Origin of the sequence: Solibacillus merdavium (assembly GCF_014836935.1) — a bacterium.
In the GTDB taxonomy this organism is placed as follows: domain Bacteria; phylum Bacillota; class Bacilli; order Bacillales_A; family Planococcaceae; genus Solibacillus; species Solibacillus ferritrahens.
Genome location: NZ_JACSPW010000003.1, coordinates 1 through 115343 on the forward strand (window position 1 = coordinate 1; position 115343 = coordinate 115343).

At 36.7% G+C, this 115343-nt stretch carries 114 protein-coding genes and 1 other annotated feature; of the genes, 74 read left to right on the forward strand and 40 right to left on the reverse strand.

Annotated features, from left to right (window positions below; all coding sequences use genetic code 11):
- Positions 1-458: 458 nt before the first annotated feature.
- Entirely contained in the window at positions 459-1277 is an 819-nt protein-coding gene (locus H9632_RS04535; RefSeq protein ID WP_191702930.1) for a S1C family serine protease, read from the reverse strand.
- Between the two features lie 388 nt (positions 1278-1665).
- Here H9632_RS04535 and H9632_RS04540 point away from each other — a divergent pair, with 388 nt between their 5' ends.
- Positions 1666-2880 (forward strand): NAD(P)-dependent malic enzyme, encoded by a 1215-nt coding sequence (locus H9632_RS04540; RefSeq protein WP_191702931.1) that lies wholly within the window; start codon positions 1666-1668, stop codon positions 2878-2880.
- 68 nt (positions 2881-2948) lie between these two features.
- Here the strand turns inward: H9632_RS04540 and pepF are convergent, their stop codons facing one another.
- The gene (gene pepF / locus H9632_RS04545; protein ID WP_191702932.1) at positions 2949-4754 is read right to left on the reverse strand and encodes an oligoendopeptidase F; all 1806 of its coding nucleotides are present in this window, start codon (positions 4752-4754) and stop codon (positions 2949-2951) included.
- Between the two features lie 159 nt (positions 4755-4913).
- On the opposite strand from pepF, the gene H9632_RS04550 reads away from it, so the two are divergent.
- Genes H9632_RS04550 through H9632_RS04560 form a run of 3 tightly spaced genes read left to right on the forward strand, consistent with a single transcriptional unit; the run spans position 4914 to position 7073 of the window.
- Positions 4914-5792 (forward strand): patatin-like phospholipase family protein, encoded by an 879-nt coding sequence (locus tag H9632_RS04550; RefSeq protein WP_191702933.1) that lies wholly within the window; start codon positions 4914-4916, stop codon positions 5790-5792.
- A gap of 14 nt (positions 5793-5806) precedes the next feature.
- Positions 5807-6730 carry a phosphotransferase gene (locus tag H9632_RS04555; RefSeq protein WP_191702934.1) on the forward strand — a complete coding sequence of 308 codons (924 nt, stop codon included), beginning with the start codon at positions 5807-5809 and terminating at the stop codon, positions 6728-6730.
- 22 nt (positions 6731-6752) lie between these two features.
- Positions 6753-7073 (forward strand): hypothetical protein, encoded by a 321-nt coding sequence (locus H9632_RS04560; RefSeq protein ID WP_191702935.1) that lies wholly within the window; start codon positions 6753-6755, stop codon positions 7071-7073.
- A gap of 190 nt (positions 7074-7263) precedes the next feature.
- Here the strand turns inward: H9632_RS04560 and H9632_RS04565 are convergent, their stop codons facing one another.
- The 4 genes from H9632_RS04565 to H9632_RS04580 form a co-directional block, all read right to left on the reverse strand.
- Positions 7264-7470, reverse strand: coding sequence for an alpha/beta-type small acid-soluble spore protein (locus H9632_RS04565; RefSeq protein ID WP_191702936.1), 207 nt, complete (start codon positions 7468-7470; stop codon positions 7264-7266).
- 202 nt (positions 7471-7672) lie between these two features.
- Entirely contained in the window at positions 7673-7873 is a 201-nt protein-coding gene (locus tag H9632_RS04570; protein WP_191702937.1) for an alpha/beta-type small acid-soluble spore protein, read from the reverse strand.
- 171 nt (positions 7874-8044) lie between these two features.
- The gene (nhaC, locus tag H9632_RS04575; RefSeq protein ID WP_191702938.1) at positions 8045-9421 is read right to left on the reverse strand and encodes a Na+/H+ antiporter NhaC; all 1377 of its coding nucleotides are present in this window, start codon (positions 9419-9421) and stop codon (positions 8045-8047) included.
- Positions 9422-9560: 139 nt separating this feature from the next.
- Complete coding sequence (locus H9632_RS04580; RefSeq protein WP_191702939.1) at positions 9561-10247, reverse strand: phosphoribosylaminoimidazolesuccinocarboxamide synthase; 687 nt, start codon at positions 10245-10247, stop codon at positions 9561-9563.
- Positions 10248-10424: 177 nt separating this feature from the next.
- On the opposite strand from H9632_RS04580, the gene H9632_RS04585 reads away from it, so the two are divergent.
- The gene (locus tag H9632_RS04585; protein ID WP_191702940.1) at positions 10425-10847 is read left to right on the forward strand and encodes a universal stress protein; all 423 of its coding nucleotides are present in this window, start codon (positions 10425-10427) and stop codon (positions 10845-10847) included.
- 54 nt (positions 10848-10901) lie between these two features.
- On the opposite strand, the gene gdhA is transcribed toward H9632_RS04585, so the two are convergent.
- Positions 10902-12269, reverse strand: a complete 1368-nt coding sequence (gdhA, locus tag H9632_RS04590; RefSeq protein WP_191702941.1) for an NADP-specific glutamate dehydrogenase — start codon at positions 12267-12269, stop codon at positions 10902-10904.
- A gap of 171 nt (positions 12270-12440) precedes the next feature.
- Between gdhA and H9632_RS04595 the strand changes: the two genes are divergently transcribed.
- Genes H9632_RS04595 through H9632_RS04605 form a run of 3 tightly spaced genes read left to right on the forward strand, consistent with a single transcriptional unit; the run spans position 12441 to position 14594 of the window.
- Positions 12441-12896, forward strand: a complete 456-nt coding sequence (locus tag H9632_RS04595; RefSeq protein ID WP_191703143.1) for a YaiI/YqxD family protein — start codon at positions 12441-12443, stop codon at positions 12894-12896.
- A gap of 4 nt (positions 12897-12900) precedes the next feature.
- Positions 12901-14229, forward strand: coding sequence for a D-serine ammonia-lyase (locus H9632_RS04600; RefSeq protein WP_191702942.1), 1329 nt, complete (start codon positions 12901-12903; stop codon positions 14227-14229).
- A gap of 14 nt (positions 14230-14243) precedes the next feature.
- A complete protein-coding gene (locus H9632_RS04605; protein ID WP_191702943.1) occupies positions 14244-14594 on the forward strand; it encodes a DUF4181 domain-containing protein in 351 nt (116 codons plus the stop codon).
- A gap of 43 nt (positions 14595-14637) precedes the next feature.
- On the opposite strand, the gene H9632_RS04610 is transcribed toward H9632_RS04605, so the two are convergent.
- Positions 14638-15459, reverse strand: a complete 822-nt coding sequence (locus H9632_RS04610) for a squalene/phytoene synthase family protein (protein WP_191702944.1) — start codon at positions 15457-15459, stop codon at positions 14638-14640.
- 211 nt (positions 15460-15670) lie between these two features.
- Complete coding sequence (locus H9632_RS04615) at positions 15671-16012, reverse strand: hypothetical protein (RefSeq protein WP_191702945.1); 342 nt, start codon at positions 16010-16012, stop codon at positions 15671-15673.
- 45 nt (positions 16013-16057) lie between these two features.
- On the opposite strand from H9632_RS04615, the gene H9632_RS04620 reads away from it, so the two are divergent.
- A complete protein-coding gene (locus H9632_RS04620) occupies positions 16058-16276 on the forward strand; it encodes a hypothetical protein (RefSeq protein WP_191702946.1) in 219 nt (72 codons plus the stop codon).
- Between the two features lie 49 nt (positions 16277-16325).
- Here the strand turns inward: H9632_RS04620 and H9632_RS04625 are convergent, their stop codons facing one another.
- Complete coding sequence (locus H9632_RS04625; protein WP_191702947.1) at positions 16326-16769, reverse strand: NUDIX hydrolase; 444 nt, start codon at positions 16767-16769, stop codon at positions 16326-16328.
- Positions 16770-16923: 154 nt separating this feature from the next.
- Between H9632_RS04625 and H9632_RS04630 the strand changes: the two genes are divergently transcribed.
- The 25 genes from H9632_RS04630 (at position 16924) to H9632_RS04750 (ending at position 43778) form a co-directional block, all read left to right on the forward strand.
- Positions 16924-17364: an ASCH domain-containing protein gene (locus tag H9632_RS04630; RefSeq protein ID WP_191702948.1), complete on the forward strand. Its 441-nt coding sequence runs from the start codon at positions 16924-16926 to the stop codon at positions 17362-17364.
- Positions 17365-17931: 567 nt separating this feature from the next.
- On the forward strand, positions 17932-19050 hold the full coding sequence (locus H9632_RS04635) for a thiolase family protein (protein ID WP_191702949.1): 1119 nt from the start codon (positions 17932-17934) through the stop codon (positions 19048-19050).
- A 132-nt stretch (positions 19051-19182) separates the two neighbouring features.
- Positions 19183-20358 carry an acyl-CoA dehydrogenase family protein gene (locus H9632_RS04640; RefSeq protein ID WP_191703144.1) on the forward strand — a complete coding sequence of 392 codons (1176 nt, stop codon included), beginning with the start codon at positions 19183-19185 and terminating at the stop codon, positions 20356-20358.
- A gap of 38 nt (positions 20359-20396) precedes the next feature.
- Entirely contained in the window at positions 20397-21590 is a 1194-nt protein-coding gene (locus H9632_RS04645; RefSeq protein ID WP_191702950.1) for a thiolase family protein, read from the forward strand.
- 21 nt (positions 21591-21611) lie between these two features.
- A complete protein-coding gene (locus H9632_RS04650; RefSeq protein WP_191702951.1) occupies positions 21612-22901 on the forward strand; it encodes an acetyl-CoA hydrolase/transferase family protein in 1290 nt (429 codons plus the stop codon).
- Positions 22902-22936: 35 nt separating this feature from the next.
- The gene (locus H9632_RS04655) at positions 22937-23857 is read left to right on the forward strand and encodes an SDR family NAD(P)-dependent oxidoreductase (protein WP_318247668.1); all 921 of its coding nucleotides are present in this window, start codon (positions 22937-22939) and stop codon (positions 23855-23857) included.
- Between the two features lie 35 nt (positions 23858-23892).
- A complete protein-coding gene (locus H9632_RS04660) occupies positions 23893-25068 on the forward strand; it encodes an acyl-CoA dehydrogenase family protein (protein WP_191702953.1) in 1176 nt (391 codons plus the stop codon).
- Between the two features lie 35 nt (positions 25069-25103).
- A complete protein-coding gene (locus tag H9632_RS04665; RefSeq protein WP_318247674.1) occupies positions 25104-25520 on the forward strand; it encodes an FAS1-like dehydratase domain-containing protein in 417 nt (138 codons plus the stop codon).
- An 11-nt stretch (positions 25521-25531) separates the two neighbouring features.
- Entirely contained in the window at positions 25532-25912 is a 381-nt protein-coding gene (locus H9632_RS04670) for a MaoC/PaaZ C-terminal domain-containing protein (protein ID WP_191702955.1), read from the forward strand.
- Between the two features lie 149 nt (positions 25913-26061).
- Positions 26062-26946, forward strand: coding sequence for a R2-like ligand-binding oxidase (locus H9632_RS04675; RefSeq protein ID WP_191702956.1), 885 nt, complete (start codon positions 26062-26064; stop codon positions 26944-26946).
- Between the two features lie 73 nt (positions 26947-27019).
- Positions 27020-28537 (forward strand): aldehyde dehydrogenase family protein, encoded by a 1518-nt coding sequence (locus H9632_RS04680; RefSeq protein ID WP_191702957.1) that lies wholly within the window; start codon positions 27020-27022, stop codon positions 28535-28537.
- Between the two features lie 50 nt (positions 28538-28587).
- Positions 28588-29790: an iron-containing alcohol dehydrogenase gene (locus H9632_RS04685; protein ID WP_191702958.1), complete on the forward strand. Its 1203-nt coding sequence runs from the start codon at positions 28588-28590 to the stop codon at positions 29788-29790.
- An 84-nt stretch (positions 29791-29874) separates the two neighbouring features.
- Positions 29875-31398, forward strand: a complete 1524-nt coding sequence (locus tag H9632_RS04690) for a class I adenylate-forming enzyme family protein (RefSeq protein WP_191702959.1) — start codon at positions 29875-29877, stop codon at positions 31396-31398.
- Positions 31399-31548: 150 nt separating this feature from the next.
- On the forward strand, positions 31549-32310 hold the full coding sequence (locus H9632_RS04695; protein ID WP_191702960.1) for a 3-hydroxyacyl-CoA dehydrogenase: 762 nt from the start codon (positions 31549-31551) through the stop codon (positions 32308-32310).
- Between the two features lie 12 nt (positions 32311-32322).
- A complete protein-coding gene (locus H9632_RS04700; RefSeq protein WP_191702961.1) occupies positions 32323-33117 on the forward strand; it encodes an enoyl-CoA hydratase/isomerase family protein in 795 nt (264 codons plus the stop codon).
- Between the two features lie 113 nt (positions 33118-33230).
- Positions 33231-34331: a CaiB/BaiF CoA transferase family protein gene (locus H9632_RS04705; protein ID WP_191702962.1), complete on the forward strand. Its 1101-nt coding sequence runs from the start codon at positions 33231-33233 to the stop codon at positions 34329-34331.
- Between the two features lie 917 nt (positions 34332-35248).
- Positions 35249-35737, forward strand: coding sequence for a sigma-70 family RNA polymerase sigma factor (locus tag H9632_RS04710; RefSeq protein WP_191702963.1), 489 nt, complete (start codon positions 35249-35251; stop codon positions 35735-35737).
- Positions 35730-36719 carry an anti-sigma factor gene (locus H9632_RS04715; protein WP_191702964.1) on the forward strand — a complete coding sequence of 330 codons (990 nt, stop codon included), beginning with the start codon at positions 35730-35732 and terminating at the stop codon, positions 36717-36719. Before H9632_RS04710 ends, H9632_RS04715 begins: the two co-directional genes overlap by 8 nt.
- A complete protein-coding gene (locus H9632_RS04720) occupies positions 36701-36994 on the forward strand; it encodes a hypothetical protein (RefSeq protein WP_191702965.1) in 294 nt (97 codons plus the stop codon). The genes H9632_RS04715 and H9632_RS04720 overlap by 19 nt, the downstream gene beginning before the upstream one ends.
- 70 nt (positions 36995-37064) lie before the next feature.
- Positions 37065-37282 (forward strand) — a binding site (T-box leader).
- 40 nt (positions 37283-37322) lie between these two features.
- Positions 37323-38999 (forward strand): arginine--tRNA ligase, encoded by a 1677-nt coding sequence (gene argS, locus H9632_RS04725; protein ID WP_191702966.1) that lies wholly within the window; start codon positions 37323-37325, stop codon positions 38997-38999.
- A gap of 271 nt (positions 39000-39270) precedes the next feature.
- A complete protein-coding gene (locus tag H9632_RS04730) occupies positions 39271-39852 on the forward strand; it encodes a GNAT family N-acetyltransferase (protein ID WP_191702967.1) in 582 nt (193 codons plus the stop codon).
- A 204-nt stretch (positions 39853-40056) separates the two neighbouring features.
- On the forward strand, positions 40057-41118 hold the full coding sequence (locus H9632_RS04735; RefSeq protein WP_191702968.1) for a 3'-5' exonuclease: 1062 nt from the start codon (positions 40057-40059) through the stop codon (positions 41116-41118).
- Between the two features lie 103 nt (positions 41119-41221).
- Positions 41222-42058 carry a type II pantothenate kinase gene (gene coaW / locus H9632_RS04740; protein ID WP_191702969.1) on the forward strand — a complete coding sequence of 279 codons (837 nt, stop codon included), beginning with the start codon at positions 41222-41224 and terminating at the stop codon, positions 42056-42058.
- 125 nt (positions 42059-42183) lie between these two features.
- Positions 42184-42585, forward strand: coding sequence for a MarR family winged helix-turn-helix transcriptional regulator (locus tag H9632_RS04745; protein ID WP_318247669.1), 402 nt, complete (start codon positions 42184-42186; stop codon positions 42583-42585).
- Between the two features lie 5 nt (positions 42586-42590).
- On the forward strand, positions 42591-43778 hold the full coding sequence (locus tag H9632_RS04750; protein ID WP_191702971.1) for an MFS transporter: 1188 nt from the start codon (positions 42591-42593) through the stop codon (positions 43776-43778).
- A 47-nt stretch (positions 43779-43825) separates the two neighbouring features.
- Here the strand turns inward: H9632_RS04750 and H9632_RS04755 are convergent, their stop codons facing one another.
- A complete protein-coding gene (locus tag H9632_RS04755) occupies positions 43826-44221 on the reverse strand; it encodes a ribonuclease HI family protein (RefSeq protein WP_191702972.1) in 396 nt (131 codons plus the stop codon).
- Between the two features lie 113 nt (positions 44222-44334).
- On the opposite strand from H9632_RS04755, the gene H9632_RS04760 reads away from it, so the two are divergent.
- Positions 44335-44526, forward strand: coding sequence for a zinc-finger domain-containing protein (locus H9632_RS04760; RefSeq protein WP_191699357.1), 192 nt, complete (start codon positions 44335-44337; stop codon positions 44524-44526).
- Positions 44527-45248: 722 nt separating this feature from the next.
- On the opposite strand, the gene H9632_RS04765 is transcribed toward H9632_RS04760, so the two are convergent.
- Positions 45249-46232, reverse strand: coding sequence for an SEC-C metal-binding domain-containing protein (locus tag H9632_RS04765; protein WP_191702973.1), 984 nt, complete (start codon positions 46230-46232; stop codon positions 45249-45251).
- Between the two features lie 221 nt (positions 46233-46453).
- Positions 46454-47353 (reverse strand): DMT family transporter, encoded by a 900-nt coding sequence (locus tag H9632_RS04770; RefSeq protein ID WP_191702974.1) that lies wholly within the window; start codon positions 47351-47353, stop codon positions 46454-46456.
- 144 nt (positions 47354-47497) lie between these two features.
- Here H9632_RS04770 and H9632_RS04775 point away from each other — a divergent pair, with 144 nt between their 5' ends.
- The 3 genes from H9632_RS04775 to H9632_RS04785 all read left to right on the forward strand — a co-directional run bounded on the left by H9632_RS04775 (position 47498) and on the right by H9632_RS04785 (position 49940).
- Complete coding sequence (locus tag H9632_RS04775) at positions 47498-48379, forward strand: LysR family transcriptional regulator (protein WP_191702975.1); 882 nt, start codon at positions 47498-47500, stop codon at positions 48377-48379.
- A 2-nt stretch (positions 48380-48381) separates the two neighbouring features.
- Positions 48382-49044 (forward strand): phosphopantothenoylcysteine decarboxylase domain-containing protein, encoded by a 663-nt coding sequence (locus tag H9632_RS04780; RefSeq protein WP_191702976.1) that lies wholly within the window; start codon positions 48382-48384, stop codon positions 49042-49044.
- A gap of 83 nt (positions 49045-49127) precedes the next feature.
- On the forward strand, positions 49128-49940 hold the full coding sequence (locus H9632_RS04785; RefSeq protein WP_191702977.1) for a VOC family protein: 813 nt from the start codon (positions 49128-49130) through the stop codon (positions 49938-49940).
- 46 nt (positions 49941-49986) lie between these two features.
- Here H9632_RS04785 and H9632_RS04790 read toward each other — a convergent pair whose 3' ends face one another.
- The gene (locus H9632_RS04790; RefSeq protein WP_191702978.1) at positions 49987-50187 is read right to left on the reverse strand and encodes a cold-shock protein; all 201 of its coding nucleotides are present in this window, start codon (positions 50185-50187) and stop codon (positions 49987-49989) included.
- A gap of 192 nt (positions 50188-50379) precedes the next feature.
- On the opposite strand from H9632_RS04790, the gene H9632_RS04795 reads away from it, so the two are divergent.
- Entirely contained in the window at positions 50380-52059 is a 1680-nt protein-coding gene (locus H9632_RS04795) for a formate--tetrahydrofolate ligase (protein ID WP_191702979.1), read from the forward strand.
- 93 nt (positions 52060-52152) lie between these two features.
- Here H9632_RS04795 and H9632_RS04800 read toward each other — a convergent pair whose 3' ends face one another.
- Complete coding sequence (locus H9632_RS04800; RefSeq protein WP_191702980.1) at positions 52153-52305, reverse strand: hypothetical protein; 153 nt, start codon at positions 52303-52305, stop codon at positions 52153-52155.
- Between the two features lie 237 nt (positions 52306-52542).
- Between H9632_RS04800 and H9632_RS04805 the strand changes: the two genes are divergently transcribed.
- The 4 genes from H9632_RS04805 to H9632_RS04820 all read left to right on the forward strand — a co-directional run bounded on the left by H9632_RS04805 (position 52543) and on the right by H9632_RS04820 (position 57588).
- Positions 52543-53175, forward strand: a complete 633-nt coding sequence (locus H9632_RS04805; RefSeq protein ID WP_191702981.1) for an HD domain-containing protein — start codon at positions 52543-52545, stop codon at positions 53173-53175.
- Positions 53172-55058 carry an ABC-F family ATP-binding cassette domain-containing protein gene (locus tag H9632_RS04810; protein ID WP_191702982.1) on the forward strand — a complete coding sequence of 629 codons (1887 nt, stop codon included), beginning with the start codon at positions 53172-53174 and terminating at the stop codon, positions 55056-55058. The genes H9632_RS04805 and H9632_RS04810 overlap by 4 nt, the downstream gene beginning before the upstream one ends.
- A 10-nt stretch (positions 55059-55068) precedes the next feature.
- Entirely contained in the window at positions 55069-56187 is a 1119-nt protein-coding gene (locus H9632_RS04815; RefSeq protein ID WP_191702983.1) for a virulence factor, read from the forward strand.
- Positions 56188-56391: 204 nt separating this feature from the next.
- The gene (locus tag H9632_RS04820; protein WP_191702984.1) at positions 56392-57588 is read left to right on the forward strand and encodes an aldehyde dehydrogenase; all 1197 of its coding nucleotides are present in this window, start codon (positions 56392-56394) and stop codon (positions 57586-57588) included.
- A gap of 302 nt (positions 57589-57890) precedes the next feature.
- Here H9632_RS04820 and H9632_RS04825 read toward each other — a convergent pair whose 3' ends face one another.
- The 3 genes from H9632_RS04825 to proB are packed head-to-tail and all read right to left on the reverse strand — an operon-like array spanning position 57891 to position 61171.
- Positions 57891-58781, reverse strand: coding sequence for a DMT family transporter (locus H9632_RS04825; RefSeq protein WP_191702985.1), 891 nt, complete (start codon positions 58779-58781; stop codon positions 57891-57893).
- A 29-nt stretch (positions 58782-58810) separates the two neighbouring features.
- On the reverse strand, positions 58811-60076 hold the full coding sequence (locus H9632_RS04830) for a glutamate-5-semialdehyde dehydrogenase (protein WP_225223682.1): 1266 nt from the start codon (positions 60074-60076) through the stop codon (positions 58811-58813).
- A 12-nt stretch (positions 60077-60088) separates the two neighbouring features.
- On the reverse strand, positions 60089-61171 hold the full coding sequence (gene proB, locus H9632_RS04835) for a glutamate 5-kinase (protein ID WP_191702986.1): 1083 nt from the start codon (positions 61169-61171) through the stop codon (positions 60089-60091).
- Positions 61172-61677: 506 nt separating this feature from the next.
- Here proB and H9632_RS04840 point away from each other — a divergent pair.
- Positions 61678-62172: a sigma-70 family RNA polymerase sigma factor gene (locus H9632_RS04840; protein ID WP_191702987.1), complete on the forward strand. Its 495-nt coding sequence runs from the start codon at positions 61678-61680 to the stop codon at positions 62170-62172.
- 35 nt (positions 62173-62207) lie between these two features.
- Here the strand turns inward: H9632_RS04840 and H9632_RS04845 are convergent, their stop codons facing one another.
- On the reverse strand, positions 62208-62600 hold the full coding sequence (locus H9632_RS04845; protein WP_191702988.1) for a glucosamine 6-phosphate synthetase: 393 nt from the start codon (positions 62598-62600) through the stop codon (positions 62208-62210).
- A 388-nt stretch (positions 62601-62988) separates the two neighbouring features.
- Positions 62989-63831 carry a DegV family protein gene (locus tag H9632_RS04850; RefSeq protein WP_191702989.1) on the reverse strand — a complete coding sequence of 281 codons (843 nt, stop codon included), beginning with the start codon at positions 63829-63831 and terminating at the stop codon, positions 62989-62991.
- A gap of 983 nt (positions 63832-64814) precedes the next feature.
- Here H9632_RS04850 and H9632_RS04855 point away from each other — a divergent pair.
- Both H9632_RS04855 and crcB read left to right on the forward strand, forming a co-directional pair.
- The gene (locus H9632_RS04855; RefSeq protein ID WP_191702990.1) at positions 64815-65177 is read left to right on the forward strand and encodes a fluoride efflux transporter FluC; all 363 of its coding nucleotides are present in this window, start codon (positions 64815-64817) and stop codon (positions 65175-65177) included.
- A gap of 9 nt (positions 65178-65186) precedes the next feature.
- Positions 65187-65555 carry a fluoride efflux transporter CrcB gene (crcB, locus tag H9632_RS04860; RefSeq protein ID WP_191702991.1) on the forward strand — a complete coding sequence of 123 codons (369 nt, stop codon included), beginning with the start codon at positions 65187-65189 and terminating at the stop codon, positions 65553-65555.
- Between the two features lie 59 nt (positions 65556-65614).
- Here crcB and H9632_RS04865 read toward each other — a convergent pair whose 3' ends face one another.
- Entirely contained in the window at positions 65615-67795 is a 2181-nt protein-coding gene (locus H9632_RS04865; RefSeq protein ID WP_191702992.1) for a DNA topoisomerase III, read from the reverse strand.
- A 433-nt stretch (positions 67796-68228) separates the two neighbouring features.
- Here H9632_RS04865 and H9632_RS04870 point away from each other — a divergent pair, with 433 nt between their 5' ends.
- The 6 genes from H9632_RS04870 (at position 68229) to H9632_RS04895 (ending at position 75562) form a co-directional block, all read left to right on the forward strand.
- Positions 68229-69590, forward strand: a complete 1362-nt coding sequence (locus H9632_RS04870; protein WP_191702993.1) for an aspartate kinase — start codon at positions 68229-68231, stop codon at positions 69588-69590.
- A gap of 782 nt (positions 69591-70372) precedes the next feature.
- Complete coding sequence (locus H9632_RS04875) at positions 70373-72151, forward strand: glycerophosphodiester phosphodiesterase (RefSeq protein WP_191702994.1); 1779 nt, start codon at positions 70373-70375, stop codon at positions 72149-72151.
- Between the two features lie 10 nt (positions 72152-72161).
- Positions 72162-72692: a tubby C-terminal domain-like protein gene (locus tag H9632_RS04880; protein WP_191702995.1), complete on the forward strand. Its 531-nt coding sequence runs from the start codon at positions 72162-72164 to the stop codon at positions 72690-72692.
- A 12-nt stretch (positions 72693-72704) separates the two neighbouring features.
- Positions 72705-72962, forward strand: coding sequence for a thymidylate synthase (locus H9632_RS04885; RefSeq protein ID WP_191702996.1), 258 nt, complete (start codon positions 72705-72707; stop codon positions 72960-72962).
- 70 nt (positions 72963-73032) lie between these two features.
- Positions 73033-73287, forward strand: a complete 255-nt coding sequence (locus H9632_RS04890) for a hypothetical protein (RefSeq protein ID WP_318247670.1) — start codon at positions 73033-73035, stop codon at positions 73285-73287.
- 703 nt (positions 73288-73990) lie between these two features.
- A complete protein-coding gene (locus H9632_RS04895) occupies positions 73991-75562 on the forward strand; it encodes a Na/Pi cotransporter family protein (RefSeq protein WP_191702998.1) in 1572 nt (523 codons plus the stop codon).
- A 39-nt stretch (positions 75563-75601) separates the two neighbouring features.
- Here the strand turns inward: H9632_RS04895 and H9632_RS04900 are convergent, their stop codons facing one another.
- Entirely contained in the window at positions 75602-75793 is a 192-nt protein-coding gene (locus tag H9632_RS04900; RefSeq protein WP_191702999.1) for a hypothetical protein, read from the reverse strand.
- Positions 75794-75953: 160 nt separating this feature from the next.
- Between H9632_RS04900 and H9632_RS04905 the strand changes: the two genes are divergently transcribed.
- Complete coding sequence (locus H9632_RS04905) at positions 75954-78173, forward strand: YcdB/YcdC domain-containing protein (protein ID WP_191703000.1); 2220 nt, start codon at positions 75954-75956, stop codon at positions 78171-78173.
- A gap of 214 nt (positions 78174-78387) precedes the next feature.
- Positions 78388-78837 (forward strand): homoserine dehydrogenase, encoded by a 450-nt coding sequence (locus H9632_RS04910; RefSeq protein WP_191703001.1) that lies wholly within the window; start codon positions 78388-78390, stop codon positions 78835-78837.
- A 116-nt stretch (positions 78838-78953) separates the two neighbouring features.
- On the opposite strand, the gene H9632_RS04915 is transcribed toward H9632_RS04910, so the two are convergent.
- Entirely contained in the window at positions 78954-80342 is a 1389-nt protein-coding gene (locus H9632_RS04915; protein WP_191703002.1) for an MATE family efflux transporter, read from the reverse strand.
- Between the two features lie 427 nt (positions 80343-80769).
- On the opposite strand from H9632_RS04915, the gene H9632_RS04920 reads away from it, so the two are divergent.
- From H9632_RS04920 to H9632_RS04930, 4 genes are all read left to right on the forward strand, one after another.
- Entirely contained in the window at positions 80770-81342 is a 573-nt protein-coding gene (locus tag H9632_RS04920) for a 3D domain-containing protein (RefSeq protein WP_191703003.1), read from the forward strand.
- 198 nt (positions 81343-81540) lie between these two features.
- Positions 81541-81669, forward strand: coding sequence for a hypothetical protein (locus tag H9632_RS18950; protein ID WP_263618313.1), 129 nt, complete (start codon positions 81541-81543; stop codon positions 81667-81669).
- Between the two features lie 12 nt (positions 81670-81681).
- On the forward strand, positions 81682-82014 hold the full coding sequence (locus tag H9632_RS04925; protein WP_191703004.1) for a redox protein: 333 nt from the start codon (positions 81682-81684) through the stop codon (positions 82012-82014).
- 52 nt (positions 82015-82066) lie between these two features.
- Positions 82067-82276, forward strand: a complete 210-nt coding sequence (locus tag H9632_RS04930) for a hypothetical protein (RefSeq protein ID WP_191703005.1) — start codon at positions 82067-82069, stop codon at positions 82274-82276.
- 65 nt (positions 82277-82341) lie between these two features.
- Here H9632_RS04930 and H9632_RS04935 read toward each other — a convergent pair whose 3' ends face one another.
- Positions 82342-83655 carry an MFS transporter gene (locus H9632_RS04935; protein ID WP_191703006.1) on the reverse strand — a complete coding sequence of 438 codons (1314 nt, stop codon included), beginning with the start codon at positions 83653-83655 and terminating at the stop codon, positions 82342-82344.
- 193 nt (positions 83656-83848) lie between these two features.
- Between H9632_RS04935 and H9632_RS04940 the strand changes: the two genes are divergently transcribed.
- Positions 83849-85093 carry a helix-turn-helix domain-containing protein gene (locus H9632_RS04940; protein WP_191703007.1) on the forward strand — a complete coding sequence of 415 codons (1245 nt, stop codon included), beginning with the start codon at positions 83849-83851 and terminating at the stop codon, positions 85091-85093.
- 57 nt (positions 85094-85150) lie between these two features.
- On the opposite strand, the gene H9632_RS04945 is transcribed toward H9632_RS04940, so the two are convergent.
- A complete protein-coding gene (locus H9632_RS04945; RefSeq protein WP_191703008.1) occupies positions 85151-85804 on the reverse strand; it encodes a Type 1 glutamine amidotransferase-like domain-containing protein in 654 nt (217 codons plus the stop codon).
- Positions 85805-86132: 328 nt separating this feature from the next.
- Here H9632_RS04945 and H9632_RS04950 point away from each other — a divergent pair, with 328 nt between their 5' ends.
- Positions 86133-88151 carry a HelD family protein gene (locus tag H9632_RS04950; protein WP_191703009.1) on the forward strand — a complete coding sequence of 673 codons (2019 nt, stop codon included), beginning with the start codon at positions 86133-86135 and terminating at the stop codon, positions 88149-88151.
- A 99-nt stretch (positions 88152-88250) separates the two neighbouring features.
- Positions 88251-88667: a protein-disulfide isomerase gene (locus H9632_RS04955; RefSeq protein ID WP_191703010.1), complete on the forward strand. Its 417-nt coding sequence runs from the start codon at positions 88251-88253 to the stop codon at positions 88665-88667.
- Positions 88668-88785: 118 nt separating this feature from the next.
- On the opposite strand, the gene H9632_RS04960 is transcribed toward H9632_RS04955, so the two are convergent.
- A complete protein-coding gene (locus tag H9632_RS04960) occupies positions 88786-89505 on the reverse strand; it encodes a MerR family transcriptional regulator (protein ID WP_191703011.1) in 720 nt (239 codons plus the stop codon).
- A gap of 187 nt (positions 89506-89692) precedes the next feature.
- Between H9632_RS04960 and epsC the strand changes: the two genes are divergently transcribed.
- Together epsC and H9632_RS04970 are read left to right on the forward strand one after the other, a co-directional pair.
- Entirely contained in the window at positions 89693-90622 is a 930-nt protein-coding gene (gene epsC, locus H9632_RS04965) for a serine O-acetyltransferase EpsC (RefSeq protein WP_191703012.1), read from the forward strand.
- Positions 90623-90930: 308 nt separating this feature from the next.
- On the forward strand, positions 90931-91458 hold the full coding sequence (locus H9632_RS04970) for a hypothetical protein (protein WP_191703013.1): 528 nt from the start codon (positions 90931-90933) through the stop codon (positions 91456-91458).
- 282 nt (positions 91459-91740) lie between these two features.
- Here H9632_RS04970 and H9632_RS04975 read toward each other — a convergent pair whose 3' ends face one another.
- Both H9632_RS04975 and H9632_RS04980 read right to left on the reverse strand, forming a co-directional pair.
- Positions 91741-92415 carry a VOC family protein gene (locus H9632_RS04975; RefSeq protein WP_191703014.1) on the reverse strand — a complete coding sequence of 225 codons (675 nt, stop codon included), beginning with the start codon at positions 92413-92415 and terminating at the stop codon, positions 91741-91743.
- 83 nt (positions 92416-92498) lie between these two features.
- Positions 92499-93251: a CPBP family intramembrane glutamic endopeptidase gene (locus tag H9632_RS04980; protein WP_191703015.1), complete on the reverse strand. Its 753-nt coding sequence runs from the start codon at positions 93249-93251 to the stop codon at positions 92499-92501.
- Between the two features lie 123 nt (positions 93252-93374).
- On the opposite strand from H9632_RS04980, the gene H9632_RS04985 reads away from it, so the two are divergent.
- On the forward strand, positions 93375-93899 hold the full coding sequence (locus H9632_RS04985; protein ID WP_191703146.1) for an AAA family ATPase: 525 nt from the start codon (positions 93375-93377) through the stop codon (positions 93897-93899).
- Positions 93900-93949: 50 nt separating this feature from the next.
- On the opposite strand, the gene H9632_RS04990 is transcribed toward H9632_RS04985, so the two are convergent.
- Together H9632_RS04990 and H9632_RS04995 are read right to left on the reverse strand one after the other, a co-directional pair.
- Positions 93950-95752 carry a M3 family oligoendopeptidase gene (locus tag H9632_RS04990; protein ID WP_191703016.1) on the reverse strand — a complete coding sequence of 601 codons (1803 nt, stop codon included), beginning with the start codon at positions 95750-95752 and terminating at the stop codon, positions 93950-93952.
- Between the two features lie 157 nt (positions 95753-95909).
- Entirely contained in the window at positions 95910-96623 is a 714-nt protein-coding gene (locus H9632_RS04995; protein WP_191703017.1) for a ZinT family metal-binding protein, read from the reverse strand.
- 177 nt (positions 96624-96800) lie between these two features.
- Here H9632_RS04995 and H9632_RS05000 point away from each other — a divergent pair, with 177 nt between their 5' ends.
- From H9632_RS05000 to H9632_RS05010, 3 genes are all read left to right on the forward strand, one after another.
- A complete protein-coding gene (locus H9632_RS05000) occupies positions 96801-97130 on the forward strand; it encodes a DUF2500 domain-containing protein (RefSeq protein WP_191703018.1) in 330 nt (109 codons plus the stop codon).
- Positions 97131-97326: 196 nt separating this feature from the next.
- On the forward strand, positions 97327-97854 hold the full coding sequence (locus tag H9632_RS05005) for a YceI family protein (protein ID WP_191703019.1): 528 nt from the start codon (positions 97327-97329) through the stop codon (positions 97852-97854).
- Between the two features lie 138 nt (positions 97855-97992).
- Complete coding sequence (locus tag H9632_RS05010; RefSeq protein ID WP_191703020.1) at positions 97993-98535, forward strand: NADPH-dependent FMN reductase; 543 nt, start codon at positions 97993-97995, stop codon at positions 98533-98535.
- Positions 98536-98623: 88 nt separating this feature from the next.
- Here H9632_RS05010 and H9632_RS05015 read toward each other — a convergent pair whose 3' ends face one another.
- The 3 genes from H9632_RS05015 to H9632_RS05025 form a co-directional block, all read right to left on the reverse strand.
- The gene (locus tag H9632_RS05015; protein ID WP_191703021.1) at positions 98624-99118 is read right to left on the reverse strand and encodes a GNAT family N-acetyltransferase; all 495 of its coding nucleotides are present in this window, start codon (positions 99116-99118) and stop codon (positions 98624-98626) included.
- A 766-nt stretch (positions 99119-99884) separates the two neighbouring features.
- Positions 99885-100760: a DUF3298 domain-containing protein gene (locus H9632_RS05020; RefSeq protein WP_191703022.1), complete on the reverse strand. Its 876-nt coding sequence runs from the start codon at positions 100758-100760 to the stop codon at positions 99885-99887.
- A gap of 4 nt (positions 100761-100764) precedes the next feature.
- A complete protein-coding gene (locus H9632_RS05025; RefSeq protein WP_191703023.1) occupies positions 100765-101250 on the reverse strand; it encodes an RNA polymerase sigma factor in 486 nt (161 codons plus the stop codon).
- 241 nt (positions 101251-101491) lie between these two features.
- On the opposite strand from H9632_RS05025, the gene H9632_RS05030 reads away from it, so the two are divergent.
- Entirely contained in the window at positions 101492-101971 is a 480-nt protein-coding gene (locus tag H9632_RS05030) for a DUF2243 domain-containing protein (RefSeq protein ID WP_191703024.1), read from the forward strand.
- On the forward strand, positions 101964-102788 hold the full coding sequence (locus H9632_RS05035) for a cytochrome c oxidase assembly protein (RefSeq protein WP_191703025.1): 825 nt from the start codon (positions 101964-101966) through the stop codon (positions 102786-102788). Before H9632_RS05030 ends, H9632_RS05035 begins: the two co-directional genes overlap by 8 nt.
- A 71-nt stretch (positions 102789-102859) precedes the next feature.
- On the opposite strand, the gene H9632_RS05040 is transcribed toward H9632_RS05035, so the two are convergent.
- The gene (locus H9632_RS05040; protein ID WP_191703026.1) at positions 102860-104389 is read right to left on the reverse strand and encodes a glycine betaine uptake BCCT transporter; all 1530 of its coding nucleotides are present in this window, start codon (positions 104387-104389) and stop codon (positions 102860-102862) included.
- Positions 104390-104580: 191 nt separating this feature from the next.
- On the opposite strand from H9632_RS05040, the gene H9632_RS05045 reads away from it, so the two are divergent.
- Genes H9632_RS05045 through H9632_RS05060 form a run of 4 tightly spaced genes read left to right on the forward strand, consistent with a single transcriptional unit; the run spans position 104581 to position 109057 of the window.
- A complete protein-coding gene (locus H9632_RS05045) occupies positions 104581-106089 on the forward strand; it encodes a spore germination protein (RefSeq protein WP_191703027.1) in 1509 nt (502 codons plus the stop codon).
- Positions 106086-107135: a GerAB/ArcD/ProY family transporter gene (locus H9632_RS05050; protein WP_191703028.1), complete on the forward strand. Its 1050-nt coding sequence runs from the start codon at positions 106086-106088 to the stop codon at positions 107133-107135. Before H9632_RS05045 ends, H9632_RS05050 begins: the two co-directional genes overlap by 4 nt.
- Positions 107136-107143: 8 nt before the next feature.
- Entirely contained in the window at positions 107144-108178 is a 1035-nt protein-coding gene (locus H9632_RS05055) for a Ger(x)C family spore germination protein (RefSeq protein ID WP_191703147.1), read from the forward strand.
- Between the two features lie 21 nt (positions 108179-108199).
- Positions 108200-109057 carry an MBL fold metallo-hydrolase gene (locus H9632_RS05060; protein ID WP_191703029.1) on the forward strand — a complete coding sequence of 286 codons (858 nt, stop codon included), beginning with the start codon at positions 108200-108202 and terminating at the stop codon, positions 109055-109057.
- Positions 109058-109102: 45 nt separating this feature from the next.
- Here the strand turns inward: H9632_RS05060 and H9632_RS05065 are convergent, their stop codons facing one another.
- The 6 genes from H9632_RS05065 to H9632_RS05090 all read right to left on the reverse strand — a co-directional run bounded on the left by H9632_RS05065 (position 109103) and on the right by H9632_RS05090 (position 112722).
- Positions 109103-109960: a manganese catalase family protein gene (locus tag H9632_RS05065; protein ID WP_191703030.1), complete on the reverse strand. Its 858-nt coding sequence runs from the start codon at positions 109958-109960 to the stop codon at positions 109103-109105.
- Positions 109961-110106: 146 nt separating this feature from the next.
- Positions 110107-110355: a hypothetical protein gene (locus tag H9632_RS05070; protein WP_191703031.1), complete on the reverse strand. Its 249-nt coding sequence runs from the start codon at positions 110353-110355 to the stop codon at positions 110107-110109.
- On the reverse strand, positions 110339-110878 hold the full coding sequence (locus H9632_RS05075) for an RNA polymerase sigma factor (RefSeq protein WP_191703032.1): 540 nt from the start codon (positions 110876-110878) through the stop codon (positions 110339-110341). The genes H9632_RS05070 and H9632_RS05075 overlap by 17 nt, the downstream gene beginning before the upstream one ends.
- Complete coding sequence (locus H9632_RS05080) at positions 110862-111245, reverse strand: group-specific protein (RefSeq protein WP_191703033.1); 384 nt, start codon at positions 111243-111245, stop codon at positions 110862-110864. Before H9632_RS05080 ends, H9632_RS05075 begins: the two co-directional genes overlap by 17 nt.
- 5 nt (positions 111246-111250) lie before the next feature.
- Complete coding sequence (locus tag H9632_RS05085; protein WP_191703034.1) at positions 111251-112009, reverse strand: ABC transporter permease; 759 nt, start codon at positions 112007-112009, stop codon at positions 111251-111253.
- Positions 112006-112722 carry an ATP-binding cassette domain-containing protein gene (locus tag H9632_RS05090; protein ID WP_191703035.1) on the reverse strand — a complete coding sequence of 239 codons (717 nt, stop codon included), beginning with the start codon at positions 112720-112722 and terminating at the stop codon, positions 112006-112008. Before H9632_RS05090 ends, H9632_RS05085 begins: the two co-directional genes overlap by 4 nt.
- A gap of 591 nt (positions 112723-113313) precedes the next feature.
- Here H9632_RS05090 and H9632_RS05095 point away from each other — a divergent pair.
- Complete coding sequence (locus tag H9632_RS05095) at positions 113314-115311, forward strand: catalase (protein ID WP_191703036.1); 1998 nt, start codon at positions 113314-113316, stop codon at positions 115309-115311.
- The last annotated feature ends 32 nt before the right edge of the window (positions 115312-115343 follow it).

The following is a 115343-nucleotide window of genomic DNA, read 5'->3' on the forward strand; positions in this document are numbered from 1 at the left end:
TTTAGTTGGAGCCGTGCCCGCGGAAAGCGTCCGCCGCAATGGAAATCAACGGCATCGAAGAAAAGGGCATGTTGGAAAGAATTTTCGTTCCAACATGCCCTTCCTTATAATTGAATGACTTTTTCAGTGCCCTCAAATGATTTGGTAGCCGTTTTTTTATATTCGGAAGTAATGTATGCGTTTTTCTTTCATGGGTTCCACGTCCTTTTTTAGATATCTTAATCTTAAAGAGTCTCTTAAGGCGTGTCCATTTTTTATACTAACCTCAGTTTTTCTAATAAAAACTGAAATGTTCTAATATGAGCGGAACATTTCTAATAAATCGTCCATTTTCTAATATAAGGAACATTTGTTCTAAAATAGATGTACAATATGCTAATATACTACGTAAATGTTCTAAAATCGTAAACAACTATTCTAATATCCCCGACAAATGTTCTAATAATTAAGCGAGAAACTCATTGCTCTAAATGTTCCTGGAATTGCTCATGAACACTTTCGATTGGTATAAATAAACCGACTTTCCCATGGTTTTCCCGTGTACCAGTTGCAAAAATCACACCTATTACTTGTCCCTCTTCATTAATCACTGGGCTCCCGCTATTCCCTCGATAAACGGGTGCGTTCATCATAATAATTTCTGTTTGAATATCGACAGCGTTTGTATAACCTATCACTTGACCTTCATTCGCAATACCGCTAAATGCTAGCGGGTTGCCGATAAAATAAACAGGCTCATTTTGACGGAATTCGCTTGTTTCTGCGAGTGTCAAATACGGTAGGTTCTCCGCATCCACTTTCAAAAGTGCTAAATCATATTCCTCATATGCCTCCACAACCTCGGCTTTATAAAGTGAATCATCTGGAAATACTACGGTAATTGTTAAAGTATCATCAATCACATGTTCATTTGTTAATATGTAACCATTTTCCGTTACAGCAAACCCAGTTCCTTTCCCGGAGTCGGTGTTTATTGTTACGATCGATTGCTTATATGTTTGGATATTTTCCTGACTAGAAAGCTTAGTTGATACTTTTAAGAATTCAATTGCCGGAATGGAATAAATATTGAAAATTACTGCAAAAGTATTAAAAACAAGTGTCAATGCCATCAACCATACGACAATCCGGACAACAGGCTTTTGCTTTTTTGGCTTTTTTTGTTGCGGATTTTTTCGTGCCTCCCGCTCTTTTGCCAGTGCCTTTTCCTGTTCTTCTAAAACAAGCTCTAAAAATTCTTCTTCTGTCAGCTGCTCGGTGTTTGTTTTATCTGTCATTTTCACCCCTCCGATAAATTAAGTTTAACAAAAATGTGAAAAATTTGTGATGAAAAGCTTTGTGACATTTTTTTTATGTAAGTTTGTGAAAAGTTTCATATTAAGCATTAGAAAGTACTTCGTGCAATTCATCACATACTTTAGCCTGATAAAGCGCCATTTTCAAAATGACAGCCCTTACATTTATTTTTCTTATATAATAGATTGTGTATGAATTCACAATTAGGTCTTTGCATAATAAACCTCATAAACGTTATTAAATCAACGTCTATACGCAATTATCTGAATATTTAATTTAGAATAAATATTATCGTTGACAAAAGAAATTAAAAGGAATAACATACGTAAATATAAAGAAAATTACTAAAATTAGAAAGGGTTGGTAAAAATGGATTTAATGAAGAGGTCACTAGAAATGCATGAAAACTTCGGAGGGAAGATGGAAATTCGTGCAAAAGTGCCGGTGCAAGATAAATATGATTTAAGTTTAGCGTATTCACCTGGAGTTGCAGCACCTTGTTTAGCTATTGAACAAAATCCTTCAACAGTATATGACTATACGATGAAAGGGAATTTAGTAGCGGTCATTACAGATGGTACTGCTGTGCTAGGTTTAGGGGATATTGGTCCGGAAGCTGCTTTACCGGTAATGGAAGGAAAAGCTTTATTGTTAAAGCGATTTGCGAATGTTGATGCTGTACCGGTTTGCTTAAATACAAAAGATGTTGATGAAATCGTCAACGTAGTGAAGGCAATCTCTCCTACATATGGGGCGATCAATTTAGAGGATATTTCAGCACCACGCTGTTTTGAAATTGAAGATCGGCTGCGTGCAGAATGTTCAATTCCAGTATTTCATGATGATCAGCATGGTACCGCAATCGTTGTCGGTGCAGGGATGATTAATGCCGTAAAGCTTGTAAATAAGGAAGTTGGGCAAATGAAGGTTGTCATTAATGGAGCAGGGGCTGCAGGTATTGCCATTTTACGAATTTTAATTCAGATGGGGTACACGAATGTTATTATGTGTGATACGAAGGGGATTATTTACGAAGGACGCCCTGAAGGAATGAATCCAGTAAAAAATCAAGTCGCTAACTTAACGAACCCGTATCAACTACGCGGAACCTTGGATGATGCGTTAGTGGGAGCTGATGTATTTATCGGTGTATCTGCAGCGAATATTTTAAATGAAGCCCATATTAAGTCGATGGCAAAAGATCCAATCGTTTTTGCATTGGCTAATCCAGATCCTGAGGTTACTCCTGAAAATGCAAAAAAATGGGGCGTTAAAATTATTGGTACAGGGCGCTCGGACCACGCGAACCAAATTAATAATATGCTAGCATTTCCAGGGATTTTCCGTGGGACGTTGGATGTGCGAGCGAGAGATATTAATGAAGCCATGAAGCTGGCGGCGGTTGAGGCAATCGCTTCACTTGTGACTGACGAGGAGCTCCATGAAGACTTTATTGTTCCTAGCTCGATGGATGAACGTGTTGCAGGAGTAGTTGCAAAGGCAGTCGGGTCAGCTGCAATTGAATCAGGAGTATCTGACTTATTCCAACAAGTAGATGTAGTGAAGCGATCGATTGCGATTTAACTGTTGAAAGTAGTTTGTAGCTAAAAAAATAAAAGGATGTGCAAAGTATTTTTGCACATCCGAGGTTTTTATACTGTGTGTAGTTCTTCTGTCAATTGCTCTAAATGTGTAACTAAATTTCCGATAAATGCGATTGTATCACGCAATGGTTGTTCAGTCGTAATATCGACACCAGCCATTTTCGAAAGCTCAACAGGTGTTTTTGTACCACCGGCTTTCAACACTTCAATCCATTCTCCAACAGCTGATTCATCACCATTTAAAATACGTTGTGAAACTTGTGTTGAAATTGTTAAGCCAGCTGAATAAGTATATGGATATAAGCCCATATAGTAGTGAGGCTGACGCATCCAAGTAAGCTCAGCGCCTTCTGTGATTTCAACTGTATCTCCCCAGAATTGCTCCAGTACTTCGCGTTTTAATTCATTTAATTTCGGAGCATTCACATTGCCTCCGCCATCGATAATATCGTACACTTTGCGTTGGTAAGCGGCTTCCAATAAATGTGTTACGAAGTTATGGTAATACGTACGGCTAATGATTGATGAAATAACCCAACGTTTAAAACGAGCATCTGATGAATTTTTTAATAAATGATTTGCCATTAACATTTCATTCATTGTAGAAGGTGCTTCAATAAAGTATAACGACGGGCGTGCGTTGTAAATATTTTGAGCTTCATTTGCTAAATAGAAGTGACCTGCGTGACCTAATTCATGTGCAAGGACAAATACTTCGTTCATACGGCTTGTCCAAGAAATCAATACATATGGGTGTACACCATATGGGCTTGAACAGAATGCACCTGTTGATTTACCGGCATTTTGGGCAAAATCAATCCAACGCTCATCAAATGACCGGTCAATCATTTTGATATAGTCTTCACCCATAATAGATAGACCGTCTTTCATATATTGGCGGGATTCTTCTACAGTAATAGTAGGCTCGTATGATGGATCCAATGAAATTTTAAGATCTGCAAAAGTCATTTTATCCAAATCATGCGTTTTTTGAAGCAGCTTTGCATAGCGACGCATATGTGGTGCTAACTCATTCATGATTAAATCAATTTGACGGTCATACATCGTACGGTCAACTTGCTGAGATTCTAGTAACGAATCGAAAATTGTTTCGTATCCACGCAAATCTGCATCGGTTTTTTCGATTTTCAAATGTGTATTATACGTTTTGGCCGTGGTATGTTGATAGTCACGTAGTTTTGAAGAGAATGCTTTAAATGCTGCGCGACGTTTTTTCGTATCTGTTTCCAATTCCCAATCGCCTTCGAATAAATTATAGCTAAGTGGGAATTGTTCGCCATCTACTTCAAAATTCGGGAAATCCATATCCACTAATTTTGTTGTATTGTAAAGTTCATATGGTGCATCAAATGTTGCCCCAAAAGCAGCCAATGCTTTTTCGGCTTCGGGATGGAGCTGGTATGGCTTTTGGATTAGTAGCTTATTAATATAGTTTTCATATGCTGGATTTAATAGTTGCGCTTCTTTTAAAATTGCTTCGTCTAATGCCAATAGGTCACTTTTTACAAAGGAAAGCTTAGTGGCAATGCTCGCAGCAAGTGATCCAAACTGGGCTGAACGCATTTGATTTTCTGTGTTCGTTTGATCTACACTGTGTGAAAGACTTGCATAGGTACCAATTGGCACTAATTTCAGCTGGATTTTTTCAGTTGCTTCGATGGCTGCAATGGCACCTTTGGCATCCGTAATTGTTCCTGGCAACTGCTTGGCGCTTGTATCAACAAGCTCTTTCACTTCCTCTATTGCTTCTAAGTAAGCTTCTTCTGAAGAAAATAAATCATTTAAATTCCACGTTTCCCCGACAGGTACTTCATTACGTTTCAACATTGACATAAGTTGCCTCCTAGTATTACGATATTCGAAATAAATAATAACATATTTCAGAAAATTTAGGAAGTATCCAATAGTATAATAAATTTACTCCTTTTATCATTAATAGTCTAAAACGTATAATAAAATAAAAGATATGTATATGAAGAAAGAGTGATATGGATGAATGAAGTGAAGGATTGCAGTTTAATTTTGGAAGGTGGAACGTTTCGAACGGTATTTACAGCAGGAGTATTGGATGCTTTAATGGAGCAGAAGATAGTTATGCCATATATTGCGGCAATTTCAGCAGGGGCGATTAATGCTGTTTCGTATATGTCGAATCAGCCTGAACGCACGATGCGAGTATTGACAACGTATCGCAATGATCCGCGTTATATGGGTGCGCGGAATTTCCTAAAGGAGAAAAGTCTTTTTGGTTTAGATTTTGCTTACAATATCGTTCCTAATCAGCTCGATCTGTTTGATTGGGATGCGTATTATAACTATCCTGGGGAAGTGGAATTTGGACTGACTAATGCTTTTACCGGCAAGGTGGAATATAAGAGTGCACATACGATGACGCGTACATGTGATATATTGCAGGCGACGTGTGCTATCCCGGTATTATTCCCGGAAATTAAAATTGATAATATTCCTTACTATGATGGTGGACTAGCGGATTCGATTCCTGTAAAGCGGGCAATTGAGAAAGGCTATTCTAAACATCTGCTCGTACTGACAAGGGAGCCAGGCTATATCAAACAGCCATCAAGATCAAACAAATGGGCAACTAAACTTTTTCAAAAGCGGTACCCTAGACTTGCTGCTGCAATGAACGACCGTGCGACGATGTACAATGATACGATGAAATATATTGGGGAATTGGAACAAAATAACGAAGCTTTTATTTTCAAACCGGATCGTGCAATAAAAAGCTTCGAAAGCAAAATTGATCAAATGAAAGCAAATTATGAAGTCGGGTATGAGCAGGCATTAAAACAAATGCCTGAGTTGAAAGAGTTTTTGGGGGTTCAAAAGGATACACCGATCCCTCTGTGAAAGGTGATGACAATATGACAAATGGAAAAGAAATATTGGCACTATTTGGATTTGAAGCTAAAGAAGAGCCTATAAGTATCTACCCATATTCACCCGTCTACCGGGCAAAATACAGAGAAAAAGATGTTATTGTTAAACGTACGCAAACAAGAGCAGAGCATGTAATGTCCTATACGAACATGCTAAAAGATAAAGGAATCAATGTTGTAACACCAGTTAAGCTACAAGTTGATAACCCGCAAAAATATGAGGATACGAACTTTGTTGTTTATCCATTTATAGATGGTAACAAATACTCAGGCAAAGAAAAAGAAATATATGAAGCAGGAAAGATGCTGGGACAAATTCATAGTGTTTCACCGACTTCAAATATCTATGATCTTATTGACTACGATGTTTACGATTTTAACAAACAGGAAGTAGAAGAGAGTATGGAAGCTATTATGCAACATGCTGGCAAAGCTGGGATTGAAATTGACCCAGCATTAAAAATAAAATTACTGGAAAGTGTTGCAGCTCAGCAGGAACTTTATGAGGCGGGATTACCGCACGTCGCAACGCCCCATGATTTTAAAGCGAATAATCTGGTGTTAATCCCGGAACCGTATTTAATTGATCCGGATAATGCAACTTGGATACCAAGAGTTTTCGATTTAGCACTTGTCTTAATGCTCTTTCATAATGAGCATGAATGGGCCCCAGACAGAGTTTTTACAATAGATGAATGGGAACTGTTTTTATCAGGGTATAAAGAATACAGTGTTTTAACCGATCAGGAAAAATTATTTTGGGAAAAGGCGAAGCAGCATGTTTTTCTTGATGAAGTCATGTGGTTAATGGCTGAGTATGAAGAGGACTGGCAAAATCCTTCTCAGCAAAAACTGTTTAATAGCTTAATCCGAGTTGTAATTGACAGTGCTGACTACAGACTAATATAAAAAGTTGAAAGGAGGCAATACTATGGATAGTTTGGCAGAAATAATGCGTATTGTATTTCCGTTAATTATCGTAGGCGCGATAAGTATATTTGTCATTTTAAGACTTCAAAATAAACATAAAAAAAATCAGCTAGGAAAGAAAAACACACAAGGTGCTCAACTTTTATTGGATAGTTTAATACCTTGGGGGACATTTTTAGGCATCTTTATCGGGGGGATGATTAGTTTTTTTTACCCGATGTCTATGTTAAATATGGTTAGTATAGGCGGAGGCGCGGGGATGTTAATTGGGTATTTTGCCTATGAAATTTATAGTAGGTCAGAGGGAAGTTCTTCAAGTTAGTCATTAAGAATATTTTTACATTAGTAGTGCAAACCGGGGTTCTGGTTTGTGCTTTTTTTTGCAGAAGTGAAAGGGCGAAGGGCAAACGTATCTAGGTCTAAGTTAACACGTAGATGACATAACTTTGTTCAAAGAAGAACACATTAAAAAGGAAACGCTACTTTTAACTGTAACGCTTCCTTTTTATTTATTATTGGTTTGATTTTCCGCGTAATTGTTGTTCTGCCATCTGAACTAGGCGTTTCGTAATCTCTCCGCCTACAGATCCGTTTGCACGAGATGCTGCTTCAGATCCTAATTGCACATTAAATTCTTGTGCAATTTCGTATTTCATTTGGTCAACCGCTTGTTGTGCACCAGGTACACGTAATTTATTTGAGCTGTTTTTGTTTGCCATCTGTTACTCGCCTCCTTGTAACATTAGAATGCACAAGGAAGCAAGTATCATACTACATCGAAAATAGGTAATTTACAGTTTAATTAGGTAGTAATTTAAAAATGGGGAATTTATAACATAATTTGCACTTCCGAATCAAATTCTATAAAGAAGTCAAAATAAAAGGAAACGCTACATATTACTGCAACGTTTCCTTTTTTAATTATTTAGATTTTAATTGTTGCTCAGCCATCTGAACTAGGCGTTTCGTAATCTCTCCGCCTACAGATCCGTTTGCACGAGAAGATGCTTCTGCTCCTAATTGTACACCAAACTCTTGTGCAATTTCGTATTTCATTTGGTCAAGCGCTTGTTGTGCACCAGGTACACGTAATTTGTTTGAAGAACTATTGTTGTTTGACATGAGTGCTCACCTCCTTGTGACATTAGAATGTACAAGGAAGCAAGTTTCATACCATATCGAAAATAGGTAATTTATAGTTTAATTAGATAGCGATATTTAAATTGGTAAAATTTTATAATTGAAAGTATTTTAAACTTTACACTCAGAACTTCATTTAAATTTGAAAGACCATTAGCTCGCCTTTGTAATCGTAATATTCAACCAGCCAAACAGTATCGTCAAGACGGGGCTGAGTAAACAGAAAAACGCAAACGGTACATAGTCTAGTACAGATACATTTAGAGTAGTTGCAATAAACAGACCGCAGACACTCCATGGAACAAGCGGATTGATAACTGTACCTGCATCTTCAATTGTACGAGCCAAGTTTTTAGGGTGAAGGTTAAGCAATTTAAATTTTTCTTTGAATGCTTCCCCCGTTAATAGGATTGATAAATATTGCTCACCAATTGTAAAGTTAATACCGATTGCAGTAAATGCTGCTCCGCTAATAACGGAACCAACTGATTTCAATTTGTTTTGCAATGCTTCAAGCAATGATTGAATAATGCCGAGTGCAAATAGCAAACCTCCCATTGAAAGTGACAGCACGATTAAAATAATTGTAAACAGCATACTATTCATACCGCCGCGGGATAATAATGAATCAATTGCCACTATACCTGTTTCTATTGAATAGCCGTTGTATAAAATTGAAAAGAGTTCATTTAACGGAATAGTACCGTGAAAATATGATAAAATAACTCCGGAAATGGCACTAATGGCTAATGTTGCAAGGCTCGGAATTTTTAAAAAGGTGCAAACAATCAGAATGACTAACGGTAGCACAGCGTACCAATGAATTAAATTTGTCGCAAGCAGAGTTTCTTTATAGCTCGTAATCAGTGTGTTATCCATAAGCTGACTACTTGGTGACAGCACCGCATAAATGATAAGCGAAATGATAAAAGCCGGAATTGTTGTGTACATCATATTTTTAATGTGTGTAAATAAATCAATTCCCACAACCGTTGCTGCCAAGTTGGTTGTGTCCGAAAGCGGCGACATTTTATCCCCAAAAAAGGCTCCTGATACAATCGCACCTGCTGTAATGGCAAGTGAAGCATCAATCGAACTTGCCACACCAAGCATTGCAACTCCTACAGTTGCAACTGTAGTTAGTGAGCTACCAATCGCTGTTCCGATAATGCTCGTAATAATAAATACAATGGCATAAAAAAAGCTCGCAGAAATAATAGAAATTCCTAAATATAGTAATGTAGGAATCGTCCCGCTAATTAACCAGCTACTAATTAAAACACCGATTAATAGAAAAATATAAATCGCGCCGATACTCGTTGAAACAGAAGCAATCATACTTTTTTCCATCGTACGGTAAGGCACTTTTTTTATTGTACCATAACCAAAAAGTACAACAATCGACATTAAAATAGGTATATGCGGCACACTGTCAAGCTTCATAATAGAATAGGATATTAGTGCAATAATAAAAATGATTATAATAAGAGCTTCCAGTAAATGTGGTTTTACATGCTGTTTTGCATTCATGATGAGATGACCTCGCTATATAGTTTCGCACTTCAACGCGTCGAAGTACGAAAGTAAGTGTATCATTATATATAGAAAAAAGGAAGAGGGTACAATAGAAAAGGTACAAATCGAATAATGATTTGTACCTAGAATGAATTTATTCAGATAACATAATACGTTCTAACTCTAATGGTGCGATATATGTATCACCTTTATACGCTCGCATATTTCCACCCGAAATCTCATCAATCAATAAAATTTCGCCAGTTTTTGAATCGCGGCCAAATTCCAATTTAATATCATAAAGCGTTAACCCTTTTTTCTCTAATTCTGAAGCGACGAATTTTGAAATCTCAATTGTACGCTCCTTTAAAATGGCATATTCCTCATGTGTTAAAATATTCAGCATTGCTAGTGCATCTTCTGAAATAGGAGGGTCCAGACGCTCATCATCCTTGATTGTAACTTCTACAAATGCATTTAATTCTTGTCCTTCATTTACATATGCACCATAGCGTCGTAAGAAAGAACCGACTGCTTTAAAACGACATATTACTTCTAGTCCTTTTCCGAAAACAGTGGCAGGCTTTACTGTCATTGTCGCCTCTTCAAAATTCGCATCTATATAATGAGTCGGTACATTCAATTCATTCAGTTTCGAATAGAAGAAAGATGTTAATTTCAGTCCAGCTAAACCGGCGCCATCAATTGTTAAACCGACCGTGTTTGCTCCTGGATCGAATACGCCGTTTTCTCCAGTTACGTCATCTTTGAACTTTAATAGATATAGTTCGTTTTCAAGTTTATAAACATCTTTTGTTTTGCCTTTATACATCAATTCCACGTCTTAAAACCTCCAATATGTATTCTATTTGATTATAACACGAATATTTTAACGGTAAATATAAAATAACGTTCGTATTTAAAAGAAGGACGTCTAACTTCTGTTAGTTTATAGGGGTTTAGTTTAAAGTGATGGAAACATTTGTTATACTACCTTTAAGACAAAGGAGTGATCAAAATGGTTGAAACGTATAAAAATGTAGTTGTTGCTGTAGATTTTTCAGAAAAAGCACAAATCGCCTTTGAGCGCGGAGTACGCATTGCGAACCTGACAGGTGCTACACTGAATTTAATTTGTGTTATTGATACACATTCTTTCGGATCAGTAGAGGCCTACGATTTGAAATATGCAAAAGCTCTAAAGGATAAAGCAATTGATCATTTAAATGAATTTAAAACTCAAGCAGAACAATCCGGCGTAGCAAACGTTCAGATTGTAGTCGAAGAAGGCTCTCCTAAAAATGTGTTAACAAGCTTAACAACGGCTGATCTAATCATTGTAGGGGCAACAGGACTTAACCGTGCAGAACGCTTCTTACTCGGCTCTGTTTCAGAAAGCGTTGTCCGCAATGCTAATTGTGATGTATTAGTAGTACGATAATGTAAACTTAAAACCCGCAAAATTCGATGGATGAATTTTGCGGGTTTTTGCTGTTTAATAAACGCCTTCTACAAGCATTCCGTTTGCTACTTTAATAAAGCCGGCAATGTTTGATCCGACAACTAAATTTCCTGCATAGCCGTATTTCTTTGCAGCTTCAGAGCTTTCATTGAAGATAGACTTCATAATGTCATGTAATTTGTTGTCTACTTCCTGCGCTGACCAATAACTACGACCTGAATTTTGTGCCATTTCTAATGCAGATACAGCAACACCGCCTGCATTTGCAGCTTTACCAGGTCCAAATAATACATCACTAGCTAAAAATTCATTGATGGCATCTAAGTTAGATGGCATATTGGCACCTTCTGCAACTACTTTAACACCATTGGCAATTAAAGTACGTGCCTGTTCACCGTTGATTTCATTTTGCGTAGCACATGGTAGGGCGATGTCACATGGAATTGTCCAAATTCCATCGCAGCCTTCTGTATAAGTTGCGTTTGGACGATGAGTGACATATTCTTTAATACGCTTACTTTGGACTTCTTTTAATTCTTTTACGATTTTTAGATTAATACCCTCTGGATCGTAAATATAGCCAGAAGAGTCTGAGCAAGCAACGACTTTTGCACCGAAATGCTGTGCTTTTTCAATTGCATAAATTGCAACGTTTCCTGAACCAGAAACAACAACTGTTTTGTCTATAAAAGATTGTTTTGCTTCACGCAACATCTCTTCAACAAAGTAGACTAATCCATATCCTGTTGCTTCCTTCCGACCTAAAGAACCACCATAGCCAGGTTTCTTGCCTGTTAATACGCCTGCTTCATATGAACCTTTAATGCGCTTGTATTGACCCCATAAATAGCCGATTTCCCGCGCACCTACACCAATGTCTCCGGCCGGAACATCGACATCCGGACCGACATAGCGGTATAATTCTGTCATAAATGCTTGGCAGAAGCGCATAATCTCTGCATCGGATTTTCCTTTAGGATTAAAATCCGAACCACCTTTACCACCGCCGATTGCCTGACCAGTTAAAGCGTTTTTGAATATTTGTTCGAATGCTAAAAATTTCATAATAGATTCGTTTACGGTCGGATGGAAACGTAATCCTCCTTTATAAGGTCCGATTACGTTGTTGTATTGAACGCGGTAGCCACGGTTTACTTGTACTTGGTTTTGATCATCCTGCCAAGCTACACGGAATGATATAATGCGATCAGGCTCTATAATACGCTCTAAAATGTTATGTTCTATGTATTCAGGATGTTGCTCGAATACAGGCACCAATGAGATGAAAATTTCCTCAGCAGCTTGTATGAATTCTATTTGATGAGCGTTCTTTTCTTTTAATTTTAAAAATACACCGTCAACATATTGTTGTGCTTTTGTCTTAGTTGAAATTGTCGTCATTGTGTAACCTCCAAATGAATTAATAAGTATACATTAGTACGAATTATCGGACAATTCAATTATATTTTATATAACATGACCTTGTTATGATGATGTTAGAAACAATAAATACCATGTAATTATTATATTAGAATAATTTATTTTAAATGTTTTCTGAAAGGATGAGAGATTATTTTACAACTATTAATTGATGCGGATGCTTGTCCGGTTGTTGATTTAGCGCTATTTATTTCATCTCAATATGAGATTGAACCGTTCTTATTCTGCGATACATCACATCGTATAGAACGAGATAATATAAAAACAATTATTGTCGACAAAGGACCTGATTCAGTCGACTTTAAGCTTTTAAGTGTATTAAAACGAGGAGATATTGTTATTACAGGTGATTATGGGCTCGCTGCGATGTGTATTGCAAAAGGTGGAATTGTTGTTACTCATAACGGTAAAGAACTGACGTCTGACAATATCGATCAACTGTTGGCATATCGCTTTGAAAGTGCGAAAATAAGACGTGCAGGGGGTCGTACAAAGGGACCTAAAAAACGCACTGAAGAAAATAATTTAGAGTTCGAATATAAATTTCGACAAATTTGTGAACGAGCGATTTTTCATAGGGAGGAATAATTATATGAACAAACAAAAGATAAATATAAAAGAATTAATAAAGCAATTTCCACTTATTGAAAAGCTACAGACAGAACAGTATGTATTTTGGGAAAATGAAAAATTGACAGCTGAAAAACTAGAAAATCCAAGCATTACTATGGAAATGATACTTGATGCGGAAAAGAGACTCCAACGCTTCTCTTCTTATATAAAAGCTGCTTTTCCAATAACAAAGTTTACAAATGGTATTATTGAATCCGAACTAAAAGAAATTGCAGCGATGAAAAAACTCATTGAAGGTCGACGTGGCTTTAATATACCGGGCACATTATATTTGAAGTGTGATCATGCTTTGCCGATAGCCGGTTCGATTAAAGCGCGCGGTGGCATATATGAAGTGCTGAGCCATGCTGAAAACCTCGCATTAGAAGCCGGTCTCATTACAGAAGTTGAAAATTATGAAAAGTTCCATAGTGAAGAGTTCCGCCAATTCTTTAGCCGTTATAAAATTGCGGTTGGGTCTACGGGTAATTTAGGGTTAAGTATAGGCATTATCAGTGCTAAGCTCGGTTTTCAGGTAACGGTGCATATGTCTAGCGAGGCGAAAGTATGGAAAAAAGAACTGCTAAGAGAAAAAGGCGTTGAAGTAATCGAGTATGAATCGGATTATACGTCAGCTGTTGAAAACGGCCGCAAAGCTGCGGAGCAAGATGAAACTTGCCACTTTATAGATGATGAAAACTCGATGTATTTATTTTTAGGCTATGCCGTAGCAGGCCTACGTCTGGAAGAACAACTTCAACAGGCGAAAATTAAAGTGAACGCAAATCACCCGTTATTCATTTATTTACCTTGTGGAGTCGGAGGAGCTCCGGGAGGGATTGCGTATTCTCTCAAGCAAATTTATGGGGATTATGTTCACATTTTCTTCGCAGAGCCCTTTGCGTCTCCGAGTATGCTTTTAGGAATGATGACGGGTCTGCATGACAACATCAGTGTGAACGATATCGGTTTAACAAATCAAACTGAAGCTGACGGGTTGGCGGTAGGTCGTCCTTCACGGTTTGTCGGGACATTGATGGAATCCGTAATTAGTGGATGCTATACTGTAGATGATAGCTTTTTATTTAGAAGTTTAAAAGGTATGTTTGAAACGGAAAACATATTTATGGAGCCATCAGCGCATGCAGGTGTTTATGGACCGATTGAATTGATGATGCAAGGTACATCGTATATTGAAAGGCATGGGCTGAAAGATAAAATGGAAAATGCAACACATATTATTTGGTCAACCGGCGGGGATTTGGTGCCTGAAGAATCACGCCAGCATTATTTACAAACAGAGATATAGAGGGGAAGTAGCTTGTGCTAATTGTAGTAGTCATCGCAGCATTTATAGGAGCAGGTTTGCTGGATTTAAATTTACGTAAAAAATTCAATATCGAAAAAAATGAGAAATTTATGGATCAGTACGTAGGTATTTGGCATTTCCTGTTAGAAATCGTACTTTGCTTCTTATTTTTATCATTCGTTACAGTGAACTTATTTGATCAAAATACGCTATATGCTCTATTATTTGCATTTATTATGGTGTTATTTATTGTTCGTGGTTTGTTGGAGTTTTGGTTTAGAAGAGAAAAGGGTCGACATATTATTTCATTCACATATGTTGGACTTTGTGCAATAATCAGTGTTGCAATTTCAATAATTTTGTAAAAAAGAAGTGTGGCGAAAGTTATAACTTTCACCGCACTTCTTTTTAGTCTGCCTGTACTTCTTCTACCGTTGCTTCAACTTCTGCACGTGACATTTTATCGCGTCCTTCTCTCATCGCTTGTAATGTTTTGTGCGCTAATGCTAAAGGTAGTTTACAAAATAGTTTAATTGAACGCTTGTCTAAATCTTTCATATATAGGTCAGCTTTTGCCAAGTTTTCTTCTGCATAGGCAAATAGTACAGCGCGTGTCCAGTCATCTGGAACGAAACTCACACCACGTTCGTCTAAATCTTCTTGCTCATTACGTAAAATATTAACTGCCTGAAGTCCTCGACCATAGCCAATTGCCAGCTCGCGGTCTGTTTTAGTACCTGCACTCCATTCCCACAACTCTGAAAGCATGACACCTACTAATCCTGCCACGTAATACGTATAGTCATCTAAATCTTCTTTCGTATGTACTTGCCAGTTGGCTAGTGCCCATTTCGCCATACCTTCAGCCATTTCGCTCGTTGCAGAAGTTACAATCGACAATGCACCTTGTGGACATACTTGTAGCCAATCTGCTAAACGGATTGTCACTTCAGGCATTTTTTCCTTTACAGGATCCAATGCTTCTAAATAAGCATTGTTATCGAAAGAGGGTGCCTTTAATAGGTCTGCAACCTTTAAAAGTGTTGCATGTTTTACTTCATTTGATACTTCTTCATGATCTTCAATCTCGTCAATGGCACGCATAGCTAAGTATGCAGCTGCTACCGTTAGTTTTAATTCTTTTTCTAAAAAGGTAATGGGGATATAAAATGTACGGCTCGTCTCTTTTAGAACGCGCATCGCATCTTTTTGTAATTGTTTCGTTGTCATAAGGAAGACATCCTCCAATCTAAATTGCATCCACCTCTTATCGTAACGCAAATTTGTAAAAAGGGAAAATAAAAGTTCTGTCTCAAAATAGAACATGAGCATGCAATTAGAAAGTTTTAGCTTAAAAGTATAACGGGGGCGGTGGAAAGTAGAAAGTGCCCGGCCTAATATAAACCGGCCCTCCCTAAACAGAGAAATTTTCAGCATAAACCTACATACTCGAAATAAATTTTGCAAACATATAAAAACTACCATTAATAAAGCAAATTATTAACGCGGAAAATGCGTATGCCTTATTCTTTTTAAATTCATATAAAAACGCTATGAAACCTAGAATCAGTATTCCAATCCAGCTACCTTCCCATAATACATTTGCCAGCCTATCAGGGAGAAGTGTGAAAACTCCTGTCAAAAAGCTGGTCCAAATAGCAATCGTTAAACATAAGAGAAGGTAACTTAACTTTGATGGTTTTCCTGAATCACCTCCCCAGTAATAAAGAGCTACTATAGGGAATATACAAAGAATTGCAACAATCAGAAATAAGATGAACATTATACCGCCCCCCTTTATCATTTTTAAATTTGACGTAGTAATTGGGTGATAGTTCCAATAAAAAATAATATCTCTCTAACTTTTCAATGGATACAGCCGCTAAGTACAATTGCTACGTTTTTGATTAATGTTACGGATGGGATTTTACTGGAAACACACCTAGCTGGAAAAGAGGAAGCAGATACAGAAGGCCAGCTAGATGCTTTAAAACTATATCTTAAAACAGTGCTGCAAATAAATGAACAAGGTGTAAGTATGATATGAAACAAAAAACGGAAACGCTAATAGTGCAGCGTTTCCGTCGACTTTACTCTTATGAAATATATCCAATCTTTTTGAGAAAGATTTTAGAAATGTAATTCAATTGGGGCAGGTTATCTAAAGGGAAATATTGCAGCGCCTTCGTTTCATCTTTTTCCTTAAGGTTCCCAGTAATTTTTATTGCTTCATATATAGCGGTTGCATTATAAATTTCATCGCCATTTGGGTATTTATAATAGGTTTCTTTTCCGGAGGCTATGCCAATTAATTTCAATTCCTCGGCGTTTAAACCAGTCTCTTCATGTAATTCTTTTTGGGCAGTTTCTTCAAAGCTGTCACCAAGCTCCATCCCACCACCCGGAAGACCCCAATCATTAGTATCTTCCCGTAATTGCAACAATAGCTCATTGTTATCATTCAAAATAATCACGGCGGATCCAGGTGCGATGATAGGTCTTTCTCCAATATATTGTCGTAAAGTTTCAATGTAATCCATAGTAGTTTCACACTCCTTTATCGCAATTAACTAAATACTAACACATATTTAGTATTGGTAAGTAATGATATATGTTAAATTTGTTTAAATAGGTATTTTAAGTTTTTTCAGGAAATACTTAGAATTTTAAAGATTGAAAGAAGGAGCTATACAGATGAATAAGATTGATACATATTGGCAGCAGTATTGTGAGTTGGAAGGTTTATCAAATATACGTTATACGGAAGCATTTCAATTCGGTGAGAAGGCGGATTGGTTGGCGAGCCTCGTTGTTACAGGCACTAAAACGGCAACTTGTTCAAGCTATCCGTTGTATGAATTAGAAGGAGATCCTTTACCAAAAGTGGGCGACTATCAAATTGTATTAAATAGTCAGGATGAGCCGGTTGCCATTATAAAAACCTATTCCATAGAAATTTATCCATTCAATGAAGTGCCTGTTGATTTCGCGTTAGCTGAAGGGGAAGGAACGTATGACGAGTGGAAGGAGGCACATATCGCATTCTTTGGTCGACTACTGCCTGAATATGATTTGGTATTTTCTGAAGAGATGCTTACTGTTTGTGACAGGTTTGAAAAAGTATATCCAAAATAAAGATTGGCAAGTATTTCGTATATACGGAGTACTTGCTTTTTTTTGTCGAAAATAAAGTACCCAAAAATCAGAGTATAAAAAAACTTTTGGATGCACATAGGATTAGTTCTAAAATTCTATTCAATTGATAGTTTTAAAATGAGTAATTGTACTGATAGTCATGTTATGTAGAATTAAATTAGAACTATGGAAAAACATCTGATTACGTTATTTGCCACCGTTATTTTCCCTCAAATTCCTCCAAATATCCGTTATGCAACATTTCGTTAAACCACCGTAAATATTATATTGAAATTTTTATTTAATCTTTTAAATGTTATTCAATCAATAATAAAAATGGGAGGAGAAGAGGATTTATTATTTAGGGATATTACCTTATTTAGAATATTTTAACCTAAATTTATATATATAAGTTAAGAGTACTTTTAAATATTAACTTCGTAGGTTGTAATGTTTTTTGTTATGCAACATATAGTGATTTTGGAGTAAAGGGCACATGCATTTTTTACAGAAGGTGATATAAAGGAAGCTTCAAAAACCAATTAAACTTGAAGGGGGAATGTGAGTATGAGAGAAGCGGTAATCGTTGCAGCAACGCGAACAGCAGTAGGGAGAAGAAATGGAGCATTAGCCGAGGTACGGGCAGATGATTTAGCTGCTGATGTACTGGAGGATATAGTAAAGCGAGCAGGAATTGAAAAGGCGCTAGTAGAGGATATTATTTTTGGATGTGTTACACAAACGCTCGAACAAGGTGGAAATATTGCACGTATTGCGGGATTGATGGCAGGTTTTCCAATTGAGGTGCCAGGTGTGACGATTGACCGGCAATGCGGATCAAGTCTGCAAGCAGTTCATTTTGCAGCGCAAGCGATTTTAGCAGGTGATATGGATATTGTCATTGCAGGTGGGATTGAAAGCATGAGCCGTGTACCGATGGGATCGAATGTTCAAGGGAGAGGCAAAAGCGAACGTATAAAAAAATACGAGCTTATTAATCAAGGGTTATCAGCAGAGCGGATTGCAGAACAATGGGAGTTAACAGAACAGGAAATTAACGAATACTCTGTGCTCAGCCAAGAACGGGCCATCAATGCGATTAAAGCGGGTAACTTCAAAGAAGAAATTGTGCCGGTTGGAGACGTGGATACCGACGAGGGACCGAGACCAGGAACAACAGTTGAGGTACTGCAAGGATTGAAAAAGGTATTTAAGGAAGGCGGATTAATTTCTGCGGGAACTTCTTCACAAATGAGTGATGGTGCATCAGCTGTACTCATTATGTCCAGTGAAAAAGCGAAGGAGCTTGGTGTGAAACCGATGGCGAAAATCATTGCACGCACAGTCGTAGGTTCTGATCCTACACTTATGCTAACTGGTCCAATTGAAGCGACAAAACGTGTACTTGAAAAAGCGAATTTAACGATTGAAGATATGGATACTTATGAAGTGAATGAAGCATTTGCCCCTGTGCCGATTGTTTGGGCAAAAGAGCTTGGAGCGGATTTGGATAAATTAAATCCAGACGGTGGAGCAATTGCACTCGGTCATCCACTTGGTGCAACAGGAACAAAATTATTAACGACGATGCTTTACCGTATGGAACGTAATAACCAGCGTTATGGCTTACTTGCAATATGCGAAGGCATGGGTATGGCAAATGCAACAATTATAGAAAAGCTCTAGATCAAAAGTATTGCTTAATTATGAATAATGTACGAAATAAATTCATAGTTAATAGAATATAAAGGAAATATGTAATCGCTTTCAATAGATAAAAACTTTAAATCAGAACATGGGGAAGAGAGAGTGAAGAATATGAATAAAACATTGACGAAATCCAGAAAAGAATCACGTACTTTCTTAAATGACGAACATATTATGTTTAGGGATTCTCTTAGAAAATTTGTAGAAAAAGAAATTGATCCTTATTTTACACAATGGGAAGAAGATCGTATTGTTCCCCGTGAATTATGGACAAAGTTAGGTAGCCAAGGATTTTTATGTCCAAGCGTTGAGGAAAAGTATGGTGGAACGGGGCTAGACTTTATTTTTGATGTAGTTCTATCAGAAGAGCTGTCTAAAGTTGGCGGCGGCTTAAGTGGCATTGGTTTGCATAGTAATGTAGTAACACCCTATATCACGTCATTTGGTACAGAAGAGCAGAAGATGAAGTACTTGCCAAAGTTTGTTAGTGGTGAATGGATTTCTGCCATTGCAATGACAGAGCCGGGTGCGGGATCCGATTTGCAAAAAATTACTACTACAGCGATTAAAGATGGCTCTGACTATATTGTTAATGGTACAAAAACCTTCATTACAAACGGAATTCTTTCAGATGTGATCATCATCGCCTGCAAAACTGATCCAAAAGCGGTACCTGCCCATAACGGGGTAAGCTTAATGATTATTGAACGAGGGATGGAAGGATTTTCACGCGGCAGAAAGTTAGACAAGGTTGGTATGCATAGCCAGGATACAGCTGAACTAATATTCGAGAATGTTAGAGTCCCTGCAGAGAACTTGCTTGGGGAAGAAGGTAAAGGGTTCTTGTATTTAATGCAAAAACTACAGCAAGAACGACTGCTCACTGCAGTAGGTGCTATTACGGCTGCAAAGGATATGCTGGATCTGACTTTGCAATATGTAAAAGAGCGTGAGGCATTCGGTAAACCAATTGGCAAATTCCAAAACACACAGTTTGTATTAGCTGAAATCGCGACACAAGTACAAATCGGCCAAACATTTGTGGATGATTTAATTGTGCGCCATTTGGACGGACAGGATATTGTGACCGAAGTTTCCATGGCCAAATGGTGGGTGACGGATATGGCCCGGAAAATTTCTGCAGAGTGTATGCAATTACATGGCGGCTACGGCTATATGGAGGAATATAAGATTGCGAGACGCTTCAGAGATATTGCTGTTACACCGATTTTCGCAGGTTCCAATGAGATTATGAAAGTTATTATTGCTAAAAATATGGGGCTGTAATTGTACCAAAGAGTATGAATTTGCGAGGTGATATGAAAATGAGAAATGTTGTAATCATAGATTCCGTCCGAACAGCAGTTGGCCGGATGGGGGAGACATTGAAAAATGTAGAGGTTGATTATCTCGCGGCAAAAGTGCTGGATGAAATCATCGTACGTACCGGTATTAGTAAAAGTGAAATCGATGAAGTTATTCTCGGGCAGGCGAAGCAAAGTACAGACTCGCCAAACTTAGCTCGCTTGGCGCTTTTACGTGCCGGCTTTCCGATTGAAATTACGGGATACACAGTTCATCGGCAATGTGGCTCAGGTCTGCAGGCAATGAATAGCGGTGCACAGCAAATAATGTGTGGTCTATCGGATATTATTATCGCTGGCGGCGCTGAAAGTATGAGTACGGCACCGTACTATCTCCGAAATGCCCGCTACGGCTACGGTGCAGGCAACGGTGAAATTCTGGACTCAAACACGGAAAGTCAGCCAAGGGCACAGCCTATTGAAACATATGGGGCATTAACAATGGGGATGACCGCTGAAAATTTAGCTGTCAAATACTCGATTTCCCGAGGTGAACAAGATGAATTTGCCTTAAGAAGCCAGGAAAATGCGAAAAGAGCTATTGAATCAGGTTTGTTTACGCAGCAAATTGTACCTTTCGAAGTCAAGACGAAAAAAGGATCAGTCGAATTTAAAGTAGACGAGCATCCTAGAGAAACAACTTATCAAAAGTTAGCCCAGTTAAAGCCTGTCTTTAAAGAAAACGGCACCGTTACTGCGGGTAATACAAGTGGCCGGAATGATGGCGCGGGTGTTGTCATGTTAATGTCAGAAGAAGCGGCTGCACGATATGATAAAAAGCCTAAAGCAAAAATTATTGCGCAGGCTGTTGCAGGGGTTTCGCCGGAAATTATGGGAATTGGACCTGCGCCAGCCACGAGAAAAGCGTTGAAAATTGCGGGTTTAACACTTGATCAAATCGGGTTGATTGAACTGAATGAAGCCTTTGCTGCACAATCTTTAGCAGTTATTAAAGAACTTGGTCTGGATATGAACCGCGTAAATGTAAATGGGGGAGCGATCGCCCTTGGTCATCCAATTGGCGGCACGGGCGGTGTTTTAATAACAAAGCTGCTTCATGAAATGGAAAGACGCGGAGAAAAGTATGGTTTAGCAACATTCTGCATTGGCGGCGGTCTAGGTATTACGACAATTATTGAAAATATGCAGTTGTAGAACAAGCCGGAGTTGATAAAGATGATTGATTTAGATTGGAAAGACATTTATAGAAAAAGATTTACCACCACTGAGAAAGCAGTCCAGCATATTGAATCCTTTCAAAAGATTTTTTTGGCACCGATGTGTAATGAACCTCAAGCACTTGTAGAAGAATTAATTCGTCAAAAGTCACGGTTGCAAGAAATTTCATTATATACCGTCGTTTTAGGTAGTCCGTGTAAATATGCGGATATAGCCTGTCACCCTCACTTTAACATTCGGACATTTTTAAGTTCTCCATTACTGAAAAAAGCTTATGAAAATAAAAAATGTGATTATCTTCCGGTGAATTTTTCGGAAATCCCTCGGTGGATTAAAGAAGAGCACATTGATGTCGCCCTCATACAAGTTTCACCACCAAATGCAGATGGGTTTTGTAATCTCGGTCTTTCTGTAGATGTGGTGCCAACATTGATAAAAGAAGCGAAGATTGTCATTGCAGAAGTAAACAGCAATCTTCCTGTAACATTCGGGGAAACACTAGTCCATGTATCAGAAATCAATTTTTTCGTTCATTCCGACAGGTCGTTACTCACGATTCGTAATAGTCAACCTTCAGAAGAGGATTTGAAAATTGGGCGGTACGTTGCAACACTTATACCTGAATATGCAACGATTCAAGTAGGCGTTGGCAAAATTGCTTCCGGTATTATTCAATCACTTCATTCGAAAGTAGGTTTGGGTGTGCATTCCGGTTCTATCTCTGACGACATTATGGAGCTCATAAATATCGGCGTTGTTACAAACGAGCGAAAAGAAATCAACCGTAATCGAACTGTGTGTACAACACTTACCGGAACGAACGATTTATATGAATTTTGTCATCGAAACGAATACATTGAACTTTACCCGATAAATTACACACATAATGCAGCGGTTATATCGAAAATAAGCAATTTCCATTCGATCAATTCAGCGATGGAAGTTAGTTTATCGGGGCAAATAAATGCAGAACAAATTGATGAAAATCATGTAGTGGCGGGGGTTGGCGGACAAATGGATTTTATCCGGGCATCAAAGCTATCACCCGGTGGAAGAGCAATTATTGCCATGCCTTCTACGGCACAATTCGGGATGGTATCACGGATTAAGGCGCACACACAGTATGTTACATCATTAAAGTCTGATGTTGACTACGTTGTCACGGAGTATGGCATTGCAAAATTGTTTGGGAAATCCATGAAAGAGAGAGCAGAAAGCTTAATTGCCATAGCTCACCCAAAATTCCGTACTTCTCTTTTAGAGGAGTTCGAACAATTGCAGCAATAAGATTCCTTGTCTTATTGATTTTTAAACGAGAAAGGGTGGTAAATTTGGCTAACTTAAAAGATAAAGTGGCGATTGTCACAGGTTCCGGCCGAGGGATTGGACGAGATATTGCTTTGCTTCTAGCAAAAGAGGGAGCGAAAGTTGTAATCAATGATTTAGGTGGCGGATCTGATGGACAAGGAAACGATACAAAAATTGCAGATGAAGTTGTCGAGGAAATACAGGCACTGGGCGGAGAGGCTGTTGCCAACTACGATTCGGTTGCTGACTATGAATCTGCTTCAAACATTATAGATACAGCTCTATCAAAATTTGGCCGGTTGGATATCGTTGTAAATAATGCAGGCATTTTAAGGGACCGAATGCTCTTTAAAATGAGTGAGGAAGAATGGGATGCGGTCATTGCAGTTCATTTAAAAGGATCGTTTAATATGACGCGAGCTGCTGCTCCATTCTTTAAGGAACAAAAAAGTGGGCGCTTTATTCATTTTACTTCCACTTCAGGTTTAATCGGAAACGTTGGTCAGGCTAATTATTCTGCTGCCAAATTAGGAATTGTCGGGTTGAGTAAAAGCACGGCGTTGGATATGGCTCGCTATAATGTAACGTCTAATGCGATTGCCCCATTTGCATGGAGCCGTTTAATTGGAACAATACCTGCAGAAACAGATGATGAAAAAGTAAGAGTTGAAAGGCTTAAACAGCTTTCGCCAGCCCATATTGCCCCATTGGTTGGTTTTTTAAGTTCGGATGAGGCAGCCGATGTTTCCGGACAAATTTTTGGTGTACGAGGGAAGGAAATTATGGTATTTTCTCAGCCACGCCCCGTCCGCTCGGTATACAATGCAGACGGTTGGTCTGTAGACAGCCTAAGTGCAATTAAAGGTTCGCTTCAATCGAGTTTTACACCGCTTGAAGTAAGTGCAGATGTCTTCCCATATGAGCCATTAGTGTAAAGGATATGACTGCTAAATTGTAAAGGGGGGAAATGATGGACTTTCGACTGTCGCCAGATTTAATGGAAATGAAAAACTCAATTAGAGATTTTATAGACAATGTAGTTGATCCACTTGCTGGCCAAATCGATCAGGATGACCACATTCCGGAACATATTATGAAACTTACAAAGGATATTGGATTATTTGGTCTTAGTATACCTGAAGAGTACGGCGGTACAGGCATTGATATGGTTGGAAAGTGCAGTATTTATGAAGAAATTGGTCGTACATCTAATGGATATACAACTGTAATTGGAGCACATACAGGAATAGGAACTGTCGGAATTGTAGATATGGGAACTGAAGAGCAGAAGCGAAGATATTTGCCTGGGATGGCGTCGGGTGACATTATTGGTGCATTTGCTTTAACTGAACCAAGTGCAGGTTCCAATGCGGTGGCGTTAAAAACAACGGCCGTTCGCAAAGGAGACAAATATATTTTAAATGGCTCGAAGCATTATATTACAAATGCTTCGATTGCGGATCTCTTTACTGTAATGGCCGTCACTGATTCAAGTAAAGGCGCAAAAGGAATTACTTCCTTCCTCGTAGATAAAAGCGCGCCAGGTTTTATTATTGGAAAAACAGAAGAAAAGATGGGTCTTCGTGGATCGCATTCTTCTGAAATCTTTTTTGAGGATTGTGAAGTTCCAATCGAAAATGTTCTGGGGGTAGAAGGGTTAGGTTATGTCAATGCCTTAACAATTTTGGCCAATGGTCGTGCAGGACTCGCTGCAAGGAATTTGGGCTCATCGCAGAAGCTATTTGAGTTATCCGTCAAATATGCGCACGAGCGTGAACAGTTTGGTAAACCAATTTTTGAGCAGCAGATCATTCAGCACTACTTAGCAGAAATGGCGATGGATATTGAAACTCTAAGATCCTTTACGTATCGGGTCGCATGGATGGTGGATCAGGGGATGAATGTCATCAAAGAGGCAGCTATGGCAAAACTTCTAGGATCGGAAATTTATAACCGCATAGCGGATAAAGCAGTTCAAATCCATGGGGGTTTGGGTTATATGAAAGATTTTCCGATTGAAAGATATTATCGTGATGCGCGTATTACAAAGATTTATGAGGGCACATCCGAAATTCAAAAAAATATCATTGCTGCTCAAATTCATAAAGAATATATGAAAACCGCATCGCCAGCGCATATCAAATAATGAATCTTCATTTATCTAATAATAACTTTAAGGAGGTGAGTTACTTGAGTACAGAGCTTGAGGAAAAAGTTGGTATGAAAATAGAATCCTATACCTTTAGAGTAGAAAAAGGAAAAATTAGAGAACTTGCATTAGCGATTGGAGATTTGAAGGAAGAGTATATGAATGGAGAAGCTGTCCCACCTACCTTCCCAACAGTCATTGATTTTTGGGGCGGGGGTTCCTCCTCATCTGAACTTTTGAATTTAAATATGAAAAAGGTACTGCACGGTGAACAGGAGTATGAATATTTCAGGGAAATCATACCCGATGAAGAGATTACTGTACATGGCGTTATTGAAAAAGCATATACGAAAGCCTCCATAAACTTTTTTGTCTTACGTAAGGACTATTTGAACGAACAGGGTGAAACGGTACTTATCAGTCGTTCTACAATTATTGAAAGGCATTAGGGGGGGATTCTATGGAGGTCGGCTATATGTTTGAATCTTTACAAAAGGAAGAAATAACGCATACACAGCTTGTTCGATATGCAGGTGCATCCGGAGATTTCAACCAGATTCATACCGTTGTACCTTATGGGGAAGCAGCTGGTTTAGGTGGGGTCATTGCACATGGCATGTTAATTATGGGCTTCGTCGGTCAGGCAATTGGACAATGGTTTGAGGCGAAGGATCTGAGAAAATTTACAGCAAGATTTAAAGCGATGACAAGACCAGGTGAAAAAATTACGGTGCATGGCCGGATTGTCGATGAAAAGGACGATTGCTGGATTTGTGAGGCTGAAGCAATAAATGAAGACGAGGAAGTAAAAGTAAAAGCGTTTTTCGAAATCAAGAAATAAAGGCTTTAATTTAGACTTCTTAGACAGACAAGAGAGATTCATTTCGTAAAAGTTGTTGTGGTGACTACTAATTTACATTGAGAATCTCTATTTTTTATGCTTTTTTAATAGACTCCATCAATAAACATAAATTTAAGGGGGATAAAGCAATGAGAGAATATGTAACGACAAAACAGCAAATCAACAAAAATTCACTTCCGTATATTTTATATCAAAAGGCGAAAAAATTCGGTATTTGGAATCCGGTAGATATCGATTTTAGCCAAGATAAAGAAGACTGGAAGAAGCTAACGGAAGAGCAACAATTAGAGGTTTTGACGCAATTTGCTCAATTCATTGGTGGCGAAGAGGCGGTAACACAAGATATCCTGCCAATGATTATGGCAGTTTCCAAAAAGGGCTGGTTTGAAGAAGAGTCTTATTTAACAACTTTCCTGTTTGAAGAAGCAAAGCATGCTGAGTTTTTCAGCCTGTTCTTGGAAGAAATCGGTGTAACCGAAGATTTAACGCATTTACTAACTCCAGGCTATCGCAAGTTGTTTGATGAAACGCTGCCGGCTGTTATGGGGAAATTAATTGACGATCAATCACCTGAAGCGATGTTAGATGCAGCGGTTACTTACAATATTTTTGCAGAAGGCGTTTTAGCCGAAACAGGTTACTGGTTCTTCCATGAAGCATTATCAAAGGCCAATCTGTTCCCAGGATTTATTTCAGGAATTCGAAATGTAAAGCGTGACGAAGGACGCCATATCGGCTTTGGTACCTTCCTCATTCAGCGCTTAATTAGTGAAAATCCTGAACTGGATCTGTTTGAACGCGTACAGCAAAGACTTCAGGAGCTGTTACCGATTGCGATGATGCTAACAGAACGAAAAGAAGGCGAAACAGTAACAAGCCTTGGAATTGAAGCAGGAAAATCAATGGAGTTTGCGATGAAACAATTGCAGGCGCGTTTAATGGTTCTTTCACGTGCAAAAGGAAAAACTTTGGAAGAGATCTACGATACAGAAGTTGTTTTTGAAGAAGTGTAGGATAGATCCGATCAAAAGGCTTTGCTGAATAACAGGTACAGACTACAGTTTTTTATTTAAAGGGGGATGAAGGATGACTACGGAAGTACAAGTAAAGATCTTTCCACAGTTTATTAATGGTGAATGGACACCAGCAGCTTCAGGTGAATTCTTTGATGTAATTAATCCAGCTACATCAGAGGTAATAGCGAAAGTTTCAAAAGGCAATGCCGAAGATGTTAACAGAGCTGTTCAAAATGCGAAAGAAGTATTTGAATCAGGCGTTTGGTCAGGAAAAACTCAGGCAGAACGTGCACAAATTATGATGCGGTTTGCAGGGAAGGTTAGACAACACGCACAGGAAATCATCTTTTTGGAAGGCATTAGTACGGGGGCGACACTGCGTAAATTGGGTGGTGCGGATATTCGTCAGTTAATACTGTCTCTTACACAGACGGCAGATTTATCGTTGAAGTATGAGGCAGTAACGGCACTGCCTGTTAATGAACAACTAGGGGCGAATCGCAGCTTGCTTGTTCGCGAGCCGCTAGGGGTAGTGGCGGCTATTACGCCATTTAACTTCCCATTGGTATTAGCAATGTGGAAAATTGCACCGGCCATTGCAATGGGGAACTCCATTATTATTAAACCTGCTTCAAATACACCATTAGGTACATTAAAGCTTGCCCAATTAGCAGTTGAAGCAGGTATTCCACCAGGTGTTATCAATGTCGTCACAGGTCCAGGGGCTGAAGTGGGGGATGCCCTCGTAACACATCCGGATGTATCGAAGGTTGCATTTACGGGGTCTACAGAAGTAGGTAGAAAAATTATGGCGCAAGCTGCAGGTACTGTTAAGAAAGTGACGCTTGAACTTGGAGGGAAGGCGCCGGCAATTGTGCTTCCGGATGTTGATCTTGAAGTGGCCATTCCAGGAATCCTGCTCGGAGTATTTTTCCATTCAGGGCAAGTATGTGAAGCGAGTACGCGTCTAATTGTCCATGAATCAATTTATGATATCGTCGTTCATCAGCTAGCTGAAACGAGCAAGAAAATTAAACTCGGTCAACCACTTGATATGGCTACGGGGATGGGGCCGGTTATTTCTGAATCACAAATGAATAAAATTCTTGACTATATTCAGTCCGGCATCGATGAGGGAGCAAGACTTGTATGTGGCGGTAAACGTGCAACAGAACCAGGGCTTGAAAATGGATTCTTTATCGAGCCGACAATCTTTGCGGATGTTACGAATGATATGAAGATTGCACGAGAAGAAATATTCGGTCCAGTTCTTTCTGTCATTAAATATTCAACAGAAGAAGAGGCAATCGCCATCGCAAATGATACAGAATACGGGTTAACAGGCGGCGTTTGGGGTCGTGATGTGACAAAAGCAAATGAAATTGCGACGAAAATTAAAGCCGGAACAATTTGGATTAATGACTGGCATATTTTCCGTACAGATGCTCCATTTGGTGGCTATAAGCAAAGTGGAGTTGGTCGTGAACAAGGAGCTCAAGTATTTGATGACTACACAGAATTGAAGAATATTTGTACGTCATTAACGACTGAAAATTCACAGCGCCCAGCTTTAGGGTTAATTTTCTAATCATATTACGCCAAGGCGAAATTGATTAACAATAAGAATGGAGAGATACGATGAAAACAACTTCCTATTTTGAATTCACTCATCGCCCTGAAATCCGAAGCGGTGCAGGTTCACATGTTTTAGTGCCAGATTTAATTCAAGGTTTAGGTGGAAAGCGTCCGGTACTTTTTTCAGATAAAGGGTTAACGGATGCAGGCTTAACACAAAAAATTAAAAGCTTATTTGATATGGTTCCAGGCATAAAGCTTGCTGGCGTATTTGATGATATTCAGCAAGATGCTAAATCGAGCAATATTAATAGAGGCTTGAAGTATTTTAAAGAATGTAATGGTGACTCCATTATTGCAATTGGAGGAGGCAGTGTTTTAGACACAGCCAAAACAGTTAAATGGGCCCTTTATAATGGGGTTAACCAGGTTGAATATGTATTGACTGGGAATGTACTTGAAGTTTGGCCAGATGCCAAGCCACTTGGTATTCCGCATATTTCAATCCCGACTACTGCTGGTACGGGTGCTGAGATTTCCAGTATTTCAGTAGTTTTCAATGAAATGCTGAACTTAAAATGCAATTTAATGAATCCGTATTTAACTTCTGATATTGCTGTGTTAGATCCTGATTTAACGGTGGGTTTACCGCCAAGAGTAACCGCTTTTACAGGTATGGATGCATTAACGCATGCAGTAGAAGGATTTTTCTCGACAAAAGCTACGAATTTTTCGGATGCATTTGCCCTGCATGCTGCCAAAATCATTGTCGCAAATTTAACAACAGCAGTGCATGAAGGAAAAAACGTTGCAGCCCGTGCGAATATGCTTCAGGCAAGTGCAATGGCGATCACAAGTTTCCAATCGGCAATGGCCAATATTCCAATCCACAATATAGCGCATACGTATGGTGCGAGATACGGTATCCCACACGGTTTAGCAAATGCTGTGTTAATGCCGAGTGTGATGAAAAATCTGTCTGGCGTGTATTTACCGAAAATTAATGCATTTGCCCCTGCTTTAGGTGTAGTTCCGAATGAGGCAAATCCGCAGGAAACATTGGATGAGTGCATTAATGTAATTGTTGAATTAAGAAATGCAGTAAATTTACCGGCAAGCTTTGAGGAGTTTAATATCGATACAGCTGAGATTCCGCAACTTGTACCAGCAGTTCAAAATGACCCTTCCTCACTAAGTTTCCGTATTCCTGAAGATGTCATCGTAAACGTATCTCAAGAAGTGATTAGTTCTAAGGTAAGTATTTAATTTTATAAGACAATTGCTCTTAAATGGGGGAGGGGGACATACCTCCTTTCCTTGATCGATTATTTGAAAGTAGGAGGTTATAAATTGAACATTGTTGAATTGCTTACTTCGACAACTTCACGTTTGCCAAATCAACCTGTCATCCACTTTAAAAGAGCTCGACTAACTTATAAAGAATTACAAGATAAAGTTTATAATTTTGCTGGTGGTTTAAAAGATCAAGGAGTCAAAAAAGGTACAAATGTTGCTCTAATGATGACTAACCGTCCGGAGTATATCATTACGTATTTTGCTATTTTAGCAAATGGCGGTACGGTCGTTCCGATTAATCCCACCTTCAAGGAACAAGAAGTGACCTATATAGTAAATGACGCCGATGTTGAACTATTAATTATAGAAGATGCATCCAAACCAGTAGTAGAAAACGCAATGGACCAATTCAAAACAGTCGGAAAGATTATTAATTATAGTGAGACAGAAGATGACCGATTTTTATCATGGCATCAACTGGAGACATCTTCCCCCATTTCCGAAATCATCCCACTTCATGAATCTGATGTAGCACAAATTATTTATACGTCTGGTACAACGGGCAATCCGAAAGGTGCCATGATTACCCATGGAAACTTAAATTGGATGGCAATTACAGCTGCTGTCTACAATCAATTTGTTCCTAGTGATCGTGTTCTGTGTGTATTGCCATTATTCCATGCTTATGCAAAGCTGCAAGGTTTCCTGGCACCAATCGCTCATGGCTGTACGATCTATTTAGTGGAACGCTTCCATCCGGTAGAAACTTTAAAAGCGATTGCAGAATATGAAATAACGATATTCCTAGGTGTTCCAACAATGTATGCCTTTTTTGCCCAAGTTCCTCAAGTAGTGGAGCAACTGGATTTCTCAAAATTACGTACTGCTGGTTCTGGTGGTGCAAGCTTACCAGCAGAGCTATTGCATAAAACAAATGAATCGTTCGGTGTAAGTATTTCTGAAGGATATGGCCTAACGGAAAGTACGGTTATGCTCATGACAACGCATCGAAGCTTACCGAAGAAAGTCAATTCTGTCGGTATGCCATTACCGGGAATTGATTTAAAGTTGGTAGACCCTGAAGGTAATGAGGTTGTAAACCATGAAGTAGGAGAAATCCTATTTAGAGGTCCGAACATGATGAAGGGCTACTACAAAAAACCGGATGAGACAGCGAATGCGATTCAAGATGGCTGGCTGCATACAGGTGACTTGGCGTACCGTGATGAAGAAGGCTATCACTTTATCGTTGACCGGAAAAAAGACATTATCATCCGCGGTGGATTTAATATTTACCCTAGAGAAATCGAAGAGCTATTGTATCAGCACCCAGCTGTAGTAGAATGCTCTGTCATTGGAAGACCTGATCCTGTATTCGGAGAAAAGACGGTTGCCTATGTAGTAACGAAGGACGCCGGGCTAACAGAAGAAGCTGTCCGAGACTACTGTAAAGAGAAACTTGCTGAATATAAAGTGCCAGATTATGTAAGCTTTATTGAGGAAATTCCTAAATCCGGAACGGGTAAAATCCTGAAAACGGCTTTAAAAGATTTAGATAAAAATGTACTGTCTAATTAAAACTACTTGGTTGGGGTTCATATAGTTTAGCTACAGCTTCAGTACATGAATTAGAACGCAGATAATGTCGTTATGGACTAATCGCAATTTGCGTAGGCCGAGGAATGACAAATGGGTTAATTATTGAAAGGAACGAGGAGTGAATAAAAAATGAATTTTGACCAAAAAGCAATTATTATTACTGGTGGCGGTTCTGGTTTAGGGGAAGCAACTGCACGAACGGTCGCAGCTGCAGGCGGCTATCCTGTCATATTGGACTTAAATGAAGAAAAAGGTCAAGCAATCGCAGAGGAATTGAATGGCCTGTTTTTCAAAACGAATGTTGTAAAGGAAGAAGATGTACAGCTGGCAATTAATGGTGCTGTAGAAAAATATGGTTCTATTCAAGGTGTTGTTAACTGTGCTGGGCTTGGTACGTCAACACGTGTAGTAGGCAGAAAAGGTGTGTTTCCGTTAGATGAATTTAACTTTATTATACAAGTTAATTTAGTTGGAACATTTAATGTGATTCGTTTAGCCGCAGCTGCCATGATGACAAATGAAACGAATGATGATGGAGAGCGCGGCGTCATTGTCAACACAGCTTCTGTAGCTGCATTCGATGGGCAAATTGGTCAGGCTGCTTATTCTGCATCTAAAAGTGGGATTGTAGGGATGACTTTACCGATAGCAAGGGATTTAGCTAGCTATGGTATTCGTGTCATGACCATTGCTCCGGGGATTTTCGATACACCGTTAATGGGGAAGGCACCCCAGGAACTAAAAGAGGCTTTAGGAAAGCAAATTCCATTCCCACAACGTTTAGGTGAAGCAACTGAATTTGCACATTTAGTAAAAGCTATTTTTGAAAATCCAATGCTAAACGGTGAAACGATTCGACTCGATGGTGCAATTCGTATGGCCCCGAGGTAAGGAGGAAACCAGATGAAACTTGAAACAATGATGGTAGAAAAGCTAGATTATGGTGTACATGTCGTAACGATTAATAATCCACCGGCTAATACATTAAATGCGGGAATTCAACGTGATTTACTGCAACTGTTAGAAGAAGTTGAAAAAAATCCAGCAATCCGTGCAATCGTGTTTAAATCAGCGAATCCGAAAATCTTTATTGCGGGTGCCGATTTAGGATCAATGGGAAGCACTGAGGAAAGAGTGGATATCGCAGAAAGTTCAAAACATGTGCAGGATATTTTCAATCGTTTAGAATCCTTGAGAGTACCGACAATCGCTGCTATTAATGGTCATGCTTTAGGGGGTGGCTGTGAATTTGTGCTAGCCTGCGATTTTCGAATAATGGGTGGTGGCACAATCGGATTAACAGAAGCGTCGTTAGGTCTGTTGCCTGGTGCTGGCGGGACGCAGCGTATGACAAGGTTACTAGGTGGAGCAAAAGCACGCGAGTTAATGTATTTAAGTAAACGTTTGAAGGCGGAAGAAGCGGCAGCTATCGGCTTAATTACAGAAGCGGTATCTCCGGAACAGGTAGAGGAAAAAGCAATTGCATTCGCTACAACACTCGCTCAGAGTGCAATCGGAGCAATTGGGCTAATTAAAGAGAGTATTTTAGCCGCAGAGGAATTACCGTTGGAACAAGGCTTATTAGTAGAACGGGAAGCTTTTGCGAAAACATTTACAACTGGCGAGGTAGAAGAAGGCATCCGTGCATTCTTTGAAAAACGCCCTCCTAATTTTTTGAAACCAGTAACAAATCAATAGCGATGACAAATATGCGGCCGTTTTGAAAGTTTACCTTTCATTACGGCCCTGCTTTTTAGTGGAACGGAAAAAAGTTTTCAATATGACCCGGATAATGAAAGGATGATGGAACGATGCTTTTACAAGGATTGAAAATATTAGATTTCTCTACAATGCTGCCCGGTCCGTTTGCAACAATGATGTTAGCAGACCTTGGAGCAGAAGTTTTGCACGTCACAAAACCATTAGAAGGAAAGCAATGGGACAAAGATGACTATTTACAGCGCTCTAAAAAGTCAATTGCCGTTGATTTGAAATCGCCGGAAATAATTACTTCATTAAAAGAGCTTGTAAAGGAATACGATATTGTCGTTGAACAATTCCGACCAGGCGTTATGACACGTCTTGGTCTAGGATACGAAACACTTAAAGAAGTCAATCCACGGTTAATTTATTGCTCCATAACAGGCTACGGTCAGACAGGCCCATATCGCGATCGGGCAGGTCATGATATCAACTATGTGTCGATGACAGGGATGCAAGGCTATTCCGGAACAAAAGAAGGCGGCCCTGCAAATTTAGGCATTCAAGTCGCTGATTTGGCAGGTGGTTCATTGCATGCTGTAGTCGGCATTTTATCGTCCGTCATTTACCGAAATCGTACTGGAATAGGGCAACATCTTGATATTAGTATGACGGATTGTGCTTTAACTTTAAATGCGTTATTTGCACAGGATTTCTTATCACAAGGAAAACCGCTTCATCGTGAAGAACTATTATTAAACGGTGGCTCGTTTTATGGCTATTATGAAACGATGGATGGTCGCCATATTTCTGTTGGCAGTCTCGAGCCGAAATTCAGGCAGGAATTATGTGAGGCGATCGGCCGTCCGGATCTGCTCCCACTCGTAATGAGTTTTAAACCAACTGATGACTCGAAGCTAAAAGAACAGTTACAGCAAGTGTTTTTAAAGAAAACATTTAATGAATGGCAAAATATTTTTACAAAAGTAGATACTTGTGTAGAGCCGGTTTTAAGCTTTGAAGAAACGGTCACCCATCCACTTTTTGTAGAACGTGAGATGTTTGTCGATGTTGCAAAACCGGATGGTACTACACAAAAGCAAATGGCGTGCCCGATTAAGTCCGATATTTTTAAAGCAACTTATACCGCAGTTGGTGTGAAATCAGGGACACATAATGAGGAGATTCTGGGGATTCCATTAAATAGATAGAATTAAATTAATATTAATATTAAACCGTTGATTTCCATTCCAGGACGCTTTCCGCGGGTACGGCCTGAGCCTGTAGTCTCAGGCGTCGGTGCTCCTGCGGTTACTCGTCGCAAAATAAATTTTGCTGTTCCCGCAGGAGTCGCCCTCCATTCCAATCAACTTTTCAGCGCTTTAAATAAAGTGAGATACGATATCTACGATGACTAGTAATCAATTCAAATTAATAAACGTGAACAACTTATTCCTGCTAAGCAGCTATAATAAAAAGATAAAAGGTCTCGAGAGACAAACTCTCGAGACCTTTTGTCGACAATCTGAGGGTGCCTTCTTTTATGAAGGCGCCCTTTCGCATTGGGGAAAATTTGTTATTATCATAGATGAGGAATTTTAAATCCATTTTTGTCTATTTTTACCTGGAAAAAGCTGATTTATAGATTTTAAACAAGTGTGTCACTTTGAATTAATTAAGTTGGACGGGCGCTTCTCGGGAGATTGAATTGTTTGATGAGATAAATAGAGGAATGAATTTCCCTTATTTCGAAAATAAAATAAAAAATAGTGAAAATAAGGGAAGGGATTTCCGTTATTGGCCTAAAAAACATGATATTTCGCGATTTTATTTAAAATAGCGGTAAAACGTCCCCTTATTTATCCAAAAAATGAGTAACATCATTGAAATAACGGTAAAATTTCCCCTTATTTCTTTGCCTATTTCTTCCCTTTTCGTTAAGTTTCAATATTCGCTTCAGATTCAATGCGAATACCGTACGAGTACAGTATAGTAACAGAATTTTTACGATTTTTCAGTGCTCCATATGGCTATATATACCGGTTATTTAAATTAATAGAAATATTTTTGCGATAAACTGCAACTTTATAGTGCATTTAATCGAGGATAGGGTGAAAGGTGGGAAGTAATGAAGCTGGAACAATTATATTCGTTGTATGTAAAAGATTTATACAATTATTTATTCTCTCTTTGCCGCCATACGCAGACGGCTGAGGATTTATTGCAGGATACATTTTATAAAGCCCATGTAACATTACTTGCTCAGCCGATTAAAGAACTCAAGCCTTGGCTCTTTAAAGTCGCATATTACACGTATATCGATTATTGCCGCAAAGAAAAACGGAGTGAGCCGTATGAGGAAATTGTACGCATCGATCATACAACACCTGAGATGGTCTTTATGCAGGAGGACAGCTTTACAACTCTTTTAAATTTATTGGACCAATTGGCACCAATTGAAAAACAGGCGATTTTATTATGTGATGTACAGGATTGTACGAATGAACAGGCAGCAGAAATTTTGGACTTGAAGCTTAATACGCTAAAAAGTCATTTGTTAAGAGGGCGAAAAAAAATGAGATCTATTATCGAAAAGGGAGGCATTAAAAATGGATGAGTATGAAAAATTAATTGCGAACTCAAAAAAACAGCAATTGTCCGATTCGCAGCAACAAAAGCTAAATCAACAGATGAAACGTACTGTGTCACTTTCTAAAATGAAATTGATGGTAGGTACGATTACGATTATTTTAATGATTCTTCCTGTCAGCTATATTTTTACTTTTCTTTATTATGCATTTGGTACAAAATCGACAACTTTAATGGATGTCACGAGTCAAACGTTATATGTAACAGAGCCGAATACATCGCTTGAGGAAATTGAATTTGATATGGAATTTTCACCTTTTTCCATGCAGCTGCAGTTTGAGCAGTATAAACGTATTGGGAAAGAAGATTATACAGTAAATACGTACGATATGCGCTATACACTAGGAAATTTAACGAGCAAAGAAGTGAATTCCAGATTGGAACGTGCCCAAAGGAAAAATCCAAATGAAACAAGTCCGTGGCTCACACATCCAAAAAATCAATCTGATGTAGATACGTGGAGGGAATGGGAAGTTTTAAGAGGTCTTCCGGATGAAACGGTCGTGGAAGCATATATTTCCTTACATGATTTACATACAGTAGATGAAATCCGCCGCAGCTTTGCAAATGTAGATGTTGTTTGGGCCGCGGTTGATACGGGGGTAGAGGAGAAAAATCTTAGTAAAGATGGCGATGTCGTATCGCCAATCGGTTATCCGGTGCAGGTCGATAATACGACTTGGTCACCTTTTAGGGATGCATACAGTAATGAGCAAGTGTTTATTGATATATTAAACTATATTGTGCAATATGAGGACTTAGCGACAAAAGTATCGAGCCATAAAAATTTGAAGCTGCAGGAGCGAATTGACTACATTAATAAAAACGGAATTAAAACCTATGGGGTAGTTGTAACAGGACCAAAAAATGAAATTGAAAAACTAGAGGATATAAACTTAATCCGTAAAATAAAATTAGGTGAGGTGAAATTATGGAACTGGACAAATTAAAGAAACTTCAAATACCGGCAATTGCAGGGTGGATTTCAGTTGCCAGTGGACTTTTCACATTATTATTACTAAATATAAGTATGCTAACAAATAATTCTATTTTATTTGAGTATTTCAGCCTTATTTTAGGAATTGGCTTTATATTTGCCTGGCCGGCCATATTTTCAAAGAAATCACGTTTTTTAGGTGTATGGGCATTAGGGATTATTTTATTTTTAATAATATTCTTATTTAATATTTTTTTTCTTAGTTGGATTATAGTACCATTCCCTTGAAGTGAATTTATTCTGAATAGTGTAAATATAGGTTGACACGACTTTATGTTAATGGATATAATTCTATAAATTAAATTCGATGAAAAAGACAGTAATTTACATAAATTTTGATTAGCGAGCCAGGGAAGGTGAAAGCCTGGTGCAAAATATGTAAATGAAACGCACTTTGGAGAAGCAACCTGAAATGAAGTAGGGAAGCCGGGGAGTCACCTCGTTAGCAATGGAAAGTGGTCACAATTTTGTGGCAACTAGAGTGGTACCACGGGATTCCTCGCTCTCGTCTCTAATATTGGAGACGAGGGCTTTTTATATTGGAGGGGAATAGCTGATGAACAGAAAAATTGCGGAAATTTTATTGCATGCAGTAGAAGAGGATTTCACAGTTCAGGAAATCGAAAAGCTGTTGGAAAAACCAAAGTATGAGCACTTAGGAGATGTCGCGTTTCCATGCTTTACATTGGCAAGAAATTTCAAAAGATCACCGAATAGCATTGCGGAAGAAATAGGCAGCAACATCAACGATCCATTTATTCAAAAGGTTCAAGTTGTTGGCGGCTATATTAATTTGTTTTTAAATAAAGTACAAGTAACAAAAGAGGTATTGAGAGAAATTACATTATTAAAGGGAAAGTATGGTCAAAAACAAAATAATAATGAGAATGTGGTAATAGATTTTTCATCACCAAATATTGCAAAGCCATTTTCAATGGGGCATTTGCGCTCTACTGTAATAGGGAATGCACTCGCAAACATTGCAGAGAAAAATGGTTATTATGTTTTGCGTGTCAATCATTTAGGTGATTGGGGTACACAATTCGGGAAATTAATTGTGGCATACCGACTATGGGGCGCTAAAGAACAAGTGGAAGCTGCACCGATTGAGGAGCTATTAAAGTTATATGTAAAGTTCCACGACGAAGCGGAAATGTGTGAAGATTTAAATGATAAAGCAAGAGCAGCCTTTAAAGCACTGGAAGAAAATGAACAAAGTGCACTTGAATTATGGAGTTGGTTTAAACGCGCTTCGTTACAGGAATTTATGCAAATTTATGAGCAACTTAATATTCAATTTAATGCGTATGAAGGAGAAGCTTTTTACAATGACAAAATGCAGTCGATTGTCGATGAATTAAAAGATAAGCAGTTACTAACACAATCTGATGGTGCGAATGTCGTCCGTCTAGAAGATATGCCTCCTTGCTTGATTACGAAGCAAGATGGGGCCACGTTATATGCAACACGGGATTTAGCAGCTGCTTTTTATAGACAGGCAAACTATAAACCATCAAAAATCTATTATGTAGTAGGAAATGAGCAGACACTGCATTTTAAACAAGTGTTTCATGTTATTGAGAAAATGGGCTATTCATGGTCAAAAGATTTACAGCATGTACCATTTGGAATGATGCTTAAAGACGGTAAAAAGATGTCTACACGTAAAGGTAGAGTGATTCTTCTAAAAGATGTATTAAAGGAAGCAGTGGAAACGGCCTCTAAAAATATTGAAGAGAAAAATCCGAGTTTACGAAACAAGCAGGAGATTGCCAAGCAGGTTGGAATTGGTGCAGTTATATTTAATGATTTAAAAAATTATCGTTTGAACGATGTTGAGTTCTCTTTACAGCAAATGTTGAATTTTGAAGGGGAAACAGGACCATATGTGCAATATACGCATGCGCGAATTCATTCTATTTTAGAAAAGGCGAAATTTACGGTTCATGAAGAAATACCGATAGAAGAGCTGGAGGAATCAGCATGGGGGATTGTTCTGCTGCTCGAGCAATATCCACAAGTTATATCAGATAGCCTTGAGCAGGCGGACCCTTCCATTGTGGCAAAATATGTACTGCAATTAGCACGAGTATTTAATAAATATTATGCTCATACGAAAATATTAGTTGAAGATGAAAAAATGGAAAGTCGTTTAGTATTATGCTTTTCTGTGGCAACAGTTTTGAAGGATGGAATGAGACTGTTAGGGGTGCAATCTCCGGAAAGTATGTAAATTTAGAGGCATCAGTAATCTGCTGGTGCCTTCTTATTATGAAATGCGAAGGGTAAAATAGTTAAAATTTCCAATTAACATTGTGTAAGGTGGTAAACTATGCGAAAATTTATTTGAATATTTAAAATTTATAAGGGGGATTTGGAAAGGCTTCCGAAGTTATTACAGACGTATTTAAAAATATAATTAAGGAAAATAAAACCTTTGATTATAATGACAATGTATTTAAAATAGCGGAAATTTAGAGGAATTCACAGGAGGGGGAGATTATATGGAAAACATACTTTTAGAAAATGAAATTGTCTTATTAAAGCCTATTGAAATCGGTGATATCGAAGGCATAACGAAAGCAGCTAACGATGAGCGGATTTGGGAGCATATGTCGGTTAGTTTACTTGATCTTGCGTCAGTTGAAAGCTATGTAAAAAACGCTATCGCAGAACGTGAAAAAGGCATTACATATACATTTGTTGTAATCGAAAAGAAAATGAATAGGATTGTTGGTTGTACATCTTTTCTGGATATATCCCTTCCTCATAGACGAGTGGAAATAGGGTCTACATGGTATCAACCAAGTGTTTGGCGTTCGGCTATAAATACAAATTGCAAGTTTTTATTGTTGCAGTATTGTTTTGAGGAGCTCCAGCTGAATCGTGTACAGATTAAGACAGGTCATGAAAATTTCCGATCTCAAAAAGCAATCGAGCGGATTGGGGCAGTGAAGGAAGGGGTACTCCGCAGCCATATGATTCGAAAGGAAGGGACAATTCGCCATACTGTTATGTATAGCATTGTTTCAGAAGAGTGGGAAAAGGTGAAGGCAAAGTTTACCACAGAATTATTCAATCTGTGAGATGAAATCTATTAACATAGATGAATGTTTATTGTTGAAGATAGATAATATTCCAACATAAAAATACATGTTTTTTATCTTTTAGCGTTATTAATGCAGAATATACGAACATACCGTGTCAGACGCTGTTTTTTCATATACAATAGAAAGAGCATTATTTTATTTTAAATAGGATCGGTTATTAAAATAGTAGGTGAAAAAAAATTGGGAAGAACAAAAACATATATAAGTATTGATGTAGAAGCTGCGCTTATTCGAGGTAAGCAATATATTATCGAAATCGGTGCGGTAAAATGGTTGCCTGACGGTACTACCGAAACTTTTACACAATTAATACAACCATATAAATTTAAAAGGCTGAATGTACATATTCAAAAATTAACGGGTATTACAACAGAGCAACTACTGGATGCACCTTCATTTAAGGAAGCATTTTATAAATTTAAACGCTGGTGTAAGCAGGATTATATATTTTTAACATTTGGGGAATTTGATCGGAAAGTGTTGGAAGAAGAATTATCGCGTAATTACATAAAAAATGATTGTCTATATCCAATGATTGATTTTCAGCAAAAATATATGATTGCAAATGGTATAAAAGAGCAGCCTTCATTAGGTGGATTAATGGCACAGCTTGGATTGGAAAATGAAACACAGCATCGTGCTTTAGCGGATGCAGCAAGTCTTCTTTCAATTTTTATGGAAGTAGATGGAGAAAATTTAATCAAACAGCAGCAAACTAACGATTTTTTATTATTATTGACGAATTTCCGTATGCTTGAAACAACATATGAATTGGTGATTTCGACTACATATTGTAAAGTTGAAGATGAGCAAGTACATATCCAATCAATGCAAACATTTCGAGATGAACTCCCTTTTACCGTTTATACGGTTGAACAACAAAATGAAGAGGGAGAAGTCACAACAATAGAAAGAATCAACATTAAACCAAATGAGCAGGCGAAGCAGCTGTTGCAGCAAATCTCTTATGATGCAAAGGGTAAAATTCTAATTTCCCGAACACCTTTGCGTTCTATGTCAAAAATATTAAAGTTGCACAATGTAGCTTTGCCAAAAACAGAAGTTATGACCTTAACAAATTTATTGAAAAAAGAAGAGATAATTGGGCTTTTTCATTTAGTAGAAGAATCTACTCATGCCTATGAATCAAAAATTTTACGCCTAGTGCGCCAGTATGAGCATGTATTTGTTGAAGAGTTTCATAAACGTGCTTTAACCGAAAAGCATACAATTCAAGTATAATAAATTCTCCACTCGTGGGAGAATTTTTCTTTATTGCGCCAGTCCATTAAGTTATGATAGGGTAGTACGAATTACTCGTGGGAATGATAAAGGAGATTATTTTATGTCAACATGGATTGGAATTGATACAGGGGGTACGTTGACAAAGCTTGCCTATATGAATGATCAGCAAGAGCTTACATTGACAGTCTTTCCATCTAATGAAATGCACTTAGTTAAAGAATGGTTGGAAAAACATCCTCAAGTAGAAGAGATTGGCTTAACAGGGGGACGAACTGAACAATTACGAGACGTTTTAAAAACGATGAAATCGATTCAATATATTGTAGAGTTTGAAGCAACATTAAAAGGTGTGCGCTATTTACTGGAAAAAGAAGGCCATACTATCTCTCAAAGTATCATTACAAATATCGGTACGGGGACATCAATCCATTATATGGATGGGAATTTCCATAAGCGTGTTGGAGGTACGGGCGTTGGTGGGGGGACATTAATTGGACTTGCTACGATTATGACAGGTATTTCCGATTTTGATGAGATCAAATCAAATGCTTTTGAAGGTAGCCGTGATGGAATCGATTTACTTGTAAAGGATATATACCAAGGGATGGATACACCGATTGACGGAAATTTAACAGCTAGTAATTTTGGTAAAGTAGGCATTACTGAACGACGTGAATTTGACCAAAATGATGTTTTGGCGACAACTCAAGGGCTGATTGGTGAAGTAATCTCAACTTTAAGCATTCAGCTGGCAGAGCAACACCAAACGGATTATATTGTATATATTGGATCCACATTAATAGATAACATACAGCTAATAAAGGTAATAGAACATTATACAATTTTAAAAAAGCATAAACCGATATTTTTAAGAGATTGCGGATTTTCCGGTGCAATCGGTGCGTTAATGAATATTCGTGAGCATTATAAAATATAAATTAAAGCATTTAAGCTAGTAAAATAGTTTAAATGCTTTTTTTTCAATCTTACTTTACATATTTTTTATAGAGGCGTAATATAGAGATTAAATTATTTAGGTAGGTAAATAAATTGGAGGTAAATGTGTTGAATGAGTTATTTCATATGTTTTTTCAACAAAATCGTTATTTAGTCAATAAATTAAATGAAGTATTAAAGCCACACGGTCTTTTTAGTTCACAATGGACAATACTCTTTTTGCTGCATCAAGATGGACCAATGTCACTGACGGCTATTTGGAAATATTTAAATGTAGAAGCACCAACTGTAACAAGAACAGTCAACCGTTTGGAAACACTAGGCTGGGTAGAAAGACAGTATGGAATGGACAAGCGTGAAAAAATAATATCCTTAACAAAGAAAGGGTTGGAACAGTTTCCGCCAATAGCAGCATCAGTCCGATCGTTCGAACAGGAAATTGAAAAAAAATTATCGCAGCAAGATCAGGAACTCTTAAAGGGGATACTTAAAAAGATAGAAGGTTAATGAGAATGGAGCAACAAAATCAGCAAAACAAAATTTTTACTAAGCAATTTATTAGCTTATTTTTTACAAACATGTCAGTATTTTTTGTGTTTTACGGTCTAATCACGACATTGCCGCTATATGCAATCGGTGTGCTAGGGAAATCGGATGATGATTCAGGATTACTCGTTACAGTATTTTTAATCTCGGCAATAATTGTCAGACCGTTTTGCGGGAAATTGCTAGAAGTATTTGGAAAGAAAAAAATGCTTATCATCAGTCTTGCCTTTTATTTGGCATGCACAATACTATATATTTTCTTTAAACCATTTATTTTATTGCTGGCACTAAGATTTTTCCAAGGAATATGGTTTAGTATTGCTACAACAGCATCTGGCTCGTTGGCAGCAGATATTATTCCAGCTAAACGTAAAGGCACAGGGTTAGGCTACTTTACAATGTCGACGAATTTAGCCGTTGTATTCGGACCATTTATAGGGTTACTTATCATACAATACGCAAGCTTCAATGTACTATTTATTGTGTTATCTGCTTTTGTTGCAGCTGGCGGTTTGCTGGCATTAACAATACCGGTTGAAGAAAATTATGTAACACCAGTGCAGGGAAGTAAATTTAAATTTTCATTTAATGATTTATTTGAAAAAAGAGCATTGCCGACTGCTGCCATAGCTTGTTTAATTGCATTTTCGTATGCCAGCATTTTATCATTTTTATCGTTATATGCAGAAGAACGAAATTTACTTACAGTAGCGAGTTATTTCTATGCTGTGTTTGCAGTCGCGATGATTGCAGTTCGTCCGTTTACAGGGAGAATTTATGATACATTCGGAGCAAAATACGTTATAATCCCATCGTTCGTTCTCTTTAGTATTGGTTTAGTAATACTTGCCAATGCTCAGCAGGCAATACCTTTTTTATTGTCGGCCATATTTATAGGGATCGGTTATGGGACATTAACAACGAGTTTTCAATCTTTATGCATCCAGTCGACTTCACCTATGCGCAGCGGATATGCAACAGCTACGTACTTTACGTTATTCGATATAGGGATTGCAGTTGGCTCGTATGTTTTTGGGGTTGTAGCAGTAGCTGCAGGCTATAAGACTGTTTACATGAGCTCAGCTGTTTTAGTTTTCATTATATTAGTGATTTACTTGCTGTCGCTTGGAAAACTGCAAAATCAATCGGAATAGTAAAAAACGATTCATTTATACCTTAGCTGGATAAATGAATCGTTTTATTATTGTTCTGAATTTTTAAGTATTGCTTCCCGTGCAAGGGCGTCGGCGGCTTTATTTTCTTTATCTGGAATCCATTTAATAAAATACAGCTCAAATTGTTTAATGAGTGCCATTGCTTCCAATAAATACGGTTTAAATTCTTCATTTTTAACATATTCTTTGTCAACGGAGCTCACTACAATCTTTGAATCCGACCGCATTGAAACGAAGGTGGCGCCAATTTTCAACGCTTCTTCTAATCCTCTTACCAATGCCGTAAATTCGGCTATATGATTATTTGTAGTGCCTATTGGTTCACTTATCTTAATATGATGACCTTCACCTTTAATAAAAATGCCAATTCCGCTCGGACCCGGATTGCCGGCACTAGCGCCATCAATATAAACTTCCAGCATAAAACCGCTCCTTTTTAATTTGCTTATACTCAGTATAGCAAAACGTTTGAAAGTTGGAGAAAAATAAAAAAATAGCGTACAATAGAAAATCATATTAAAAGGAGGTACATGAATTGAATAAAGTGGATGTGATGAAAGACATTGATGAATTAATGGATACTTATTGTTCAGACTGTCTAGTCATTCGTGACCTTCGTAAAGAACGTGGAAAACACGGTGCTCATCGTTTTTGTATAGAATCTTGTACAGTGGGGGAACAACTTCAATTTCTAGGGCAAGAAATGATGAAAATTTACGAAAAATAATAATTTTATGAAGCGTACTATTGAAAAATAATGTTTTTTTGATATAATAATTAAGTATTTCTTATTTACCTATTTTAAATCTCTGGTACAGATTTATGCAATGTAGGTAAAGCCAATCGACGGAGTGGTATCCGTTGAAAAGTCTCTTCATTTTTATCCCTTTTATGAAAAAGGGAAAGGAACAATTTGCAATGAGCTGCGCATAACAGCTCATTTGCAAATTGTTTTTTTGTTATATTTAAATAGTAATTTTACCCTTATATTTTAAAAGTAAGGTTATCATACAAATATTGGACTCATCACCATAACATGGGGATGCTTTTTTTTATGAAATCTCTCTTAATTGATTGATGGGCAACGGTAAGACAACGATAAAGCCACGTGATAAAGTAAATTCATTAGTGCTCTCCTAAAATAAGGGGAGATTTTACCGTTATTTGAATAGTGTAGCTCATTTTTAAGGTAAATAAGGGAACGTTTTACCGTTATTTTAAATAAAACTGTGAATTTCATGTTTTTTAGGTCAATAACGGAAATTCCTTCCGTTATTTTCACTATTTTTTATGTTATTTTAAAAATAACGGAAATTCGTTCCTCTATTTTTCTTGTTACGCAATTAAATATATAAAAGCTTTGGAGCCACGCCGCCCGGAAAGCAGGTATAATCCAAAGCAAACTAAAAGCTACTTTCGACGTCTCGAAAGTAGCTTTTAGCTTTTGTATTATTGCTTTTCTTTATAGAAAACCGATAATTCCTGATAGTATTTATTTAAAGAAGATGGTGATACGCTAAAGCTCTCACCGATTTCTTTGACAGTGAACTTTTGTTCAAATAGATCATGTTCTTGACCGAATCGTACAGCACCGGCAGCAATTGCACCAGCTTTACGTGCAGAAGGCTGTTTTTCGATTAAATAATCTTCTACAACCATTACAAAGTCATCATTGTTAATCGACTTGTCGGCCATAAATTCTTTAAGCTGTTCCACTACTTCCTGCTCGAAAGGTGTAAACTCTTCACCTTCATAGCCATTCTCTACTAAACCTTCCCATAATAATAAATGGTTTTCTTTAGCAAATTGTTCGACAGATAATTTACTTGCTTTAAAAGCGTTTGTAAACTGTTCAAATGAGATTGCATGTTCTTTATGGAAGAAGATTAATGTTGATACAGCTAGTACATGATTTTTTTCGTTCGAACCATCTGGCAATAAAAATGCGAACACGCGCATGCCTAATGGAATCGATTTATGGCTTTCTCGTTGGATTTGATAAGTTGTTCCATCCAAAGCAGAAATCGCTGTAAAGTATTGATCTTCTACTTCTTCAACTGTCCCAATGAAGAAAATAGGCTGTTCCCATGATTTTAACAGCTCAATCATTGATGGGCGAACGGCTTTTTTAGCCACCTTTGCCAAGAAATTTTTCCAAATATCAGGGCGTTGGTGGAAGAAGTACTCATCCAATGCTACCGCTTCAACTAATTCCTTATGCAATTTCTTTTCAAGCTTTGGTGCCCATTTACGAACTAATTCCATAAATTCGCGAATATCTTTTCTTTCTGGGTAATTGCTATAGAATGTTTGCAGTACATTTTCAATTTCTTCTTGGAAAACGTTCACAGAAGTTACTTGATTTTTACCTTCACAGCACTTCTTGTATTTTTTTCCACTACCGCATGGGCATGGGTCATTTCGTCCAACCATTGTAACACTTCCTTTAATACAACTTTTAAATACTAATACCGCAGTATTGCTACTATTAATAATAACGTCAGATTGTTATTATTGAAACTGATTATCTTTTTTGAACTATCAGAAAGATTGTTGCATTTTAGATTATATTAAATTATATACAAAAATAGAACAATAATAGATAGATTAAAAAAAAAAGAGACACCGCAAGCATTTTGCTATGTCTCTTCATATTATATCATTGTTTCGGAATGTGGTGCTGCAGGTAACTTTTTCATGAATATAAATTGTTCAAGTTGAGCAACAGTATTCCCAATTAAGATAAAGGCCCCTCCAATTACGAGCTGAGAAGTTAACCCTTCGCCGAGGAAAATTATTGCGAATATTGCAGCAAAAATTGGCTCAAGCGAAAAAATCAATCCAGTATGTGTCGGAGAAGTATATTGTTGTACAACAGCTTGGGCGATAAAGCAAAATGCCGTACATATAATACCTAAACCTAAAATAGCTACCCATCCGGATGAAGTTGAAGGAAGTTTAGGAGATTCATACAATATAGTAAAGAGTGCTCCAAATAGGCCTGCGACACCTAATTGATATACGCCATAAGAGATTGATTCTACATTTTTTGTAAATCTACTATTTAAGATTATGTAAATGGAATAGCATATGGCTGCAATAGCAACTAATATATCGCCAGTTTTAAAAGCGAGAGAATCATCAAATGTTAAAATGGTAATACCGATCATTGTTGCTACAACGGCAAAACTGACTGCCCGTGATGGAAGGCGTTTTTCCATAAAGCTTGTAATAATCGGTACTAATACGACAGTTAGGCTTAATATAAAGCCCGCATTTCCTGCAGAAGTTGTTTTTAACCCAAATAATGATAAAGCAAAAACTGAAAATATCAAAAATCCTTGGACGGATGCGTACAGAATCGTTTTTATATTTACGCGTAACATTTTAGGTAAAAAGATAAGCCCCGCGATAATAAATGCAATTAAACATCGTAATGCTACAACATTATACGCCTCTAAAACTTCCAATCCCATAACCATAAAGGTGTAGGATATGCCCCAGAACATTGTAACTATTACCATCAAAATATTTGCTTTTCCTTGTAAACTCACCGTCGTCACCACATTTCCAAAGTATCAATATATCACTGTTATAAAACAGTATAAAACATGATATTGTTATTAGTAAAACGAATGTTTATAATGTTAATTATGAAAAAAATTCATGATGGAATCATGTGTTTGGAGTGAAATAGAATGAGTCTCGTTAAATATGAAATTTTAAATAAAGTAGCAGAAGTGCACAGTTTTACTAAAGCGGCAACTAGTCTAGGGTTAACACAATCTGCTGTAAGCCATGCCATATCCAGCCTGGAAAAGGAATTTGGGTTTAATTTAATTCATCGAAATCGGACTGGTGTTACCTTAACGGAGGATGGAATGCAAATGCTGTATGAAATGCGAAAAGTTCTGTTGGCTCAGGAGCATTTGCAACAAGCGGCCTCCAATATTTTAGGGGTAAGTAAAGGTACCGTTCGTATAGGTTTAATATCAACAATTTCGACCCACTGGATGCCTAATATTATTCATATTATGGATTCTCATTATCCAGGAATTCGCATCGAACTTCGTGAAGGGGATTACTATGAAATTGAACAGTGGTTACTAAAAGGAGAAGTGGACTGTGGTTTTTTGAATCGCACCAGCTCCAAACAGTTTGATTTTATGCCTTTAAAACGGGATCCTCTATTATGTATTGTGTCGTCACATAGTCCACTATATGATAGAACAGAGATAGATTTATTGGAAATAGGAGACACACCTATTATTATGCCTTCCTATAAAGGAACAAATGATGTAATGACAACATTTGAGAAATACGGTGTGCAGCCGAATATACGCTTTGAACTTTACGACGAGAAGGCGATAGCATCCATGGTGGAGCATAATGTTGGTATCAGTATTTTACCTGAAATGGCGATATCAATGTTACCGGATAATGTTAAGGCATTACCGCTCGCTCAGGAAAGTTTTCGGACAATCGGTTTATCGACAAAGCAAAAACTTTCACCGGCCTCAAAAAAATTCGTGGAAGTACTAAAAAATTGGCTAGCAAATGCAGAAACAAAAGGGGAATAGCTATGTTAACAGGAAAAAAGGTATTAATAACAAGTGGCGGTACATTTGAAAAGTGGGATAATGTGCGAGGCCATACGAACTTATCAAAAGGTACGATGGGCTGCTATTTAGCAGAAGCCGCCTTTGAAAAAGGTGCGGACATTACGTATATGCATGGTGTCTTTACACAGCTTCCAGAGCATAAAGATGATATGAAGCTTATAAAATTTGAAGGAATTGAAGACTTAGGGGAAAAGCTGAAACAATTATTGCAATCAGAGCAAATTGATTATGTCATTATGGCGGTAGCTGGATCCGATTGGCTTATAGATAAAGTGTTTGATCAAAGTGGAAACGAGCTTACTGAAAAAGGGAAGATGCCGTCTGATGAACCGCCAATCATTCATTTTAAAAAGGCACCAAAAATATTATCGCAAATAAAAAACTGGTCACCGGATACAACGCTAATAGGTTTTAAACTGGAAGCAACCGATGATGAGCAATTTTTAATGGAACGAGCAACATTGCGAATGGAAACGGCAAAAGCGGATTATATGGTCGCGAATAGCTCAAAATCACTATATGGTGCGATGGAGCCGCATTATATTATTCACCGTTCAGGTAAGGTCGTAAAGATAGATGGTAAACAAGCAGCAGCAATAGCCCTAGTCAATTTATTTTCATAGATGATTTTTTATCTATTTAAAATTTAAGGATGATATTATAATTAGAATATTCTATCTATTTTAAATTGAAAAGAGGCTTAATAATGTATCAATTCGATCACCTAGTTCACTTTGTAAAACAGCCAGAAAAAACGATGCAAAAACTTCAGCAGGATGGAATCCATGTCGTGCCCGGTGGAAGCCATGAAGCATGGGGTACATATAATACGTTAAGTTATTTTGATATGTCCTATATTGAATTAATCGGCATAGAAAATGAAGAGAAGTTCAAGGAAGCGGCAAAACAGAAATATACATTACATGCCAGTTATGAACAAAATCGACGTAAAGATGGGTTGACACGATTTGCGATCCGCACACAAACGATTGAAGAAGATTCCGAAAAATTTAAACAAGCAGGATTGGAAGTTTTTGGTCCGGAACATTTTACTAGAACGCGTGACGACGGTTCGATAGTAGGCTGGCAATTGTTGTATATTGGCCATCCGAATGCAAAAATTGAGCTGCCATTTTTCATTCAATGGGATGAGGCGGATTCGGTTCGACGTGAGGAACTAACAGAACGTGGTATAGTAGCACAGCATCCGTTAGGGAATTTAAAGCTGGATGCCATCCATTTTGCCGTCCCGAATTTTGATGATGTAGAGCAAATTGCTAAACTTTGCGAAGCTGAAATTTTGAAGAAGGAAGATCTGGAACAAAATGCTGAATACAGGATTGTTTTGTTAGGAGAGGTAAAACTCATTTTCATAAAGCAGGTCGGTGAAGGAATCGCCTGGAATTATATGATAGAAAATGGTTATGGCATAAAAAAGGCTGTACTTTCCGGGGGCACCGAGGACAAAACCCTTTCAATTGATGGTGCACGATACGAAATTTGCAAAGCAGTAAAATAAAAAAGAAGCTGTAAACGATATTTTACCGATTCGTTTACAGCTTTTCCTATTTTTTTATAACATTCGATGCTTGAAGACCTCGAATGCCATCAATTACATCAAATTCAACGACTTGTCCCTCATCAAGTGAACGAAATCCTTCTTCTTTTATGCCAGTAAAGTGTACAAAAACATCTTCACCATTATTACTTTCTATAAATCCGTAACCTTTTTCATTATCAAACCATTTTACAGTGCCTTGGTGCATCCGCTTTCTCCTCCGATACTGTCAAAATTCAATTGATGAAACATTAAGAGTACAGAATATTACGAATAAACTATATACTAAATCAACAAGTAATGTCAATAATTTGTCGATTTATGCGTTTAAATTTATTTATCGATTCTGATAAAACAGACTATAATAAGAAAGACTATATAAATGAAAGCAGGGCGAGATATGTCAACAACAACGAAAATACCGAAATCAGACATCGAAATAGCAAATGAGGCAACGATGAAGCCAATCGTTGAAATAGCTGAAAATGCAAAAATACCTTTAGATGCAGTGGAACAATATGGTCGCTTCAAAGCAAAAATTGATACGAGTAAAATTAGTGGTACAGCAAATGCAAAAGTGGTGCTTGTTACAGCGATTAGCCCTACACCAGCTGGAGAAGGAAAGTCTACAGTAACAGTAGGTTTAGCAGATGCCCTTCAACAATTGGATCAGCGTGTAATGGTTGCATTACGTGAACCGTCTTTAGGACCGGTAATGGGTGTTAAAGGTGGCGCAACAGGTGGAGGCTATGCACAAGTTTTACCGATGGAGCAAATTAACCTTCATTTTAATGGTGATTTCCACGCAATTACTACTGCAAATAATGCGTTATCAGCATTAATTGATAATCATATCCACCAAGGTAATGAACTTCATATTGATCCTCGCCGGATTATTTGGAAGCGTGTTGTTGATTTGAATGATCGTGCATTACGTCACGTTACAGTCGGATTAGGTGGACCATTACAAGGGGTACCTCGTGAAGATGGTTTTGATATTACGGTAGCATCGGAAATTATGGCGATTTTCTGTTTAGCAACTAGTATTCAGGATTTAAAGCAGCGCCTGGCACGTATCGTCATTGGTTATACATATGACCGTGAGCCTGTAACAGTAGGAGATTTAAAAGTAGAAGGTGCTTTAACTTTAATTTTAAAGGAAGCATTGGACCCAAACTTAGTACAAACAATTGAAGGTACTCCAGCTTTAATACATGGCGGACCGTTCGCAAATATTGCCCATGGGTGTAATTCAATTATTGCAACACAGACAGCCCGTAAACTTGCGGATATCGTCGTAACAGAAGCTGGTTTTGGATCAGATCTTGGTGCAGAAAAGTTTTTAAATATTAAAGCACGTGAAGCAGGCTTTGAACCGAGTGCTGTTGTAATTGTTGCGACAATTCGTGCCCTAAAAATGCATGGTGGTGTAGCAAAAGCCAATTTAGTGGAAGAGAATGTATCAGCTTTACAGAATGGTATTGCAAATTTAGCGCAACATGTTTCGAATATACGTAATTTCGGTCTTGGGCCAGTCGTTGCGTTAAACCGATTTATTACGGATACGGAAAAAGAACTGCAAGCAGTATTACAATGGGCAGAAGCTAATGATGTTCGCATCGCTCGTACGAATGTGTGGGAAGAAGGCGGAAAAGGTGGAATTGAGCTTGCTCAACATGTGTTGGAAGTAATCGATCAGCCACACACTTACAAGCCTTTATATGAGCTTCAGGAAACGGTTGAGCAAAAATTAATTAAGATTGTACAGCAAGTATATGGCGGATTAGGAGTACAATTAACAGAAGTCGCAAAAAGACAATTGGCTGCTATTGAGAAAAACGGTTGGGATAACTTACCGATTTGTATGGCTAAAACACAATATTCATTATCTGATCAACCAGGCTTACTTGGTCGCCCGACTGATTTTGTTGTGACAATTCGTGAAATAATACCAAAACTTGGTGCAGGCTTCTTAGTTTGCCTAACTGGAGATATTATGACAATGCCGGGATTACCTAAACAGCCAGCAGCATTAAATATGGATGTTGCGGAAGATGGCAGTGCTGTAGGTCTTTTCTAATTAAAAAACCTAAAAAAGAAACGTATTCGTATATATTATGCGAATGCGTTTCTTTTGTTTAGAAAATTATTATTAATCACTGGCTTTAGTCCTTTAAAACATAATTTGGAACAGGTTAGTCACAATCATAAAAGTTGCGCTTGCACCATAGGCTACTGACCCGATTAGTATTGGAGAAATGACGATTAGGCCTTTTCGTTGGTTTTCATTCATATTTGGTGTAACCGCTTGCATTATTCGTTGCATAAATAACACACCCCTTTTTTCTGTTTTGTGTTTCTGTAATGCTATTATATGTTTAATATTTGTATAATTCAATAGATATGTTCACATTTTTGACAAAAAGTTTCATTAAGTCCTATATTGAGAAAAGAGTTTTTAGGCGGAACTTATAGAATGGCATGCTAATAACTTATGTACGAATTGTGTTACATGTTAAAATGAAAAGGTAAAAGAATCTAATTTGGAAATGGTGAATGATATATGAGAGAACAGTTACAGCAATGTGAAAAGCTTGTAAAAGGAATATATGAATCAATGGATGCAAGTCATGATTTCCAGCATATTGAGCGTGTCTATAATAACGCATTGGCAATTTTAAAAACTGAACCTTCAGCAAATGAAAAAATAGTTTGCTTATCTGTACTGCTACATGATGTAAGTGATTCAAAATATACAACTGACAAGTCAAACGAAGAGCGGATTTTAAATGAACTGAAATTAACAGCAGAAGAAAGAAAGCATATTCAAACAGTTATTGCAGAAGTATCTTTTAATGGGGGCAATGAGTTACCGGCGACAACAATTGAATCGAAAATTGTACGGGATGCAGATCGCCTGGATGCTATAGGTGCCGTAGGAATTGCACGTACTTTTGCATATGGTGGTGCAAAAGGGCGCAAGTTGTATGATGATTCAGAAGAAGTGCGTTTTCAAATGACTGAAGACCAGTATCGTAGTCAATCAACGGCAAGTGTGACCCATTTTTATGAGAAACTATTATTATTAAAGGATTTAATGGTAACAGCAAAAGGGTGCGAAATGGCTGAAGAGCGCCACAACTATATGGTACAATTTTTAGATCAGCTAAAAAAAGAAAGAGACGGGATTTTATGAGTCATTTAATCGTATCAAATTTAACTAAAACAGTAGGCGATAAAACGCTATTTCAAAATATTGAATTCACAATATATGAAGGGGAACGTGCAGGCTTAATTGGCATTAATGGAACAGGAAAGTCTACATTATTATCCATTCTGGCTAAAAAGCAGGATGCGGATACAGTGGACTTTGACCATCCGAATAAATACCGCATAGCCTATTTGGAGCAAGATCCCCAGTTTTCAACTGATATAACAGTATTGCAGGCGGTATTTGATGGAGATTCTCCAATTTTACAATTAAACCGTGCGTATGAAGAAGCTGTTGCGGCATTATCACAAAATCCGCAATCAGAAAAATTGCAAAACGAGCTATTCCGTCTTCAGCTACAAATGGATACTGATAATGCATGGGACGTAAATGCATTGGCAAAACAAGCGTTAACAAAGCTTGGTATTGATATGTTTGATAAAAATGTAACGGAGCTTTCTGGTGGTCAGCAAAAGCGTGTTGCATTGGCGAAAGTATTAATTGAGCCAGCAGACCTTTATCTATTGGATGAGCCAACAAACCATCTGGATGTGGCATCTACAGAATGGCTGCAGGAGATGGTGTCACGGTTAAAAGGGGCTGTTATATTCATTACCCATGATCGTTATTTCCTCGATGAAACGGCTACCCATATATACGAGCTGGCAGATAAAACATTATATCGCCATACTGGTTCATATGGAGATTTCCTTGAAGCGCGGGCAATTCGTGAAGAGATGAACGCGGCATCACAGGCAAAAATGAGAAATCGATATCGTGCCGAACTAAAATGGATTCGACGTGGCGCAAAAGCACGTACGACAAAACAGAAAGCTCGTATTCAGCGTTTTGAAACGTTGGACGATTCGATTGACCGTTCAAATGACCAAACTGACTTAGAGTTAGGACTAGCAACAACGCGTTTAGGAAAAAAAGTGCTGGAATCTGACGGCATTTCCAAAGCATACGGAGATCGCACTATTATTAAGGACTTCCAATTCCTATTGCAGTCAGGAGATAGAATAGGGATAATCGGAGCAAATGGCTACGGTAAATCTACACTATTAAATATGCTTGCAGGCGAAATTGAGCCTGATGCAGGAGAAGTAATTGTCGGCTCCACAGTGAAGCTTCTTCACTTTAAGCAAACATTGCCGCCGATGAATGAAAATGCGCGAATGATTGATTATATTCGTGAAGCTTCCAATGACATTACGGATTCTGAAGGTGTACGATATTCTGCTTCCCAAATGCTGGAGCGCTTCCTATTTCCGCTTAATTCCCACGGGACACCGATAAGCAAATTATCGGGTGGGGAGCGAAAACGCCTGCATTTATTGCGCCTATTGATGGAGCAGCCGAATGTATTGCTATTGGATGAACCAACAAATGATTTAGATATCGAAACATTGGGCGTGCTGGAAGACTTTATCGAAAATTTCCCGGGTGTCGTCATTACAATTAGTCACGACCGATTCTTTTTAGACCGTATTGCCAAAAAACTTTGGATTTTAGATGGCAAGGGCGGTGTATCAGAAAGTCTGGATGTGTATACTGATTACTTAGCGAAACGAGAATCGGAGCTCCAGCAGGAAGCAAAGGAATTAAAGCAGGAAAAGCCAAAAGTAGAAAAGCAAAAAAATGAAAAGAAAAAGTTGTCATTTAAAGAACAAAAAGAGTGGGAAACTATAACAGAATCCATCGCAAAAATGGAAGAAAAGATAATGCTTTTAGAAGAAGAGATTTCGACGGCGGGTTCTGATTTTACAATACTTCAGAAATTGACAGCAGATTTGGAACAAAATAATTTAGAGTACGAACAGTTGATTGAGCGTTGGAGCTATTTAGACGAAATAGTAAATGGATAGGAGCATAAAAATGAAAATTTTATCAATTGAACCGACACCAAGCCCAAATTCAATGAAAGTAATAATTGATCAGGATCTGCCATTTGGCAAAAGCTTTAATTACACGAAAGATAATATTGTGGAAGCTTCACCTGAGTTACAGAGCATTTTTGCCGTGGAAGGCGTAAAAGGTATCTATCATGTATCGAACTTTTTGGCGATTGAACGCAATGCCAAATATGCATGGGAAAATATTTTAGCCGATATTCGCCGTGCTATTGGTGGAGAGGCAACTGAAAGCACAGAGTTTGAGCTCAATGAGCATTATGGTGAAGTAAATGTCCATGTACAAATGTATAAAGCGATTCCGCTGCAAATTAAAGCATTTGACGGCGAAGGTGAAGTACGAATTAGTGCAGGAGACCGTTTTACAACAGCATTTAAACGTCTTCAGTTTAGCGTAGCAGATGAAAACTATATTTTCGAACGTAAATGGGTGGACTTTGGTGTTCGATACGGAGATAAGGAACAAGTGGCACAGGAAGTGTTAAAAGAAGTAGATGCACTTTATCCGCAAGATCGTGTTGAAACAATTGTCCATTCAGCCAATGAACAAGTGGTAACAGCCGCACAAGAGAGAAAAGAAGTGACTTTAGAACAATATGAGCAAGTGGAAGATTGGCAGCAACGCTTCCAACTACTTGATCAACTACCAGATCCGGAAGTGAAGGATATTCCGTTATTGGAAAAAGCACTAGAAGATGAACAGATGTCTGTTCGCCGACTTGCGACAGTTTATTTAGGGATGATTGAAGATGCAGCGGTAGTACCTGCTTTAACGAAGGCTTTAAATGATAAAAGTGCAGCTGTTCGCCGTACAGCAGGTGACTGTATGAGTGATTTAGGATTACCTGAATTTGAACAGGCGATGATTGCAGCACTCGGCGATAAAAATAAACTAGTACGCTGGCGAGCAGCCATGTATTTGTATGAGGCCGGCACAGAGCAGGCGATTGACGCATTAAAAATAGCAAGTGAGGATAAAGAATTTGAAGTGAAGCTACAGGCGAAAATGGCTTTAGCCCGTATTGAAGGCGGGGAAGAGGCAAAAGGATCTGTATGGAAGCAAATGACAGAGAGTCGTAAGTGAAATGTTAGTGGGAAAGGTTTGAAAGAAGCCGATGAGCGTCGCAATTTTGCGGCGCTTTTTTACGTTTTAACCATTGTTAATACAAATAGGATTTTAGTCAGTATTATTTAATTTGTTCCAATGTTTTTTTATAGATTAAATGGAAATTTTTTATAAATTAGTATATATTTAATATTATAAAAATTGAAAGGTGATTCAAGCAATATGGAGTTATTATTGGAAAATTCGAGCGGTTTGGAGAATGAGCGAAAGGAAGCATTACTAAAATTATTGTATTCCACTTACTTTGAAGATCGTATTTTTTTAAAAAGCAGTGATTTTTATTTATATTTCCATGACTTATGGTCGCTTTTCGAAACAGGGCAAAAATATGAGCTAAATATCGTTGAAGATAACGTGAGGTTAAAGGATTGGCGAATTTTTATCCTGGAGTTTTTTGCTTCTAGAAATTTGGAAAAAATGCAATTTGAATATTTAACCAACTCTTCAGTCAAGAAGTTTCTCATATCTCTCTATATAATAAAAAAAATTGAAAAAAACTATATTACAGCCCTTGGTAAAACGCTGAAGCTAGAAACTATAAAAAAAGAATACTCATCGGACATCGATCTTGCTATAACTGGGGAACTATTATTACAGCAGGAAATACTGTTAAAAGTTCAAAGCAACTGGTATGTAAATTTATATAAGTTTAATACAGTATATGATCAAATCATTGAAGAAATATTAGAAGAAACCCATGCGGTAGAGCAATTATTTGGTGAAAAAGTTTGGGATATTATTAGTAATGAGAATTTAAAAAAAATGATGGATTTCCTGGAATCGAAACATTTTTCAGAAGTGTTATTCTGGAAATCGAAATTTCAGTCAGAGCAATTTCTGAAGATTGGTCTGGATTCTAAAAGTACATATGTGTTTTGCGTTCAAAAAGATATTTCAATGAGAAAAAGTATAAACTTACAAACAGCACTGGCATTGGCAGTAGCTGAATTCTCGCAAAAAAATGAACATAATTTTGTTTATGTGCCTTTTGCACAAAGCATCGACCAAGAAATGATTGCACTTAACGGAAAGATAGATTTTAATGATTATGTTGGATTTAATAATACTTATGATAATAAACTGCAACCAGTTGATTTTAAAAGTGTAATTAATTATGCCTTTACGTTGCTGAAACTTGGACTATCACATAGCAGTGGTGGAAAAGTTTATTTGTTATGCAATGAACTATTGTTTGAAAATTTCCCGCAGGAAGAAGAATGGAAGGAAGCTGTTACACAGTATAAACAATTGAAAATGATTGAAATTGTCGTTATTTTTATCGGCGATAAATCGAAGCTTCAGGATATTTGGTTTGCAGATAAAATATTGGTTCCAAAACAATTGGCTCAATTCAGATAACAAAAAACTCTAATTAGTATGAGTGATGCTTCACCTTACTAGTTAGAGTTTTATTTTTGTTAAGGAAATTATAGATTTTGGCATTATGGATAACTTTGAAATAAAATGTTGTCCACGGCTAGGCTAAAGTGCCACCTCCTCGCACCATTAGGTCGCTCCGTGCAAAAATGGTGGCGCTTTTACTTTTGCGTCGGGCCCTCCAACGTCTTGAGGCTCACACGATGTGAGTCATTGTGGGCATGCCATAAGGTTGTTGCGTTTTGCCCACTCGAAGTTGAACGGGCTCTTTAGCGCTTTTGTTCTTAGGAACTATTTGACTTCACAGTTTCGGCATGTTGCGGGGGATAAAGAACGGTATAAAAAATACTGCCGAAAATAAGTATAATACCGGCTACTTGCAAGAAGCTGGGTCGGAATGACAGGAAGATGGCATCGAGTAAAATAGCTACGACAGGATCTACAAAAACAAGTACAGATACAATAACTGTCGGTAAATCTCGTATACTGTCAAAAAACAAGTAGTAGACAAATCCAGTATGAATAAATCCTGTTCCGAGTATATATAGCCAGTTCGTATTCGTTAAATTATTAAATGCAGTAAAATCACTTAATGGAAACAGTATGACGATCCCTACAATGGTTTGGATGAAAGTTAACGCATAGGACGACATGCCCTGAATCGTTTTACTCGTAAACATTGTTAATGCATAGCATATCGCTGATAGCAATGCCCATACAAAACCGGAATTCATAAATTGTGCAATACTTGTAAAACTATCGATGCCAACTATAAGGATGCTTCCAAAAAAACAGATGACTGTCGCACAAATTGAACGTATTCCCATTTTCTCCGCCAAAAAGACAGAACCTAACATCAATACAAATATAGGTGCTAGATTATAGATGGAAATCGCAATCGATATAGACATTACTTCAAATGCCTTAAATAAAAACACCCAGTTCAGGACGATAAATATACCGCATAATAAAGTCTTTAATACTTCTTTTCTTTCCCAAACTTCTGTTTTATGTCCACCAGTTATTAGCCAGAGCGCTCCTAAAAAGATAGTTGCGCAAATGCAGCGGATAAACACGAGTTCCACAGCAGGTAAGCCTGTCTGAGTAGTAAAAAAACCAATGGAACCGAAAATAGCCATAGAAATAGTGAGCTTAATCATTGAGCCGACATTCATAGTGGGAACCTACTTTCTGTAAACAGCAATTATTGTCGAATTTGACCGTTACCATGAATGAAATATTTGGTAGAAGTTAATGCAGGTAATCCCATAGGTCCACGAGCATGCAATTTTTGTGTTGAAATGCCGATTTCAGCACCATATCCAAATTCAAAGCCGTCTGTAAAGCGGGTGGAAGCATTATGATAAACGGCAGCGGCATCAACAGAATTTAAAAATACATTTGCATTTTGTACATTATCTGTAATAATTGCCTCAGAATGATTTGTTCCGTAATGATTAATATGATGGACGGCCTCGAAAACATCTTCCACGACTTTTATACTTAATGTTAGATCAAGAAACTCCTCAGCATAGTGCTCGTCCTCAGCAGGAATTGCGTCACTTAATAATTCACACACATGCTCGTCGCCATAAATTTTAATTCCGAGCTCATGATGCAGGAAATGTAAAAAATCTTTCCCATGAATATTGAAAAAATCCTTATGAATAAGCAGACTTTCCGCGGTATTGCATACAGAAAGGCGCTGTGTTTTTGCATTTTTCACTATTGATTTGGCCATCTCAACATTAGCTGAAATATCCAAATAAATATGGCAGTTGCCGGCCCCTGTTTCTAAAACTGGGACTGTTGATTCGCGAACTACTAAATCAATCAATTTTTTACCGCCTCGTGGAATGAGAACATCTAAATATTCGTTTAATGTAAATAGTGCTTTTGCAGTTTCGCGGCTCGTATCTTCAATGAGCAATACAGCATCGGTAGGGTAGTTCACTGCTTCTAAAGCGCGGTGAATAGATGCAACTAGGGCCATGTTGGAATATTTCGCTGAAGAGCTTCCACGTAATAGAACCGAATTGCCTGTTTTTAATGAAAGTGTAGCAGCATCGACTGTTACATTCGGTCTTGCTTCATATATCATGCCGATAACACCTATTGGTACACGTTTTTTTATAATGTGAAGACCATTTTCTTTCGTAATTTCCTCAAGGATTTCACCGACTGGATCTTTCAGTTGAATAAGCTGGATGATGGCATCGCTCATCGCTTTGATACGCGTTTCATTTAATAGAATACGATCAAGTGTGGCATCGTCTAATCCATTTTCTTTTCCGGAAATTATATCTTTACTATTTTCAGATAGGATTATGTCCATGTCAGTCAAGAGCTGATGCGCAATACTTTCCAAAGCTTTGTTTTTTTCGGATGTATCTTTTACATTTGTTTCGTAGCTTGCCTTTTTAGCGCGCTTTCCTTTTTCAATAACTTCATTTGCCATTACTTTTGTCATAATCCTACCTCCTTATATTTTTACCCATTGATTCCGGTGAATAACTTCAATTGGTACATGCATCAGGTCAGCGGTCTGTTTACCCATCGCGAGCTCTAATTCAGATGACGAATACATCACTTCGCCGCGTCCGATGCATGTATGGCGGTCATAAACTTCAACAACATCACCTTTTTCAAACTGACCTTCAAATGCATATATACCAGCAGGCAATAAACTTTTCCCGCCAAATTGTAGGGCCTTTACGGCGCCTTCATCGATAAATAGCTTACCTGAAGACTTTGTCAGCTTTACCCATTGTTTATTCGTGGGAATGGCTTTTTCATTACATTTAAAATAAGTGCCGTCCCCTTTATTTTCTAAAATTTCAATTAATTTTTCCGAGCCGCATCCTGTACCGATAAACACATCTACACCGGCATTAGTCGCAAATCTTGCTGCCGCCAGCTTTGAACGCATACCGCCAGTGCCAACCTTTGATCCGGAACCGGAAGCAAATTCTAACATTTCATCCGTAATTTCCTCGATAACATCTATCCGTACGGCAGTCGGGTTTGTTAGGGGATTGGCCGTATACAATCCGTTGACATCCGTCAGAATTACTAATTGATCTGCATGTATTAAACCACTTACTAAAGCAGAAAGCATATCATTATCACCAAAAGTTAATTCAGCAACCGAAACTGTGTCATTTTCATTAATGATCGGAATGATTGAACGTTCCAGCAGCTCCGTTAAAGTTTCATACGCATTTTTATAGCGCTGTTTATCGCTAAAATCGGAGTGGGTTAATAATATTTGTGCTGGTGTCACCTTATACGTGTCGAATTCATCTGAATAAGCTTGGATCAAAACACTTTGGCCAACAGCCGCAGCTGCCTGCCTACCTTTCAGTGTGACGGGTCTAGAGGAATAGCCCAGCTTTCTGAACCCGGCTGCAACTGCCCCTGAAGATACTAATATAACTTCATGACCGGCCTGTTTTAGTGCTGCAAGTGCCGCTACATGGTCCTGAAATTTTTCATAATCGAGCTCACCTTTAGTGTTCGTTAATGAGCTGCTTCCAATTTTTACAACAACACGTTTTCTTTCCATAAAAACGCCTCCAATGACATACAAATAAAAAACACTTTTCATCCTAGAAATTAGGACGAAAAGTGCAGTTTCCGTGGTACCACCTAAATTGAATGTATAGTCATACATCCCACTTAATCTCATAACGCTGAGTCGGCGCCTATTTTTTAGGAGCTTGTTGAAGTAGGTTCAGTAGGTTTTGCTATGCCATTCTTACAGCCTATGGAATGTGCTCTCTTGTCTAGCCAAGTGCCACTTACTCGTCTTCAATATGCTTTTACTTTTTCTAATAGCATCATGCATGATAGGCCGTTTTTTGTCAATACCAACACAAATTTTCGATTTTAAAATTGTGCAGAAATTATCGATTTAGACGATTTTAATAGAGGAAAACTGCATTTTTAGGGTAATTATTATTTATTTTGTGCTATTTCCGTAAAAACTGCATTTTGCTCGTTTTCTCGAAATTTTTTAAGTTTGTACTACCTAGGAATATTGGTTGTGCACAGCTTAAAGGATTGGAATTTATGCAGGAAATCGAGCAAATTATTCTCGATCATGAAGAGTTAATAAAAAAGGCTATTTTTAAGTTGAAAATTTACCGTGATTTTGAAGAGTATATGCAGGTAGGGCGAATCGCTTTATGGAAAGCTGCTAAAAGCTTTGATAAAACGAAAGGGGAATTCGCGATGTTTGCCTATATGACAGTCAAGTATGCAATTACCCGGGAACTTTCCAGATCGATTGATGTGAGCGAAAATGAGATTTCTGTGGAAGAAGAGGTATATTCCAATGTAGAGCAACAGCCAGCTATTCAACCTTGTCTTGAGTGGCCAGAATGGTTTAGTAAATTAAAGGAAGATGAACAGTTTTTACTAAAAGCGTTGTTTCTTGAAGACTTAAATTTAAAGGAAGTTGCGGATAAATATGGTCTTCCTTATGAGGCACTAAAAAAAAGGCGGCAGCGATTATTTACTAAAATCAGGAAGATAGTGGAGCAGAGAAAAGGGGAGACATATTAAAAAAAGTGGAGGCTATGACACATCCACTTGGTCTATTATTGCAATAAATTTAAAAAAGTCGTTCGTTGTTCTTCAGTTTGCTGCTCTCCATTGACTAGCATGGCACCTAAGCGGTATTCTGTTTGTCCCTTTTCAACAACGTACTGCAAATTGATGGGCTGAACCGAATTTTCATACTCACATTCACCTTTAAATTCAACGACATGCTCCATCATTTTCGTTTGGAAATATTCCCAGCGGCTTTTTTTACAATAATTTGTAAAGGCATCTCCAGTAGTAATAGTGCTATTTTCTATGACTGGAGTTGCTTTTATGTATGTAATATAGTCATTATCAGTAACTGCTTTTTGCGGACCAAAAAAGTAAAAGAATACACCAATAACTCCAATTGGTATAATCCAAAAGATTGTTCGCTTTCTTTTTTCCATATAATAAATCCCCCTTTTTCTATTAGTAGTATAACATTTGGTAGTTGTTATTTTCTACATTGCGATAATATATAACTCGTTAAAATTAAATTCTACTTTATTAAGTGTCTACTTTGTAGCCGCTGTTCTCCGTTACGGCTGACGCTTTCCTGGGGGCACGGCTCGAGCCTGTAGTCTCTCCCACGTGCTTGTCCCCATGGAGTCGCCGCCTTCACTCCGAACAACTAATTTTACTTCCAAATAATGTGAATTTCTGCATAATTTCAAGCGGAAATTTGGATTTCTTAAAAGCTTATTTGGGTTTCATAGTAAAAATAAAAGAAAAGAGAAGTTGCAGATCACATTGCAATTTCTCTTTTGCATGAGCGGAACTATGTCCTGGCCTTATCTATTTTTTCATCCATGAAATTGCAAGGGTACCTTCACCCATATGTGTTACGAGGGATGGGCCGAAGTAGGCGAGTTTAAAATGGACAGTCGGAAATGTGGTTTGCAGCTTTTCCATCCATGTGCGACCTTGCTGCTCACAATTCGCATGCATAATGACAGCCTGCAATTCCCCATATGTTTCCACTGCTTGCTGTAGTAAGCCTCTTACTCGCAATACGGCTTTTCTTTTTGTCCGAACTTTTTCAAATACAGCAATTTTTTTATCTTTTATATGCAAAATCGGCTTGATTTGCAACAAGCTGCCGATCACGGATGACGTAACAGATAACCGTCCGCTCCTTTGTAAATGGATGAGATCATCCACAATAAAATAAGCATCCAGCGATTTTTTTAAATCTTCCAGCCGTTCTAAAATTTGCTTGGCAGATGCGCCATTTGCAGCTAATTTAGCCGCCTCAATAACATATGACGCCAATGGACCTGCAGCAACTTCCGAATCGAATACAGAGATTTTTACATTGTCGACCAATTGGGCTGCTTGCAGCGAACAATCGTATGTGCCACTCACACCACTTGATATATGGATTGCCAGTATTTCATCATATTCTTTTCCTAATCTTTCATAAAGTTCTACAAATTTACCGATAGATGGTTGTGAAGTCTTTGGGAATTCCTTAGTAGTATGTACAATTTCGTAAAATTGTTCTACGCTGAGTGTGAGTTCCTCTTCAAAAGTAGCATGATTAAAATGAACGTTAATCGGAACAACATGTATATTATATTGTTTAAGTTCTTCAAGCGGTAAATAAACTGTACTATCAGTCACAATTGCAGTTTTCATGTTTTACACTCCTCAAAGTAATAATAGAACAAAAATAATCTTATTTTATATTTACGTAAGGATTGTACAATTAGAACTATTTACAGATCATATAGAATATTTTATTGGTTACCCTAAAGATCGCTCAGCAATTAATGAATCACAGAATACAAAAAGAGACCTGGAATATAAATTCCAGGTCATGTGATTACTACTTTTCATCCTCCATGACACGCTGCCTCGCTTTCACATTAATTTTCTAATGAAAATTTGTGCTTAAGCTATAATCAGTTTTGAAGAACCTTTAGAGACGATCATTCGCACTCATCGGGTTAACCCTCCTAGTCAGTTGGATTGGAAGTGAAATCTTTAATAGTATAGGTCGATTATTATTTTTTATACATTTTAGTTAAAAAAAATTGTCTCATCACCATAACATGGGGAAGATTTTATAATAAAATTTCACTTGATTGATTGGTGGGCTACGGCAAGACAGCGCTAAAACCACGTGATACGTGTCTTTATCACTGCCTTTATTGCCTTTTGCGAGGTCCACCAATCCGAAAATTTTCCCTCGTTATAAAGTGGTGGAATAAAAGCACTGAAGCATCCGACCAACTTTGAGTGGGCAAAACGCCTTAGTGGACAGAAAGTGCCTTATTAAGTTTTTAATTGCCATTCTAAAATAAGGGGAGATTTTACCGTTATTTAAATGATGTAGCTCATTTTAGGATAAATAAGGGAACGTTTTACCGTTATTTTAAATAAAATCCTGAAATTTCATGTTTTTTAGGTCAATAACGGAAATCCCTTCCGTTATTTTCACTATTTTTTATGTTATTTTAAAAATAACGGAAATTCATTCCTCTATTTTTCTCATTGCGCAATTCATTATACAAAATACGGACTTCATTAGAAAATTTTTGTCACCCCCAACTTATGGTGATGAATCAAAAATTTTACAAAAAAGTACAGAGCTTTTTAGGAGGAGGTTTGAACTTCACATGATTTACTTTTTGGTAGGCACTGCAGGAGCTATTGGAGCGGTTTTAAGGTATGTAATAGGCATTTTCTTTTTTACGGATAGTTCATTTCCAATTACAACATTAAGCATAAATCTAATCGGATGTTTTCTGCTAGCCTGGTTCACAACAAGTTTATTTAAACGACTTTCCGTTTCGCCAATGATTAGTACTGCTGTTAGTACAGGTTTTATAGGTTCCTTTACTACATTTTCGGCTGTTAGTGTAGAGACAGTCAACATGTTTCAATCGGGCAATGTATTGTTGGCTGCCTTTTATGTATTTATAAGTATTAGTGGGGGACTCTTAATGAGTAGCCTAGGATTTCACTGGAGCAGGGAGTGAACTGAATTTATGGGAATTACAAACTTATTACTCGTTGGAATTGGGGGTTTCTTTGGAGCAATAGCCCGATATTCAATAAGTAAACATTTAAACAGTAAAACAAAATATTCAATACCAATAGGAACACTTACCGTTAATTTGCTGGGATCGTTTCTTTTAGGTATTCTCATTGGTGCAAAAGCTGATGTAATGTTTCTGCTTCTACTTGGAACAGGATTTCTTGGAGCCTTTACAACTTTCTCTACTCTAAAATTTGAAATGACCGAAATGTACGTACATAAAAATAAAAAGAAATTGTTACTTTATACAGTATTGACCTATGGACTGGGCCTGATACTTGCCTATGCCGGATATTTGATTGGTAATTCGTATCAATAAAAAAACAGTGTGATTTCAAAAATGAAACCCACTGTAAAATTAATAATATTTCTGTTTTGTTATTTATCAAATTTAAAGGTCACCTTTTGTACATCATTGTCCCATGTGAGCTGTGCATCAAAAGTTTTTGAGCCTTTCTTAAAGCCTTTAATTAACGCTGTTTCACCAGTAGCCAATAGCTTTTTTATGTTAGGCTGTGTAATTGTTTTCCTTAAAATTTTCTTTGAAACTGAAAATTTACAGTTAGCGGTTTTATAATTTGAGCAACCATAAAAAGTTCCATGGTCAATAATTGAACCGTCACACAGCATACATTTTCCCACTACTGTTTTTACTTTATTGTATTTTTTATTGTATGGATTATTGGCAGTGATTTTCTCTACTTCGCTTTGGTTAAAATCCCATTCCTTTTCTCGTTCATTCGCATCGAAAATCAGTTTGTATGAAAGTTTTTTAACTTGTTCTATAAAAGCATTCGGGGAAGCGGTGCCTTCACCGATTTCAGACAGCCTTTGCTCCCATTTGGCAGTCATGGAAGGAGAGGTCAAAATGCTTTCACCGAGTGCCTCAATTAATAGCATTCCCTTAGTTGTAGCAAATACTTGGTTTTTCTTGATTTCGATATAGTTCCGATCTTTTAGCGTTCCGATAATGCCAGCACGTGTTGCCTCAGTGCCTAATCCTTCAGTTTTGGATAGTACCTTTTCTAATTCAGTATCTTCCAGATGTTTTCCCGCTGTTTTCATTAATGTAATTAGGTTACCTTCAGAATACCTATTCGGCGGCTGTGTTTCGCTCTTTCTTTCCTTTGCTTTAGTAACGATGCCGTGCTCATTTTCATGAAGTAGGGGAAGCAATTCATCTTTGTCTGCAGGTGAATTGGCATTCGTATGATAAATTACTTTACGCCATCCTTCTTCAATTTGTACTTTGCCTTTCGAAATGAATTCAGCCCGCTTTTCTACGAGGGAATGAATCGTTGTATAAGAATAAATCGCATTATTGTAGTGTGCTGCGATAACTTGTCTCACAACGAGATCATATATTTTTTCTTCCTCCGTGCTGAGTTTAGATAAATTTGGAAGCTGCTCCGTAATAATGATGGCATGGTGATCCGTCACTTTTTGGGCATTTACAAATCTTTTATTGGTCAAAATAGACTTTGTAGGTGGCGGTAGGAGATTTTTATATTTATCAATTTTACTCAAATTCTCCATTATATTCGGCAATGTTTTTGCTTCCTCGTTAGTTAAAAATTGTGAATCGGACCGTGGATAAGAAATTAAGCCCTTTAAATAAAGCTTTTGCAAAATATCGAGTGTGTGTTGGGGCGAAATTTTGAACGCTTTATTGGCTGTAGCCTGCAGTGTAGAAAGGTTAAATAACAATGGGGGAGCGAATTCCTTTGTTTCTTCTTTAATACTTGTAATTTCTACACGTTTATTCACACAAAAATTTGCGATTGCAATAGCTTGCCGTTCCTCCATTACTCTTGAATTATTATCTTTATGCCATTTAGCCTTTAGTATTTTTCCTTCAAAATTAAATTCCGCTTCTACTTCCCAAAAGGGCTCAGCCTTAAAATTGGCGATTTCGTGCTCTCTTTTAACAATCAAAGCAAGAGTAGGTGTCTGCACTCTGCCAATTGAAAAAACATCCTTTACACCTTTCTGTTTGAGCAGGACAGTATATAGACGGGATGTGTTGATGCCTATTAACCAGTCTGCGCATGAACGACTTAATGCTTCGAAATAGATATTTCTCGTTTTTTCTTCCGGTAATAAGTTCGCAAAGCCATTTTTTACAGCATTTTCGGTTAAGGATGATATCCATAATCGTTTCATTGGTTTATTCGCTCTGCATAATTTCAGGATGGTGCGGATGATTAATTCACCTTCTCGACCAGCATCCCCGCCAATGACGATTTCCTGAATATCCGCTCTATTTACTAAAGCTTTAATTATATTGAATTGTTTATATTTTGATTTTGTCACTTTATATTCAAAACGATCTGGAATAATCGGTAATGTTCCCAACGTCCATTTTTTCCAGGATGGATTATATTCTTCAGGGGCTTTTAATTCACATAGATGTCCTATCGCCCATGTAATCAGTGCACCATTTGGAAAGTAAGTGTTCGGTTTTACCTCAAAATAGCCGGCTTTTTTGGTAGATGAAAAGGGAGCAGCCAATTTTGCTGCCTGGTCTGGTTTTTCTGCAATAATTAAAAATTGCCCCATTCTAATACCTCCTCAGTGATATAGGCTGAACCTTCAATAATATCACTTGTTGCTGCTGTAGCAGTATAAATTATCATCTGTAATAATATCACAATCTGTCTATTTTAAGTCCTATATAATTCCTAGCTTACCAACTTTAATTTTTGCACTTTGAACATTCATACTAGAGTGCAAGAGAAGGTATAGTAAGAATAACGCTAAATTTACGTTTTTAGCAGTAAAAATGACACTAAATAAACGAATATCATCAATTTTTTACAAAAATCTCATATTATATATTGACAAAACAAAGAAATATCCGTATTTTGACTAAATAGATTAATGAATTTACTGAATAGTCTTGACTGGAATGGAATAAATTTGTACACTGTGTAAAGTCAAATGTTTTTTCGGTGAGTACAAACATCAATTTTTAAAGTAAGGATCTGATGAGATGATAGTATGTAAATTTGGCGGCACATCTGTCGCAAGTGCAGAACAAATCAAAAAAGTAGCAAACATTGTGAAATCTAATCCTGAAAGAAAGATTGTCGCGGTTTCTGCGCCTGGTAAGCGTTCAAGCGATGATATTAAGGTGACGGATTTATTAATAGACTTAGCCAACACCGTAATGATGAAAGGTAATGTGGAAGAGAAAATTAGAGCTGTTGTTAATCGTTATCGTGATATAGCTGATGAACTTGGTTTAGACAATCTAATTTCCGATATTATTGAACAAGATATACGTGGCCGTGTCGCGGAAGATTATACAAATAAAGAAATATTTCTTGATAATATAAAGGCAAGCGGTGAAGATAATAATGCAAAGCTAATTGCCTGCTATTTTAATGCTATTGGCATGGCGGCGAAATATGTAAGTCCAAAAGACAGATTAATTTTAAATGATATACCGGAGCGCACTTATGCATTGCCAGAAGCGTATGAAAATTTAAGTGTTCTAAAAGATACAGAAGAAATTATTGTTTTTCCAGGTTTTTTTGGCTATACAAAAGAAGGTATTTTACGTACTTTTGATCGTGGTGGGTCTGATATTACAGGCTCTATTTTAGCGTCTGCTGTTGGGGCGGATCTTTACGAAAACTTTACTGATGTTGATTGTGTATTTGCTGCTAATCCAAAGGTTGTCAATGATCCTGTAGATATTAAGGAAATCTCATATCGAGAAATGCGTGAATTATCATATGCAGGTTTCTCTGTATTCCATGACGAAGCATTAATGCCGGTGTATAAACAAGGTATTCCAGTCAATATTAAAAATACAAATAATCCAACTGCACCAGGAACACGCATTTTACCAACACGAACACAATCGAATCGTCCTGTTACAGGAATTTCTGCAGACAGTGGCTTTTCAATATTATATGTATCAAAATATTTAATGAATCGTGAAGTAGGGTTTGGTCGCAAGCTTCTTCAAATTATAGAGGAAGAGAATATATCATATGAGCATACACCATCCGGTTTAGATGATATTTCAGTTATTATGCGCTCAAGTCAACTTACTCCGGAAATTGAAAAACGCATTATGCATCGTGTGAAAAATGAATTGTGCGCAGATGATGTACAATTTAGTCATAACTTTTCAATGATTGTCATTGTCGGAGAAGGAATGCGCCATAACACGGGCTTGGCAGCGCGTGCAGCTGCAGCCATTTCTGGAACAGGTGCAAATATAGAAATGATTAATCAAGGTTCATCAGAAGTGAGTTTAGTATTTGGTGTTCGTTCGGAATTTGAAAATCAAATTTTAAAAGGACTTTACGAGGAATTCTTTGCAGCGATTCCTACAGCTTGAAAGTATATTAAATAGTCGAATCCTTAACGGGTTCGGCTTTTTTTTTTATAGGTTTTCGGGTATTTTTGTATAAAGTGTAAGAAATTGGTCCATCACCATAAGTTAGGGATGACCAAATTGTGATTTTCTTAAAGGCGTTCTGCTGCGTAACGCGAGAAATGCATGGAAGCAAGTGTTTTTGAAGCTCGCGTCCGTTGTACTACGTTCCGGGGCTGGCTTTCCGGGCAGCGTGGCTCCAAAGCTCTTGTAGATTGAATTGCGTAACGAGATAAATAGAGGAATGAATTTCCGTTATTTTTAAAATAACATAAAAAATAGTGAAAATAACGGAAGGGATTTCCGTTATTGACCTAAAAAACATGAAATTTAAGGATTTTATTTAAAATAACGGTAAAATGTTCCCTTATTTATCCTAAAATGAGCTGCATCATTCAAATAACGGTAAAAGCTCCCCTTATTTTAGGAGGGCACTGAAAAACTTATTTTTTGATGACGAATTAGTTTAATAGGCAGTGATGAATACACGTAACCTGGCTTTAGCGCTGTCTTGCAGTAGCTCACCAATCATTTGAAAATCTTCCGCATGTTATAGTGATGAGCCAATAATTTGGAGGAACTAGCGGTTATACCTCTTGTTGTTCACTAAAACATTACTTCAGGCAAATGTATTGAAAGAATAACGTTTAATCAGTATTAGGAAAAGGGAATGAAAACTTTAGGAATAAATTTTGTTATCTTAATATAACGATAAAATAAATAATTTTACAGTCGGAGGAAGTCTTTTGGATAGAGTAAAACGAGTCATTCAATTAATTTGTAGAAATTTATATTATTACCGGGTGGATTACATACGGAATTTTGCGATTTTGCGTATTGTTCAGGCGTTTATCGTATTGCCGTTCATTTCACTAATGATTGCCATTATTATGGATATTACCGGGGTGCAGACAATAACGGAAGATAGTATTCCGTACTTAATAACACACCCATTTGCACTATTTGGAATAGCTTTTATTTTATTAATTGGTATACTTTTCATATATTATGAACTTGGTTTTTTAATGTTGCTTGCCTATCATCAGCAACGGTCCATTCCGTATACGTGGAAAGGGCTTTTAAAGCGCCTAAGCAAAAAAGTCGTATATTTTATTAGCCTACAAACATTACTAATAGTTGTTTATATCGCTTTATTAATACCACTTATATCGGCGATTTTACCGATCTCACTATTACAAAATCTACATATACCAAGTTTTATAGTCGATGAATTATTAAATTCTACAGAAGGCACTATATTATATATTGTTATGTTACTAGTTTTAGGTTTTATCGGACTGCGGTTTATCTTTACTTGGCCATTCTTTACGGTACATCAGGAGCTTTCAATCTTTGAAGCATTAAAAATGAGTTGGAAATTTTCGAAACGAAAGCTAATTGAAACAATCGGTATGATAGGGCTAATGGTAATAATACATTTAACCCTTTTATTAATCACTTTAATTGTTATCTTCATTCCATTGTTTATTATTGAAATGGTTAAGCCAAGCTGGGGGTTAGTAGCGGCAAGTTTTACGTTGACACTTGCACAGGGTGCAATCCTGCTTTTCTTCTCTATTTTACAGATTATTTTTTCACAGCTACTCGTCATGGTGGCCTTCCAGCATACACACCATAAGCCACTAATTATTCAGGAAGAATCGTTTAAACAAACGATTAAACAATGGACTTTTATAATCGCGGTTTATACATTCTTCCTTGTAAGTGCTATTAATTTAGTTAATTTGGAAAAGACTATTTATACACCGGATACAGAAGTTGTAGCGCATCGGGGCTTTATGGATGAGGGTGTTGAAAATACAGTAAGTGCAATAGTAGCAGCCAAAGAAGCTGGTGCGGATATCGTTGAAATTGATATTCAACAAGCAAAGGATGGGGAGTTTGTTGTTTTTCATGATAAAACCCTTTCTAAATTATCTAATGAGAACACAAAAATATATGACTTAAGATCGGATGAGTTAACAGAAACAACAGTTCTAGCAAATGGTCATTCTGATAAAATTGCTTCTTTCGAACAAGTACTTGAAATAAGCCGAGCATTAAATATAAAATTACTTATTGAGATAAAAACACATGGATTTGAAACTGATAATTTTCTACATCGTTTCATAGCGCAGCTTGATCAGTATGACGCACTTGATTATCATTATGTCCAGTCACCGGATTTACCTGTGATGCAACTTTTGGAGGAGATGGAACCACGTATTCATACAGGCTATGTATATTCGATTGCATATGGCAAGTTACCAGAGTCCGATGCCGACTTTATTTCTGTCGAACAGTCCTTTGCAACAGATAATATTCAGCAGCAAGTAAAGGAAAGGGATAAAGAGCTTTTTGTATGGACGATAAATGATAAGCGTGATATGCAACAGTTCTATGAGCAAAATGTAGACGGAATCATTACCGATCGTCCGGATGAAGCACTCTCAATACGTCAGGAATTCGATGAAGAAAAGCACTTTATACGACGTATTCTAAATAAAATTAAGATTATTTACTAAGGGGAAAGTTATGCAAATTTTTACGTATGAAGTAGATGGCGATATAAAATCCACTGAACAAAAGCCTATTTACAATGAATCCGGAGAACAACTATTACTTGTTCAACGAGTTTATGATAACGGCCTGAAAAAACTGTTGGATGGTTATTTTGATCATCGCTATTTTTTAAAGTATGCCGTACACAACAATAACGGGCAGGCATTATTTGAAGTAAAGAAAATCTTTCGTCGCGGGAAGGTATGGTTTGAAGGTAAAGACTTACTTTCAGATGAAAAGTATATTATCAATTATGAAAACTGGCGCATTGGTATACCAGAATTATTTATTTCAAGTAAAAATTTTAAAATGAAAATCGATAAAGAAATGGAAGATTGGTCAAACTTTATCGTCAATGAAACTGTCGTGGCTAGATGGGTTGCAGTTTATAATGAAGAAAAAGATCAATTCAACATGACGTTTGAGCTTTCAGAAGAGGCGCCTATTCAAAATATCGCGTTTTATATCGCAATAGCGCAAGCGACATTGTTTATCGGTGTATAGGAGAGTAGAAAGATGAATGTAGTGTTTGTATTAACAGAGACGGCTGAAGAAGTGCTACAAATGGTCAGCAATGATATTGCAGGTTTACTTGCTGCAGTTAAGGGAGATAATGTATCATTCCCATTTGGCACATATCAGTATGACAGCCATACGCTCGACCATTATTTACTGGAAGATGGCACTTACCAGCAGGAGCTTGTCATTTATTTAAAACCTGAGCAAAAAAAGAATGAAACGATCTTGCCGAAACCTCTTGATTTAAACATTTAAAAATAATAAAGGAAATGGGAATCATCTGTCGAATGTATTTTTTAGTACATTGTGGCAGGTGATTTTTTTGGTGCAGTTAAATTTATTTGAAGTTGAGCAGGAGCAGTATAAGTTGAAATTTCGGCTTATGGATTACGTAAAGATAAAACTGATTGATGAACATATTGATAGTGAGACATACCATTATCGAAAGTACTATGAGCCGCATATAATAAATAAAGTTGGCGAAATAACAAATATTCAAATTAGCGAAAACGGCACAATAACATATGAGGTAACGATCTACGGGAAAAAATATTATTTACTTGAGCAGGAACTTTATTGAAATTTATGAAACCTTCACTTTCATATAAATGTAGCCATCTAAATTGTAGGATAATTACCATAATATAGGGGATATATTCTAATGAAATTTCACTTGATTGATTGGTGGGCTACGGCAAGACAGCGCTAAAGCCACGTGATACGTGTCTTTATCACTGCCTTTATTGCCGTTTGCGAGGCCCACCAATCCCAAAATTTTTTCCGCGTTATGAAGTGAAGTAAAAACACCCAATCAAGCCGCTTGCGCTATCGCGAGGCGGCAGAGAGCGGAAATGCTATGTTTTACAATCTTCATTTTTGCAGAAATTCACTTTATGCCAAAGCAGAGTGACGTGGAGCGAAGGGTGAGCCGCTAAAATACTTGCTTCAAGGAAAAGAGTTGTGCGAAGTGTAGGGGCGGACTCCTTGGCGATTAAGCGTGCGCGGAAAATCCACTTTTGATGCCGTCAGAGGCATCAAAAGTTAGTTGAAGCCACGCCGCCCGGAAAGCCAGCCCCGGAACGTAGTACAACGGACGCGAGCTTCAAAAACACTTGCTTCAACGCGTTTTCCCCGTAGCGCAGTAGAACGCACTTCATTAGTTTTTTCAATTTTGTCATTCCCAACTTACGGTTTTGAACCAAATTGCAAAATAATTCTTAATCTTTCGAGGGTTAAGTGTTACGATTATTGTTTAATGATGACTTCAATTTGGTGGTGATATAATGCTCACGATTTTTGGCGGAATCGGTCTTTTTTTACTTGGAATGACAATGCTAACAAACGGACTAAAGGAAATCGCAGGAGATGCTTTAAAGAGATGGCTCAATACTTTTACGAAGGGCCGTATTAGTGCAGTTGTGTCCGGTGCAGTCATGACAATGCTCATCCAATCCTCGACAGCTACAACATTATTGACGATTGGATTTGTAAGTGCCGGGCTGCTGACGTTTATTCAATCAATTGGTGTCATAATAGGGGCGAATATAGGAAGTACGAGTACCGGTTGGCTTATTTCGCTTATCGGTTTTAAAATTAGTTTGCAAACGATGGCATTACCAATTATCGGTATTGGTGTATTTATGTCATTAATTGCACCTCAGGATGTAAAGCGGTTCGGTAATGTTGTTGCTGGTTTTGGACTACTTTTTTTAGGGATTGATACACTGCAGCAAGGGATGGGGTCTGCGCAAGATTTAATCGCCTTTGACTCGATTCCAGCAGATTCGTTTATTTCCATTTTCCTGCTTATCATAATTGGTATTGTCATGACCGTAATTATGCAAGCATCAAGCGCTGCGATGGCGGCTACATTAACAGCCCTATTTGCAGGTGCCATTGACTTTGAGCAGGCAGCATATTTAGTCATTGGGCAAAACATCGGAACAACAGCTACTGCCTTATTCGCAGCAATAGGAGCTTCCGTTTCTGCAAAGCGTACAGCCATTACACATTTATTGTTTAATGTTATTACTGCTTTGGTTGTAACGATTATATTCTCTTATTTTGTTCAATTTACGAAATGGCTGACGATCCTTATTTCAGGTGAATTTGACCAAACGTTAGGTATAGCCGTTTTCCATACGTTATTCAGTTTATTGGGCGCACTGATCTTTATTCCGCTTATTCAGCCGTTTGCCAATTTATTAATAAAGCTGGTACCTGAGCGTGAAAATGTATTAACACAGGATTTAGATGATAGTTTAACAGAAATGCCATCTGTTGCAATAGAAGTATCGTTTAAAACGATGCGTGACATCATGGTAGAACTAACAACTGCACAGCAACTTTTAATGGATTCCAAAAAGGTGACTATGGAATATGAAAAAAAAATATTAAAAGTTGAAGAAGCTATAGAAATTACCCGAAAGTTTCTCGATAGCATTTTCGTTACCTCAAAACGCGAACATCAAAAGCTAATATCGATTTTACATACACTAGATCATCTACACCGTTTAATAAAAGTTTTACGTGAAAAACAAAATGTTGAGGCATTTTATTTACAAGGAAAATTGATGTTAGATTGGCAGGAAATGCTGTCCATTATTAATAAGAGGTTAAACGAAGACGAAAAGCTGATGGATATTTCGATCATTTTAGAGGAAACTTCCCAGAAAGTAGCTCAAGAACGCCGTGAAAAACGCATCCAATATTTTGAACGCTCGGTAGCAAATGAAACTCAATTGGATTTGGCCGTGTCAAAGGTTGATGCTTTACTATGGATTGACCGTTTGATTTATCACTACTGGCGTGCAACCGCACGTATGGCAGAATTTCAATCGATGAATGACGAATAAAAAAATCCCGAGACCATGTTTATTGGTACTCGGGATTTTTCACTTTATTTTTCTCTCTAGTTTCATGCCGACAATTCGCACTACAATACCTATTAAAATAAATACCCAGCCTATTCCTATAAATACATAATTTAAAGTTTGTGTGGAATTGGGAATTACATCAAATAGACCTAAACATACGACAATAATGCCGGAAAAGGATATTAACAATCCAGCTGTAACAATACTCACGTAATTCACCTCTGAAAAATTCTAACATGACTTATTACGGAATACAATGGCATAGATAGTGAGATAGGATAAAAGGGGTATTTTATAATTTATTCAATTTATTGAAACTATTCCCATAATTTGAGCGTATAATATAAAGAAGAAAAAGGAGGAGTTTTAAATGAAAAAATGGACAACCGCTTTAAGTATGTCAATTGTATCACTAGGATTACTTGCTAGCCCGGGCATTACAGATGCTTCTGTCGGAACACAAGAAGACCGCGTGCCAATATATGTGGCCGTGACTGATGAACAGGTAACGAAAGACAAGCTTATTCAAATTTTGAAAACGAAATTGCCGGAGATGTTTAGTACATACTCTAACAATGATTTCCAAATGTCATCGATGAGCTATCATTATGCAGACGATTTAACAATCCGCTATGAGCTAATGTTCAATAAAAAGGTAAATAAACAAACAGAAAGTGGAAATGTGACTTTCAAAGGGGACAACCTTGAAATTGAACATCTTTACTTTAGTCCTGCAAATCTAAAGGATGCGTTATTTCCTGGGAAAATAACAGAAGATCAAGCACGTAAAATAGCAGAGGATTTCGTTGGAAAAGTTGCTACTTCGAGCAATTACAGTTTAGCGAATAATGCGCCTAGCTATTACAGCAGCAGATTAATTACAGAGCCAATTACGTATTCATTTTCTTTTACTCCAAATGAAAATGATATTCCAATTCCGGACCAATCTATTATGATAAGTGTTTTAGGTGACGGCAAAATTCAATCTTTCTATCAAAATTCATTACCAGATCGTATGTCATTTGAAGAATCAAATAATATTGTTTCTAAAGAAACTGCTATTGACAAAATGAAGGAACAATTAGGTTTAACACTTCAATATACTGTTGATTATTTACCATATTCATCAAAGCCATCTGTGAAATTGGTTTATTTACCAACTCCGAATGTCATTGGGCTGCATGCAACTTCGAATCAGTGGGCGACGTACTCGGGTAAGGTGGATTCATTAAAGGGTAATACGACAATGCAGCCACTTGCACCTAGCCAATTAAAAGCTCCTGCACCGATTACGATTGAAGAGGCGAAAGAGATTGCCAAACAATTAGTAGATAAAGAGGCAAGCACTACTAAATTCACAATCGACCATGCATATGAATATGAAATGAATGATCAGGCAGTAATTAGTGTTTCGTATTCATATCGCTATAGAAACGGGTCACATGGTTCATCGATAGAGTTTAATAAAAATACGGGTGAATTAGTTTCATACTCTGATTTTTATGCTCCGATTCCATTCGATGAAGAAGAAGCACCGAAGAATACGACACCGAAATTGAGTAAGGACAAAGTATTGGAACTAGCTGAAAAATATGTGAAGGAACTTGCTCCAACTTCCGTTCATGAATATGCAAAGGCAAATACAGATCCTTCATATGATAAAGATTCACAAGTACATTATGTAAGTTTCCCACGCATTAAAAATGGCTTGATCGTAAATGGAGATAACTTATCTGTAACGATTGATGACGAAGGGAAACTAAAATCATTCTACAGTTACCCATTAAATATTGAAGAATGGCCAAGTGCTGAAGCATCAATTACAAATGATGAAGCGAAAAAAATATTCACGGAAGCATTGGATGTCAAGCTAGTGTATAACCGACTGCAAAATGAAGACGGGAAATATGAGCTTGTCTATGTTCCGACAGTAAAAGGGCAAGATTACTATCAGATCGATGCAAACAGCGGACAAATTATTAATCTGTTTGAACAATTGGAAAAAGAAAAGGTTAGCCATCCGACAGCCGAAAGAGAATTAAATTATTTAATTCAAGCAGGTGCAATTGAGGTGAAGGATGCGAAAACATTTAATGCTGATGTTGCAATCACACAAGGTCAAGCATTAAATATGATTACTAAATCAATCAGTTATTTCTATGAAGACTATTACGCTTATCGCCAGGAGCAGCCTCCTGTATCATTTGAACAAATTGATGCTGAGCATCCATACTATAAAGTAGTGGAAAATGCGACTCGTTTAGGTATTTTAAATCCTAACGAAGATGAACTGAACATTGATCAAAAGGTAACAAATGAGCAATTAGCCGTATGGTTTATCCGTACACTAGGACTTGAACAGGCAGCTAAGCATCAAGAAATATATCAATTGTCGATAAAAGATGTTGCCGAAGTAGATCCAGATAAAATAGGATATGTAGCACTTTCTAATGCCCTAGGATTACAAAAGTCGGAACAATCGATGTTCTTGCCGAAAAAAGAAGTCACGTATGCCGAATTATCGAAATCAATTATCCAGCTTGCCTATGAAATAGCTGAAAAAAGAAACAGCGGTATGTATTATTATTAAATAATCTTTCTTCCCGTGAAGTTTAAACACTTCACGGGATTTTTTGAATTATATAGGAATGTATGTTCTATTTTATGCAATCGATAGTGTTTAAGGATACGTTTTTGTGATAATATAATAAAAAGCGCTTATTCTGAAAAAAATCGCGATAATTTTTTAGAAACGTTGTAATATAGTTAAAGTAAAGAATTAAAAGTGGAAGTTGGGAAAAAACATGCAAAAAAACAAATATCGAGTTCATAGCAATACATTACTTGAAATTGCTCAAAGCCGTGCATTTACAGAGAAGGACAATATCGACGAACGATTTGATGAAGAGGGAAAAATCAAACTAGTAAGCGACCGCGTTGGAGCGGATTTAACGTTGTCCATTATTAAAACAGAAGACGGAATAGCCTATTCAGTAAAATGGGATGACTCGGAAGAAGTATTCAAAGGCTGGAATATGGCTTGGGAAGAATTTGTATGGTGCCTAGGAGTTGTCAATAAACCGATCGAAGAAGCTGCAAAAAAAGCAGCAGAAGAAGCGAAACGTCGTGCAGCAGAAGAAGCAGCTGAAAAAGAAGCGGCAGAACAACTAGAAGAGCAAGAAGGACAAGTAGAGCAAGAAGATAAAACAGTTGAAGAAACAACTGAAGAAACAACAGAAGAAACAACAAAATAGACTAAAGCTGGGGCATAACTAGATCCAGTTCACGTAAAAAGAGAAATTGCACTTCAACGGTGCAATTTCTCTTTTTATGTTTCATTAAAAATTTGTGGTGAGGTGTTATCCTCGTATTAAGTTTGAACTGCTTCGGGTTTTGAAATGGGTTGAGGCACATCGTATTGTTGCTCCACTATGGCATAACGTTCCCATTTTCGACTGCGCCAACGGAAAATCATTACAACGGCACGAATCCACTCATCACAGGCAATCGCAAGCCATACACCGACAAGTCCTAAATCCAGTACGAATACAAAGAAATAGCCTAGCGATAAACCAATCACGATCATGGAAATAAATCCTACTCGAACTGGAAAAGAAGCATCACCTGAAGCACGTAAAGAGTTAATAATAGTAATATTTATTGAGCGTCCCGTTTCCAATAAGACACTTAATAGTAAGACACTCGCCCCAATACGGACAATTTCTTCATTATCTGTAAAGATACGCATGAGAGGTTCTCTAAAAACTGTGATAATTGCTACCATTGCCAAAGTAAAAATTAGCGCAGATTTGACACTAAACCAAACATTTTTATAGGCAAGATCTTTTTCACCTGCTCCTACAGAACGTCCAACGATAATGGCCGTTCCCATACCAATCGCTAATGCAAAAAGATATGTGAACATAGAAATATTGACGGCATATTGACGCGCAGACAACGCCTCTGCACCTAAAAAAGTCACAAAAAAGAGAAGGACTATTTGGTTCGTTTGATAAAGAACCTGCTCAAGGGCTGATGGAATACCGATTTTTAATATTTTCGAAATATAGTTCTTGGACAGACGATAGTAGTCAGCCAGTTCAATGCGGACTTCCAATGCCTGATATAAAAGCCAGAAAAATACGATTGCTGCTAATACACGACTGATAACTGAAGAAATAGCCGCACCTTCTACACCAAGCCCTGGTATACCAAATTTACCGAAAATCAAAATATAGTTTAAAATTACGTGCACTACATTCATTCCAAGAGAGACATACATCGTTTGCTTTGTCCAGCCTTGAACACGAATGACGGACGACATGGAAGTAATTAATGCTTGAACAAATATAAAGCCCCCAACAATTACTAAATAGTTTTGTGCAGCTTCCAATACTGCACCTTGTAAATTCATCATTTTCATAATTGCATCTGAAAATAATAAAAACAATCCACTTATTATAAACCCAACAATTAAATTAAGTGATACAGATAAAGCGGCAATTTTCGATGCCTCTGCTAGTAAGCGGGAGCCTAAATATTGAGAAACGACAATGGAAGCACCCGTACCGATTACACCTAATAAAAGGATGGCAATTTGAATATATTGATTAGCTGTTCCTACTCCGGCTACTGCATCATCAGATACGGCACTTAACATGAACGTATCTGCCAAACCCATGAGCATAAATAGAAACAACTCTAAAAATAATGGCCAAGTTAACTTGAATAAACTTAATTCTTTTGTATTATGAGACAAAAACTTCACTCTTTCATTTAGATTATCAAAACAAAAAATATCTTAGCACAAAAGAATTAGGTAAGGTAGTTAGAATAGCTAGATTAATATAGTGATATTGGTAAATTTTTATGTTTTTTTAAATAGTAAAGGAAAATTATAGAAGAACTATGGTGTTTCGAGATTGAAAATATTAAATCGAGCAAATATGGACGGGATTAAATTGTGTCTATTTTTTTACAAAAAAATAAAAATTACAGTTGGATATTAAAAAATTGATTTTTTCAGTTATTCGTAATAATTAGTCGACAAAAATCGACTCCTTGTCATCGAATTGTAATGTCTGTGGTGCTGGGGTGTCATCTAACTGAAACAATACACGGTTATGCTAGTAAAGTTGATTCAAAAAGATTATTCACGACAATCATCTGGAGGGAAAAATTCAAGTATGATCAAAAAAGTATTAGCATTATTTGCGGTTATGGTCGCAAGTACATTTATTTTTGTTGGAACGTCACAGGCTGCTACACATACAATTAAAAAAGGCGAGAATTTAACAGTACTTGCTAAGAAATATGATACATCGGTGAAGGAGCTCATGAAGCTTAACGATTTAAAGACAACTAAAATTCAAATAAAGCAAGTCATTAAACTACCTAGCCATATTCAAAATAAAGCTGCTGTAAAAAAGAACACTAAAAAATCAGCAACAGATCCATCGAATGTTAAAAAGACGATTAAGATGACAGCTACTGCTTACACAGCAAACTGTAAGGGCTGTTCAGGTATAACTAAAACAGGATTGAATTTACGTAAAAATCCGAGCTTAAAGGTCATTGCCGTAGATCCAAAAATCATTCCACTCGGTTCTAAAGTTTGGGTGGAAGGTTATGGAATTGCTGTTGCCGGTGATATTGGCGGGGCAATTAAAGGAAATAAAATCGATCTCTTTATGAATAAGAAAGCTACAGCAAACCAATGGGGTCGTAAACAAGTCACAGTAAAAGTTTTAAAATCATAAATTGAAACCTATTGCGAAAATACCGCAATAGGTTTTTTTTGAACTATAATAAAAAGTATGTTTTTATTGAAAGGAATGGGCAATGAATGTTTTATTATGAAACGACTTGCCGGTATTGCCGCAATCCATATAAATTAGTGGAAGGTAGTAAAAAATACCAGCAATTTAAAAAGAATCGCCAAATGAAGGTTTCCTGCGATGATTGTGAACGACGTATTGAAGCAGATTCAAGAAAGTATTTATTTAACCGGGATTAATTTGGAAACAAAAGATGAGGAATCAAATTACGGGCGAGTGGTCGATGGCCGTATTGAAAAGGTGATGTAAGGAGTTGTTCAAATGGAGGCTAAGAAGGTTGAGGTTAATTGCAGCAGTTGTCATGAACCGCTAACTATTGATTTTGCGACTGATAATTTTTCTTCCGAAATTCAAATATTTAATGGCAAGAAACAACAGAAGCGAACATATTTAAAAGAGTGTCCACATTGCGAGACAATTAATTATGTAATGAGTGATAAAAAAGAGGAATGGGGGAAACGTAAAGGACCGAATATTAAATTATTCTTATTTTCCGGGATATTCAGCTGTTTCGGAATTGTTGTGTTAGTCTTACTCTTTATGTATTTTGCCTTTAAAGGTTTTGGTTTTGTCTTCGATTGGTTATTTAGTTAAAGGCAAAATGATACTTTCATGCTATAATAAAGAGCTTGTGGAGGTGTAAATAATGTCAAAAAAATGGACAATCCATTCAATTCGTGAATACGTAGAAAAGAATACAGATACAAAATTATTATCAACAGAATTCCAAGGATTTTCACAAAAACTAGATTTTCAATGCGCTTGCGGGAATACATTCCAAAAGCCTTGGAAAAAGTTCAAAGAAAACAAACAGCAAAAATGCGAAGTATGCCAGCCACCAAAAGAATCTCGATAATAAAATAAAACAATGTAAAAAATGCCGTCTATAATAAAAATTATAGGCGGCTTTACTAATAAATATTAAATTACTTTGTTACTCGTTGCTACTTCCGTTTCAACTACTACATGATTTGTTTTTAATTCAGGGTGCGCCATTTCAATAATAGAACGGCGTAATAGGATTAAAACAATTGCGATTAAAATCGTTCCGCTGAATAGTAATATATATTGCGCTGGAATGATGTCATATAATATACCAAAACCAAGTGTCCCAATTGGCATAGCGGCAGTAGCCATCATCTCGATAATGCCAAATACACGTCCTCGGTATTCCTCATCAATTGAAGTTTGCATAATAACACCAATTGGAGTGTTTGTAATTACCCCCAGTGAACCAAACAAAAACATAATGATGAAATAATAGATGAAATTCATCATAGTCGAAAACTGAATAATAAGTGGTAATGCAGCTGCAATAACAACAACTGATGATGCAAATGTAGAGCGTTTTACAACTAGTAAAGGAAATTTAACATTTGAACGGGATGCAAAATAGATTGATGTAACCAGTACGCCTACTGCCGCGCCAGCTTCTGTCAGCCCAATCAATTTTGGATCTAAATGCAGGATTGTTAATAAAATGAAATCTCCACCAACATTAATCGCAGTGAAAAATAAATTTAGCAAAAGTGCTGTCCATAAAATTGCTTTAATAATCGGTTTTTTGTTTACATATCGGAAGCCTGATTTAAAGCTTTCCAACATTGATTCTTTTGGTAATTCTTCTGTCGTCATACTATCTTTTTTATAAAGGGTAAAATTCATTGTCGATTCTAATATAAGTGTAATAATAGCAGCACTAATAAAGATAATTAAAAACATTTCCATTGAAACAAAACCGAATAATACGCCACCTAAAATCGGACCACTAATGCCGGAAATTGAGTAGGATAACTGGTTAAAGCTCATCGCCTTTTGAAGTCTAGCCTCATCCACTAAATTGGCAATTGATGCTGAAAATGAAACACTTGAAAATGTTAGGAAAATCCCGTTAAAGACAGTCGTAATATAAATGGCCATTAATGATAATCCGAATTCATGTGTGTAAAGCAACAAAGCACTTATCGTCAAAATGACACCAGCCTGACCACCTAAAACGAGCCATTTTCTAGGCAAACGATCTCCAATAACGCCTGCAACCGGTGCTAAAATGATACGTGGTAAATAACTTAAAACAATTGTCGTAGCAAAGCTTAATGAAGATCCAGTTACCGATAATATATACATACTAATACCAAAGCTATAAACATGTCCTCCTAATGAACCAATCATTTTACTAATTAAAAAAGTGTATAAATTATAGGTTGCTTTTTTTAATTTTAATTGCTCCGTCATTTTCAAAACCCCTTTGTTTAATTTTATTAAACTTATTATATGAAATAGATTTTCTTTTTGCAATACAAAAGTTTAATTTAATTTAAAAATATAAAAATAATTTTTTGATTATATATTGAATTTGTTTAATTTTATTTAAATTATTTTCATTTTGTTATGGGGTTTGTTAAAATGTATTATATGAGGTGAGATTGTGTTAAATATTGGAGCAAAAATTAAAGAACTTCGAAAAGAGCAGAAAATGACACTTGCACAAGTAGCGGGGGACCGAATTACAAAAGGGATGCTAAGCTTAATTGAAAACGGGAAAGCCCAGCCATCAATGGAAAGTCTACAACATATTGCTAAGCAGCTAAATATTGATGTGTCAGAGCTAATGCAAACAGAGGATCATCACCAAATTAAAAAACTTTACCGGGAAGTTGAAAAAAAACGCTTAGCGCTTTCTAAATTTTATGGTGAGAAGAACTTTAATGAAAAAGTAATCGAATTACATGATACAATTTTGCCATTTGTTGAAAATGGGAGTTTAAAGGGGACTACCTTTGAGGAAGTTCGTATTTATGATGCTTATTTATCATTGCGCTACTATGCAAAAATGGATTTATCTGTAAAGCCTTTTGTGAAATTAGTCAAGATGTATGAACAGGTACATGCTTATTCCAAAATTTTAAGTACATTTGACCGAATGGCAGTTATTCAGTTTTTGGAAAGGAATTATACGGAAGCGCTTAACTATTTATTTGAAGGGGAAAAGTATATTGAAAAATATGGGGATTTAATTGATGACCTTGAAAAATTGGACCTGTATTACAATATAACGGTCGTTTCTGCGGCGATAAATGATGATGAGCAAGTAGAGCGTTATATAGAAACTGCGTTTACTCTCTCAAAGGAGAAAAAATTATTTTACAGACTAAATGAATTTTACCGCTTTTTATTTTTAATCCACTGTTCGAAAGAGGAAGGAGAAAAAGCATTTTATTATTTGAAAAAGATGCGTGCCTTTGTCGAGATCATGGAAGAGCCGGCTGAAACTGTGATGGAGCAGATTCTTACACTTTCCTATACAAACCAAATTGAAAAGGATTATGAAAAAACAATTGCTACTCGATATGAACGGATCGACATTCCTGGTGGGATTTTTACAAATATTTTCTTTAATGGGGAATATGCATATGCTTACTACATGCTTGGGCGTTATGAAGATGCATTAACTCATTTAAAAGACATTGAAATTTCAAGTAATAATCAGCATCCTATCGATTTGGCAATCATGTATCGCGCCTTTGCAGTGCGTGCGCTGTGCCAATTTATGCTGGGTGACAAGGAAAACGCAAAACGTGATGTTTTATATGCAACGGATGGTGTAAAGGATTTTAAAATAACGAAAGAAATTCAATTTATACTTGATGCACATAAAAAAATAATGGAATAGAAAAGGGGGCTACCGGAAAGTCAAAACGGACAGGCCCCCTTTTTTAGTTTTCACCTCTTAATATGTCTCTAGCTTTGCTATACATTGCTCATTAACAAAATGTAAATTTTCATGATCTTCAAGTGGATAGGTTGGTGTAGTGGAGTTCTTTAATGACCATTTATCAAAATATTTTTTTCGGGTTGAATCATTGTGATGCGGGCATAGCGCACCTTTTAAAATGCCCAAGCCTTCAAAATAGCCATATTCACTTTCTGATATTTCAGTATAGCAATGTTCGAACCAGCACATTGCACCTGCACTTATACCAGTAAGGATAACTCCTTGTTCGTAAGCCTTCTTTAATACCTCATCAAAGCCGGTTTTTCGCCACACATCCAGCATGTATTTTGTATTGCCGCCTCCTACATAGATAATATCCAGAGAATTCACCACTTCCTGAATTGTTGCGAGCTCAAAATCCGGTATCGCTAAATGTGAAGGGTGCTCACATTTAAAGGCATTATAAAATTTACCGATGTAACTTTGTGCATCATTACTTGCCGTTGCGACAAATGCGATTCTGAGTGGGGATGCTTTTCGCTTTATTTTAAGTATGTATTGATCGATGAAAGCACCCTCCATTTCGGAAAATCCTCCACCAGAAATGGCTATAATATGCCGCTCCATATATGCACCAAACCTTTCTAAAATAAGTGATATTGTAATCATCTAATCCAATCCATGTACTATCAGCTGCTGAAAAGTTCTAATATCCGGTCGAATCTTCTAATATATTAAAAAAAGTGCTAATATACTTTCAGTTTTCTAATATACTTGTCCGATGTGCTAATAAACTGCTGAAATATTCAAATATCACCCGGAAATGTGCTAATATCCAGACCGAAGTTTCTAATATCAGAGCTAAATATTCTAATAAAATCTCGCAACCACAGTTAAGTGCAGAAATCTTTTGGAATTCTAAACCCTCCACTTAGACACCAGCCAGAAATATGTTGATATACTAAATGGCACTGTGTGAATAATGGGGGTATTGCTAATGAAAGAAAAAGAACTGCCGTATTTTATCGATACATTATCCAGCTTAAAAAAAGCTTACCAAAAATTAAATAATGAAGTAAAGGTACAAGATAAAAGCTATAAAGATTTGCAAAAATATATGATTGATTATAAAAGTGAACTTGATAAGTTTGAAGTGTACGACTACCAACAAACATTGAGCATGATTGACAAGCAAGGTTATGCTCAGGTAATGGAGCTCGAGCAAGTAAAGAAGCTTATTTATTCACCATACTTTGGACGCTTTGATTTTGTATATGAAGGCGAGTCCATCAAAGATGCAGAACCGTTTTATATTGGACGATATGGTTTTAGGGATGACGAGGGAACGAATTTAATTTATGATTGGCGCGCACCGGTTTGCAATATGTACTATGAGTTTGAACTAGGACAAGCATACTATGAAGCAATGGAGCGACGTTTTGATGGGAATATAATAAATAAACGTCAAATCAAAATAGAAAACTCACAAATTCAGTATGTGATCGACAGCTCTTTAACAATTCAAGATGAGGTTTTACAGCAAACGTTAAATGAGCAGGCAAACGACAAGATGAAAACAATTGTTACTTCCATCCAGCGTGAGCAGAACAAAATTGTCCGTAACGAATCGGCCTATAATATGATTATTCAAGGGGTTGCTGGCTCAGGAAAAACTGCTGTTGCTCTTCACCGTATCGCCTATTATTTATATAAGTACCGCGATACACTACGAGCGGAACGAATATTTATATTGTCACCGAATAAAGTATTTGGTGACTATATTTCTTCTGTCTTACCAGAGCTTGGCGAACAGCCGATTCGCTCATTTACGATTGATGAGTTAACGGTGAATTTATTACCTGCAGCAGTTACTTTTACACCCTTTGAAGCTGAGATGAAGGAAATATTATCAAATCCGACTGGACCATTAGCACAACGGGCAAAGAAAAAAGCTAATTATGCATTTGTTAAGCGACTTCAGAATTTTTTATCGGATTTAAATAGCAGGCTCTTAAAACATGAAGCAATATCCATTGCTGATGTTATATTTGAAGCCGACTATTTACAACAGCGTTTCAATCAGTACCGCAATGGGCCGGTCGTTACGAGGATTGAGTTAATGGTCGATGATATTATTCAAGTGTTAAAGTCGAAAAGAGGCGGGGAAGGAAAGTTACCAAGTAAAAGTGAAATTAAAAATCGGTTAACAAAACGACTTTTGTATAAAAATCCATTTGAAATTTATAAAGTGTTTATTAAAGCATTAGACGAAAATACATTTAAGTTTTCCAAGAAAAACTTCGAATTTAATGATGTGTATCCTTATCTTTATGTTCAGCTTTATTTTAAAGGGATCAAAACATACGAATTAGTACAGCATTTTGTATTGGATGAAATGCAGGATTATACCCCGATTCAATATGCGGTGCTGGCTAAGGTCTTTGAATGTAAGCGAACAATTATTGGCGACTTTAGCCAGGCATTACTCCCATACGAAACGATTTCAAAAGAAGCGTTTCAGGAGATACTACCAAAATTAGAGTATGTGGAACTGACAACAACGTATCGTTCTTCCTATGAGATTGGCATGTATGCGAAAAAATTTATGCGTACCGGAGAACTTAATCCGATTGCAAGGCATGGAAAAGAGCCAGAGGAAATCCTCTATCGTTCAATCGATGACATGATGAAAGTTTTGCAGGAAAAGCTAACGAATCATTGGAGAACAACAGCGATTATTTGCAAAACAGAGGCGGATTTACAATTTATAAAAGAACGGATGGCCGTGCCATTTTATATTTTGGATGGGCATACAGAGAAGTTTGAAACAGGTGTCCTTTTAACGACTGTTCAGTATGCGAAAGGTCTGGAATTTGATTATGTTATTGTGCCATTAGTCGATGCCGGGCGATATGCAACGGACTTTGACCAAGGACTTTTATATATTGGGACTACAAGAGCAATGCATGAATTAACGATGCTAATAGATCATTCTAATCCTTCAAAATTACTGTGAAGCGATAGAGCTTAGGGGAAATTTAGTATATAGCCTTAAATTGAAACTTTTTATATGGAAAATACGTATAAAAAAGTAAAAAATAGGGTGGTATGATTAATGAAAAAGAGTTTCTCATTTTTTAGTTTAATAATTATATGTGTATTACTAGCTGTTGGATGTTCAGAAGAAAATAATAACTATTCATCAGATTTAGATGCTCATAAAAGGGATTTAGACGGCTATTTTTTTGATAGTGGACGATACCAACTATATTTCAAAGACGATAAAATGATGATTAATGGTAGAGATATTGGAAAAGATAAAAAAAGTGTACTTGATGAGATCTATTTAAATAAAGGTGTAGAACTTGGTGGTACGGTAATGGAAGAATATGAGAATGTTGAAGTGACAACAAATGACAATAAATATACTATAAAAGTGGATGATTTTACACTAGAATTTACTAAGTTTAAAGACCATATTATAGTTGATTCTGAAAACATGGAATTTATTCGAAATAAATTAGAAATTTAGCAATGATAACTGAAAACTCATACTTATTAATATAAGTTATATATGTATTCTAAAACAGCACCTTGATCAGTTTTGATTCAAATTGCTGTTTTTTTAGTCTTTAAAATGCGCGTCAAACTTATAACTGATCCAGTATATTAATGATACTGCACACATCCTTCATCGCCTGTTTTAAATTGAGCTCTAACTCATCGGTAACATGATAAAACTCATTTTTAAATTTAGGTGTATTTAAAAGCGTATGAATATCAGCCCCGTGTTCCAGTGCTTCAATTTCCTGAAATAAGTGGAGAATACTCGTTATTGAAAAGTGAGCACTTCGAAGCGTTCGAATAATGAGCAGCTTTTGAACATCATCTTCCGTGTATTGTCTGCGGTTTTGTGTATCGCGCTTCACTTTGAACAAACCATTGCGCTCCCAATTCCGAATCGTCTCTTCCGATAACTGTAGATGATTTGCCACCATTTTATGTGTATAAATTAAGGGTGAGCTAGTATTGCTTTGCAGAATATTAGTAGAAATTTTAACAGCCTTCTTCGCATAATCATATTCTGATTGTAAAAATTTAAAATAGATGAGTGCTGCATGTCGACTTTCCTGAAAATTTTCCTGTCCGCTAAGCTGTACAATGTTTGTCGCCATTTTGCGTAAATTATTTTGTATAAATTCTTGATTGAATGCGAGCCTGGCAATATACATTTGCTTTAAATGTGTTTCAGTATAAATTCTATAACCATTTTGTTTCCTGAAAACAGGAGATATATAGCCCCACTTTTCATACAGACGTACTGTATTCGGATGAACGTTCGCTTTTTTTGCAATTTCATTTGTTAACATGTTATAACATCCTTTAGTGTAATCACTATTTTCTTCGTTTATTTTATCAAATAATAATAGTAATGGATAATTTCCGGTAAGAATATCATCCGACTAGAAAAAGAAAAGAAAGTTCGACCGCTTTTAAACGTGTGTAGTATAATCGCTTATAAGATGAAAGATAAAAAGGATAAGGAGTTCATAAAAGATGAAAATTGAAGATTGGTTAAACAATAAAACTTCGTCAATTGCTACTGAGCTAATCGAATATAACAAAAAACATATAGAGATAGAAAAATCTATTGGCTTTACTGGACGAGATAAAATACATGAAATTTTAGATAGTTTTTATGAGATTTTTTTCCCGGCTATTTATAACCAAGGTACAGTAGATGAAACACGTACTTTAATGAATGTTAATAATAATTTGCGGAAATCAGCTTTAGATTTACGTGACATTATTGAAACAGTGCTTGTTTATCAAAACTTTGATAACTGTGATGGCCAATGCCGCGAAAAAGCAGATAAGGTAGTCATGAAATTAATCGATTCTTTCCCGCAAATCCGTGAGACGATCCAAACAGATATTCAGGCTGCCTATAATGGAGATCCGGCTGCTACGTCAACAGAAGAAATTATGTTGAGCTATCCATCTGTTCGTGCAGTATTTATACACCGTATTGCACATGAAATTTACAAAATGAATGTAACGATCGTTCCGCGAGTGATGTCTGAGTATGCTCATGAGTTAACGGGAATTGATATTCACCCTGGCGCAACTATCGGGCATTCTTTCTTCATTGATCATGGAACAGGAGTAGTTATAGGGGAAACTTGCTCTATTGGTAACAATGTGAAGATTTATCAAGGGGTAACATTAGGGGCATTAAGCTTCCCAATGGATGAAAACGGCAACCCGATTAAAGGCATCAAGCGTCATCCAAATATTGAAGATAATGTCGTAATTTATGCCGGGGCAACGATTTTAGGTGGAAAAACTACAATTGGGCATGATACCGTTTTAGGAAGTAATATTTGGATGACACATTCCGTACCGCCGTATTCACGAGTTTACAATTCTCAACCATCGCCAAACATCAGTAACAGTAAGGAAGTAGTAATAGAGTACGAAATTTAATAGTACAAATACAACGAGCTGAATAACGGGTTCGGATATTGAGGAAAAACAATAAATAACATTGTAATCAGAGACACAATTCGCATATGAATTTGTGTCTCTCTTTTTGTTGTTATCTTAACTTTATAATTAAATCAAACTAAATTTATTAGGTAATTCGTTTTTTAGAAGCGAAATTGGTTTTTAAGGATTCCTGTTAATTTATATTAAAATGAAAATATAACAATCTCAAGTTAGCACTTAATGTTACAAAACGTCGCTTTGGGAATGTATTTGATATAATAAATGTGCTTAGAAAGAGGTGCATTTTGCTGTCTTATAAAATAATTGTTAATGAAGGTCTTTTAAATAAAGAACTGTATGTATTAAATTCATCTAATGAAAAGATTTGGAGTTTAAAAAGTCACGATTCTTTATTAAGAAAAGTTGCGAATTTCAATCTTCGTGTTAAAATACCCTCCGTCTATTTTATTTATAATAATGATGACCAAGTGCGTTATCAATATATTAAAAATGCTAAAAATGAGCGATTGATTATTAACAATGAGGATGGCATAAACTTTCAAATTGAATGCTCAAAACATTTAGGAGATAAATTTTTCCGATGGTCTAATGGTGAATATGAATTATATTCATCTAATCAGACGACTGTCCATATTAAAACGCAGAACAAGATAATCGGTTCTATTGGGTACAGTGAAACTAAGTCTAACTGGAAAGTAACAGAGGATACTGTTGAAATTAAAATAGACGAAGAATATGAACAAGAAATTCCTATCATTGTCTTATTATATGTGAATGAATTTTATCAGAATAGAATTGGTTCACAGCTCTAAATAACTATTCATTTCGATACAAATAAATGTTCCCAAATCAAAGTTTGGGAAGAAGCGAAAATGGCAGAAATGTTGTTAAATCAACGTTTCTGCTTTTTCTATGGTTATATTGTTTATGCGTTGTTTTATGCACTTTTACTAAAAGTCAATATTGACAATGGTTTGAGCGTATTTTAAGGAATGTTGTGTCATTGATTTTCTTGTATAAAATCGTTGTAAATCCGCATTGTTCGAAGTAACTCTAGGACATTACTTCGGCTCGTTGTATTTTTATTTACATATTCAAATTAGAAAAAATTGATTGTTTTCATCAATACCTAGCTTTATGCCATTTTCCAAAGTGATCGTCATTGGAAAAATAACCGCATCCTTTTTAGAGAAATACCATCTTCTATTAGGATGAACAAGTAATAAAAAAACAAGTCCATTTTTATCGCTCATAAAATTCAAACCAACGGGATCAATTTTATTCCCATTACGATCAATTATGCCTGCCTTTTTCAACTCTTCAGCAACCATTACTTTATCATCAACCACTAAACTCATTTCTGACATTTGTACAATATTGTTGATAGAAAAAGGGGTTTCACTTTTCGGATTGTCTTCGGTTCTTGAGATGAATTCCACAATATTGCCTGCGGGATCTTCAAAATAAAGAGAATGAGCCTTAATATTTTCAAAGTAAACGTCATCTTTACCATCTTCTGTGGATAAAGCTACTCGCTTTAAAACCCATTCTTTTGCTTCAGAAAACTGATTGGAAGGAATATCAAAAGCAAAATGATAAAACGGATTTCCTTCAGTATTTTGGTCGTTAAACTCTATTGTTGTGTAACCAAACTTTACTTCAAAGCTGTGTGCAAGTTCAGTTTCCACTTTACAGCCTAAGATATTTTTATAAAAATCCTTCATTCCATCTAAATCTTTCGTTTGAAGCGATACCTTTTTAAATTTCAAAGTATTTCACCTTCTTCCTTATTTTGAAGATTATATTACATTTATTATATTCAAAAAGAAATAAGGCTTTTGATTGAAGTGGACTATGTTTTGATAAAATTTGTAGCGCGTAAAATGATGATGCCGGCTGCAAAAAATAGGAGTAAGCATATACACTTCACTAATTCCGTCATATGCAGTGGGATTGCAATTTGAATGCCATCATGAAAATAAAATACATTCATTAAACCGTGAAATAGGGCAGCAGGTATGACAGAACCGCTCCATTCACGCAAATAGGAAAGTACGCATGAAGTGATAAACAGAATTATGAAGTAGCTTACAGTACCTATTATCAGGTTCGTATAATCTTTATAAAAATAAGCAATGGGTACATGCCAAATACTCCAGATAAAAGCAATAATAATTGCTGTCTTATGAATTGAATAGCTCATTCTTAATCTAGTCTGATAATACCCACGCCATATGATTTCTTCGATGCCTGCCGAAAATGCTACAACTGTTAACCCTATTCCCAGGAAGAAAAATAATTGATTTCGTTCAACAAATAAAAAGCTTCCTAAATTCGTTGTAAATAAATATGTATGAACAATTAAACCTAAAAGTACCGGTAATACAATAGAAAGTAGTAGCGGAGCCATTTTGGATTTTTTTAGTTGAAATTGGTGAACATTAATTTTTTCCCTTGATGCAATATGTTGGATGGTGAATGTTAGTAAGGGGATTACCATTATTAATCCTAAATATGGTTGATCTATACGTACCATAATAAAATGATAAATAAGTGTAAGAGTAAATATAAAGACTGTCAGCAATTTTAAATCTTTAAAATTCAAAAGGACACCTCTTTCATTTAGTGCAACTTAATATATATGTAGTATATTACCGTTAAAATTTACAAATTATAATGGGGTTTGTTATAGTTACAATAAAAAATTTCAAAAAGGTGAGGGGTAGTAATATTTTTTATACAAATGTCCGGATTCCCAGGATCGGGGAAATCTACATTAGCACTGGAAATTGCAAAAAGAATAGATTGTGTCATTGTCGATCATGACATTGTTAAATCTGCATTGTTGAATTCGGTAAATGAAAGTCAACTGGATGGAAAGCTGGCAGGGAAAATTTCATATAATATCGATTTTTCATTAGTTGATTTTTATTTATCACAAGGAAAAAATGTCATTCTTGATAGCCCGTGCCTATACGATGAGATGATAGAAAAAGGAATGGCAATAGCTCGGACCAATAATGCGAAATATAAGTATATTGAATGCTATTTAGCCGATTTTGATAAAATCAATAATCGTTTAAAAAATAGAGTGAAAAAAATCAGCCAAATTACAGATGGGCAAAGTAAAGACATTTTTTATGCTACGCTAAAAAGTAGTAAAAAACCTGCTAATACAACATGCTTTACCGTGAAAACAGATGAACCGCTACATACATATATAGATGATGTTATTAATTATATAAACAATTAAAAATAGGGGAGGGGGATCTTCGTGCATCATGACCCCCCAAAACTATAAACTTAATTAGTTTCTAGCGCGGTTAATTCAATGAATAATTCGACATCTCTTACGCCAAGCATAATTCCTTTTTCCCAAAAGGTTTCTTGTGTTATATCCTCATTTAGATGTTTAAAAACCAGTTCCTCCATAGTCATTTTTCCAGAATCACGAAGTAACTGTATATAGGCATTTTCAAAATCAGCTCCCATTTCTTTGGCCTTTGCAAATAAACTTAATGCTAATAAGTATCCAAATGTATAGGAGAAATTATAAAATGGAGCATTTGTCATATAAAAGTGAGGTGTCCAAAGCCAAGTATATGCAGATACATTATTAAGGGAATCTTTATATCCAACAGAAATTGCATCCTGCATTATTTCGTTTAATCGATCTGCAGAAACGTAACCTGTTTTTCTCTCTTCATAAAAATTTTGTTCGAAAAGAAATCGACTGTGAATGTTCATGAAGTTCATTACACTTCTTTTAATTTTTTCATCTAATAGCATTATTTTTTCTTCTTTAGTAATAGCATTTTCAATTGCCGCATCTAATAAAATGATTTCGGAAAAGGTTGATGCCGTTTCAGCAATACTTAGTGGGTACTGTTTATTCAACCCATGCTGTCCATCCATCGCCGAATTATGAAAAGCATGTCCTAATTCATGCACGAGTGTCAAAACACTCATCATAGTTCCGCTATATGTCATAAAAACTCTTGATTCTTCCGTCAAGGGAAACCCAGCACAAAATGCCGCAGCCGATTTTTTGGACCGGTTTTCTGCTTCAATCCATCCTTTTTCAATCGCCTTTATTACGAACTGTTCCAACTTAGGCCCAAATTTTCGGAAGTGCAATTTAACTAAATCAATCGCATTATCATAATCAATATTTCTGGGAGTTATAGTTAAAGGTGCCCAAAAGTTATACGATTGCATTTTTCCTTTATTATTTATTTTCCCTTTATGATTAAGATAATTCGTAAACGGTTTTTTGTGCTTGCTTACAGCTGACCACATTGCCTCAAGAGTTTCTTTTTGCATACGATTTTTACTTAGCGGCACTTCCAATACATCGTTTATTCCTTGCAAGCTGTACATTTGGAGTCGGAAACCGGCCAGATGATTTAAAATTTTTGCAAATGATTCTTTTTGTTCCTTCCACTTTAGCTCCAATGCTTCATGGGCACTTTGCCGAATCTTTTCATCGGGATGTGACCGTAAATTCAAAGCCTGACCAATAGAATATTTCTGTTGCTTTCCATCATTTTGTAGATCTATTGTAAGATTTCCCATTAATGTTTGATAAAACTGACCCCAAGCATGGAATCCATCTGTAGACAGACTGGATAAAATAGCTTTTTCATTAGATGTGAGGGATGACTCTGTTTCCTTACGGCATTCAGTTAATATTAATTTAAAGTCCATTAATAGCTCAGATTCAAGTAGTTCTGTCCAGGAATTTAAAGGAGTGTTAGCTACTATAGCTTGAAACTTTGTTAACATAATATTATATTCGCTATTTAAATTAGAAATCTTACTTTGTAAAACATTTGCACCTGAATCCATTGGATCTTGAGCCAACAAGCATGTTATGAAAGAGGTAGCCTGAGATAATTTTAACTTCATATTACCAATCTCAATAAGCAAGTTTAAAACATTATTAGCATCTTCTGAATTAAATTTTGTAGTAATCGTTAAGCCTTTATTCATTAACTGCAATCCTTCTTTAATAACTTGCAAATGGTTATGTAATTGGATGGATTTGCTTCCACCTGGAAAAATACTATCTAAATTCCAAACTTGATTATAGTTGCTGTTATTCAATAAATTTCCCCCTCATTAATAAGAACATCTATTCTGTATATTAAACTATATCGAATCTTCTGACTATAAAAGAAGTAGAATTCAAGTGGGGGTAATTGGAAAAAATAAAGGAAACCAACTTTCGAAGGTTTCCTGATTTTATTGCTGCTCTATAGAATTAATGCGCAATCATTTCATGTGCAATTGTATGTCCGTCCATATCGGAAGGGAAATATGTAGGCCAATTTGTTACTTCCTCCAATAATGCGTTTTGATCGTCTCCCCAATAAATATGGTAATGATCCGCTTTTGTAGGAGAAATACTATGATCACTGAATTGAATATACTGTGGTAATTTATCTGCCGGTTCTGTTAGTTTAAATATAAACCTTACGCCACGATTTCCAGCTTCATAATTTAGAATCTCATAACCATCTGCTTCATATTCTCCAGTGAAAGCTTCTCCATTTTCGTAAAATGTGACATTATTTCCTTCGATTACGATACGTTCTGTATTTGTTTTGTAGCCGATGTCATAATACGCTTTATATTCCTCGGCTGTCTTATCACCATTCTGCTGTGCTTTATGTTCAAATACTTCATCTAGTGTGCCATCTAGTAAATATGGGTACACAGATTGCCAATCACCCTCCCAATCGGAAAGTGCGCGATCTTGTACTTGACTATCTTCAAAATACCCAGCATAAATTTTTTCTGCGTCTTCATCATGTACATGGGAATGATTATGCTCGCTTTTAGATGATTCATTATTGACTGCCTTCGTTTCTGCTTCTGGTGTATTTTCCACTTCCTTTGTTTCAGTAGACTGACATCCTGCTAACAACGAACTTAGGAGTAAAACACTTAACCCTTTTAATGTTGTACTTTTCATTTTTCTGCCTCTTTTCTAAATAGTAATGATTACGATTATTGATTATAGATGCATTATTAACTGTTGTCAACATAAATAGTAATCGTTACTATTTATAAGGGTGTTTATGAAAAATCTGAAATTATTGAAACTCTTTTAGGCTATGAACGTATAAAAAAATAGAAAGGAAGTGTCCATATGTTTTTTGGTGATATTATGTTTTCGATTTTCCCGATATTTTTTGGCATTATATTTATTGCTATTATTTTCATCCTATTTTCAAATATTAAAGAGGGAATTAAAAATAATAATTCTCCGCTTCTTACGGTGCCAGCCGAAGTTGTTTCAAAGCGGATTCATGTGCAAGGTGACAATTCACAAACTACATACTATGTAACATTTGAAGTACAAAGCGGAGACCGAATGGAATTAAAAGTTAAGGGTAATGAGTATGGGATGCTAGTGGAGCAAGATCTTGGTTTATTATCATTTCAAGGTACACGCTATATTTCTTTTGAACGCCAATAAATCAGAACAGAATAAAAAAGCGCTCAGAACTCTCACTATAAATGATGGCCTGAGCGTTTTTTGATTATTTTAAAAATAAACACTTGACGTTTTAAGAAGCCTTTGTTATATTTATCTCAAGTTCGAGATATTAGATTTCGAAGTTTTATTTTAATTATATATCTTGAAATCGAGATAAATTGGAGGAGAATTTAAAATGGCAAAATGGTCAGTCGATCAATCACATTCAACAATTGGGTTTGAAGTAAAACATATGATGGTTTCTAAAGTGAAGGGACACTTCAATAGCTATACTGCAGATGTAGAAGCAGCCGATTTAACGGATTTAACAACGGCAAAGGTTCAATTTGGTATTGATGTAGCGAGTATCAGCACAAATAGCGAAGACCGTGATAATCATTTGAAATCACCAGACTTCTTTAGTACAGATGAATATTCAAAAATTCTATTTACATCTACAAACATCTCGAAAGCAGGGGATGATTATAAGGTGACAGGGGATTTAACAATTAAGGGGATTACAAACACAGTAACATTCGATGTTGAATTCGGGGGGAAAGGTGTAAATCCATGGGGTGTAGAAGTTTATGGCTTTGAAGCCGAAACGAAAATTAACCGTGAAGATTTCGGTCTAACGTGGAATGCAGCTTTAGAAACAGGTGGCGTCTTAGTAGGGAAGGACATCAAAATTAAGGTAGAGCTTGAATTAAACCCTATAGCTTAATCGAGAATATTTATTAGTTAATTGGGGAATATTTATTACCGTTGCGGGTAAAAATTAACAAAATTTTTGGTATCCAGTTAACTGTCATATAATAATTTAACATTAATTTTTTGAAGATAATGAAGGAGGAATATTAAAATGGAAAAATTAAATATTGGTATTATTTTAGGTTCAACTCGTGAAGGTCGTGTCAGTCCTCAAGTAGGGGCGTGGGTAAAAGAACTTGGGGATAAACGTGGTGACGCAAACTATACAATTATTGATATTGCGGACTATAATTTACCACTTTTAGGTGAACCGGGCAAAGATGCATCAGGTGCAGTTGCTTGGGCTGAAGCCATTGGGAAGCAGGATGGATTTGTATTTATCGTTCAGGAATATAACCACTCGATTACAGGCGCTCTTAAAAATGCATTAGACTATGTACGCGATGAATGGAACAATAAATCAGCAGGTATCGTATCTTACGGTTCTGTTGGTGGTGCACGTGCTGCCGAACATTTACGTGGTATTTTAGGGGAACTATTAGTAGCGGATGTACGTGTACACCCGGCGTTATCTTTATTTACAGATTTTGAAAATGGTACGACTTTCAAACCGAAAGATGTTCAAGTTGATTCCGTAAACCAAATGTTAGACCAAGTCATTCCGTGGGCAACAGCGTTAAAAACAATCCGTTAATTCCTAGGTATATTATCAAGTATCGTAAGACATCAAAAGTCTACTCAAAATAATTTGAGTAGACTTTTTCTTGCATAAATTTTGAAAATTAAAGAATTTTAGCCATATATAATTCGTTTACATACTGTTCTTCAATTAATAGCGAATCTCTTTTTGTTCCTTCTATTTCAAACCCCATATTTTTATAGAGTTTAATTGCATGTTCATTCGTTTCGATGACGGTTAATTCTAATCGGTGGAGCTGTACCTGTTTTCCCCAGTTTATAATATGTTCGAATAGTTTTGAGCCTACACCTTTTCCACGGCTATTACTATGTACTCCAATCGCAATTATAGCGCGGTGAGAAGTTCTTGATAAGTTTTCTGCTTTTACGAGAAGATAACCTAAAATATCCTCATTGTCTTCTGCGACAAAGAAGCCCGATTTTGGTGTATTATTCAGTGTATTTATAAATTTAATTAAAGGCTCTTCCTTCATTTGCCTTTCACCGGGTCCATATAACATAAAACCAGATTCTTCAGCATCCTTCATAACCGGAATAATTTTTGTTGCATCACTTTCAACTGCCTGTCTTATTAACATTCTTTTGCTCCTTTAAAAATAGTGTCTGCTTATATTTCTCTTCCTTTAACTAGTTTAACAGTTTTTAGGTTCATCACTATAATTTTGGGATGACAAAATTGAGTCCGCCCCTACACTTCGGAGTGCCCTAGCGCAAAAGTGGGGAGCTTTTACTTAAGCGCTTTTGTGACTAAAAGGGATTGGAGGGAGATTGAATTGCGCAATGAGATAAATAGAGGAATGAATTTCCGTTATTTTTAAAATAACATAAAAAATAGTGGAAATAAGGGAAGAAATTTCCGCTATTGCCCTAAAAAACATGAAATTTCACGACTTTATTTAAAATAACGGTAAAACGTTCCCTTATTTATTCTAAAATGAGCTACATCATTGAAATAACGGTAAAATCTCCCCTTATTTTTGGGGGCCAAATGTGATAAAGACAGGTATCACATGGCTTTAGCGCTGTCTTGTCGTAGCCCACCAATCAATCAAGTGAAATTTTATTAGAAAATCTTCCCCATGTTATGGTGATGACCCATTTTTTATATTAATTTCTATTTGTCTTGTAAAAGGAGGGACTGTATATACGACAAAACAGTTGCTTGAGACAATTCCATCAGAAGAAGAAATGACGATTTATGTTAATGATCTTATAAAGAAATTCGAGAAACTAGGGTTAAAAGCAGAATAAAAATTCTTTGGGGTTGTAGTAAAAGAAAAGCAGGTGTAACCATTTAAAAAGGATACACCTGCTTGTTTAAGATTTGGAAGTGATTTTATTTTCTTATTTAATATATTTATTGCTCACCAGTACATCCTGAAGTAGTTCTGTCGGAATTTCAACAGTTACAAGGCCCATAAAACCTGGTGCTATCTCATATACATCAAACGACATTACAAGCTTTCCTTCTTCGGTAATATAGAAGTTTTGGTCAGGGGAAATGCCTTCAAAGACACCGAATGATTCATCATGATATTCTGTACCACCAATCCAGTACATGTCAGACCCCTCTGTTTCAATCATTCTATTGCGTAGTTCATCCTCTATATAACGACTAATAATGTCTAAGTAGCGATCATCTTTAAACAGACTCGGCAAAGTAATGACCGTTTCAGCCTTTTTATCAATCGTTGTGTATTTCATAACTGTAGAAGAGGATACGACAGTGACTTCTACATAACGACCAAATGACAATAGTTCATCGGTATCTGTCTCGATAACATAGCCGCTATTTACTGCCATATTACCAGCTTCCATTTCCTCAATATCCGCCTTGAACTGCTCATATAGTGTTTTGCCTTCCTCAGCGTATTTTTCGTTCAATGCTTCGATGTCAGCAGATGAGCCCGAAATTTGAGGTACTTGAATTTCGGCTGTATATTCATCCTTGACCATTTCATATTTAGTAAATGTAAGCACCTGTACGACTGGTCCGATTACAGGTACATCCGCCAAACTTTTCGCCATTGCAGGATTTGTATTTAGGCCCACTGTGAACAGCACTACTGCAGCAGCTGCAGATATTGAAAAAATCGGTAGTTTGCGTTTTCTTTTCTTAAGTGGACGCTGTAGATTTTTTTCAATGATTGTCTCTAACTCCTCGGGAATAGGTACATCCTTATATTGTGCGTGTAGCTTTTTTAACTTGTCATCATTCATTGACCTAATTCTCCTCCGTTTCTAGCTCAATTTTTAATAGCTTTAATGCTTTATAAAGCCTTGATTTCGCCGTGCTTAGAGGAATCGCCAATATGTGTGCGACATCTTCTATTTTCAAATCTTCAAAATAACGCAGCACAACGACTTCACGTAGCTGTAGAGGTAAATGATGCAATGCCTGCTGTAAATCAAGATTTTGATAGGTATCTTGTTCAGATAGTTGCAGTAGGGATTCGTCTCCAATGAGCTCGATCCGCTTTTGCTTGCGTAGTAAATCAATCGCCGTGTGTACTAAAATCGTATAAAACCAGCTTTTCATTTGCTCACGATTTGTCAGTTTCTTAAGCGCCAGCCAGCCTTTTTGAATACTGTCCTGCACGACATCGAGCGCATCCTGCTCGTTTTTTGTGTAACTATACGCGAGTCTATATAGCGACTTTTGCTGCGTGCGGATAAATGTAATAAATGCATCTTCTAATTCTTCCATCATTCCTTGAAGCTCCTTTTTTACTCTGTCGACAATTATAAGACGGGCGAAGGGGTAAGGAAAGTTTAAAGAAATAAAATATTTTAAATAAATATACATTCGAAGAGCAGGGGGTGGTTGTAGGAAAATAAAACAATAAGGTTTAGTCCATCGAGCAAGAGGGGAATTTCTACTATCGAATATGTTGTTATGAATTTGGAGAGATTATAAATAATGAATACACGTAAAGGGGCTCTGAAGTGACATGAAAAATAACAAGGATAAAGGAATTTCTCGCCGGAATATGTGGTCAGGAATTTTATTTGGCATCGGTCTCATTGCCTTTGTTGATGAAACGGTATTTCACCAATTATTAAGATGGCATCATTTCTATGATAAATCAACAACTGATATTGGCTTGATTTCCGATGGCATTTTCCATGCTTTCAGCTGGTTTGCAACGATTGCGGGGTTATTTCTATTTGCGGATTTACGTCGACGAAATGGCTTGATCTTTCAACGGTGGCTAGGTGGTGTGTTATTAGGAATTGGTGTATTCCAGTTATATGACGGTATTATTCAGCACAAATGGATGCGAATTCACCAAATCCGTTATGTCGACAATGTCATCGTCTACGATATTGTCTGGAATGTCAGTGCGCTAATCATTTTACTAATCGGTCTTTATCTATTATTCCGTTCTTCAAAAAACAGTACTTTAAAAGTGAAGACTGCAAATGAATAGTCTATATTTGCTGCATAGTCATGGGCATGCTGCACATAGTCAATCATTATCGGGAATGAACCTTCAATATTTGCTGGGTTTAGTTTTTGTACTATTGGGCGCGGCATATATTATCGCTACCATAATGACGAATAAGCGCTATAAACAATGGCCAATTTCTCGTACCGCTTTTTGGGTGTCGGGGATTGTGATTGCACTCGTTTCAGTTGTCGGACCGTTGGCAAACAGCGCACATACTAATTTTACGGCACATATGGTGACTCATTTACTAATAGGCATGGTTGCACCGATTTTTATGGCGATTGCCAAACCGATGACTTTATTGCTTAGAGCGGTGAGTACGTCATTGGGGCGTAAGATAACGGAAATTTTAAAAAGCCGGGTCATCCAATTTGTCTCTCATCCTATAACTGCCGCAACATTAAATGTAGGTGGCCTATGGCTTTTATATACAACAGACTTATATATGCTTATGCATGAAAATGCATTTTTTGCCTTATTTGTTCATTTGCATTTCTTTATTGCTGGCTATGTATTTACAATTTCAATTATTTATTTCGATCCTGTCCATCATCAGTATTCCTACCGATTTCGGGCAGTCGTTTTAATTGCTGCAATAGCCGGGCATGATATTTTGTCAAAATATATGTATGCAAACCCGCCGGCAGGAGTTTCTCGGCAAGAGGCAGAAATGGGAAGTATGGTTATGTACTATGCAGGAGATTGGATTGAAGTAATGCTCATTATAATATTCTGTTGGCAATGGTACAGATCAGCAAAGCCACGCAGAAATTCAGGTGTTGAGCTTAATGTATAGAGATAAGATAAAAATAAAGCGATGAAAATTTTAATTTTGTAAAATTTTCATCGCTTTTTATTTTGCACACCCTATTTCTGTTGATCTGAGGGCGGCTGTTTTTTAGGTCGAATGTAAAGACCTAATTTTTGCCGTTCTTCCATTAACGATTTATATAAAGAAAGCATCATCAGTAAAATGATAAATGAAAATGGAAAGGCTACAATAATGGCTGCATTTTGAAGCGCAGCTAATCCTCCGGAAAACAGTAAACTAGCAGCGATAGCAGCTTGTAAAATACCCCAGATTAATTTGATTCGGAATGTTGGATTCATCGAGCCAAATGTTGTTTGCATACCGAGTACGAATGTAGCGGAATCCGCTGATGTGATAAAGAAAAAGGCAACTAATATTAATGCGATAATCGATAATATAAATCCGAAGGGCATATGGTCGAAAACTCCGAATAACAGCTGCTCTGTCGGTAAATCGATAATGCTTTGATCTTTAGAAATATATGTTTCAATAGCGGTTGTCCCAAAAGTAGCGAACCAGAAAAGACTGACAAGGGTTGGTGCTAAAATAACACCCATTAAAAACTCGCGAATTGTACGCCCTCTCGATATACGCGCAATAAATATACCGACAAATGGTGACCAGGACATCCACCATGCCCAATAGAAAATTGTCCATCCATCAATCCAAGCACGACTATCTGCATTTCCGGGTTCAGTACGTAGGCTCATATGCACAAAATTCTGCAAATAGCTACCTAGTCCTGACGTAAAATCATTCATTATTTTTACTGTTGGACCAATAAATAATGTTAATAATAATAAGGCTGCAGCTAAATAGATGTTCCAGTTACTTAATAGTTGAATCCCTTTATCCAGACCAGAAGAAGCTGAAACGATAAATAATATCGTTACGATAATAATAATAATTAATTGGACTGTAAAGCTTATCGGAATATCAAATAAAAAGGAAAGTCCGCCATTAATTTGCTGTGCACCTAAACCGAGTGTTGTCGCAACACCAATAACCGTAGCAAATACAGCAATAATATCAATAATATGACCTACTGGACCCTTTGTTTTTTCACCGAAGATAGGGAATAAAGTAGAGCTAATAAGGCCAGGCGCCCCTTTTCGGAAGTTTGAATAGGCCAATGCTAAAGCAACTACCCCATAAATTGCCCATGCTGAAATACCCCAATGGAAGAAAGTGAAGCGAAAGGAATCTTTTAATGCTTGTTGAGAGCCTTCCGGTGCTTGTGGTGAGCTAATAGCAAAATGCGATAACGGCTCAGCAGCACCCCAGAATACTAAACCAATTCCCATACCTGCGCTAAAGAGCATAGCAAACCAGGAGACATTACTATAATCGGGTCTATCCGTTGATTTACCAAGCCGGATTGCACCCACAGGACTTAAAATTAAAAATATGCAAAAAGCAATAATAATCGCTACAACTAATAGATAGTACCAGCCAAAAGTGTCCGTAAGTAAATTTTGAATGTTGCTCGTTATTTTTTCCAATATATTTGGGGCTAAAACGCCTACTAATACGGCTATTAATGTAAGCGTTATTGAACTCCAAAAAACAATGCCTCTATTTTTCAATTATTGAACCCCCTTTTCTAGACCTAATAAATGTATAACCTTGTTATTAAAAAATAAACATCTTTAACTACAGCAATTATGAAATATTTAGTGATAAACCATCACTAGTTTATCTATCTTTCCCAACTTTAACAAAAATGAATAACTCTTTTAAAAATGTCCCATACTTTGTCAAAAAAGGGGGAGTCGTTTTGCTACAAACATTGGAAATGAAGCAAGAGATAAAACGACTAAATAAGGAATTCCTCCATTCAGCAGATTTTGTAGTTAAAGAAATAAGGATTGGTCAAGTTGAAGAAGCAATTTTGTGTTATTATTCCTCCCTTGTAAATAAGGCAGACGTCGAACAAAATTTAATGAACCTTAGACAATTGAGTCAGCTAGCACAAGAAAATCTAGACAGTGTTCAAAATAATGGCAAAATAAATTCGAACGAATTAGAAAAAAATGGAAATAACGCAATTCCAAAACAGCTTGTTAAAGATGATTCAATTACCATTACTACAGAAAAGTATAATCAGCAAAAACTAGTTGACTATGTATGCAACGGCGAGACAATAATCATTCTTATTCAATCCAACCAGATGATTAGAATAAACAATGCAGATTTTGCCCATAAAACACCTGAAGAGCCTGAAACAGAACAAATAATACGTGGCTCTCATGAAGGGTTTGTAGAGAATTTTGATACGAATGTGTCACTTATAAGAAAACGTATAAAAAATAATAAACTCGTTGTAAAAGAGGTTTTACTTGGTAAGGAGACAAAAACAACTGCTTACTACTTTTATGTAGAGGGTGTAGTTGATACAGAAGCACTTAAAACAGTTGAAAAACGATTAAGTGAAATTGAACTGGATATGTTTTATAGCATTGGACAGCTTAGTGACCAACTAGACGATCAAGTGTGGTCTCCATTTCCTCAACTTTTAAATACAGAACGACCAGACCGTGTTGTAGCGAATATTTTAGAAGGCAAAATTGCGATTATGACTGATTTGTCTCCTACAGCACTTATTGGCCCTGTAACATTTTTTTCCTTTTACCAAACACCGGATGATTTTAACGCACGCGTATTAGTCGGTACATTTTATCGGTTAATGCGAATTTTCAGCTTTGTATCCGCCATATTTTTGCCAGCATTTTATATTGCCATTGTAAGCTTTCACTTTGAGGTACTACCACTCGAACTTGGTAACAAAGTAAAGTCAGATATCAACCAAATTCCATACAGGCCACTGATCGAGGCAATGATCATGGAAATAACGATTGAACTTATACGTGAGGCGAGTGTTCGACTCCCGAAATCTATTGGTCAGACAATCGGTATTGTTGGGGGACTTGTTATTGGCGACGCGATTGTAAGTGCGGGACTTGTATCAAATTTGATGGTTATTGTCGTTGCATTTACAGCAATTTCAAGCTTTGTAGTACCATCTGTCGAACTTAACACATCGATTCGAATGCTTCGTTTTCCTTTCATGTTTTTGGCTTCACTGTTCGGATTTTTCGGTATTGTAATTGGTACTTTTTTATTGGTTATTCATTTATTGAATTTGAGTTCATTAAAACGACCTTATTTTTCACCGATTATTCCATTCGAGCCAAAAGAATTAAAAAAGATTTTTCTTAGAGCACCTAATTATAAAGCAAAAAAACAGGCAACAAGCTTTTCTCCTAAAAAGGATGATAATACATGAGCATCCAATTGACGAAATTACAATTATTTTTATTAATGTTCGTAATGCAAACGGGGTTTGTATATACTTCCTTTCAAAATATAATAATCGAACACGGAAACCGTGATGCAACAATACAATTTATCATTATTTCGGTTATCTTTTTTTTGCAATTATTATTTTTTGAAAGAACACATAAATACTTCGTGCTAAATAGTTTTACAAAAACGCTGTATCTAATTTACTGGTCGTTATATGTTACTGTGTTCGTTATTTATATCACATATGTACTAACTTCATGGATATTTCCAAATACACCTACTATAGTACTTATTGCAATTTTTTTATCTGTTTGTTTTTATGCAAGTATTAGTAGACCAGAGACCGCAGTTAATATTGGTGTCGTGTTAATACCAATGCTCTTTTTGTTTTTAGTATTTATGTTTTTGACTATTCCAAATTTACATGCTACGAATTTATTGCCATTTTTTTATGACCGACAAGATACTTGGTGGATGGGGTTTATTTATGCGACATATGCATTTGGTGGTGCAGAAGTATTTGTAGTCCTTCGTAAATATTTAGTGAGTAATGATAAAATACCAAAAAAATCTCTTTTTCTTTATTTTTCGTTGCTAACTAGCTTTTATCTGTTATCTATTTCATTTTCATTGATGTACTTTTCATTAGAAGAGATAAAACTGATTCCTGAACCTATTTTATATATTCTGCATTCAGTAGAAGTAACATTTGCAAAGAGATTAGATATATTTTTTGTATATATATGGCTTTCTTGGTCGTTAGTTGCCATTGTCAATTACGCCCTCGTTATGCGATTAGTCTATTTTGAAAAAAAGCGCCGTTTACCCAGACTGCAGCAACTCATTTTTTTTGCAATCATCGGTATAACAGCTAACTTTCTTATAAAATTTTCAGTATTGGATTTTTTGAATAATTATTTAGTTTATCTGAATATTATTTTTACATTTATTTTACCGGTACTTATTATTTTTGTTAATAAAATAAGGGGGCGAACTGTATCCGAATTAGAGAAATCATCCTCATAATTTCGCCAATAGCACTATTATTACTAACGGGATGTTGGGATGAGAGGCTATATAAAAATTCATCTGTTGTATCACTAACTGGGTTTGAAGGCACTATTGGTGACTTAACTGCATTTTATGCGTATCCAGAAGCAACTACAGAGGAAATGCAAACGATTATTATTACAGGTATTGGGATTTCACCACGGGATGTTCGGCAGGATGCAGAGCTAAAAGTAGAACAAACATTAGACTTATCAGTTTTATCAACTGTACTTATTTCGGAAGACTCTGCAAAAGATGATATATATGAATATTTGGATGGTTATTTCCGCGATCCTAATAGTCCGATAACTTCAAAATTAGCTATAATTCAAGGCGATTTAAAACCATTTTTTGAACTGAGTGAACAAAAGCAAACAACTGCAGGCGAGTATTATGAGCGATTTATTACAAGCTTGGAAGAAAATTCGTTAGTAATACCTTATACATTGCAAACAGCATGTGCAATACTATTTGAAAATGCGCAGGATTTAGCCTTGCCCTATTTAAAAATGGGGGAGGATGGTCGCCCAGTTTCCGATGGTTTAGCCCTGTTTTCCGGTCGTGCATTTACCGGAAGCACTTTAAACACAAATGAAGGGGTTATGTTGAATATATTAAATAATTCCCTTGGTTTTGCGACACGTATTAGTTATTTATATAAGGATAGTCCAGTAACAGTGCGAATTAATAAAACTAAAAGGAATCTCGATATTTCTGAAAATAAAATTGTAATAGATAAAAAACTGGAATTGATGGTCTCGGAATATCCCCAAGATCATTTGAGTGATGACATTCAAAGGAAGGACCTCCAACAATTCCTTACTGAAAAAATTGAACAGGATATGAATGAAGTGATAAAAAAATTACAAGAAGCAAAGAGTGATGCGTTAGGGCTTGGGCGTGGTGTACGTGCTTTTCATCCTAAATACTTTAAGAAAGACTGGAATGAACATTTTTCAACTATGGATATATCCGTCAAATTAAGTGTAGAAATTGTTAAAACAGGTATATTAGAATAAAGGATTTTGGAGGGGATATTGATGGACAAAGATATGAGCTATGGTGATGATTATAAATTCATTCCTGCGACTTCGAAACAGAGTGGTATAAGTATAGAGGTATTACCTGACTTGTATGTACACACAGTACAGATCGTAAATATCGTCTTTTATAGCTGCCCAAATAGCGATGATTTCGTGTTAATTGATGCGGGCATGCCGTACAGTTCAGAAGCCATCATCACAGCTGCTGAAAAAAGGTTTGGGGAAAATGCAAGACCGAAAGCGATCATTCTGACACACGGCCATTTCGATCATGTAGGTGCAGTCATCGAATTAGTAAGACATTGGAAAGTACCGGTTTATGCCCATTCTTTAGAATTACCTTATTTAACAGGGGAAATCGATTACCCTGAAGCAGATCCGAGTTCAGATAGTGGGCTAGTAGCAAAAATGTCGCCAATATTTCCAAATGAGGCGGTTAATCTAACAGGTTATATCGAGGAGCTGCCACTTGATGGAACGGTTCCATATATGGAAGGGTTTCAATGGATTCATACACCGGGTCATTCTCCGGGACATGTATCGTTATTTAGGGAAAGTGATGGTGCATTAATCGTAGGTGATGCCTTTGTGACGGTGAAGCAAGAATCGCTTTATAAAGTATTTACACAGGAAAAGGAAATCAATGGTCCGCCAAAGTATTTTACGACAGACTGGGCTTCGGCATCAGAATCAGTAAAAAAATTGGAAGCTTTGAAACCATCCCTTGCCATTACAGGTCACGGCTTACCGATGAGCGGTGAAGAATTAACGCAAAACTTAAAAAGGCTTGCAGATGATTTTAAAGAAATCGCAATCCCGAATAAAGGGAAGTATGTCAATAAAGAAAATGAGTGAAAAAGGCGTGTCCGATATTTTTTGGACACGCAGTTTTATTGGAAATTAATTATTCAAATCATATAACCCAGGGCTATGTTCATTTGGCATATCGGGCATTAGCGGTACTGGGAATCCTGCTGGCGGCGGTGTTACCTGATATGTTCCACCATTTCGGCTCGGAGATGTCCCTTGGAGAATTTCGCCGATTCGCGTCGGGTCCAGTCTAAAGTTGAATTGGGTATTATGATAGCCCATATCAACAAATTTTCGGCATTCCGGATACTTATTTATATCATAATTTGGAATCGGGAAGAGTTTTCCCCAATCCACACCTAATGTTTCGAGTGCTTTCGCAAAGGCATTTTGATGTGCATTATCACGCACGATTAAAAATGCTAGGGTCTCACGGAACGTCTGGTTTGAACTCATTTCGTAGATTCGCGTTTTCTGCAGCACACCTGTTGATTCCAATACAAGGTTATTCAGTAAATCTGCTGCGAGGTTACCGTGCGAGTATACCCATGAGCCGTTCCATGGATTACCGGCAGCATCTACTGGCAATGATGCCTGTGCACCGATAATGTAGTGATGGGGATTGGCATGTCGAACTGCATCATCTAATGGCGATTGATCCATACCATTATTACCTGGTGCACTCGACTCTCCTGAACCATTCAATAATTGATTAATTGTATTTTGAACAAGTTCCACATGGGCGATTTCCTCTAAAAAAATACCGCGAAGTAAATCCCGGAACTGTGTTTCTTTTCCTCTGAAATTGGAGCTTTGGAAGAAAAATTGCATCATTGTACGCATTTCGCCGTAATGTCCGCCTAAAATTTCCTGCAATACGCGGGCAGCTTCCGGGTCTGGTTTATCGGGCTTAATAATATTGATTAACTCTTCTTTGTAGTAATACATAATTCCCCTCGATTCATAAATATTTTCTTACTTTGCTATAAATATTATGGTCAAATAAAATGAAGGCATGCATTGACAAATATAATGATCAATAGAATTAAAAAAACAATATTTTCAATTTATAGGGAAATTGAAAATATTGTTGCTTAGTAAAGAAATAATATTTGAACCATTGCCAAAAATATTCCACAGGCTATTGGAAATAGCTTTAAAAATAGGTAACCATTGTTACTGTCAGACAACTTCTCTAAAGGATCCTTAGCAGGGGAACCTAAATAACGGATAAAACGATTGAAAGGTGATTGTTTAACAGAAAGCTTTTTTGTTGGTACATCTATTTTGTAAGTCTCCAACAAGTTTGCGAGTTCTTCTTCGTTTTTAAAATCCTCTTTCATGTTGGAACGCCTCCTTTAACTCAATTTTCAAGACTTGAATGGCTTTGTGTAAACGGGATTTAACTGTACCTGTTGGAATACTTAATATAAGTGCTATTTCTTCTAATGGTAAATCTTCATAATAGGCAAGTAAAATCACCGCACGTTGTTTGTCCGGGAGTTTTGCAATTGCCTGCTGAATCATAAGTTTATCATCCGTTTGCAGCGCTTTTTTAGGAATAGGAACTAAAAAAGGTAACAGCGTTTGCCACCGTTTTCTTCTATTTAACTTATTAATTAAATGACGATAGGCGATTTGAAATAAAAACGATTTCACTGTGCCAAGGGATGCATTGTACTGTTGATGCTTCTTTTGCAATATTTCAAATGCATCATGAACCGTATCGATACTAATTTGTTCTTCTTTCGTATAGCGGAATAAAAAGCAATATAGAGGCTCATGAAGTCGTTCGTATAACACACCTAATGCCTCTATATTACCCGTTTGAACCTGCTGCATCAATTCTTCATTCGTCAATGTCATGGACTTCACCAAATTGAGCTTTAATACTTTTTAAAGTAGAAGAAATTCTTGTTACTAAATAGGAAACCGTTACAATGACCCACGCTTGCGCCTGATTTGTAAAAAATTGAACGTATGGGTTTTCAACGGTTTCACCACCGAAAGTAAGCAGCATATTTAATGCTTGAACACAAAAGATAGTATAAATGGCGATTATAAGTGTAAGTGTATCAAATACATTCCAGCGTAAATAAATTTTTGTTTTTTTATAGTTAATTTTGCCGTTTTCTTTAATGACATATTTTTTGTGGTAAGGAATCATGATACCAAGAATAATAACGATCCAGATAGCAGCCACGATAAGAGAAATAATAAATCCGATACCCATTTTACTCAGTCCTGCCTTATATAAATTTGTTTTGCAAATATACTTAATACCATACAAAGAATTGTTAGTATAATACTATATTGATAAAGAGGTAGCCATGTATGGTCATTTAAATTTAACTGGAATTGCAATGTATCACTTAAATATAGCATCGGATTCCAAATTAAGTAAATATAATAATCTTGTGGTTGTTGCTCGTTAATCGTTAAAAATAGCGATGTCATCGTAATGGAAAACATAAATACAAGCATAATAGGGACAAGCAAACTTTGTGCAACTTTCCCGTTTTTTACAATACCAGCTACGATAAAGCATAGTGGATAGATCGCGAGTAAAACAAAATTACAGATTAAAATAATGGAAATAAGAGCAGATATGGATAGTGAAATAATGAAGGAATAGCCTGCCAATAAAAGTAATAACACGAAATTCATCATTAGAAAAACGCCTAAACCAATCCCAAGAAAATACTTTGCCGGTGAAATATTTGTTCTTTTGAGTAGATGAATTGTATTATTCGCCTTTAAATCTGCCAAATAGATCGTGGCACTTGAGAATGCAAAGGCAAATACTAAAAGCATAATGGAAATCGGAAAAAACTGTCCTTTAATCATAAAGTCCAACGTTTCAGGACTACTTTTTATACTGATCGTACATATCCATGAACAAATGATAAATATAAAGGCAGGAAGCAAATTACCAAGAAAGACGCCAGTGTTACGAATGGATTCTAATATAAAGCTTTTTGCTACTTGAAGAATCATTTGATCCGACCCCCTAATAATTGTCCTGTCACTTCAAAATAAACAGCTTCTAAACCTGAAAATGTGGGATTTTTATATTTCTCTACAAGTTCCTCTGTCGTACCGTGTTCGATAAATTGTCCATCCTGCATTATATAGACGAAATCAAATAACGACTCCAGCCCTTTAATTTCGTGGCTAATAATAATCAAACATTTATTTTGAAGGTGTACTTGATTTTGCAGAAAACCGAATAATTGCTTTTTCTTTTTCAAATCCAAATCTGCAAATGGTTCATCTAAAAGGACAATTGGTTTGCTCATCAAAAATGCTAAGTACAGGGATAGGGCTTTTCGTTGTCCACCCGAAGTATTTTTAATTAATGTTTTTTCATACTGGGCAATATCCAATAGTTCGTAAAGATCTTTAATGTTGGAAGGATTTGCAATCAATTTTGTGAAAAGCTGAATTACTTCCTTCACTTTTAAAAAAGAATAACTTTCAAAAAACTGATATTGTAGTGCGACTAAATTTGAGACATCTTCATGCTCGTTTCCACGGATAGACCCATGATCGACTTTTTCATCCCCAGCAATGCATTTTAACAATGTCGATTTCCCAGCACCATTATCACCGAGCAACAGGTAGCAATGGCCATACTGAAATGTTGATGATATTCCATTTAAAACAGAGTGGTTCTGATAGGATTTTTGAACTTTATCTAAAATTAACAAGGTGAAGCCCCCTTTAAATTTCATTTCACTAACTATACAAATGGGGGAAGGGGAAAGTTCATTTTTTATTTGAAAAATTTACAAGTTATTTATGAACTGCCTTTATATGCTTTTGCGAGGCCAACCAATACCAAAACGTCACCAAAATAAGGGAAGATTTTACCGTTATTTGAAGGGTGTAGCTCCATTTCGGGGTAAATAAGGGAACGCTTTACCGTTATTTTAAAAAAAATCCTGAAATTTCATGTTTTTCAGGTCAATAACGGAAATTCCTTCCCTTATTTTTACTGTTTTTTATGTTTTTTTAAAAATAACGGAAATTCATTCCTCTATTTATTTCATTACGCAATACAATCTGCCTCCCCATCACAAACCACTCGCTTTTAGGAACAGCGTTGAAAGATATGATAATAAAAAACAGCGACCTCATAGTGACGCGCTGTTTTTTTATATAACCTCGTTTCCAATATTTCAAATGTTACGTTTATATTTTATAAGATTATATTTTTATAAACAGGGTACAAAATTAGTAGAGAGGTTGAGAGTTACCTATCTTATGAAATTTGCTATTTTGTATGAGGAGGATTTTACGTGGAAAACAATAACAATAAAAAAGTCGAACAATTGCAGCAGTTTACAGCGAAAGATGAAGGTAAGCCACTAACTACGAACCATGGACTGAAGTTAACGAATGACGAGCATTCATTAACAATTGGTGAGCGCGGTCCTACTATAATGGAAGACTTTCATTTTCGTGAAAAAATGACACATTTTGACCATGAGCGTATTCCGGAGCGTGTCGTACATGCGAGGGGCTCAGGCGCACATGGTGTGTTTGAAAGCTATGGCGATGCCTCAGATATTACAATGGCTCATTTCTTAGGAGAGAAAGGTCGACAAACACCTGTATTTGTACGTTTCTCAACAGTAGCAGGATCACGGGGCTCAGCAGAAACAGTTCGTGATGTACGAGGTTTTGCAACGAAATTTTATACAGAAGAAGGAAATTATGATTTAGTCGGAAATAATATTCCTGTTTTCTTCATTCAGGATGCGATTAAATTCCCTGATTTCGTCCATGCTGTTAAACCGGAGCCACATAATGAAATTCCTCAAGCGCAAAGTGCCCATGATACGTTTTGGGATTTTGTCGTAAATAATGAAGAAACGGCGCATATGACAATGTGGCATATGTCTGACCGTGCAATACCGAAGAGCTACCGCCAAATGGAAGGCTTTGGTGTAAACACATTCCGATTTGTTAATGCCAATGGAGAAGCTCATTTCGTAAAATTCCATTGGAAGCCTGTACAAGGTATGGAATCTTTAGTGTGGGATGAAGCTCAAAAAATAGCAGGTAAAGATCCTGATTTCCATCGTCGTGACCTGTTTGACCAAATCGAAGCAGGGAACTACCCGGAATATGAGCTAGCAGTACAGTTAATTCCACAAGAAGACGAGTTTAAATTTGATTTTGATATTTTGGATCCAACAAAAATTTGGCCAGAAGAGCTTATTCCTCTTCGAAAGCTTGGAAAAATGACGTTAAATCGCAATGTTGATAACTTCTTTGCTGAAACAGAACAAATTGCATTCCATGTTGGTCATGTTGTTCCAGGAATTGATTTTTCAAATGATCCATTGTTACAAGGGCGTTTATTCTCTTATACAGATACACAGCTTATCCGTTTAGGTGGACCAAACTTCCATGAGCTGCCTATAAACCGTCCAGTATGCCCATTCCATAACAATCAGCGTGATGGATACGGTCGTATGACGATCAATAAAGGACGTGTTGCTTATGGAAGAAATGGTTTACAAAACGATACACCGCATGTAGTGGATCAAAAAGACGGTGGCTATGCTCATTACCAAGAAAAAATTGAAGGACGCAAAGTACGCGCGCGAAGCCTATCATTTGAAGATCATTATTCGCAGGCCCGTCAATTCTGGTTAAGCCAAACGTCTGTAGAACAGCAGCATATTATTGATGCCTTCTGTTTTGAATTAGGAAAAGTAGAAACAATTGAAATCCGTAAAGCTGCAGTGGATATGTTTGCGCGAGTGGACCGTGTGATGGCTGAACAAATTGCACAGCGAATTGGTGTATCCGCTCCAGATGCGTCAATCGAGCAGGTAGCGGACTTGCCACCATCAGATGCTGTAAGTATATTAAAGAATCAAGTGCCGATTTTAAAGACAAGAAAGGTCGGTATTATTGTTGACACAAACAGTAATGTGGATGATCTAATTCAAAGTTTGGAAAATGAAGGGGTTATTGTTGAGTTAATCAGTGATAAACAAGGTATAATCAATAAACGTGAAATTGATCATACATTAGAGACGGCAGACCCTGTTCTTTACGATGGGCTATTTATAGCAGCAAGCTTTACAGATGTAGTACAAAACCGTAAAATGCAAAGATTTGCAGATGAAATATTCAATCATTATAAAACACTAGGCTATATTGCATTTGAAAGTATGGATAAATTGTACGCAAATGCACCAGGTGTTGTAACAGCGCCTGATGAATTTATCAATGCTTTAAAAATGGGCCGCCATTTTGACCGTACAGATGCAACGGGATGATTTTTATATAATTAAATAAGCAGTATAAAGTT

What these genes read in the sequence shown, in the direction of transcription:
- H9632_RS04535 (WP_191702930.1), bottom strand. Translation starts at nt 1,277, where the DNA reads ATGACAGATAAAACAAACACCGAGCAGCTGACAGAAGAAGAATTTTTA.
- H9632_RS04540 (WP_191702931.1), top strand. Translation starts at nt 1,666, where the DNA reads ATGGATTTAATGAAGAGGTCACTAGAAATGCATGAAAACTTCGGAGGG.
- pepF (WP_191702932.1), bottom strand. Translation starts at nt 4,754, where the DNA reads ATGTCAATGTTGAAACGTAATGAAGTACCTGTCGGGGAAACGTGGAAT.
- H9632_RS04550 (WP_191702933.1), top strand. Translation starts at nt 4,914, where the DNA reads ATGAATGAAGTGAAGGATTGCAGTTTAATTTTGGAAGGTGGAACGTTT.
- H9632_RS04555 (WP_191702934.1), top strand. Translation starts at nt 5,807, where the DNA reads ATGACAAATGGAAAAGAAATATTGGCACTATTTGGATTTGAAGCTAAA.
- H9632_RS04560 (WP_191702935.1), top strand. Translation starts at nt 6,753, where the DNA reads ATGGATAGTTTGGCAGAAATAATGCGTATTGTATTTCCGTTAATTATC.
- H9632_RS04565 (WP_191702936.1), bottom strand. Translation starts at nt 7,470, where the DNA reads ATGGCAAACAAAAACAGCTCAAATAAATTACGTGTACCTGGTGCACAA.
- H9632_RS04570 (WP_191702937.1), bottom strand. Translation starts at nt 7,873, where the DNA reads ATGTCAAACAACAATAGTTCTTCAAACAAATTACGTGTACCTGGTGCA.
- nhaC (WP_191702938.1), bottom strand. Translation starts at nt 9,421, where the DNA reads ATGAATGCAAAACAGCATGTAAAACCACATTTACTGGAAGCTCTTATT.
- H9632_RS04585 (WP_191702940.1), top strand. Translation starts at nt 10,425, where the DNA reads ATGGTTGAAACGTATAAAAATGTAGTTGTTGCTGTAGATTTTTCAGAA.
- gdhA (WP_191702941.1), bottom strand. Translation starts at nt 12,269, where the DNA reads ATGACGACAATTTCAACTAAGACAAAAGCACAACAATATGTTGACGGT.
- H9632_RS04600 (WP_191702942.1), top strand. Translation starts at nt 12,901, where the DNA reads ATGAACAAACAAAAGATAAATATAAAAGAATTAATAAAGCAATTTCCA.
- H9632_RS04610 (WP_191702944.1), bottom strand. Translation starts at nt 15,459, where the DNA reads ATGACAACGAAACAATTACAAAAAGATGCGATGCGCGTTCTAAAAGAG.
- H9632_RS04615 (WP_191702945.1), bottom strand. Translation starts at nt 16,012, where the DNA reads ATGTTCATCTTATTTCTGATTGTTGCAATTCTTTGTATATTCCCTATA.
- H9632_RS04625 (WP_191702947.1), bottom strand. Translation starts at nt 16,769, where the DNA reads ATGGATTACATTGAAACTTTACGACAATATATTGGAGAAAGACCTATC.
- H9632_RS04630 (WP_191702948.1), top strand. Translation starts at nt 16,924, where the DNA reads ATGAATAAGATTGATACATATTGGCAGCAGTATTGTGAGTTGGAAGGT.
- H9632_RS04635 (WP_191702949.1), top strand. Translation starts at nt 17,932, where the DNA reads ATGAGAGAAGCGGTAATCGTTGCAGCAACGCGAACAGCAGTAGGGAGA.
- H9632_RS04640 (WP_191703144.1), top strand. Translation starts at nt 19,183, where the DNA reads ATGAATAAAACATTGACGAAATCCAGAAAAGAATCACGTACTTTCTTA.
- H9632_RS04645 (WP_191702950.1), top strand. Translation starts at nt 20,397, where the DNA reads ATGAGAAATGTTGTAATCATAGATTCCGTCCGAACAGCAGTTGGCCGG.
- H9632_RS04650 (WP_191702951.1), top strand. Translation starts at nt 21,612, where the DNA reads ATGATTGATTTAGATTGGAAAGACATTTATAGAAAAAGATTTACCACC.
- H9632_RS04660 (WP_191702953.1), top strand. Translation starts at nt 23,893, where the DNA reads ATGGACTTTCGACTGTCGCCAGATTTAATGGAAATGAAAAACTCAATT.
- H9632_RS04670 (WP_191702955.1), top strand. Translation starts at nt 25,532, where the DNA reads ATGGAGGTCGGCTATATGTTTGAATCTTTACAAAAGGAAGAAATAACG.
- H9632_RS04675 (WP_191702956.1), top strand. Translation starts at nt 26,062, where the DNA reads ATGAGAGAATATGTAACGACAAAACAGCAAATCAACAAAAATTCACTT.
- H9632_RS04680 (WP_191702957.1), top strand. Translation starts at nt 27,020, where the DNA reads ATGACTACGGAAGTACAAGTAAAGATCTTTCCACAGTTTATTAATGGT.
- H9632_RS04685 (WP_191702958.1), top strand. Translation starts at nt 28,588, where the DNA reads ATGAAAACAACTTCCTATTTTGAATTCACTCATCGCCCTGAAATCCGA.
- H9632_RS04695 (WP_191702960.1), top strand. Translation starts at nt 31,549, where the DNA reads ATGAATTTTGACCAAAAAGCAATTATTATTACTGGTGGCGGTTCTGGT.
- H9632_RS04700 (WP_191702961.1), top strand. Translation starts at nt 32,323, where the DNA reads ATGAAACTTGAAACAATGATGGTAGAAAAGCTAGATTATGGTGTACAT.
- H9632_RS04705 (WP_191702962.1), top strand. Translation starts at nt 33,231, where the DNA reads ATGCTTTTACAAGGATTGAAAATATTAGATTTCTCTACAATGCTGCCC.
- H9632_RS04710 (WP_191702963.1), top strand. Translation starts at nt 35,249, where the DNA reads ATGAAGCTGGAACAATTATATTCGTTGTATGTAAAAGATTTATACAAT.
- H9632_RS04715 (WP_191702964.1), top strand. Translation starts at nt 35,730, where the DNA reads ATGGATGAGTATGAAAAATTAATTGCGAACTCAAAAAAACAGCAATTG.
- H9632_RS04720 (WP_191702965.1), top strand. Translation starts at nt 36,701, where the DNA reads ATGGAACTGGACAAATTAAAGAAACTTCAAATACCGGCAATTGCAGGG.
- argS (WP_191702966.1), top strand. Translation starts at nt 37,323, where the DNA reads ATGAACAGAAAAATTGCGGAAATTTTATTGCATGCAGTAGAAGAGGAT.
- H9632_RS04730 (WP_191702967.1), top strand. Translation starts at nt 39,271, where the DNA reads ATGGAAAACATACTTTTAGAAAATGAAATTGTCTTATTAAAGCCTATT.
- coaW (WP_191702969.1), top strand. Translation starts at nt 41,222, where the DNA reads ATGTCAACATGGATTGGAATTGATACAGGGGGTACGTTGACAAAGCTT.
- H9632_RS04750 (WP_191702971.1), top strand. Translation starts at nt 42,591, where the DNA reads ATGGAGCAACAAAATCAGCAAAACAAAATTTTTACTAAGCAATTTATT.
- H9632_RS04755 (WP_191702972.1), bottom strand. Translation starts at nt 44,221, where the DNA reads ATGCTGGAAGTTTATATTGATGGCGCTAGTGCCGGCAATCCGGGTCCG.
- H9632_RS04765 (WP_191702973.1), bottom strand. Translation starts at nt 46,232, where the DNA reads ATGGTTGGACGAAATGACCCATGCCCATGCGGTAGTGGAAAAAAATAC.
- H9632_RS04775 (WP_191702975.1), top strand. Translation starts at nt 47,498, where the DNA reads ATGAGTCTCGTTAAATATGAAATTTTAAATAAAGTAGCAGAAGTGCAC.
- H9632_RS04780 (WP_191702976.1), top strand. Translation starts at nt 48,382, where the DNA reads ATGTTAACAGGAAAAAAGGTATTAATAACAAGTGGCGGTACATTTGAA.
- H9632_RS04785 (WP_191702977.1), top strand. Translation starts at nt 49,128, where the DNA reads ATGTATCAATTCGATCACCTAGTTCACTTTGTAAAACAGCCAGAAAAA.
- H9632_RS04790 (WP_191702978.1), bottom strand. Translation starts at nt 50,187, where the DNA reads ATGCACCAAGGCACTGTAAAATGGTTTGATAATGAAAAAGGTTACGGA.
- H9632_RS04795 (WP_191702979.1), top strand. Translation starts at nt 50,380, where the DNA reads ATGTCAACAACAACGAAAATACCGAAATCAGACATCGAAATAGCAAAT.
- H9632_RS04800 (WP_191702980.1), bottom strand. Translation starts at nt 52,305, where the DNA reads ATGCAACGAATAATGCAAGCGGTTACACCAAATATGAATGAAAACCAA.
- H9632_RS04805 (WP_191702981.1), top strand. Translation starts at nt 52,543, where the DNA reads ATGAGAGAACAGTTACAGCAATGTGAAAAGCTTGTAAAAGGAATATAT.
- H9632_RS04810 (WP_191702982.1), top strand. Translation starts at nt 53,172, where the DNA reads ATGAGTCATTTAATCGTATCAAATTTAACTAAAACAGTAGGCGATAAA.
- H9632_RS04815 (WP_191702983.1), top strand. Translation starts at nt 55,069, where the DNA reads ATGAAAATTTTATCAATTGAACCGACACCAAGCCCAAATTCAATGAAA.
- H9632_RS04820 (WP_191702984.1), top strand. Translation starts at nt 56,392, where the DNA reads ATGGAGTTATTATTGGAAAATTCGAGCGGTTTGGAGAATGAGCGAAAG.
- H9632_RS04825 (WP_191702985.1), bottom strand. Translation starts at nt 58,781, where the DNA reads ATGAATGTCGGCTCAATGATTAAGCTCACTATTTCTATGGCTATTTTC.
- H9632_RS04830 (WP_225223682.1), bottom strand. Translation starts at nt 60,076, where the DNA reads ATGACAAAAGTAATGGCAAATGAAGTTATTGAAAAAGGAAAGCGCGCT.
- proB (WP_191702986.1), bottom strand. Translation starts at nt 61,171, where the DNA reads ATGGAAAGAAAACGTGTTGTTGTAAAAATTGGAAGCAGCTCATTAACG.
- H9632_RS04840 (WP_191702987.1), top strand. Translation starts at nt 61,678, where the DNA reads ATGCAGGAAATCGAGCAAATTATTCTCGATCATGAAGAGTTAATAAAA.
- H9632_RS04845 (WP_191702988.1), bottom strand. Translation starts at nt 62,600, where the DNA reads ATGGAAAAAAGAAAGCGAACAATCTTTTGGATTATACCAATTGGAGTT.
- H9632_RS04850 (WP_191702989.1), bottom strand. Translation starts at nt 63,831, where the DNA reads ATGAAAACTGCAATTGTGACTGATAGTACAGTTTATTTACCGCTTGAA.
- H9632_RS04855 (WP_191702990.1), top strand. Translation starts at nt 64,815, where the DNA reads ATGATTTACTTTTTGGTAGGCACTGCAGGAGCTATTGGAGCGGTTTTA.
- crcB (WP_191702991.1), top strand. Translation starts at nt 65,187, where the DNA reads ATGGGAATTACAAACTTATTACTCGTTGGAATTGGGGGTTTCTTTGGA.
- H9632_RS04865 (WP_191702992.1), bottom strand. Translation starts at nt 67,795, where the DNA reads ATGGGGCAATTTTTAATTATTGCAGAAAAACCAGACCAGGCAGCAAAA.
- H9632_RS04870 (WP_191702993.1), top strand. Translation starts at nt 68,229, where the DNA reads ATGATAGTATGTAAATTTGGCGGCACATCTGTCGCAAGTGCAGAACAA.
- H9632_RS04880 (WP_191702995.1), top strand. Translation starts at nt 72,162, where the DNA reads ATGCAAATTTTTACGTATGAAGTAGATGGCGATATAAAATCCACTGAA.
- H9632_RS04885 (WP_191702996.1), top strand. Translation starts at nt 72,705, where the DNA reads ATGAATGTAGTGTTTGTATTAACAGAGACGGCTGAAGAAGTGCTACAA.
- H9632_RS04895 (WP_191702998.1), top strand. Translation starts at nt 73,991, where the DNA reads ATGCTCACGATTTTTGGCGGAATCGGTCTTTTTTTACTTGGAATGACA.
- H9632_RS04905 (WP_191703000.1), top strand. Translation starts at nt 75,954, where the DNA reads ATGAAAAAATGGACAACCGCTTTAAGTATGTCAATTGTATCACTAGGA.
- H9632_RS04910 (WP_191703001.1), top strand. Translation starts at nt 78,388, where the DNA reads ATGCAAAAAAACAAATATCGAGTTCATAGCAATACATTACTTGAAATT.
- H9632_RS04920 (WP_191703003.1), top strand. Translation starts at nt 80,770, where the DNA reads ATGATCAAAAAAGTATTAGCATTATTTGCGGTTATGGTCGCAAGTACA.
- H9632_RS18950 (WP_263618313.1), top strand. Translation starts at nt 81,541, where the DNA reads ATGATTGTGAACGACGTATTGAAGCAGATTCAAGAAAGTATTTATTTA.
- H9632_RS04925 (WP_191703004.1), top strand. Translation starts at nt 81,682, where the DNA reads ATGGAGGCTAAGAAGGTTGAGGTTAATTGCAGCAGTTGTCATGAACCG.
- H9632_RS04930 (WP_191703005.1), top strand. Translation starts at nt 82,067, where the DNA reads ATGTCAAAAAAATGGACAATCCATTCAATTCGTGAATACGTAGAAAAG.
- H9632_RS04935 (WP_191703006.1), bottom strand. Translation starts at nt 83,655, where the DNA reads ATGACGGAGCAATTAAAATTAAAAAAAGCAACCTATAATTTATACACT.
- H9632_RS04945 (WP_191703008.1), bottom strand. Translation starts at nt 85,804, where the DNA reads ATGATTACAATATCACTTATTTTAGAAAGGTTTGGTGCATATATGGAG.
- H9632_RS04950 (WP_191703009.1), top strand. Translation starts at nt 86,133, where the DNA reads ATGAAAGAAAAAGAACTGCCGTATTTTATCGATACATTATCCAGCTTA.
- H9632_RS04955 (WP_191703010.1), top strand. Translation starts at nt 88,251, where the DNA reads ATGAAAAAGAGTTTCTCATTTTTTAGTTTAATAATTATATGTGTATTA.
- H9632_RS04960 (WP_191703011.1), bottom strand. Translation starts at nt 89,505, where the DNA reads ATGTTAACAAATGAAATTGCAAAAAAAGCGAACGTTCATCCGAATACA.
- epsC (WP_191703012.1), top strand. Translation starts at nt 89,693, where the DNA reads ATGAAAATTGAAGATTGGTTAAACAATAAAACTTCGTCAATTGCTACT.
- H9632_RS04995 (WP_191703017.1), bottom strand. Translation starts at nt 96,623, where the DNA reads ATGAAAAGTACAACATTAAAAGGGTTAAGTGTTTTACTCCTAAGTTCG.
- H9632_RS05000 (WP_191703018.1), top strand. Translation starts at nt 96,801, where the DNA reads ATGTTTTTTGGTGATATTATGTTTTCGATTTTCCCGATATTTTTTGGC.
- H9632_RS05005 (WP_191703019.1), top strand. Translation starts at nt 97,327, where the DNA reads ATGGCAAAATGGTCAGTCGATCAATCACATTCAACAATTGGGTTTGAA.
- H9632_RS05010 (WP_191703020.1), top strand. Translation starts at nt 97,993, where the DNA reads ATGGAAAAATTAAATATTGGTATTATTTTAGGTTCAACTCGTGAAGGT.
- H9632_RS05015 (WP_191703021.1), bottom strand. Translation starts at nt 99,118, where the DNA reads ATGTTAATAAGACAGGCAGTTGAAAGTGATGCAACAAAAATTATTCCG.
- H9632_RS05020 (WP_191703022.1), bottom strand. Translation starts at nt 100,760, where the DNA reads ATGAATGATGACAAGTTAAAAAAGCTACACGCACAATATAAGGATGTA.
- H9632_RS05025 (WP_191703023.1), bottom strand. Translation starts at nt 101,250, where the DNA reads ATGATGGAAGAATTAGAAGATGCATTTATTACATTTATCCGCACGCAG.
- H9632_RS05030 (WP_191703024.1), top strand. Translation starts at nt 101,492, where the DNA reads ATGAAAAATAACAAGGATAAAGGAATTTCTCGCCGGAATATGTGGTCA.
- H9632_RS05035 (WP_191703025.1), top strand. Translation starts at nt 101,964, where the DNA reads ATGAATAGTCTATATTTGCTGCATAGTCATGGGCATGCTGCACATAGT.
- H9632_RS05050 (WP_191703028.1), top strand. Translation starts at nt 106,086, where the DNA reads ATGAGCATCCAATTGACGAAATTACAATTATTTTTATTAATGTTCGTA.
- H9632_RS05060 (WP_191703029.1), top strand. Translation starts at nt 108,200, where the DNA reads ATGGACAAAGATATGAGCTATGGTGATGATTATAAATTCATTCCTGCG.
- H9632_RS05065 (WP_191703030.1), bottom strand. Translation starts at nt 109,960, where the DNA reads ATGTATTACTACAAAGAAGAGTTAATCAATATTATTAAGCCCGATAAA.
- H9632_RS05070 (WP_191703031.1), bottom strand. Translation starts at nt 110,355, where the DNA reads ATGAAAGAGGATTTTAAAAACGAAGAAGAACTCGCAAACTTGTTGGAG.
- H9632_RS05075 (WP_191703032.1), bottom strand. Translation starts at nt 110,878, where the DNA reads ATGACATTGACGAATGAAGAATTGATGCAGCAGGTTCAAACGGGTAAT.
- H9632_RS05080 (WP_191703033.1), bottom strand. Translation starts at nt 111,245, where the DNA reads ATGGGTATCGGATTTATTATTTCTCTTATCGTGGCTGCTATCTGGATC.
- H9632_RS05085 (WP_191703034.1), bottom strand. Translation starts at nt 112,009, where the DNA reads ATGATTCTTCAAGTAGCAAAAAGCTTTATATTAGAATCCATTCGTAAC.